The organism is Bradyrhizobium sp. 192 (genome assembly GCF_023100965.1).
GTDB classification, from domain to species: Bacteria; Pseudomonadota; Alphaproteobacteria; order Rhizobiales; family Xanthobacteraceae; genus Bradyrhizobium; species Bradyrhizobium symbiodeficiens.
Window position 1 is genome coordinate 7,166,146 of the sequence record NZ_CP064690.1, and the last position, 110,273, is coordinate 7,276,418.

The window sequence follows — 110,273 nt, forward strand, 5'->3', positions numbered from 1 at the left end:
ATATCAAGAAACAACCAGAAACAAACCAACAGCATCAAGCACACGTAGCAAACGCTTTGTTACGCACGCTTGATCGGAAATCGGCAATTGTTACGGTCCTACTCAGGTGATTCTCGCCAGTTGGCGAGGAGATCGACACAGATTCAGTCGTGTTCGGACGCGATGAGCAACTTGGCGCAACTGGTCTAGGTCGGTTCTCAATCCGCTCCGCGAGGTGATCCGTAAGACACCCGCCGGGCCTCACGCAGTAAGCGTTCAGTATCGAGTTGAAGTACCAGGCCTGCGAGACGCAGGCACTGAATGCGTAGGGCTGCCCGCGAATATCGAGACCATAACAACGGTTCGCGGGAAGGAATGTCGTCAAACAGCATCGTTGCCGAGCCGGGCATCATAACAACCATCCGGCCGCGACAGGTGCGAAACAGGGGCGAAAGACTGATGTATATAATCGTTGATGATCGCGAGAGCGTCGCGAACAGCTATGTCGGAGGGCTCGTTCGCGAAGGCGTATCGTCGATCGGCTTCTCCTCCGGGGAATTCTGGGACTGGCTGCAATCCGCGAGTGAATCGGATCTGGCAGCGGTGGACGCCTTCCTCCTCGGGGACTGCGATGCACGCGGAAGCCTGCCGCGGGCGATGCGCAAGCGTTCCTCCGCTCCCATCATCGCCATGAGCGGCCAGAAGATGCTCAAGAACACGCTGGAGCTGTTCGAATCGGGCGTCGACGACGTCGTGCACGTGCCGATCCACCTGCGCGAGATCCTGGCCCGAACGGCAGCGATCGCGCGCCGCCGGGTGGGCGAGCTGCCGAGGCCCTGCGAGAGCAGGATCCAGGTCTTCTTCAACGGCCGGGACCCCGAGATCGCGGGCCACGCCCTCACCCTGCCACGCCGCGAACTGCGCATTCTCGAATATATGGTCAGCAATCACGGCAAGTGGATCACCAAGACGCAGATCTTCAACGCGGTCTACGGCATCTTCGAGTCCACCTTCGACGAGAGCGTGATCGAGAGTCACGTCAGCAAGCTGCGCAAGAAGCTCCGCGACCGCCTCGGCTTCGACGCGATCGTGGCCCGCCGTTACGTCGGATACCGCCTCGACATCCCCGCCGGCGAGACCCTCGACGTGCCGATGCAGGAGCTCGACGAGGTCGGCATCATCCTCAACAGGGCGCATGCCGTCCCGGCGGCCTACCCGGCCGGAAACTGACACGGCCTCCGGCGAAACCGACAACGGCCTCTGCGAAGCACCTTCGCGGAGGCCGTTGCGCGTTTGGAGGCGGCGAGCAGAGCGCACGCCTCGTCCTTCGAGACGGCGCTGACGCGCCTCCTCAGGATGAGGCTAATCGGTCGCCGGTGCGCGCTGAAACTGGAGCCGCGCATTCCGTCCTCATCCTGAGGAGCCGCATAGCGGCGTCTCGAAGGATGGCAGCAGAAAAGAGCTACGGCTTCTGCTGGAATTCTTCCTTGGAGACGTAATTGAAGTCCTCGACCAGGACGTCCTGGACGACTTCAGCCTGCATCCGCTCGTTGACGCGCTGCTTGATGGCGGTCGTCAGGATGGCGAGGTCGTAACGGGCGAGCTTCCTGAAATCGAGACGCTCGTCGGCATAGATCCTGCGGAAGGCCTCGTCTACGACGAACGGCTCCGGCGGAACGTTGAGCTGATGCAGGGTCCGTGCATCCGCGGTGTAGACGAAGCGCGCGACGATGTAGCCCTGCACATTGCCGTTCTCGACCATGGGCACGCTCAATGCCCGCGTCTTCTGGTATTGCAGGCCGTCGAGATATTCGTCCTTCGCCGGCAGCAGGCTGCCGTTTTCCTTCCAATAGGCCACGCCATAGCTCGTGCCCGCGGTGAGGATGCATACCCAGAGCCCGGCCAGCACCAGTCTGATCATGTTCCGTCCTGCACTGCGCGACCAGTATAGGTGCCGTCGGACTCGGCTTCCTTGATCGCCTTGACGATGACGCTCGCGATCTCGCGCACCGCGTCATAGTGCATTTCGAGGATCGAGCGATTCCGCTCGAGCTTCTCGCGCAGCCGCTGGATTTCCTCGGTGACCTCGACGTCGCCTCCGAGATGCATCCGCGCCCGCATCAGGCGGACGAATTCGAGCATGCTGCGGCTCTTCCGCGCGCTGAAATCGTCGAAATCGATCTTCTGGCGCGTTGCGAGCGCGACCGTCTCCTCCTCGACGATGCTCTCGAGCCGGCGGATTGCCGCCAGCAGGCCGCGCACTTCATCCGATCTCGCCGCATCCGCGCCGTCGGCCACGGCCTCGTCGCTCACGACCGGCAGCAGCACAGGCAGCAGCGCATCGCCTGCCGCTGCCTCCGTCGTCGTCACCCCGGTGTCCGCGACCGGCTGTTCGATCACCATGGCCGCCGCGCTGTCTTGTGCCTGCATAGGAAATTCACCCTTCAACTTCTGTCACCCGTTCGCCGATCATCATCCGGCCTTGCCGGCACCGTTCGGCGCCGCCGCGTTCGCGGCGGCCAGCTGCTTGGCGATGCCAATGCCGTTGCCCTTTGCCAGCTGGCTGCCAAGCTGCTCCGCCAGCATCGACTTCCAGACGCCGCCGGCCGTGCCCTTGCCAAAGATCTGCTCGGATTCCTTCGGCAACATCGTCTCGACGAAGGTCTGGAGGATGAATGCCTCGAACTTCCGGTAAACCTCGCCGGATGCCGGCGCCTTGATCATCCGCACCGGCGCCCCGTTCACCGCATCCGACGGCGCCTCGGAAACCTTCGTCGCCGGCTGCTCGGCGGCGGCCGCCGCCTTGCCGGCCTCGGCCTCCATGGTGGCGGCGAAATCCGCGTCGGAGGATTTCAGCGCGTCGAGTTTCGCGGCCGCCGCGCGCTGCGTCACGGGATCGCCGGCATCGAGGACGTCGAGAACGAGGTCGGGCGTCGCGGTCACGATCATGGCTTGTTCCGGTTGGCTGGCCGTGGCGTCCATGCGCGCACGGCTGGGCTTATTCCCGTCATTTCCTCGAGCGTGCGCTTCTCGGCGTCACGGAGCTTGTCGGCCAGCGCCGCCTTGGCGACCTGCTCGAGCTGCTTGACGCGGCGGCTCTCGGTGCGGATCTGGTCGAGCTGCTGGGCGGCCTGCGCCTGGATCGCACGCGCACCGACACTCGTCCTGTTCAAGCGCCGCGCGATCGAATCGCTCGACGACCCCGCCGGCGGCTTGCCGTCGTTCAGGGCCCCCACCAGCCATTCCTGCTCGTCCTGCAGGCTTCGCTCCTGCTGCCGCAGCTGCGCGAGCTGCCATTCGGACAGCCGGAGCTGGAGCTTCACCAGCGACACCATCCGGCCGAGCTTGTCCGCGCGCGAAATGGTCACGGCGTCACTCCGCCAGCCAGGACGAGAGGCCGAGCATGAATTGCGTCAGCAGCTCGTCGCTCGTGAGGTAGAGCAGCAGGAAGCCGCCAAACAGCACGAAAGGCACCGAGACGAAATAGACCGGGATCGCCGGCGTCAGCTTGTTGATCAGGCTGACCGCCAGATTGACGATCACCGAATAGACGATGAAGGGGCTCGCGATCCGCAGCGTCAGCACGAACGCTTCCGACAGGCGGCCGACGAGCAGCTCGAGCGCCAGGCCGCCGCCGAGCCTGTCGCCGGGACGCCAGACGTCGTACGAATTCATCAGCCCGCGCAGGACCTGCCAATGCTGGTCGGTCATGAAGAAGAGCGTGGTGACCGATACCATGATCAGCGGCACCAGCGCGGGCGCCGGATCGCTGTCGGCGACCGGCGTCCCCGGAATGTTGCTGAGCCCGATCGCACTCGCCATCACGGTCGCCATGGTCTGAAGCGCGAGGAAGAACACCCGTCCGCCGAGCCCGATGACGCTGCCGACCACGAGCTCGGAGCAGATCAGGAGCGTCAGCGTCAGCGGCGCGGCGTTGTCGGTGAGAGGTTTCAGCACCGCGATCAGGATCGGCGTCAGCGCGAACGTGGTGACAAGCGCCACGAACAGGCGGACCTGGGCCGGAACGTTGACGCTGGAAAAACCGGGCACCAGCATCAGGCAGGCGCCGATGCGGCAGAACACGATGAACGTCACCAGAACGCTGTCGGCAAGGCCGCTGATCACGACACGGCTCCGAGCGCCCTGATCTCAGCGCTGCGCGCGACTTCGACATGCGACAGGATCGGCAAGGTCGGGAACACCCGCTCCAGGATCATCCGGACATAGGGCCGTGCTTCAGGCGTCACCGCCAGCACCACGCTGGTGCCGTTCTCGGTGAACTTGCGGATCGCGGCGCTGGCTTCGGTCGCGAACTGCTCGATCAGGCGCGGATCGGCGTCGAACTCGACGACGTCGCCCTTGCCGTCGCGCTTCAGGCTCTGGTGGAACGCCAGGTCCCAGCGGTTGCCCAGCCTGACGACGTTGAGCACGCCGTTGTCGGAGAGGTCGCCGCAGATCTGCTGCGCCAGCCGGGTCCGCACGTGCTCGGCGACCTGCTCGGAGCGCCGCACGTGAGGTGCGATCTCGGCGATCGCCTCGAGGATGAGGTGAAGGTTGCGGATGGACACGCGCTCGGCCAGCAGGATCTTCAGGATCGCCAGCAGGCCCGAATAGGAGATCTGCGACGGGCAGAGATCCTCGACGAGGCGCTTGTATTCGGGATCGAGACGGTCGAGCAGCGCGCGCATGTCCTTGTAGGACAAGAGCTGGGCGAGGTTCGCCCTGAGCACTTCGCTCAAATGCGTGAGCAGCACCGACAGATTGTCGACCGGCTTGCAGCCCTGACGCTTGACTTCGTCCGTGAAGGCTTCCGTCACCCACAGCGCCTTCATGCCGAAGGCGGGTTCGACCACCTCTTCGCCGGGCACGTCGGGCTTGCCGTCCTTGTCGACCAGCACCAGCACCTCGCCTAGCCTGAGCTCGCCATGGGCGACGCGGGTGTCGTGGATCCGGATCTGGTAACCCTTGGGGTCGATCGACAGATTGTCGCTGAGCTTGATCTCGGGAATGACGAAACCGTACTGCTTGGCGAACTTCTTGCGGATCTTGGCGACGCGGTGGGCGAGCTCGGTGCGCGAGCCGAGCAGATGGACCGAAAGATGGCCGCCGAGCGCCAGCTCGATCTCGGCGGTCTTGAGCTGGTCCTTGACGGATTCCTTGGCCTCCGCCTGGGCACGCTCGTCGGCCTTGCGCGCATCCTCTTTCCGCTCCCGCGCGGCTTGTCGTTTCGGCAGCGAATAGCCGACGAAGGCCATGACGCCGCCGAGCAGTACGAACGGGCTCATCGGCAACCCCGGCATCAAGGCGAGCACGAACATCATCAGCGAAGCGGCCGACACGGCGCGGGGATAGCCGCCAAGCTGCCGCAGCACGGCCTGCTCCGCCGATCCCCTGGTGCCGCCCTTGGAGACCAGCAGGCCCGCCGACAGCGACACGATCAGTGCCGGCATCTGCGTGACCAGACCGTCGCCCACCGAGAGTTTGGTGTAGACGTCGGCGGCGCGCGACAGCGTCAGACCGTGATGCGTGACGCCGATGATGATGCCGCCGAAGATGTTGATCGCGGTGATGATCAGGCCGGCGATGGCATCGCCGCGGACGAATTTCGAGGCACCGTCCATCGCGCCGAAGAAGGAGCTTTCCTCTTCGAGCTCGCGACGCCGGCGCTGGGCTTCCTTGTCGTCGATCAGGCCCGCGGACAGGTCCGCGTCGATCGCCATCTGCTTGCCGGGGATGGCATCCAGGGTGAAACGGGCGCCGACTTCGGCGATTCGCGTCGCGCCCTTGGTGATCACGACGAAGTTCACGGTGACCAGGATGGCGAAGATGATCAGGCCGATGACAAAGTCGCCACCCATGACGAACTTGGAGAAGCCGGCGACAACGTGGCCGGCAGCCTGCTCGCCCTCCCCGCCGCGCGACAGGATCAGGCGGGTGGTTGCGACGTTCAGCGCCAGCCGCAGGATCGTCGCGATCAGCAGCACGGTCGGGAAGGCCGAGAAGTCGAGCGGCCGCTGGATCCACAGCGCGACCATCAGGATCAGCGCCGACAGCGCGATCGAGAACGCAAGACCGAGATCGATCAGGATCGGCGGGATCGGCAGGAACAGGATCGTGAGCATGGCCACGATGCCGCCGGCGAAGAAGGCGTCGGCCCCCAATCGTCGTGGGGTCGGCAGGCTAGCAGCTAACGTATCGGCCATGGGTCACCGGCAGAGGGTCCACCTCTAATCTGCCCCGCAAAGCTTACGCGGGGATGGTGCCGAGTCCCGGGCGGATCAGAAGCCGCGCTCGATATGCGAATAGACCATCTCGGTGAAGGTGGAAAGATGCGCGCCGATGAAGGAGCCGGAGATGGCGACCACGACGAGAATGACGATGATCTTCGGAACGAAGGTCAGCGTCACCTCCTGGATCTGGGTCAGGGCCTGGATCAGAGCGATGACGGTGCCGACCAGCATCGCGGCACCGACCGCGGGCCCGGAGGCGACGATGATGGTCCAGATCGCCGCTTGGACGATGTCGAGAGCGTCCCGTTCGTTCATGACTGGCTGATCGTGAGCCCCGGCCCAACCGCGACCTTGGTGCCGTTCTCGAGGGTCGCGATGGAGCCGTCGGCGTTGATGGAGACCGAAACGACCTTGCCGCTGAAGCTCTCGCCGGTGGCGTCGGTGAAGCTGACGGTCTTGCCGATCAGGCCGTTGGCCTGCGACAACGACTGCGAGGACAGCAGCGCATCCAGCTTCGAATTGGTCTGCATGGCCTGCTCGACCGTCGAGAGCTGCGCGAACTGGCTCATATATTGCGAGGTATCCATCGGATTGGTCGGATCCTGGTTCTTCATCTCGGCGACGAGAAGCTGAAGGAACGTGTTGTAGTCGACGCTGTTGCTCGCGGTCGGATTGGGGGAGCCGGTTGAACTGGATTTGTCGGTCGCGCTGGTGACGTTCATGTGCCTCTCCGCTGTCAGGCAGCCTGGAATGGGGACTCGGTGATGGCGCCGGCCAGGATGGCCTGCTCCACCGGGAACAGGGCCCGGATCCGCTTGAGTGCCTCGAAGTAGCGGGTCGCCCCGACCAGCTCGTCGACCACGCCCAGTCCGTCCAGCATCTCGCGGCTCTCGCACACGGCGCACAGGGCCGCATGATGCTGTCCATAGAGCGCCGCGGCGTCGCGGATATCGGTCGGGTTCATCAGCATGAGCTGGACGATGAAGTAGAGCTGCCGCAGCGCCGTGGTGGCGTCGGAGGCCTGCATGACCTGCCCTTCGAGCAGGAACATCACGTCGTTGACGAGCTCGACGGAGACCTTGCGGTCCACGCGCAGCACCGCGCCGTTGATGTAGATCCGTTCGCCCGCGCGCAAGGAGATCTTCATCAAAGAGCGTCTCGGATCAGGCGGTTGATTTCGATGAGCTGCATCACGTCGTTCGACCTCTCCTCGCGAAGGCGATCGGCTTCCTTGACGACCCACAGGCCGATCGAGATGATGTCGGCGCGCAGCTTGTCGGGGAGCCCGTTTTCCGGATGCGAGAGATCCTCGATGAAGATCGTCCACAGCCGCCGTACATAGAGCAGGCTCTCGACCAGATCCTCGAGGCGGAACACGCCTCTCTGAAGCCGCTCGAGCCGGTCGATGCCGAGGCTGAGCGCCTGCCGCTCGCGGCCCCGCGCCTCGTAACCGCTCTCGTCGACGACCGATTCATAGGCTTCAAACGTCATCAGCATCACTCTGCGCAGGAGACCGGATAACAGGACGAGGCTGCGAGCCTCGGCTCTAGAGATAGTTGATGAGGCTGATCTGCTGGAGCTGCGAGGTCAGCGCCAGCGCCGTCTTGATCTGGGTCTGCAGGGTGTTGACGCGGACCGAGGCCTCGGTCGGGTCGACCGCCTCCAGCTTGACGATCTGGTCGTTGAGGATGTCCTTCTGGATCTTCAGCTTCTCGGTCGTGCCGGTGACCCGTTGCTGGATCGAGCCGACGGTGCCGCCGAGCACGGCGAGATCGTTGATCGCGCCGCTGACCAGGCCGATCGCCTTGTCGACGACGACCTGGAACGTGTCCTTGCTCAGGCTCGTGGTGCCGAGATCGGTCAGCATGGTGTAGGCCTCGGCCAGCTTGCGGAAGCCGGGCTGGTTGGCACTGACCGAGCTGTCGACGACCTCGGTCGTGGAGATGCGGCTCGACAGCGTCTGGTCCGTGGCCGACGACCAGTTGGTATTCCAGGCCGGGCTCGCGAACTCGGCGTCAAAGGCGTTGTCGAGGAAATTCTGCATCTGCGCCGGCGTGATCGTGCTCACGCCGGGGGCAGACTGCGAGAAGCCGAACGTCGCCAGGAAGTCCGCATCGACCTGGTTCTTGCTGGCCGAGCCGGCGGTGTAGCTTGTGACCGGCACGGTCTGCGTATTGATTCCACCGAACAGATACGACCCGTTGTAGGAAACGTTGAGCGCGCCAATGACGTCCTGGAGGTTCGCGGACGCGCTCGGCATGATGATCTCCGCGCCGCTCTCGGCGTCGCGGGCCGCGATCAGGTTCTTGAGGAATTCCGACGCGGTCTTGCCGAGCTGCGTGATTCGGTTCTGGGTCACGTCGAGCCGCCCCGCAACCAGCTCGTTGGTGTCGACGAGCTGATCGGCGAAGTTGAAATCGGCCCGCAGCGCCACGTCGCGGCCCGTCCCCGTGCCGAGCTCGAGGCCGACATCGGCAAAACGGCCGGTGGTCGCCTCCTTCGAGGCCTTGGTCAGCGCGCTCTGGTTGTTCGTGATCGACGACCTCAGCGACGAAGACAGCATCAGGGTCGAGATGTAGTTCGCGCTCATCATGACTTAGTTCCCCACGGCAGCCAGCAGGCTCTGCAGCATCTCGTCGACGGTGGAAATGATCTTCGACGACGCCGAATAGGTGCGCTCGACCTGGAGCATCAACGCCATCTCGTCGTCCATATTGACGCCGCTGACGTTGGACAGCGCCGCTGTGCTGCGGTCGAGCAGCGTATTCTGGTACTGCACGTTGTCGTCGGCCGTCTTGCGCTGGCTTTCGATCCAGCTCGCCGAGGAGGATGCGAACTCGATCACGCTGCCGCTCGGCTTGCCCTGAGCCGTGGCGTCGAACGGCTGCGGGGCGCCCATGTTGTTGATGAGCTGCTGGAGCCGCGTCGAGAAGCCGGCATTGCCGGTCGTGTTGTAGTTGAAGGCCGGAAGGCCGCTGATGGCGCCGTCGCGCAGCAGGTTCGGGTTTCCGCCCACGGCCGGATCGACCGAGGCGGCGACCGCGATCTGACCCGCGAGGCCCACCGAGATCGTGGCGCTCGCGGGCATCGCGGGCGCGCCGGGATAGGTGAACAGGCCGGGCCGGTCCGCCAGCGTCGGGATGGCTGACTGGTCGCTTTCCTTGAAGGCGTCGATCAGGCCGCGCGCGATTTCGTCGAGCTGGCTCTGATACGTGACCGTGTCCTGGTCGCGCAGCTGGGCAAGGCCGGCGAGCTTGCCGGACTTGAGCGGCATGACGGAATTGGCGCCGGTCACGGGCACGCCGTCGATGAAGACGGCATTGCCCGTGGTGCCGGCCGTGTAGGCGTTGGTCGGCGCAAAGCTCACGGTCCGCGCGATCTTGTCGAACAGCACGACGCCGCTGTCGGTATGGAGCGCGGCGTCTCCATTGGCCCGGATCGACATCGAGACCCCGGTCTCCTGCGACAGCCTGGAGACGATGCTGTCGCGCTGGTCGAGATAGTCGGTGACGTCGTCGCCGGAGATCGTGCCCTTCACGATGGCCGTGTTGACGGTCTGGAACTGGGACAGCAGCTGGTTGATGTTGGCGACCGAATTCGCCATGTCGGCGTCGGCTCCTTCACGGACCGACTGCACCGTCTTGGTGGCCTGGTTGAGCGCGGTCACCATGTCCTTGGCGGACGTCACGGCGGCCTGCGCCAGGGTCGCGTTGTCGGTGGAGTTGGCGTATTGCTGCAGCGCCTGCTTCAGCTTGTTGAGCAGGGCGGTCGGTGACTGCTCGAGCTCGGGATCGTCCACCGTCGCGGCCGCGATCTTCTGCAGGCCGTCATAGATCACGCTCTGCTTGGCCGATGACGAGGTCGCGGTCAGCACGTTCGAATAGAGGCCCGAACTGGCCGCACGCTGGATCGCCGCGACATAGACGCCGGTGCCGGGGAGGTTGTCCAACACGGCGATCTTGCGCGAATAGCCGGTGGCGCTGGCACCGGCGATGTTGCGCGAGATCGTCGACGACTGGATGCCCGACGCCATGAGCGAGGCGCGAGCGGAGTCGAGAGCGGCGGTAAGGGACATGATCTGCTCTTGCCGGGGGTGAGCGCCGAAGAATTCAGCGCTTCAGGTTGACGACGACGTCGAGCAGGTCGGCGCCCGTCTGGAACGATTTCGAGTTGGCGGTGAAGCCGCGTTGGGCCTCGATCATCCCGGTGAGCTCGTCCGCGAGATCGACGTTGGAGTCCTCCAGCGCGCCGGACTGAACCGTGCCGAGCCCGCCGGTGCCGGCATTCCCGGCCTGCGCATTGCCGGAGTTCATGTTGGTCGAATAGACGTTACCCGGCTCGGGCGTCAGATTGTCGGGGCTCGCGACGTCGGCGAGCATGATCGTGTAGAGCGTCGTCTGCTGTCCGTTCTTGAGCACGGCTGTAACGTATCCGTTCTCGTCGACATCGATCTTGTCGATCGCCGAGGGAACGCTGCCGTTCACGGTCGCCTTGAAGCTGAAGTCGGTGCCGACCTGCGTCATGTTCGACAGATCCATGGTCAGCGCGGCGCCGCCCGGGACGGTCACGGTGAGACCCGTCGGGCTCGCGGCTGCCAGCGCGCCCTTTCCGGCCGCGGTGGTGTCGAAGGTGAACGTGGTGGCGGCGCCGAGCGAGGTGCCCGTTGCGGAGTCGTAGACCTGAATCTGCCAGGTGTCGGAGCCGGCCGCCGTCGCGGTGTGGGACATATAGACGTCGAGCGTAACGGCCTGACCGATATTGTTGTAGGCGACGATCGAGCTCTTCGATGAATATGACGCCGGACCGGGCGGACCGGCAATGACAGCCGCCTTCGGATCGAGATTGCCGGTCGTCAGGGTGCCCGCAGTCGACGGCACCGGCACCTGCGAGACCTGGGCGATGTTGACGATCTGCATTCCAGCCAGGCTGTTCTGCGAGAAATTGGTCACCTTACCGGGTTGGCCCAGAAGGTAATAGCCGGCCGCGTTGACGAGGTTGCCCTGAGCGTCCGGCACGAACGAGCCGGCGCGCGTCAGGAATTGCTGCGTGTTGTTGGCGTTCGCGACGACGAAGAAGCCGTTGCCTTGCACGGCAAGGTCCGTGGACGACGTCGTGAATTGCGTATGCCCGGCATCGCTGATGGCGTAACGGACGGTGGTCTCGACAGCGCCGGAGTCGTAATTGCCAGAGCCGCTCTTCAGGATCAGCGAGGAGAATTCGGTTGAAGCCCGCTTGTAGCCGGTGGTGTTGACGTTGGCGATGTTGTCCGAAACCGTCGACAGCTTGTTGGACTGCGCGCTCATGCCGGAAACGCCGGTGCGCATAACACCATACAGGCTCATGAAGTGGGCTCCTTTGGTAGGTTGCTGTTACAATGGGGGATCTTGCTTGCGCGGGGCTGATGGTTCGGGACCATGCACAACTTCAAATCGTCATGTCGTTTTCGGCTGACAGAACGAGCGCGCCTTGTCGGTCCAGGCGCCGAAGCCGCTCGAGACGAGGTGAGCCACGATGTGACAGACGTAGCGCTTCTGCGCCGGCTGGTTGTTGGGGCCGGCATTGTAGCGGGCCACTGCCATGGTCCAGCTGCCCTCGCGCTGCTTCAGCTCTTTCAGGAAGCGCGCGGCATATTCGACGTTCTTCGCGGGATCGAACATGGCGCGCACCGAAACGAACTTGTCGCCGTGATAGTAATGATTGATCTGCATGCAGCCGAGGTCGATCAGCTTGATGCCCTTGCCGCGCATGGCCTGGAAATTTGCGATCGCATCGTCCATGTCCTTGGCGAACACGGTCTGGCCGTCGGCGCCGAGGGCGTAAGGATGCAGCGCGCCACGACGCCCGGTCTCGGTGAGACCGACCGCATAGAGAATGCCGAGCGGAATCCCGTGCTGCTGGGCAGCGCGCGCCATCTCGCGCTCGCAGGGGCCCGCGCCGTCGGTGGCCGCGGCCGCGGCGCCCGCGTTACAGATAAACAGGGCCGCGACGAAGATGCGGCGCCACAACGTCCTGGTCATGACGCGTCTCCTGGCTGGGCTGGCGCTCCTGGCGGGCCTGCTTCGCGCCGCCGTCGGATTGCCCCGACGACGTGCCTGCGCCGCCGAACGTACCTTGCGACTGCGACGAGGGCTGTTGCTGGCCCGAGAGCTGCGGCTGCGACTGGCCGGAGCCGCTCTGGAATCCGTCCAGCGAGCCGTGTTGCACGGGCGCGACGTCGGCGACATAGCCCGCCGACTGCATGAGATCGCGGATCTGGTCGCGCTGCTGATCCAGCATCTGGCTGGTGTCCTTGCGCGCGGCCGCAAGGTGGACGGACACTTCGGTGCCGACGAGGCGAAGGCGCACGGTGACGTTGCCGAGCGCGGGCGGCTCGAGATTGATGGTCAGGATCTTGAGCGGCTGATCGGGCGCATTGGTCTGGGATGCCGAGAGATCGGGCGCTGCAGACGCCGCCGGGCCCGCGGAGTCCTTCAGCTCGGCGACGACAGCATTGGCGACCTGTTGCGGGGCGTTGAGCTGCGCCGGAGGCAGATGCGTCTCCTGCTGGACCACGGTGACCTTGGTCGTCTCGGGCAATGCGTCACGCGTCGACGCCTTGGCGGCGCGTTCGACATTGGCCGTGACGGCCTCGAAGCCTGATGTCGCGGGCATGGCTTTGGCGGAGGCATCGCTGCCCGGCTGTGCGGCCGCGGCTTGCGAGGCCCCGCCTTGCGCACGCGCGCCGGTCGGAACGGCAGCGGATGGCGCGGAATCCGCCGTACTTGCCTTCGCCATGCCAGCGGCCGAAACTTCGCGCCTCGCGCCGGGTGAGCGCTCCTCGCGCGCGTCTTTCTTGTCACCCGACTGCGACTGCATTGGCGGCTTTACAGCCGATGCAGCAATGAGATCCTGTCCCATGATCGCGGCAACGGTCGGGCGGTTGGAGACGTCCGGCTTGGGGTCATGGCCGACCGGACCTTGTGTCTCCGAGGATTTTTCGGTCGTCTGGTCGCCGGACCCAATCACGTCGATTGCCTCGGTGCGATCGTCCGTCTCGTCTTTCGACTTGTCCTTGCCCGCCGGGTGGGCCAGATGCGTGCGCAGCGTTCCGGCCTTCGCGGTCGTGTCGCTGCCCTCATCGGTCAATGCCTGCTTGGCGAGGCTCGAGACGGTGTGGAGCAGATCGTTGAACGACGAGGCGCCCTGCGATTTGGCCCCAGCGCTCTTCGCCGACCGCGACGTCCCGCGAATGTTGAGGCTCTCGGCGAGACCCGAGAAAATTTGTCCGGAGGTTCCACTGAGCTTGGTCATGGACGGCGGTCCCTGGTCAGGAGTTCGAGTTCGCCGAGTTGCTTATGCGCGCGCGCGAGCGTCACCGTCGATGACGCCAGATCGAGACGCGCCGGCGTTGCCGGAGGCTTGTCGGCAGCAATGGCGGATCCGCCCGGAAGCGGCTTGCGAACATCGAGCGCGAGCTGCACCGTGGCATTCAGAAGGAGGACGTCCCGCTCGGGCAGCTTCGACCGGTCGAGTGCCTTCAGCTCGGCGAGACCGCCGTCATATTCGTCGGTGAGCGCCCGCGCGACGCCGCGAAAGAAATGCGCCCGCTCGCGATCCGCCGAGGCGTCGGCGCTGAGCGTCAGCGCCCGCTCGCCGGCAAGCCGCGTGACGGCCAGCTGTCCGCGCAGCATCGCCGCGCGCGCGATCACGAGATAGAGCTTGAGTCGCCCCGCGCGCTCGATCTGCTCGAGGAGCGCCGCGATGCGCGCGAAGCGACGCTCGTCGAGCGCGAGACTCGATTGCGCCAGGCTCGTGGAGAAGCGCTGCCAGAAATCGCCGGCATAGATCGAGTTGCGGTAGTGGCGGATATAGGCCAGCGCCAGGAACTCGAACTTGTCGAAATCCTCCGCCTGCCCCACCAGCAGGATCTCACGGCGCAAGGCCGCCTCCTCCACCAGCGTGCCGGGCAGGAGCAGGCGGGCGTCGTCGAGACGTTCGATCGCGAGCGATGCCTCGGCACGCGCGAACAGGGCGCCCTGGACCAGCGCGACCTGTCCGCCGAGGCCCGAGGACAGCGTCCGCGGCTTGACGTCCTTGAGCTGCTCCCGCGCTTCCTCCTGACGACCCTCGACATAGGCGAGCGCGCCGTTGAACAGCCGCTCGTCGATGTTCATCTTGTCGCGCGGCAGCTTGCGGACGATTTGCGGCGCGCCGCCGCTGAGCAGGTAGATGACCGCAGCCTGGCTATTTTGCGCGTTGCTCCACACGCCCGGATCGGCGGCGAGAAATCTCTCTCCGATCTGCCGGATCAGCGCGATGTGACTGCCATGCGCGGCGGTGTCACCGTTGGCAATGCCGTCCTGCACCGCCTGCAACCCGCGGACGAGCTCGTAGGGCTCGCCCGGCTGGCGCGCGGGCTCCGCAAGCGCGTTCGCTGCCGTGAACGGCAGGAGCAGCAATGCGGCGCGAAGGAGCGGCCTGATCAAGGGCGCTTCTCACGGATCAGGATCTCGATCCGGCGGTTCTGCGCGGCCGCCGGATCGTTCGGAAGCTTCGGCCGGCGGTCGGCATAGCCTTCGACATGCTCGATCCGCAATGCGTCGACGCCGGAGCGAACCAGCATGTAATAGGCCATCTGCGCACGTGCGGTCGACAGCCGCCAATTGTCGTAAGTCTCCGAACGATACGGCCGATTGTCGGTATGGCCGCGGACGATGATCACGCCCTGGCGCTTCGTCAGCAGCGGCCCGATCTTGTCGATCACGCGGATCAGCTCGGGCCGCGGCTCGGCCGAGCCGACCGCGAACATGCCGAAGCTCGCATCGTCGGTCAGGCTGATCAGGAGGCCCTCCTCGACCTGACGCACCTCGGCCGCCGGCCCGGCGCCCGCCTTGATGTCGGACAGCGCCTCCGTGACGGCGGCTTGAAGCTGCTTGACGGTCGGCTGCTGGGCTTGCGCCGCATCGCGCGGCTCGGGCTCCTTCGTCGTATCGCCGGGACGCGCCTGCGCGGCGGCGTTGGTTTGAACGGTCGCCTGAACGGTCGCCTGGGCGCTGCCCTCGCGCGAGGCCTGCGCCGGTGCGGCCCCCGGCGGCAGCAATGGCGAGAGGTTTGCTGACGACGCATCCGCGTTTGGCGCCAGGCTTCCGCCGGCATCGTCGGCCCTGGCACGACGCTGCTGCGGCTCGCCCTGATTTGTGCCCGGCGCGCCGTCGCGCGCGGAGGCATTCGGCCTGAGCTCGCTCTCGATCATCCGATCGGCATCCTTGGACGACGCTTGCGGCGCGAGCTTCCAATAGCCGGGGTCAAAGGGATCGCGGTAGGCGTCGCCGCCCTTGAAGCCATCCTCCTCGACGGATGTCAGCGCGCCGGCGCGGCGCTGTCCCGAGGACTGATTCGCGCTGTTCGCGATCTCGGCGAGCGTCACGTAGGGATCGCGGAACAGGAGCTTCTCTTCATAGGAGGCCGGCTTCTCGGCCGTCGGCGAGTCACCGCGCCGTTCTTCGTTCGAGCCGGCCGGCTGACGCTTGCCGTCCTGACCTTCGAGCGACGTCGTCTCCTTCTTGGGCAGATTCTTCAGACCTTTCGGCGCGGGCGCATTTTCCGCGAGTTGGATCGGATTGAAATAGCTCGCGACGACCTGCTTCTGATCCTGATTGAGCGCGTTGAGCAGCCACATGACCAGGAAGAACGCCATCATCGCGGTCATGAAGTCCGCATAGGCGATCTTCCATACGCCGCCGTGATGCGCCTCCTCGGCGAAAGCACTGCGCCGGCGGACGATCACGAGCTCCTGCTTGACCTCTTCCATGGCGGGTTACCGGCGCGCTGCCTTCAAGCGTTCGCTCCAGGCCGTGATCTGCGTCTCGATCACGGTCTGGTCGGCCACGACGCGGACCTCCAAGGTATCGGCCGCCTCGTACTCGATACCGGTTCGCCTCGACGCCTCGAGCTGCGTCTTCACGAGGTCGAGCAGCTCACTCGGGCCCGTGACCTTGAACACCGGCACCGGCGAATTGCCGGTCAGCGCCGCAACATGCTCCACCAACGATCCGATCGCCTTGTCGCGGACCGCCTCGGTGAGGAACGGCAGCAATATCCGCGCCACGGAGCTTGCGATGTTGGTCTCGATCTCGCGGCAAGCGGTCTCGAAACCGCCGACGATCGCGATCGCCTGCTGGTCTGACCATTTGGCGCGCTCCTCGCCGAGCCGGATCGCGCTGCGGACGCGTTCCTCGGCGAGCCTGGCGTCGCCGTCCGCGACGCCGGCCGCATGGCCGCGACGGTAGGCATCGTCCAGGAGACTGGCCGGCGGGGCTTCCGCCTTCGGCGCCGACGACGGCGACGGCGGCAGCTGTTGCGGCTGGGCCTGAGGCTGCGGCGAAGGCTCGCGCATGACCTCCTTCGACCTCGTCAGCACGTCCTGGATCCTGGGCGGCGGAGGCGGCGGTGATTTGGCCCGGCCGTTCGCGTCGAACTGCGTCAGGAATTTTCCGATTGCCGCGTTCATGCCGCCTCCTCGCGTCGCATCCAGTCTTTAAGGATCGCTGCGGCCTGCGCCTGGTCGAGCCGGACGATCTGCTCCAGTCGCTTCTGCGGCGTTCGCTGCATCTTGCCTTCGAGGTCTTCGACGAGATTGAGCTCGGCCTCCTCGCTGTCCGGCAACGCGAGGGCGGCGGCGGCTTCGAGCTCGGCGACCTCGGCGGCTTCGGCCTGTTCCTGCTGCGCGCGATGGGTCAAAATGCCGTTGACCGCGGGCCGCAATCCGAACCAGACCAGCATCGAGGCGACGGCCAGGATCGTCACCGCGTTGATGACGCTGCCGAGCTGCTTGTTGATCATCTCGACGAAGCTGATCGGGGGCACCGGCGCCAGTTCGCGCGAGCCCTCGATGAAGTCGACGGCCGTCACCTGGATCTGGTCGCCGCGCGTCTTGTCCAGTCCGCCGGCCGTCGCCGCGAGCTGGCTGATCTCGGCAAGCTTGCTGTCGACGATGGCCTGGTTGGTCTTGTCGCCGAGATCGGCGACCAGCCGTGCACGATTGACCAGAACGGCGATGAAGAGCTTCTTCACCAAATAGCCGTCGCTCACCGTCGTCGTGGTCTTGGACGAGACCTCGAAATTGGTGACGTCCTCGCGGCGGGTCTTGTCCTCGCTGGAGTTCTTGCCGCCGCCGGCATTGACCTGCTGATCGGGAAGGTTCTGCTGCACCGTCGTCGGCGTCGAACGGTCGGCGTTCTGCGACGATTCCTTCTCGCGCACGTTCCGCACCGAGCGCTCGGCGCGGCTCTCCGGATCGTAGACGGTCTCGTTGACCTGCCGCTTGTCGGTGGAGAGCTGCGGCGAGACGCTGACCTCGAAATTGTCAAGGCCGAGATACGGCGTCAGCGCCTTGCGGATGTTCTCCTGCACCATGCCGCCGACGGTCTTCTGCAGGCTCGCCATCTTGGTCGGGGCGGCGCTCGCCTCGTCCTCTTCGGCGAGCAGCATCGAGCCGTCGGCATCCAGCACCGTCACCTTGTCGCGGCTCATGCCGGGAATGGCGGCGGCGACGAGATGGCGGATCGACTGCGCAGTGCGTGCCTCGATCGCGCCGTCTGTGCGCAGCACGACCGAGGCGGACGGCGGTTGCTGCGTCGCGCGGAACGAGCCGCGCACCGGCAGCACGATATGCACCCGCGCCGCCTTGACGCCCTTCATCAACTGTACCGTGCGCGCGATCTCGCCTTCCAGCGCCCGGAGCTTGGTGACCTCCTGCATGAACGAGGTCAGCCCGAGCGAGCCGATCTTGTCGAACAGCTCGTAGCCGGAATTGGCGCTGGTCGGCAGTCCCTTCTCGGCGAGCAGCATCCGCGCCTGCATGGTCTGGCTCGGGCGCACCGAGAGCGCGTCGCCGGCCGTATTGACGTCGAAGGTGATGTTCTGCTCGCGCAGCGCCGCGCCCATGCGCGTCACGTCCTCGCGGGTGAGGCCGGTATAGAGCGTCTCGAATTCTGGCCGGCTCAGATAATACGCGCCGCCGACGACGGTCACGAGAACGGCAAAGCCGATCAGGCCCAGGGCCATCAGGCGTCGCGGCCCAAGCTCCAGCAGATTGTTGAGCAGTTGCTGTACCTGCGCACGACTGAGCATATGACCTCGTACCAATGCGAACGGTGAGGACACTCCGCTGCCAATCTTGTCTGAAGGTTGCGCGAGGACACGAATGTGTCAGTTCGCAGGCGAGGCGTTGTAATTTTGCAAAATGGCCTCTTTTACAAGGAGCCCATCTCACAAGAAGCATTGGCGACGCAATCAGGTCGGCGGCAACGCACCGGGACGCTTGGCCGCACCATCGGCCGCGGCGTGTCGCATGAAAAATCGACGTCGGGAGATCGATTGCGGGCACGTCGTGCCGTCACGTCCGCCGGTTACGGCGGGGACCGCGCTCCCTCAAGGGAGCACGGTCGTTTTCGAAAGCGCCGCTTAGCCGCGGAACAGCGACAGGATGCTCTGGCTGTTCTGGTTGGCGATCGAGAGCGCCTGAACGCCGAGCTGCTGCTGGGTCTGCAGCGCCTGGAGGCGGGTCGATTCCGCGTTCATGTCGGCGTCGACGAGCTGGCCGATACCACGATCCACCGAGTCCATCAGCGACTTCACGAACTCCGAGTTGTTCGAGATGCGGTTCTTGATGGCGCCGAGGTTGGCGGCGGACTGGCTGACCGTGTTGATCGCGGCGGTGACCTTCGAGATGTAACCATCGAGAATGGTCTGGTCGGCCGTCGAGTCGGTCAGCGCACCGATGTTGAGGCTGTCGACCGAAGCGCTACCGGCCACCGTGTCGAGGATACCACCCGTGGTCGCGGTATAGAGCGAGTAGTTGGCGACGGTCACCGTGATGGTGCTGATCGTCGGCGTGCCGCCGACGCGCGAGAACGACGATACCAGGTTGACGGTCGCAGGGGTGGAGGCGTTCGTGCTCAGCCAGTTGACGCCGTTGAAGGTCGCCGCACTGGCGACGTTCTTCATGTCCTGCTGGATCTGGGTGATTTCGGCCTGGATCTTGGTGCGGTCGATACCGGCGGTCTTGGCTTCGACCAGCAGCGCCTGGAGCTTGGTCAGGCCGGAGTTCTGGTCACCGATGACCTTGTTCAGGGCGGTGTATTCGGTGTCGACGGTCGCGGCCGACAGACCGAGCGAGTCGGAGACGGCAGAGAGCGCGGCGTTGTCGGCGCGCATCGAGGTCGCGATCGACCAATAGGCCGAGTTGTCCGAAGCGGTCGAGACGCGCTGGCCGGTGGAGATCCGGTTTTCGGTCGTCTGCAGGCTGGCGCTGACGTTCCGGAGGGTCTGGAGCGCAGTCATTGCAGCGGAGTTGGTAAGCAGGCTGGAAGCCATCTTTGATGTCCCTTTGAAAGCAGATTGGATGGGGACATACCGGACTTGCACCGGTACGACAGGGCGGCGTCATGCCTTTGGGCTGCGGAAATGCGCGTGGGCCCAACCTGTCGTAACGGCAAGGATAGCGAGCGAAGCTTGTGCGGGGCTTGTGGCGCTGTGCCCCCGCGGCAACAGGGTCGCCGAAATCACGGTGCGCGCGTCATGCAAGCGAAAGGGCCGCGCTTCGCGAGAAGCGCGGCCCTCCCGAGATCGTCTAAGGGCTTAGCGGAACAGCGACAGGATGCTCTGGCTGTTGTTGTTGGCGATCGAGAGCGCCTGAACGCCGAGCTGCTGCTGGACCTGGAGGGCCGCCAGGCGGGTGGACTCCTGGTTCATGTCGGCGTCGACAAGCTGGCCGATACCACGATCCACCGAGTCCATCAGCGACTTCACGAACTCCGAGTTGTTCGAGATGCGATTCTTGATGGCGCCGAGGTTGGCGGCACCCGAAGACACCGTGCCGATCGCTGCGGTGACCTTGGCGATGTAACCATCGAGGATGGTCTGGTCGGCCGTCGAGTCGGTCAGCGCACCGATGTTGAGGCTGTCGACCGACGCGCTGCCGGCCACCGTGTCGAGGATACCACCCGTGCTCGAAGTGTAGAGCGAGTAGTTGGCGACGGTCACGGTGATCGAGCTGGTGGTCGGCGTGGAGCCGACGCGCGAGAACGAGGACACCAGATTGACGGTCGTCGGCGTGGAAGCGTTGGTGCTCAGCCAGTTGACGCCGTTGAAGGTCGCCGCGCTGGCGACGTTCTTCATGTCCTGCTGAATCTGGGTGATTTCCGACTGGATCTTGCTGCGATCGATACCGGCGGTCTTGGCTTCGACCAGCAGCGACTGGAGCTTGGTCAGGCCGGAGTTGCTGTCGCCGATGACCTTGTTCAGAGCGGTGTACTCGGTGTCGACGGTCGCGGCCGACAGACCGAGCGAGTCGGAAACGGCGGAGAGCGCGGCGTTGTCGGCGCGCATCGACGTGGCGATCGACCAGTAGGCGGCGTTGTCAGCGGCCGTGGCCACGCGCTGGCCGGTGGAGATCCGGCTCTGCGTGGTGGAGAGTTGCGAGCTGACAGACCGCAAGGTCTGGAGCGCGGTCATGGCGGACGAGTTCGTGAGCAGGCTTGACATTGCGAATGTCCCTTTATGTACGCGTTACATTTTCATCAGGGGACATACCGGACTTGCACCGGTACGGAGGGGCGGCATCATGCCTTTGGACTGATAGGGGTGGGGTCCAACCCGCCGTGACGCATTGCTAACACGCCGAATCTTGCCGCCGGATTAAGGACGGCTTGAATTCCATAGCAATATCAGATGGTTAATATTACCCAATGCTAACCATAGCGCGGTACTTTTCGCTAACCATGACGGGGCGCCAGGCGATCGCTGCCGTTACGAGAATGAGCGCACCAGTCCGGAGGCGAGCAGATTCCAGCCGTCGATCAGCACGAAGAACAGCATCTTGAACGGCAGCGCCAGGATCGTCGGCGGCATCATCATCATGCCCATCGACATCGTCAGCGTCGCCACGATCATGTCGATCACCAGGAACGGCAGGATGATGAGAAATCCGATCTCGAACGACCGCCTCAGCTCGGAGATCATGAAAGCCGGGATGATGACGCGCAAATCGACGCGCTTGTCGTCAAACTTCTTGCGAAAGCTCTCCGCGGCGAGCGACTCGAAGGTCTGCAGATCCTTGTCGCGGACATGGGCCAGCATGAACTCGCGGAAAGGATCGGTGATCTTCAGATAAGCCTGCTCTTCCGAGATCTCGTTCTTCATCAGCGGCTGGACGCCGGTCTCCCAGGCGCGATCGAAGGTCGGCGCCATCACGTAGAAGGTCATGAACAGGGCGAGGCTGATCAGCACCAGATTGGCCGGCGTGGTCTGCAGGCCGAGACCGGCGCGCAGGAACGACAGCGCCACCGCAAATCGCGTGAAGCTCGTCACCATGATAAGCAGCCCCGGCGCCACCGACAGCACCGTGATCAGCGCCATCAGCTGGATGATCCGGCCGCTGGTCGAGCCGTTTCCGGGCGGCAGCAGCGAATTGAGGTCCGGAATCTGGGCGAGCGCCACTTCGGGCAGCACGACCAGAACCAACGCGAGCAGCAGGGTTTTCACTCTCACTGTATCACCAGGGTCTCAATGATCAATTCGCGCACCTTGCCCGACGAGCGGATGTTGGCGCGCTCGGTCAGGTCGTCGCGCAAATGCTGAAGCCCGCGCGATCCCTCGAATTGCGTCACCGTCGCCGACCGCAGATAGGTGACGATGTCCTCGCTGATGTGGGCGGCCAGGATGCCGGCGTCCTCGTCGCTCATGCTCTCGGTCACCATGGAGGCTTCGACCCGAGCCCAGTTGTTGGCCGGCGCGGCCAGATTGGTCACGATCGGAGACAGCTTCCTGAGCCGCGCGCTGCCGGCGTAGCTCGAGGCAAGCGGCGGCGGCGTGGCGGTTTTCTTCGCGTCGGCGACACGCTCGGCCGCCGCGAACAGATGCAGGCCCGCCAGCGCGCCCGCACCGATCGCGACAAGGGTCAGCACCATGATGGCTGCAATCAGGCGCATCACGTCCCCTGCTCTCGCGGCGCGGCCAGACCGGCGCGGACTTCAGAATGGTGCCACGGCGTCATAGATCCGATGTCCCCATCCAGGCTGTTGTACGTCGGACAGATTTCCGCGACCGCCATAGGACACCCGCGCCTCTGCGATCTTCTCGTAGGAGATCGTGTTGGTGCGCGAGATATCGCGCGGACGCACGATGCCGCCGACGTTGAGCACGCGCATCTCCGTGTTGACGCGAAACTCCTGCGAGCCGCTGATCATGATATTGCCGTTCGGCAACACGTCGGTGACGATGGCCGCGATCGACAGCTTGATATCCTCGGTGCGATCGATCTGGCCGTTGCCCTTGATCTGGGTGTTGGTGCTGAGGTTGGCGTTCGCCGATCCCTTGTCGTTCCACCCAGCGACGTCCATCAGCCAGTCGAGCCCGAACTTGATCTGCGAATCGCGCGAGCGGCCGGTCTTGTTGTCGAGCTTGGCCTTGTCCTGCATCGAGATGATCACCGTCACCACGTCGCCGGTGCGCCGGGCGCGGGGATCGCGATAGAGATCGGTGCCATCGTCCCAGGTCGAGCGATAGCTGACAGGCGTGCGCATGCGCGGCGTCACCGGGATCGGATCGGCCTGGGTCCTGAGGCCGCTGCCGACCGGCGACATTTGCGGGCCGGTCAGGACCTCGGACGGATCATGGAAGCATCCGGCCAGGAGCACGGATGCCAGCACGAGCGAGAGGATGGGGATCGGCTTCTTCATCTATTTGGTCTTTCCGTCATCGACACGACGCATTCCGCCAAGCAGATCGGCGAGGTGCGCCGCGCGTGCCGTATCCATCTCGTTGAAGATCGCGCTCGAGTTCCTCGGACTGAGCTTGGCGAGCACGGCGGCGGCGGTCTCGTCCGCCATGCCGGCAATCTGGGTCGCCGCAGCTTCGGGCTTCATGCGCGAATAGATCTCGACGACGCTGGCTTCGGCCTTCTTCAGGAAGTCGTCGCGCAGCGCCATCCACTGTTCGTATTCGGCGCGCTTGGCCTCGACCTCGGCGATCCGCTCGCGGAGCAGGCTCTCGGCCTTTTCCAGCTCCTTGAGCTGCCAGGCCAGCCTCGCATCGACGGCGGGGTCGGCGACGTTGCTGCAGAACAGGGCGACTTCGTTGTCCGCGGCGACCGCGGCCTGCGGCGGCGCAGGTTTCGGCGGCGCCGTGACGCTGCCGGGCTTGGCCGGACGCGCCGGAGCAGATGCAGGTGGTGGTGCAGGTGCAGCCGCTGGCGCCTCGGAAGCAGGCACCGTGCCGGTGGTCGCAGGTCCCTGGTCTTCGGCCGCCCATGCCGTCGCCCGGATCGACGCATTGTCGCTCGGCATCGCCGTGACCGGCTGCGGCTTCTGCGGACCGGAGGCGCGGGCGCGCGCGAAGGAGAGCAGGTTGAGCGGCTTCGACGGCTTGGCCTCGTCCAGGGCCAGCACGGGCGAGGCGCCCGCGAGCACGGAAGCCGCGACCAGCAGGAGGAGTTTGGCTTTGTGATCCAGCTTCAGCATCGGGCCGCGTGCGATTCTCGCTTCAGACCCGAGCATTGAGCGAGCATGCTTGCACGACGCTTGCGCATCATTGCACGATGACATCGGCCTGGAGCGCACCAGCCGTCTTGATTGCCTGCAGGATCGCGATGATGCCCGACGGCTTCAGGCCGATCTGGTTCAGCCCGCGCACCAGGCGCTGCAGATCGACCCCGCTGAGGATCGCCACCTGCGATCCCGCCTCGTTGGCCTCGACCACGGTCTGCGGGACCACCACGGTCTGCCCGCGCGAGAACGGCGCCGGCTGTGACACCACGGGCATCTCCGTGACACGGACCGACAGGTTGCCGTGTGTCACGGCAACCGTCGATATCCGCACGTCGCGCCCGATCACCACAGTGCCGGTGCGCTCGTTGATCACCACCCGCGCCGGCGTATCCGGCTCGACCGTCAGCTCGCCGATCTCGGCAAGGAAGCGGACCGGGCCGATGTGGCGCGGCTTCGACAGCACGATGGTGCGATAGTCGCGCTCGAAGGCGATCTGCGCGCGGTAACGTCCGCCGGCGAAGCGGTTGATGGCATCCAGAATGCGCGTCGCGGTGACGAAGTCGGGGTTCTTCAGCTGCAGCACCAGGAACTCCATCTCATGGAGATTTCCCTGCACCTCGCGCTCGACCAGCGCACCGTTCGGAATGCGCCCGGCCGTCGGCGTGCCCTGGCTGACGTTCTGCGCCTGGCCTCCGACGCTGTAACCGGCGACCGTGATCGCGCCCTGCGCCACCGCATAGACGGCGCCGTCGGCCGCGCGCAGCGATGTCATGACCAGCGTACCGCCGAGCAGCGATGTCGCATCGCCGAGCGACGACACGGTCACGTCCATGCGCTCGCCGGGCCCGATCGAGGGCGTCAGGTCCGCAGTCACCATCACGGCCGCGACGTTACGCGTGCGCAGCGTCGTCGGGCGCGGGGGATTGTTGGTGCTCGTGGTCTCGTTCCTGACGTTGATGCCCATGTTCTCAAGCATCGATTGCAGGGACTGCTCCGTGAACGGAGCGTTGCGCAGCGTGTCGCCGGTGCCGTTCAGGCCGATGACGAGGCCATAGCCGACGATCTGGTTTTCGCGCAGACCCTTGATGTCCGCGATGTCCTTGATGCGGACGGCGGCATGGGCACAGGCGGCCGAAAGCAGCAGGACGAGCGCAAGCAGGATTCTGGTCATGACCCGTCCATGACCTTCACGGTGCCATCGGGCTGGACCACGCCCCTGATGATCACCCCGGTATCCGTGTTGCGCACCGGGATCAGCGCGCCGGACGCGCCCGATTGCATCGCCGAGCCGTAAGTGACGATGGACAGGCCGCTGTCCTCCACCACGACCTTGACCATGGCGCCGCGGGCGACGGTCCAGGGGTCCTCCACCGCGTTGGTCGGGATGGGCTGGCCCGGCAGCAGCGCGCGCCGCGCCATGCGGCCGACCAGGACCTGCCGTCCTTCGATGAACATGGCGACGCCGAGTCCGTTCGGCGCGAAGGCGCGCTCCGTGATCATGTCGTCCCGGATCAGCTCGCCGGCGCGGATCGACACCGCCGGCACGGGAAGCCGCTTCTCCTCGGCCGTGGCGAGGCGCACCGAAGCCAGCACCAGCAGCACGGCGGCCAACCCGCGCACGATCAGACCCACCCTGTTCAACATCGCGACACCGGAACTAGCGCATGCCCTTCGATACGGTCTGGGCCATTTCGTCCGAGGCCTGGATGACCTTGGCATTCATTTCGTAGGCGCGCTGCGCCGAGATCAACTCGGTGATTTCCTTGACCGGGTCGACGTTCGAGGCTTCGAGCCATTTCTGGTTGATCTTGCCGTATCCGGAATCGCCCGGCAGGCCGACGACCGGCGTGCCCGACGCAATGGTCTCGCGATAGAGATTGCTGCCCAGCGGTTCGAGGCCCGCTTCGTTGGCGAAGTTGGCGAGGTTGAGCTGGCCGATCTGACGCGGGTTCACCTCGGTATCCAGCTTGGCGAACACCTGCCCGGTCTGGTTGACCGTGACCTCGACGGTTCCCTGCGGGATCGTGATGGCGGGATCCAGCAGATAGCCGTCCGTGGTGACGAGCTGGGCGTTGGCGTTGGGGGTGAACGAACCCGCGCGGGTGTATTGCACCTCGTTGTTCGGGCCGAGCACCTGAAACCAGCCCCGGCCGTTGATCGCCATATCGTAGGGATTGCCGGTCTGCGTCAGCGCGCCCTGGATGTGCAGCTTGCGGATCGCCGCCGACTTGACGCCGAGACCGAGATTGGCGCCTTCCGGGATCGGCGAGGAGCCGTTGACGTTGGCGACGCCCTGCATGCGGTCCATCTGATAGAACAGATCGGTGAACTCGGCGCGCGCACGCTTGTACGACGTCGAGTTGATGTTGGCGATGTTGTTCGCGATGACTTCGATGTTGGTCTGCTGGGCGTTCATGCCCGTGGCCGCAATGGCGAGCGATTTCACTTATCCCACTCCTTCAGATCAAATCGACATCCGGACGACTTCCTGGTAGGCCTGCACGACCTTGTCGCGCACCGCGACCGCCGTCTGCAGCGCCTGCTCGGCCGACATCAGCGCCTCCACGACTTTGCGGGTCGATTCCTTGCCCTGCATCGCCGAGATCGACGCCGCCTCGCCCGCCTTCAGCGTCCCGATCGCGTCGGTCGTCACCTGCTTCATCACCGATTCGAAGCCGACATCGTCGGTGGACTGAATGGCGGTCGGCGCCGTCGGCGCGATGGCCTGCGCCTCGGTCGCGCGGCTCGCCGCCTGTCCTGCGGAGACCGCCGTGGATGAAATCGCTTCAAGCATTGTCAGCTCCTCAAGAGATCGATGGTCATGCCGAGCATCGACCTCACCTGTTTCACGACCTGGAGATTGGCCTCGTAGGACCGGTTGACTTCCCGCATGTCGGCCATTTCGATCATCATGTTGACGTTCGGCATCTTGACGTAGCCGGCCTTGTCGGCGGCAGGATGCCCCGGATCGTATTCGACACGGTACGGCGTGGTGTCGACCCCGATCTCCTTGACCTTCGCCAGCTGCGAGCCAGAAGCACGGTCCATCGCGGCATCGAAGGTGATGGTCTTGCGCTGATAGGGATCGGCCCCGGCCGTGCGCCCGGTCGAAGTCGCGTTCGCGAGATTTTCCGAGACGATGCGCATACGCGTCGACTGCGCTTCGAGCCCCGAGCTCGCGACCGTCAATGACGCTTGCAATGAGTCCAGCATGTCAGTTCACCTCAGGCCTTTGCACTGGACAGGACCATGCGGTGGAACGACCGCACGATCGCCGAGTTCATCGAATAGTCGCGGCTGACGTCGCTGCCCTTGATCATTTCCTGCTCGAGGCTGACCGAGTTGCCGGAATGAACGACTTCCCAGCTGTCCTTCTTCGCGGTCGCCCGCGTGTCGGTCTCGGCCGCGGCCAGCTGCATGTGCGACGGCGACGTCGTGGCAAGCCTCACCGGCATGCCGTCGAGCACCTTGTTGAAGGGCTCGACGTCGCGCGCCTTGAAGCCTGGCGTGTTGGCGTTGGCGACGTTGGTGGCAATTGTCGACTGGCGGAGCTCGAGGTACCGCGCCTGCGACGATGCGAGTTCGAAGAGATAAAGCGGTCCCACGACAGCCCCGTTCTGGTCCATTCGGGAGAAGCCTAGGGCGTTAAGCTTTCGTCAAGCTGTTGGGCAGGACGTCGTCCTCGGAAATCTACTGGACCTTCTCGGTCCGCGGCGCCTGCTTCGACTGCAGGAAGTAAATGATCTCGGCCACGGGCCGGAAGAACTCCGCCGGAATCACCTGATCGACATGGACCGCCTCGTAGAGTGCCCGCGCCAGCGCCTTGTTCTCGATCACGGGAATCCGGTTCTGCTCGGCGACCTCGCGGATCTTCAGCGCGATCACGTCCATGCCCTTGGCCACGACGAGAGGCGCGGGATTTTCCTCGCGGTTGTAGCGCAGCGCGATCGCGAAATGCGTCGGGTTTGCGATCACCAGCGTCGCGCGCGATGCGGACGCGATCATCCGCTGCCGCGAGCGGTCGCGCGCCAGCGAGCGCAGGCGCGCCTTGATCAGCGGATCGCCTTCCGCCTGCTTGTGCTCGTCCTTGATCTCCTGCTTGGTCATGCGCAGCTCGCGCCGCCAGTGGAAGCGCGCCCAGGCGAGATCGATCGCCACCAGGACGATGGTCGCGATGCAGATCGCCGAGACGATCCGCATCGCGATGTTGAGAATCATCTCCGGCAGCGCAACCGGATCGGTGTACATCGCCTCGAACGCCTTCGCCTCGGACGAGCGCAGCACGAAGGCGACCACGGAAGTCACCGCGGCCAGCTTGAACAGCGACTTGGCGAACTCGACCAGTCCCTGCGTTCCGAACAGACGGCTCCAGCCGCTGATCGGAGAGATTCGCGACAGGTCGGGCTTGATGCGCTCCAGCACCAGGCGCGGGGCGTTCTGCAGCAACGAGGCGGCGAGCCCGAACGCGCCGAGGGTGACGACCAGCGGCACCAGGAAGCGCAGTGCCTCGAGGCTGACGACGGTGAGCAGGTTCTGTGCGTCGGCGCCGGTGGAGAGCGGGAAGCCGTCGGGATCGTCCAGCAGGTTCTTCAAGGCCGGCGTCAATTGCTGCACGCCCTGGCCGATCAGGAACGCCTGAATGACCAGCAGCGCGGCCATCGAGGCAAAAATAGAGGCCTCCCGAGAGACCGGGATCTTGCCCTGTTCGAGCGCGTCACGGACTTTCTTCTCGGTCGGCTCTTCTGTCTTGCTCTCCTGATCGGATGATTCTGCCATGCCCGTTCAGCGGTCAGCGGAAGACCAGCTCATCCTCCTGGTCGGGGTTGAGCTCGATTTCGCCCTTCTCCGCGAGGTCGAGCGCGAGGTCGGTGATCACGCGGCGCGCCTCCAGCACGTCGCGCTGGTTCGACGGCTCGCCGATGGCGAGTTCGTGCTCGACGACGCGGCGCACGCGCGAGGCGACCGCGGACAGGATCAGTTCGCGGAAATGCTTGTCGGTGCCCTTCAGCGCGACGACGATACGATCGGTCGGCACCTGGTCGAAGATCATGGTGCGCGCCTTCGGCGCCAGGTTGACGACGTCGTCGAAGGTGAACAGCAGCTCCTTCAGCACTTCGGCCGATTTCGGCCGCTTCTCCGACAGGCTCTTGAGCATGTCCTCGATATGTCCGCGCTCCATCTTGTTGATGATGTCGGCGACGCGGGCGTAAGTGTCGGCGCCGAGGTTGCGGGCGAAATTGAGCGTCAGATCCTCATGCAGCGTCTTCTCGAGAACCTTCATCGCATCGTCGACGATCGGCTTGAGGCTGAGCACGCGCCGCATCAATTCGTTGCGCAGGCTTGAGGGTAGCTGGCTCATGACCTTGGCGGCGCAAGCCGGCTTGACCTTGGACAGGATCAGCGCGGCGGTCTGCGGGTGCTCCTTGGACAGGTAAGTCGCCAGCGAATTCTCCGACACCGACGAGACGCGATCCCAGACCGACCGGCTCGAATTGCCGAGCAGGTCCGACATGATCGCCGTGACCTGATCGGCAGGAAGCACGTCGCCGAGCACGGCCTCCAAGCCGCCGAGGGTGCCGAGAATGTTGGCGCCCATCGAGAACTGCTGGGCGAACTCCTCGACGATGGATTCGAGTTCCTGCGCCGTGATCGGCCGCAGCTCGGCCGCGGCCTTGGTAACGATGCGAATGTCCTGCGGCTCGAATTGCGCGAGCACGCTCGCGGCCGCTTGCCGGCCCATGGCCAGCAGGAGCGCCGCGACCTTTTCCGTGCCGCCCAGCGTGGCAACGCCTCGCTGCTTGACGGGAGCGATGCCGACCTGTGCCGCCATGGTCAGCTGTCACCCTGCCCCAGCGGCCCGACGATCTCGGTCAGCGAGACACCGAAGCGGGAATTGTCCTCTTCGACGACGACCACCTCGCCGCGGGCGACGATGCGGCCGTTGACGACGACGTCGACGGGCTCGCCGACCCGGTGGTCGAGCGGAACTACGGCGCCGCGTCCGAGCTTCATCAGGTTCGCCACCGGAATGGTCGCCGATCCCAGCACCACCTGCATGGTGACAGGAATGCGCAGGATGGCATCGACATTGGCAAACTTGCCGGTCTCCTCCGCCGTGCGCGCGGCGATCTCCGCGAGCCGCTCCAGCGGGGTCGTGTCGGCATGCCCCTCGTCGGCGGCAGGTGCTCGCGTGGCAGAGTCATAGTCGAAGGATTGCGCCATCTGGTATCGCCTCTTGGTATTTCCACTCCCGGAGCGCCCTGGCGTTCCGCTCGTATGGGTTCTGCCGGCTCTCGCTTCAGTGCTTGTTCACCTCGGCGCCGCCTGCAGTCGCGGGCGCGAGCCCGCTCCTCGCATCGAGCGCCGCGATCGCCTCGTGGGCCTGATCGATCTTGGTGCTCAGCACGTTGGCGAGGCGCCCGAGATTGGCGGTGGAATCATGCGCCGCGGTGATGACCGTGTCGAAGGCACCCGCCGTCTCGTGGACGATGGTGGAGAATTCGCCCTGGTAGCTCCGCAGCCGCGCCAGCTCGCGGTGCATCCGGGTCACCCGCATGCTGGTGAAGGCGAGCGCGATCAACAGCACGGCATCAACGAGATAGGATATCATCGACGAACTCCCGTTTCTGATCGACAGGATCGGCTACCTGCATGGCGTAATAGCCATCGAGCTGACCGATCTGACACCAGAACAGCACCTGGTTGTTGCTTTCGAGACGGGCCAGCGTGCGCGGCGTGGCCTCCAGCTCGATCACCTGTCCGACCCTGAATTTCACGACGTCCTCGAGCGAAATCATCTTCTCGTCGAGCACCGCGCTCAGCGTCACTTCGGTTCGGTGGACCTCGCTCTCCATCTGCTCGCGCCAGCGCGGATCGGTCGCGCGTCCGTCGCTGACGACGACGTGAGCGAGCTTCTGCCTGAGCGGGTTGAGCGCGGAGTGCGGAATGATCAGGAACATCTGGCCGCCGCGGTAGAGCGCCTGCACCATCATGTTCGCGCAGATCGACATGTTGCTGGCGCGCCCGATCGCCAGCGAGGCCATCGCCGTCTCGACCCGCTCCACGCGGAAAGTGACGTTCGACGTGCCGGCGAAGGCGTTCTGCAGCGCCTTGGCGAACCGCTCGAACAGCGCCTGGACCAGGCGGATCTCGATGTTCGAGAAAGTGCGTTCGACATCGAGCGGCGGTTCTGCCCCGTCGGATCCGAACATCGCCTCGACCATCGTGAACACGAAGTCGCGGTCCAGCACGATGATCACGCGCGAGTCCCACTGCTCGGCATAGAGCACGGCCGCGACCGCGTTACCCTCGTAGTCCTTGATGATGTCGCCGAGCGGATCGTTGGTGATGCCGTTGACCGAGAAATAGCACGGCGTTCCCGCCATCGGCTGCAGGCTGTCGGTGCACGATGCCGCCATGCGATCGAAGATCACATTGAGCATCGGCATACGTTCGATCGATATGCCGGCGGCGTCCAGCAAATAGTTCGGCAGCTGCTTGCGCTGATCGACCTCGACGTCTTCCATCATGCGCGGGCAGCCTTGGGTTCGGGCTCGGTGATCACGGCCTTGGGACCCGCGATCGTCTCGTTCTCGACGACGTCGATCGACGGCCGCTCGGTGCTCGCGATCATCTTGCGGCCGTGCTCGACGGCGATCTGTGGCATGGCGCCGTTCATGAACGCCAGCAGCGTCTGCTTGACGATGATGTAGGGCCGGCACTTCTTCTCGCGCGTCATCTTGATCTTGATCGCGAAGGGCGAAAGGACGCCGTAGGAGAGGAAAATGCCGGCGAAGGTGCCGACCAGGGCCGCGCCGATGAAGCCGCCGAGCAGCTTCGGCGACTGGTCGAGCGCGCCCATCGCCTTGATGACGCCGAGCACCGCGGCGACGATGCCGAGCGCCGGCAGCGCTTCGGACACCGTCACCAGGGCATGATAGGGCGCCAGCTTGCTCTTCACGATGGTGTGGATCTCCTCGTCCATCAGCGCCTCGATCTCGTGCGTGCGTGCGTTGCCCATGATGATGAGGCGGACGTAGTCGCAGATGAACTGGAGCAGCGAGGGATCTCCGAGCACGCTCGGAAACGCCTTGAATATCTCGGAGGACGCGGGATCGTCGATATGCGCCTCGACCTCGTTGCGGCCCTTGCCCCTGAGCTCGCGCATCAGGGCGTGGAGCGCGCCGAGCAGATCAAGGTAGTAGCGCTGGCCGGGCACCGCGCCGGTGATGGCCTGCATGCAGGCGACCCCGGTATCCACCACCGTCTTCCACGGATTGGCCACGATGAAGGTGCCGACCGCGGTCCCCATGATGATCACGAACTCCCACGGCTGCATGAGCACGGCCAGATGCCCGCCCATCGCGGCAAATCCGCCGAGCAGCGCCGCTACCGTGATGAAAATCCCCACGAAACTGCCCAACGCGCCGCTCCATCGCCGATCCACCGGAAATAACTAGTCGGCGAGCCTTGCGCGAGGCTGGCTTCCCGCTTCGCCAGCCCCGCGCAAGCAATCGGCGGCAGCTTGGGGCGGCGTCGCAACAGCGGCCAGAGGGGCGCGTCATGCTATCCACCATCGCGGACTACACCAGGCTGACCAAGGACATGGGCAAGTCGCTGACGCAGGTCGCGACACAGCCGGATGTCAGCCGCGAGACCGACTATTTCCTGAGCCATATCGGCAACGTGAAGACGATCGACGACTTCCTGAAGGACTATCGACTCTATTCCTACGCCATGAAGGCCTTTGGCCTCAGCGACATGACCTATGCCAAGGCGTTCATGCGCAAGGTGCTGACCGAGGGTGTCGGGAACAAGAACACCTTCGCCAACAAGCTGACCGACACCCGCTACCGGGAATTCGCCACCGCCTTCAATTTCGCCGCCCTCGGCAGCAACGCGACGAAGACCGCCCAGGCCACGACCGGGACGGCGACTCATTACGTCACGCAGACGATGGAGCAGAAGGCCGGCGACCAGAACGAGGGTCTGCGGCTGGCGCTCTATTTCACCCGCAAGGCCTCCACGATCACGACCGCCTACCAGGTGCTCGCGGACAAGGCGCTGACGCAGGTGGTTCAGACCGCGCTCGGCCTGCCGGCAACGATCAGCTCGGCCGACATCGACGCCCAGGCCAAGATGATCACGAACAAGGTCAAGCTCACCGATTTCCAGGACCCCGCCAAGGTCACCAAATTCGTGCAGCGCTTCGCGGCGATGTGGGACGCGACCCAGGCCCAGAGCGACAGCTCGACCAATTCCGCGCTGATCCTGATCGGCGGCGCATCCTCGGCCAGCATGGATACGAACATGCTGGCTACTCTTCAGAACATCAGGTTCAACAGGTAAGTCATGCAATCGGCCCTCTATGTGGGATTGTCGGCCCAGGTCGCCCTCGAAAAGCGCCTCCAGACGATCGCCAACAACGTCGCCAACGTCAACACGGCGGCATTCCGCACCGACGTGGTGAAGTTCGAGACCGTGCTGTCCAAGGCCGGCGCGAACCCGGTCGCGTTCTCCTCGCCCGGCGACAACATCATCTCGCGCGAGCAAGGCAACATCACCGAGAGCGGCAATCCGCTCGACGTCGCCGTGGTCGGCCAGGGCTGGATCGCCTTCGCCGGTCCCAACGGCACGGTCTATACCCGCGACGGCCGGCTCCAGATCGGCGCCAACGGCGATCTTCAGACCGTGAGCGGCTTTCCCGTCGTCGATTCCGGCGGCGCGCAGATCACGCTGGACCCGAACGGCGGACCGATCTCCATCGCGCGCAGCGGCGCGATCACCCAGGACAACAACGAGATCGGCACGATCGGCCTGTTCAGCATCCCTGCTGACGCCAATCTCGAGCGCTACGGCAATTCCGGCGTGACGCCGGACCGGCCTGCGAGCGCCATCGCCGATTTCTCCCGCGACGGCTTCAAGCAAGGCTATGTCGAGGGCTCCGGCGCCAATCCGATGATGGAATTGACCAAGCTGATCGCGGCCTCGCGTGCCTTCGAGGGCACCAATTCGATGATCGAGGGCACCGAGAGCTCGCTGCAGAACGCCATCCGGACGCTGGGCGAACCCGGCAAATAGCCTGCGCCCCGCGCGCATTGAGATTGAGGTTGGACGGTTTCCTTGAACGCTCTTCGACAACTCGAGTGGGCGCTGCTGGAGCTTCAGCAGAGCACGCCCCTGGCAAGCGTCAGCGGCGCGATCTCCGAGATCGCGCCGACGCATTTCCGTGTCTCCGGCCTGTCGCGCTTCGTCAGGCTCGGCGAACTCATCGGCGTCAATTCGGGCGGCAAGCCTCAGATCGGCGAGGTGGTGCGAATCGACAGCGAGGGCATCATCGCCAAGCCGTTCGACCGCCAGTTCGCCGGCGGACTCGGCTCGGTCGCCTACCGGATGCCGCCCTTGTCCTTTGCGCCGGATCCGAGCTGGAAGGGTCGCGTCATCAACGCTCTCGGCGCGCCGCTGGATGGATTGGGGCCCCTCACGCCGGGCCCCCAGGCGGTCTCGGCGGAGGCTGAGGCGCCGTCGGCCATGAAGCGCGCACGCGTACACAAGCCGCTGCGCACCGGCGTACGCGTCATCGATTTGTTCGCGCCGATCTGCGCCGGCCAGCGCGTCGGCATCTTTGCCGGCTCCGGCGTCGGCAAATCGACACTGCTTGCGATGCTCGCCCGCAGCCAGGGTTTCGACACCGTGGTGCTTGCCCTGGTCGGCGAGCGCGGCCGCGAGGTGCGCGAGTTCATCGAGGACGTGCTGGGCAACGATCGCCAGCGCGCCGTCACCATCGTGTCGACCGGAGACGAAAGCCCGATGATGCGGCGGCTGGCGCCGAAGACGGCCATGGCGGTCGCGGAATATTTCCGCGGCCGGGGCGAATCGGTCCTGCTCATGGTCGATTCGATCACCCGCTTCGCCCATGCCGCCCGCGAGGTCGCGCTCGCCGCCGGCGAGCCTGCGGTCGCGCGCGGCTACGCGCCGACGGTCTTCACCGATCTGCCGCGCCTCCTGGAGCGCGCCGGGCCCGGCGAGGAAGGTGCCGGCACCATCACCGGGATCTTCTCCGTGCTGGTCGACGGCGACGACCACAACGAGCCGATCGCCGACACCATCCGCAGCACACTCGATGGGCACATCGTGCTCTCCAGGCACATCGCCGACCAGGCGCGCTATCCGGCCGTCGACGTTCTGGCCTCTGTCTCCCGCCTCGCGCATAACGTCTGGGATCCCGAAGAGCGCGAATTGGTCAGCAAGCTGCGCGCCTTGATCGCCAAGTACGAGGACACGCGCGACCTTCGCCTGATGGGCGGCTATCAGTCGGGACGTGATTCGGGCCTCGACCAGGCGGTCGACATGGTTCCGAGAATCTACGGCGCGATGCGGCAGGACGCTTCGGCGCCCCCGAGCGCCGATCCGTTCCGGGAGCTGCGCGACATGCTGAAGGGCGAATAGCAGCGCCGCCTCAAGCCACCGCACGGGCGATTTGGCGGGCACCACGCCAACAACCGGCACGTGCAATTCCTGCGAATTCCCCTGGCGCTTCCGCGGCTCCACGCACAAGTTGTGGATGACGCGCCGAACTGATCGGCGTCGTGCACAAGCTTCGATCAATCTGCGTCGATCATGGACAGCAGGATGCTGTGCAATCATGGCGTCGCAGAGTTGAGTGCATGTTGCTTGCCTGACAGCGTATTGCGTTCACCATCATGTGTCCCGAGCAGCGAGATTGTCTTGAACTTTACATTCGCCTGCAGCGACATCCGAGCTCCGCGTGCGTCTCTACTTGATTTTGTTGAGAAGCTCATTCATCGTTTCGGCGGAACATAAGAAACGTCTGCGTGTGACTTGAACTCAGGGGCTTCGGTTGAACTATTCCGATCCATCGTCCGTTGACGACGACAACTCGGGCTCCCGCGCGACGACGACGCTGTTGGCGTGTCAACGACGCGGTTTCTCACTCCGGAGCACGCGAGCCCCAGCGATCCAGGAGGGACGTGCTGCAATTCCTTCTTTCGAACCAGAGCTCGACACGATTCGCTCGCCCGACAGCAGCCGTTCGATGTCTTTCGATGGATTCGCAGGCCGGAGCGCAAAGCGGCTCCTGAGCGCCGCAAACGAAGTCTCGGGGGCGGAGTAGATTCATGCCATTGGCACGGGAAGCCGTCGAGCTGCTGGTCCAGGCGGCGAGGGCATGGTATTTCGAAGGCAATCAGCATGGATTGCGCGATCGGGAATGGATGGCGCTGCGCTTTCTCGGCCGCGCCAACCGATTTTCGCGCACGCCTTCCGCGCTCGCCGGCTTCATCGGCGCCACCAGAGCGACCGCATCGCAGATCGTGAAGACGCTGGAGGGCAAGTCCTTTCTGGTGCGCAAGCCGTCGCAAGAGGACAAGCGTTCCGTCGTCCTGCACATCACCGCCCAGGGCGAGAAATGCCTGAGCCAGCACGACCCTATCAATCACGTGGTCAATGCGGTCACCTCGCTCGGGAACGACGAATGCGTCAGGCTGCGCGATTCGCTCCGCGAGGTTCTCAACCACCTCGACGCAGCCCATCAGCGGCTCGACGCCAGCGTCTGCCGCGACTGCATGTTTCTCGCCGAACGCGGCCCGGCTACCTCGAAGGCACGCGCGAGTGCCGAATTCATGTGCCGGCTGTATCGCGCTCCGATCTCGCTCGAAGAGACCGAACTGCTGTGCACCAGCTTCGAACGCACCCGCGACCGCCCGAAGATCGAGGAGCATCTCGACCGCGCGCGGGTCGCAAGCCAGGGCTGAGAGAGCGCCGCGCCCGCAAGACGGTGCCAGGTTCGACGGCGCGACCGTTCAACTCGCAGACACTTCTTGCCGATCTCGCAGCTAATTTCGGTTAAGTGGAACTTCGGGCGGCTTTGACGGCCCCAAAGCGGGTCTCGTCGGTCGGGCAAGATCTGGCAGCCCCGATGCAGCCAACGGGTCGGCGATTCCGAGTGAGGGGTCCTGATGCCCCCACCCGGCGGCCGGGAACCCGGCACCGCCTTGTATGCATTATCCCAGTTGCCATCCCCGCGAACTTCGCCTTAGATGCCGACAAACTCGCCCGCTGATGACGGCCGGGCCCAAAAATCACAGACATTGTCAAAGGGACGGAATATGGCGCGCAACATATTGATTCTCGGGGCTTCTTACGGCTCGCTGCTGGGCACGAAGCTGCTGATGGCCGGGCACAATGTGACCCTGGTCTGCCGCGCCAAGACCGCTGAGCTGATCAACCGCGAAGGTACCGAGGTGCGCATCAAGCTGCGTGACGAGGCGGTGCACCGGGCGATCTTCTCGCGCGACCTGCCCGGCAAGCTCGACGCCGTGACCCCCGCCAATGTCGACCTCTCCCGCTACGATCTGGTCGGCCTTGCGATGCAGGAGCCGCAATATACCAACCACACGGTGCGCATGCTCATGGTGAAGATCGCCGCGGCGAAGCTGCCGTGCCTGTCGATCATGAACATGCCGCCACTGCCCTATCTGAAGCGCATCCCGGCGCTCGCCGGCATGGATCTGGAGGAGGCCTATACCAATGCGCAGGTGTGGGAGCGGTTCGAGCCGGGCCTCGTGACGCTCTGCTCGCCCGACCCGCAGGCCTTCCGTCCGCCGGAAGAAGCCACGAACGTGCTTCACGTCGGCCTGCCCACCAACTTCAAGGCGTCGGTGTTCGCCGACGAGAAGCACAACCAGCTGCTGCGCGAGCTGGAGGCCGACATCGACGCCGTGACGCTCGACGGCCACGACGTGCCGGTGAAGCTGAAAGTGTTCGATTCTCTGTTCGTGCCGCTGGCGAAATGGTCGATGCTGCTCACCGGCAACTACCGCTGCATCACGCCGCACGAGCCGCAGTCGATCCGCGACGCCGTGCACGGCGACCTGAAGCGCTCGCAGACGATCTACGACCATGTCGATGCCATCGCTCGCAAGCTCGGCGCCGATCCGCAGGACCAGGTGCCGTTCGCAAAATACGCCAAGGCCGCCGAAAGCCTGCTCAAGCCGTCATCGGCCGCGCGCGCGGTCGCGGGCGGCGCGCCCTTCATCGAGCGCGTCGACCTCTTGGTGAAGCTGATCTCGCATCAGCTCGGCGTGCCCAACCCCGAGATCGACCGCACCGTCGAGACCGTCGATCTCAAGCTGAACGAGAAGATCGTGCAGGGCGGATCCGGCGCGCAGTAGCGGCGCGCGTTCCTCCGCGACAGCGGACGTCGTGCATGCCACCCACGCCACGGCCGCCGTGACGATCTGAAGCGCAATCAGGGCGAGCCAACGGCAAACCGTTCGAACGGTATCGCGATCGCGCGGGTCACCTTGGCCCCACGAACGAGCACTGCCGGTTCCGAATGTCACGCGCGAGCAACTCGATGCAAGGTCTCGCTCGATCCACCCATGATCACGCGAACGTGTCGTTTCCGCGCGCGGGAATGCGTGCAGCGCGAACATCACGTGTGTGTGAAAAACGCCTGCCGCTCATCATATCTTGAGGGCGCATCACGTCGAACTGCGCTCGTTTCGCCGCGATCTGAGCCAAAACCGTCGCGGCCGCTGCGCGCAATCGGCTTGAACACGATCGCAAAGCGCCGTGCATGATCCTTCATTTGCGCAAACGTTGCATGCGCGCGTGAAGGGCGCGGCTTCTTGCCTGGCAAGCAGATAGATGAGCAACATAGTTTTTTCTATCAGATGTCTGAGACCTGTTTTCAGCTCCTGTTTCGCCCCGGGTCGCAATGTTGGTTGATGGAACCGGACCAGAAGACCAAGAACAATAAAAATGGACCAGATGATGCTGAGCGTCGTCCGCGCCATCGAGGCAGGCGCGACGACCACGAAGGGCGTGATCGACGCCACCGGACTGTCCCGTCTCAAGATCGAACGTGCGCTGAACGCGCTGGAGAAGCAGAAGCTGCTGGTGCGCGACGGCCGGGGCCTGCGTGCGACCGGCCTGCCGAAGACGGCACCGCTGCCCCGGCAATGCGGATCGTGCAACGCCTGCTGCGATATTTTGGAAGTCGCGGCCATCGACAAGCCGGTGAACCAGCTCTGCAAGCATTGGCAGACGGGCACCGGCTGCACCATCTACGACCGCCGCCCCCAGATGTGCCGCTCCTTCGTCTGCGCCTGGCTGCAGGGGCATCTCGACGACGACTGGTTCCCGGCGAAGTCGGGGATCATCGTCCATTTCAGCCAAGATGCCGTGAACGTCACGGTGGACGACCGTTGCCCCGATCGCTGGCGTGAGGAGCCGTATTTCAGCAAGCTCGCCGAATGGTCGCTGAATGGCATCAGGCGGATCGGAAACCGGGGCTATGCGACCCTGATCGTCTCCGGCACCGACCGCTTCCTGCTGCTCGGGCGCACCCTCGTTCCCGAACCGACGCTATCAGGCACGGCCTTCGTGCCGATGACGGCCGACACGTTCCGGTTCTGGCGGGCGACGTCGCCGGAACATTTGCAGCGATTGCATGAGCGCATCGCCGAGATCGAGCGGATCAGGCAGGAATTCGGCTCCTGCGTCATCCCGGAGAACGAGGACGACGATCCGCAAGCCCCCTATCGGCCCGCACTTTTACGGCTATCGAATCACGCCTGAACGCCGCCGTGGGCAACGCGGCCCCACCAACGCCGTGCCGCTCGACGCGCCGCGACGGGGTTGATAAGCCCCTGTTCGCGAATGACGGGGACTTGAGTCGGGCATGACGGTTGCGATCGAGATGGGGCAGACCACGGCGGGCGCCCCGGCCGCCATGGACCTCGAGGAACTCCTGGCGACCCGCCTCCTCGTGCAGGGCAATTCGGGCTCCGGCAAGTCGCATCTGCTGCGGCGGCTCCTGGAGCAGAGCGCACCCTGGGTGCAGCAGGCGATCATCGACCCCGAAGGCGATTTCGTCACGCTGGCCGAGCGTTTCGGCCATCTGGTGATCGAGGCCGAGGATCACACCGAGCGCGGCCTTCAGGTCGCCGGCGAGCGCGCGCGGCTGCATCGCGTCTCCACCGTGCTCAATCTCGAAGGGCTCGACGCCGAAAACCAGATGCGTCGCGCCGCCGCGTTTCTCGGCGGGATGTTCGAGGTCGACCGCGACCATTGGTATCCGATGCTCGTGGTCGTCGACGAGGCGCAGCTGTTCGCACCGGCGGTCGCCGGCGAAGTCTCGGACGAAGCCCGAAAATTATCGCTCAGTGCCATGACCAATCTGATGTGCCGCGGCCGCAAGCGCGGGCTCGCCGGCATCATCGCCACTCAGCGGCTGGCGAAGCTCGCCAAGAACGTCGCGGCGGAAGCCTCCAACTTCCTGATGGGCCGCACCTTCCTCGACATCGACATGGCGCGCGCCGCCGATCTGCTCGGCATGGAGCGGCGGCAGGCCGAATCCTTCCGCGATCTCGAGCGCGGCCAGTTCATGGCGCTGGGACCTGCGCTGTCGCGCCGCCCGCTGCGTTTGCACATCGGCCCGACCGATACTTCCCCACGCAACTCCACGCCGCGGCTGATGCCGCTGCCTGAAGCGGCCACGGAAGATATGCGCGCCATGATTCTGGCCGCGCCGCCGCCCGATGCCAGCCGGCCGCAACGACGGCCGGCGCCGGATCTGCTCGAGCAGCTCCGCGCCGCGAAGGCCGCCGCGCCGGTGATCCAGCCGGAAGTCGACGAGGTGCCGGTTAGCGCCGAGGAGCTCGCCGAGCGGCGCGAACGCGTCGATCGCACCCTTCGTGCTGTGCTCGCCGCACCCGACGCCGGCTTTCGCGCCGTCGGCGTGCTCTATCAGGAGTTCGTGGTCCGCTGCCGCATCGAGGGACTGGGCTCGGCCGTCCCTGACCTCACCGAATTCCGCCGCATGCTGACGCGCGCACGCGCGGGGCTCGGCGCCGAACATGCCGAAGACGACGCCTGGCAGGACGTGTCGCTGCGCGCATCCATTTTGCCAGACGACATGCAGGGCGTGTTCATGATGATCGCGCGCGCGGCCAAGGAAGGCTGGCCCTGCCCCGGCGATGCCGCGATCGCGCGCGCCTACGGCTCGCATTCGCTGCGCCGCGCGCAGCGGCTGCTCGGCTACATGGAGGAGCAGGGCCTGATCGTGGTCCAACTCGACGGCGGCGGACGCCGGATCGTGACGCTGGTCGAGCTGGCCTGGGCCACCGCGCCCGGCGATCCCAATGGCGATGATCTGCCGGCGGAGCCGGTCGCGAGCACGGCCTCGGCTTGAACGTTACGCGGCCTCGGCGCCGCCGAGATACGCGTCGCGGATTCGAGGATCATCCTTCAACGTGCGTGCCGAGCCTGACAGCACGATCTTGCCGGTCTGCAGCACATAGGCTTCATGCGCGATCTCCAGCGCGAGGCTGGCGTTCTGCTCGACCATGAACACGGAGACGCCCTCCTGGTTGATGGTGCGGATCAGCTCGAGCACGCGGTCGACATAGAGCGGCGACAGGCCCATGGTCGGCTCGTCCATCACGATCATCCTGGGACGGCTCATCAGCGCCCGCGCCATCGCGACCATCTGCTGCTCGCCGCCCGACAACGAGCCCGCGCGCTGCGACAGCCGCTGGCCAAGCTTCGGGAACAGCGTCAGCATCCTGTCGAGATCCTGCATGATCGCCTCGCGGTCGTTGCGCACGAAGGCGCCCATCAGGATGTTCTCGCGCACACTCATGTCCGCGAACAGCCGCCGCGCCTCCGGCACGGAGGCGATGCCGCGGCGGACGATCTGCGGCGTGGTCAATCCGATGAGCGAGGCGCCGTCGAACGTGACATCGCCCGATCGCGGTTTCACCAGACCCAGAATGATCTTCATCGTCGTCGACTTGCCGCTGGCATTGCCGCCGAGCAGGCAGACGATGTGACCGCGCGCGACCGTGATCGACAGGTCGAAATGCACCTGGGCCTGGCCGTAGAAGGTGTTGACCTCCGACAGCGCCAGCAGCGGTTCTGGTGTGCTCGCCGTCATGCCGCGCTCTCCTGCTCCGACGCCCCTGACAGCCCATGGCCGAGATAGGCCTCGATCACCTTGGGATCGCCTCGCACCGCTTCGCCCGGCCCTTCCGCGATCTTCTTGCCTTCGTCCATGACGATGACGCGATCGGACAGGCGCATCACCATCTCCAGCTTGTGCTCGATCAGGAGGATCGTGAGGCCTTCCGCCTTCAATTCGGCAACGAGGCCCTGCATCTCCGTCGTCTCCGTCGGGTTCATGCCGGCGGTCGGCTCGTCCAGCAGCAGCAGGCGCGGCTTCAACGCCAGTGCGCGCGCGATCTCGACGCGGCGACGGTTGGCGTAGGACAGGCTGTAGGCCGGCTGGTCGATCCGCGGCAGCAGCCGTTCGCCGAAGCGGGCGAGGATGACCTTCACCTCCTCGCGCAGCCGCTCCTCCTCGGCCTTGACACTAGCGGGACGCAGCAGCGCCAATCCCAGTTCAAGCAGCGGGCCGATCACCGGCACCGCCGGCTTCACTGCGCGCAGCCGCGTATGCGCGCCGATGAGGACGTTGTCCATGACGCTGAGATTGCCGAAGACGCGCCCGAGCTGGAACGTGCGCGCGATGCCTCCGGCCGCGAGCCGTTCCGGCGACAGACCCGTGATGTCCTGGCCTTCGAAGCGAACCTCGCCAGCGTCGGGCCGGTCCAGCCCGGTGACGAGATTGAACAGCGTCGTCTTGCCGGCGCCATTGGGGCCGATGATGCTGACGAGCTCGCCCTTGGCGAGATCGAGGTCGATCGCGTCGACCGCGGTGAGGCCGCCGAAGCGCCGCGTCAGCCCGCGCAGGGACAGCATGGAATTGAGCTGCGCCATCACATGGTCCCCAACAGGCCCTGCGGTCTGAACCGCACCAGCAGCAGGAGCACGATGCCGTAGATCAGGATGCGGTACTCCGCCGCGATCCGGAACACTTCGGGCAGGCCGACCAGCGCCACCGCGCCCAACATCGCGCCGACGACATTGCCGAGCCCGCCGAGGATGACGACGGTCAGCGCCAGGATCGATTGCTGCGTGTTGAAGGTCTCGTGGTTGATGTAGGAATAGAGATGCGCGGCGATGCCGCCGCTGACGCCGGCGGCAAACCCGCCGAAGATGAACGCCAGCGATTTGTAGCGGTTCAGGCTGAGACCATAGGCACGCGCGGCGATGTCGTCGTCGCGAATGGCGCGGAAGCTGCGGCCGAGATGCGAGGTCAGCAGCCGCCCCTGCAGCAGCGCCAGCACGACCATCACCGTGAAGCTGAACCAATAGATCGAGGTCGGGCTGATCAGATCGTAGCCGAACAGCGACAGCGGCGGGATGCCGGAAATGCCGATCGGGCCGCGCGTGACGCTCTCCCAGTTCAGGATCACCAGCGACACGATCTCGCCGATGGCAAGCGTCGCGATCGACACGTAATGCCCGCGGAGCCGGAACGACGGCGAGATCAGCAACGTGCCGAGCGCAGCACTCATCAGGCCGCCGCCGATGATGGCGAGGCCGACCGGCACGTTGAGAGTCAACGATAGCAGCGCGGAGGTGTAGGCGCCGATGGCGAGCAGTGCGGCGTGACCGAGCGAGACCTGGCCGATCGTGCCCGCCACCAGCGTCAGGCTGAGCGCGAGCATGCCGAGCAGCCAGGCATTGATCAGGGTCTGCAGTACGTAGAACGACACCGGGAATAGCGGCAGGATCGCAAAGATAGCGGCCGCAGCCAGCAGCATCCAGCGGGGAATGCGGACCGGACGGCTCGGCGCGATGAAGGTGCCGGTGAGTGGCTCCGGCGGCGCCTGCCGCGCGCTCGCGAACAGGCCGTTCGGTCGCAGCACGAGCACGACGACGAGCAGCAGGAAGGCGAACAGATTGCGATAGCTGGTGCCGAATACGGCGACGCCGTAGCTCTCCACCAATCCCAGCAGCAGACTGCCGATCACGGCACCCGGCACGTTGCCGGCACCGCCGACCACTTCCGCAACGACGCCCTTGAGCGTCGCCTGCAGGCTCATCGCGGTGTCGATCTGGTTGTAGTACATGCCGACCAGCAAGCCGGAGACGCCGCCGAGCGCGGCGGCGATGCCGAACACGGCCTGATTGACGCGATTGACGTCGACGCCCATCTGCATCGCGGCGTCGCGGTCCTGCGCGGTGGCGCGCACCGCCCAGCCGAGCTTGGAGTAGCGCAGGAACACGAACAGCAGAATCGCGCTGGTGAGACCGACGCCAGCTATGAGCAGGTCAAGAGGCCCGATGGTGCCGCCGCCGACCTGGAAGCGGACATCCGGCAACTGGCTCGGCAGCGCGCGCGGATTGGGCGAGAAGGTCAGCATCACCAGCTGATCGAGTACGAAGCTGATGCCAATCGTGGCGAGCAGCGGCGCGATGCGGACCGAGTTCTGCAGCGGACGCAGGCCGAACCGCTCGATGATCAGCCCGACGATGGCGGCCGCCACCGCCACCACGATGATGGTGAGCGGCAGTGGCGTATGCAGCTGCACCACCGCGACCCAGCCGATATAGGCGCCGACCAGATAGATCGACCCCTGCGCGAAGTTGATCAGCCGGCTGACGCCGAAGATCAGCGCGAGCCCGACTGCAACGAGGGCGTAGACATTGCCGACGATCAGGCCGTTGATCGTGTAATCGAGCCAGGAAGACACGCAGCGTTCCTACTGAAGGGAGAACGGGCCGGGGCGAAATGCACCGGCCTCAGGTCAGGTCGGCTTGCCGTCCCAGAGCGCGAACTGGCCCTTGCGCACGACGAGCTCGGCGTTCATGGCGCCCTTGACGCGGCGGCTCGCGACGTCGAACGTCGCCGAGCCGAAGATGACGCTGGAGACGTCCTTCACTTTCGTGAAGGCATCGCGGATCGCCTTGCGGTCCGTGCCGCCGATCTTGACGACGGCGGCGGCCATGTTCATCGCGTCATAGGAATAAGCGTTGAAGGCGTCCGGCTCCTGTCCGTTATATTTCTTCTTGAAGCCCGCGATGAACTTCTGCACCTCGGGCCGCGTATCCTCGGGGAAGTAGCGCGTGCCGACGTGAACGTCCTCGACCGCCTCGCCGCCGAGCTCGATGAATTTCGGCGAGTAGACCGAGCTCGCAGCGCAGATCACCTGCTTCAGGCCGACTTGCCGCGCCTGACGGGCGATCAGTGCGCCGTCGGAATAATAGGAGATCAGGATCAGCCCGTCCGGATTGGCGTCGCGCACGCGCACCAGCGTCGAGCGGAAGTCGCGCTCCTCCGCGATGTAGCCCTCGGTCACCACGATCTCGGCGCCGTATTCCTTGGCCGCGTTGGTGAAATAATCGCGGCTGGTGCGGCCCCAATCGGTGTTGAGGTGCAGTACCGCGAGCTTCTTGAGGCCGAGGCGCCTGACGGCATAGGCGGCCAGCAGCGGCTGCTCGTCGGCCTGGCTGACCGAGGTGCTCCACATGAAGTCGCCGCCCTTGGTGAAGTCGGGATGCGAATTGGTGAAGCCGAACTGCACGAGGCCACCGCGCTGGTAGATCGGCGAAGCCGCCATCGAGGCCGGGCTGGAGAAGTCGCCGAGCTCCATGACGATGCGGGGATCTGAGACGAACTTCTGGGCGATCGCGACCGACTGGCGCGGATCGCTCTGGCTGTCCTCGAACTGGTAGGCGAGCTTGCGGCCGTTGATGCCGCCGGCCGCCATGATCTCGTCGAGCGCGAGATCGAAGCCCTGCTTCCACTGCGTGCCATATTGTGCGTTAGGCCCCGTCAGGGGACCGCTGACGCCGAGCAGGATCGGCTCGGACGATTGGGCAAGGGCGCCGCGCGAGAAGGCCGCGCCCGCTATCATCGCGGCAAGCGAGCCCTTGACCAGATTACGACGATCGATGTTGCTCATGCACGGCTCCATCCATTCAGGTGTTGAAACGCCAGTTCAGTAAGGCAGCAATTCTCGTGCCGGTGAGATTGCCTATTTCGAGGGCTCGCCGAGCGACAGCATCAGCCGGTTTGCCCAGTTGAAGAACGAGGCGCCGTTGATGACGTCGACGATCTCGGCATCGTCGAGACCGGCGCGGCGCAGTTCCGCGATATTGTCAGGGCCGAACGCGATCGGGGTTGCGGCCAGTGCGACCGAGGCCTTGACCACGGCATTCCAGCGCTCGCCGAGATCGGCCTTGACGCCTTCGTCGAGCAGGCGTTGCACGTCGTCGCGGCGCTTGGAATAGGTGCTGGCGAAGCGCGCATGCACCGAGGCGCAATAGATGCAGCCGTTGTAGCGCGAGGTCGCGGCCGCCGCGAGCTCACGCTCGGCGCGCGGCAGGCCGTCGGCGACGTTGTAGAAGATGTCCTTGTCGGTCTTGGTACGGGCTTCCAGCACTTCGGGATCGCGCACCAGCAGGCGGAAATATTCCGACTTGGCGCGGGAGCGATCGACCAGGCCCGCATAATGCCGCTCGGTCAGTTCCGCCTCGGGGAGCGGATCGATCCAGGAGACCCAGCCGAGCTCGTCCTGTGTAAAAGCGACGGGTGGATTGACGGTGGCGCTCATGATGCAGCCTCCTTTTGTGCGTTCACGGCGGCGAGCGTGCGCAAGCCGCTGACGACACGCACCTGGAACGACAGGAACGCGACGAGCTGCGAGAACGTGACGATGCCGGTAGCCGACCAGCCGGCGTCGAGCAGGGCCTTCATGTCGGCGGCGACCGCATCGCGAGGACGGAACACCAGCAGATGCGCATGTTCGAGCGCAGCTGCGAGCCTCGCACCAAGCGCCGGCTTGCTCGCGGCGCTCACCCGATAGATCAGGCCGGCAGTGTTCTCGACCGACAACGGGCCCGCGGGATACGAACCATAGGGACCCGAGGTCCTGCCGCGCGCGATCTCGGCGTCGATCCCTTCAAGCAGAGCCGCACCGCCCGTACTCGCCGCGAGCTTCTCGCGATAGAAGCTGGCAACCGGGGACTCCCCATGCAGTCCGGTCACGAAGGCGGCCACCGCGGCGCGTTCGAGCAGCGAGACATCGCCGGCGTCGATCGGCTCGAACAGGGAGAGATAGCTCTTCTGCGCGTTCTCACGCGCCTGCAGGCGGCGTGCGCGGACGGCGTCCAGAGCCGAGCCCGGCTCGATACCGGCGAGTGTGTCGATGATATCCTGCGTACTCATCATTCAGCCTCGTGCAACGCGATGCTCTTCATGTCCGATCAGCCCGCCAGCGCCACATCGGGCGCGGTGCGGATCCAGCCCAGCGCCGGCGCCACCTTCTCCGCGACCAGATCGATCGAACGCAGGACATGGGGATGCGGGGCATCGACCGAATGCACCTGGAAGACGAGATCCGTCACCCGCTCCAGCGTGGCATCGGCGCGGAGCGAGGCGATGACGTGGCCGGCATCGCCGACATGGGTGTCGAACGCCTGGATCATCTCCTCGAGCGTCTCGCCCGGCGGAAGGTGACCGCCCTTCATGAACTGCGGCAGCGCGCGGCGCAGGCCGATATCGGCAAGTCGCAACGCCTCGCGATGATCGTCGGCAACGAAGACGCTGCGCGAAGCCATGATGCGGGGTTCGTTCCCCTTGGGCAGCGCTTCCAGATAGGCATCGATCACCGGATTCTGGATCTCGGCCAGCGTCGCCTTCGGCGCCTCCTTGGTCCGCGGCTGGGTGCGCGACAACAGCAGGCCATCGCCGGCCTTGCCCGCACGCGCGCCGCCCGCGACCGAGAACGTGGCCTGCCAGATCCGCTTGTCCAATTGCGGCCGCTGCGGATAGATCGTATCGCCGCCGTCGAGCGGCTTGCCGACCAGGGCGGTGCGGACGACCTCCAGATTGCGCGCAAAGATCTCGTTGCGCTGGGCGCTGTCGAGGCCGAAGGCGGCAAAGGCCGAGGGATTGCCGCCGGTGCCGACGCCGAGCTCGAAGCGGCCGTCGCAGATGAGATCGAGCACGGCTGCATCCTCCGCCACCCGCACCGCGTTCTCCAGCGGCAGCGTGACGATGCCGGTGCCAAGCCTAATGCGCGAGGTCTGGGCTGCGACATAACCGAGAAACGTGAACGGCGACGGCAGGCCGCCTTCGCGCTCGTGGAAATGATGCTGGGCGATCCACGCGGAATCGAGGCCCGCTTTTTCGGCGCGCACGATCTGCTCGGCCGCGAAGCGATAGCGCTCGGCGGGCGGCGCCTCGTCCAAAAGCCGCGTGAAAAATCCCAGGCGTTTCAGATTTGCAAAGCGTTTCATGCGACCCCTGTCGGACTGGGATGACCAGAGACTGCCGATGATGTCGGTTACTGCTGCCCCAGACAAGCGGACAATGCGCAAGGCTCGTACGCAACGTCGTCCGCCGGAGAGCGCTGCTGCGCTGCAGCTGGGCAGATTGCCTATCAGCTCGGCAGCACCGCGCCCTTTAACTTGGCGAGGACGAACTCCTTGACCTCCGGCGAGTGGTAGGCGGCGCGCACGGCGATCAGGTTGACATAGGGGCCCTTGGGGTCGTCGCGCAGGATCGCCGCGATCGGCTTCACCGCCTCGAGGATCTGGGCACGCGGCCCCGGCGTCACGCCGACCTTGATGGTCTCGGCGAAGGCTGCCGCCGACCAGGCGGCGAGCACGGTTGCGAGGATCAGGGAAAGGCGAAACGACATCTTGGTCTCCGTGAGTCTGCGGCAATGATTGGAACCGTATTCGCTCCTCCGCGGGCCGAAATCAATGAAATGGAAATCCATATTGACTGCCGGTGGCGGGTGCGCTTTCTCCTTCCGGCAGCATACGCGAAACGAATTCACGACGCCGGCCACGCACGGGTGATGCCGGCTCTCCGAGGGTTCATGTGTGGCGATGTCGTGGCGGCTGCAATGAATCTCCGGGCGCCGCAACATCACGAAACTTGATGCGCCCGCAGCGACCGGGTTAGCGTTCCGGCGCGACCTTTGAACTTCCCCAAGTTCACCCAAGTTCGCACTGGGTCGCCGCCCGGGTCTCTCGGGCGGCGATCCGGCTCCTGGCCCGCAACAGCTCTCCCCATCGTCATTTCGTCGCATGGCCTTGCGGCCACGCCGGCATTGCCGCCTCCCGCATGATGCCACATGATGCCGGCGACCGATGTCTTCGCGGTGGAGGGTTAGCTGATGGACGAGAACGAGATCCGGGGCCTGGTCGCAGAGGTCAAGCAAGGCACGCTGTCGCGGCGCTCGTTCATGCGGAAGGTGGCCGCGTTCGGAATCGCGGCGCCCCTCGCGAGCCAGATCCTGGTCTGGCACGATGTGGCAATGGCGGATGCCACGCTCGACTACAAGCCGACCAAGGCCGGAGGCGGCGGCCCGCTGAAGATCCTGCTGTGGCAGGCCCCGACCCTGCTCAATCCGCATTTCGCGCTCGGCACCAAGGACCAGATCGCCTCGCGCATCTTCTTCGAGCCGCTCGCCAGCTGGGACAAGGAGGGCAATCTGATCCCCTGTCTCGCCGCCGAGGTGCCCACCAAGCAGAACGGCGGGCTTGCGGCGGACGGCATGAGCGTGGTCTGGAAGCTGAAGCGTGGCGTGAACTGGCACGACGGCAAGCCCTTCACCGCCGACGACGTCGTCTTCACCTGGCAGTACGCCGCGGATCTCGCAACCGCGGCCTTCACCACCGGCTCCTACAAGGACATCAAGGTCGACAAGATCGACGACCATACGGTCAAGGTGATCTTCAAGGCGCCGACGCCGTTCTGGGCCGACCCGTTCGTTGGCGGCCAAGTCGGCCAGATCCTGCCGAAACACCATTTCGGCGACTATGTCGGCGCCAAGTCGCGCGAAGCCCCGGGCAATCTGAAGCCGGTCGGCACCGGCCCGTACAAATTCGTCGAGTTCAAACCGGGCGACATGATCCGGGCCGAACGCAACCCCGATTACCACGTCAAGAACCAGCCGCATTTCGACACGCTCGAGGTCAAGGGCGGAGGCGATGCGGTGTCCGCGGCGCGCGCCGTGCTGCAGACCGGCGAATACGACTTTGCCTGGAACATGCAGGTGGAGGAGGAGGTCCTCAAGCGCATGGAGGCGAGCGGCAAAGGCAAGCTCGACATCACGCCGTCGGGCAACGTCGAGTTCATCATCCTCAACACGACGGACCCGTGGACCGAGATCGACGGCGAGCGCTCCAGCGTCAAGTCCAGGCACCCGACGCTGTCCGATCCCGCCGTGCGCCGGGCGATCAACCTCCTGATCGACCGCGATTCGATCCAGAAATTCATCTACGGCCGCGGCGGCATCGCCACCGCGAGCTTCGTCAACGCGCCGAAGCAGTTCAAGTCGCCCAAGCTGAAATACGCGTTCGACGTCGACAAGGCGAGCAAGATCCTCGACGAGGCCGGCTGGAAGAAGGGCGCGGACGGCATCCGCGAGAAGGACGGCAAGAAGCTCAAATACGTGTTCCAGACCTCGACCAACGCCCCGCGCCAGAAGACGCAGGCCATCATCAAGCAGGCCTGCCAGAAGGCCGGCATCGAGATCGAGATCAAGGCGGTCACCGCCTCGGTGTTCTTCTCCTCCGACGTCGGCAATCCCGACACCTACTCGAAATTCTATGCCGACATGGAGATGTACAACACCACGCAGCCGCAGCCCGATCCGGAGCGCTTGCTGAACCAGTGCGTGTCCTGGGAGATCGCGACCAAGGACAACAAATGGCTCGGCCGCAACAACTCGCGCTATTCCGATCCCGAAGCCGACAAGGCCTACAAGGCCGCGCAGAACGAGCTCGACCCGGTCAAGCGCGCCGCGCTGCTGATGAAGGTCGACGAGATCTTCTGCGAGGCCCACGTGTTCCTGCCGCTGCTCTCGCGCCCCATCGTCAACGCCGGCGTCAACAACCTCGTGGTCGACATGTCGGGCTGGGACACCATCACGTGGAATCTGGCGGCGTGGTATCGGAGCTGAGGGGGACCGAGGGAGCGCGGCGAGCGCCGGCATGACATCGTCACGCCGTTTGCGCGCATCAGCCGCGGGCGTCGAGCAGACTCTTCCGGCCGGACGCGGCGGCCTGCTGCGCGGCGTAGGCAGACGCCGCGCTCGATGCCGGCGAATAATGCCCGAGCGTTTCGGCGAGCTCTTCGGCGGCATCGGTGAGCTGCTTCATGATCGCGGCGCTGTCGGTCGACGTCTTGCCTGGGGAATGCAGGATCTCGAACGAGATCCCGTTGGGAAGATCGACATGGATCTTGTCGAGTCCAACCGCGGCGGGCGTGCCGTCATGGCCGGCCTGATCGACCCTCGGCGCCTGCTGGCCCGACGTCTCCTTGTCCGCAAGCCCGCGCACGAAATCCTCGATGGATTTCAGGGTCTGGCTATCGAAGCCGCCACCGCCGACGTGGAAGATGCCGACTGACATGCCGTTCGGCAGGTCGATCTTGATCACATCGTAGGGCTTGTCGTTCTGCAGCATGGAGGAGAAGGCCGAAACGTCGTTCTGCGAGCCGCCGGCCGATTCGGATGGACCGGCGGAGAATGGCGAACCCGCCGCGCTGCCACCGCCGATGCTGCTCAAGCTGCCGACACTCATATGCGAACTCCACTGCTCATTTGCGAACGCAGCTGCTGCGTGCAACGCGCATGCCAGCTCGCGGATTCATGTTCATCAAGGACTTATCGAGAATTGCAGATAGCAGCTCCGTCACGCCGGCAAATCCGTCCCGGCAGAATCTGCCGATCTGCGACGCGGTGCCGTAGGGTGGGCAAAGGCGCACAGCGCTGTGCCCACGATCTCCTTCCATAAGCAAAAAAGACGTGGGCACGCTTTCGCTTTTGCCCCCCTACGAGATCGAGCTTGTGGCACGCAGCTCGGCTTGCAGACACGGCTTCTCGTTCTCGCGGCGCGTTGCGCCCGAGCTTTGCTTCATCTCGCTACCCTCTGATCCAAGAGGGCACAGGGAAGGCCGGGTGCCGGCTGGCACCCGCGGTCTGCTGCGCGAAATGCACGCGCAAAAAAGACCGCACAGCAGCATACAGGTGTCGCCGATCACTCGGCCTTCCCTGCGCAGTGGCTGGACGGCTTATGCCGTGATCTCCCGGGAGCCGACCATTCCTTTTGGCCTCCCTCGCCGTTCAAATTGACGATGCCGTCCACCCGGTTGGGCTCGCGCACATCTTCGAACAGCTTGACCGTGGCAACGACGGTCAGGACCACACGGTTTTGCCGTACGCACGGCCCGCCATGTCGCCGCAGTATTCCCGGGCCCTGTCGACAGAGCCGGAAACTTACAGACGAGACGAAGCCTGACAGCGCCGTCGTCCGCACGCGGTTACGGGCTCACAGGGACTACCCGCCCTGCCCGCACCTCTCATGCCGACGCTGCCGCGTCCACCGCAAGCCCGGCTCGCGAACATGACGACGACAAGTCGCCCCTCTTGGGTGAGCCGGGATGGACGACACATACGCCGAAACCGAATTTCGGTAAAGTGGAATATTTTTGCGCGCGTGGATTGACAGAGGGCGACACAGCAAGATGCCGTAGGTACCGTAGGGCAAAGGCGCGCTCTTGCGCGACGTGCCCACGAATTCTTGCCAGTCACACGCATATCGTGGGCACGCTTCGCTTTGCCCACCCTACGAGAGCTTGCTACACGCCCTCCGCGCCCACCTCGCATGGCGAGATGACCGCGGCCGAGCAGCGTGCCGGAATATCTGCGTCGCGCGCGACCTCGAAGCTCGTAAGATGGGTAGAGCGAAAGCGATCCCATCAAGATGTTGCGACACCGAGGCATGATGGTTTTTCGCAAGTGCTCTGCCCATCCTGCTGCACCGAGCGCTCGCGCGGCACCTTCCCAAGCCTCCGCCATCATCTTTTGCACTGTGTGCTCCAGGTCACAGCAGAATCACGTGCCTCCGCCTACACATACCGTGCATGGCCGCAAACAAGGTAACGGCGGTACGCACGAGGCTGCGGAAGCGATCAACAGCTTAGGGACTTTTCGAGGCCGCCAGGGTGAAGAACCCGGCGGCTTTTTTCTCGATTGCCACTGAGATCGTAGAATGGGTAGAGCGAAGCGAAATCCATCCTGACATTTTCGACGCCGAGGCATGATGGGTTTCGGAAGGGCTCTACCCATCCTACTTCCCGCTCCCCTTCCCCGACGTCGTATCGTTCGTCATGGGCTGCCCGGTGCGGTCATGGCCCGGGCTCACTCCGCCGGCGGCGTTGTTGCCGTAGCTGTTGCCCTGGTTGGTATGGATGGTGCCGCTGGCATTGGTGCCGGCGGTGCCCTGCACGCTCGATGAATTGGTCGAGGTCTGGCCTGCTGCGGAGCCGCCTGAATTGCTTTGCGCGAGGGCGAATGGCAGGCTGCCGAACATCAGGCTCAGAAAAATCGCGATGTACTTCATCATCTATTTGGGCTCCTTCTTCCGGAACGGATCGGCGGATTCGTCGTAGCCGCGCCGGCTGCTGTAAAACATCAAGGCCATCAGGCTGCAGCTGATGACGAGCGAGAACAACGAGCCGAGACCAAGCGCGATTCAGCCGTTCTCGTCCATGGCGACGTCGTCCACGCCGTTGGTCGCATTCCAGGCCCAATGGATGCCGAACGCCGCCAGGGCGAGCATGAAGAGCAGCGCGGCGATGAGAAGCACCTGACCGGGATTGAAGCTTCGCATGGTTGGCTCCCTTCGGCGGGCAACGGCAGCGGGCTGCGACGGTTCCTGAGGTTTGCGGAATGGGGCGGGGCTATCGCATATAAGGAATCGGTAGGGGGCACACAGCACCCACATCGTCATGGCCGGGCTTGTCCCGGCCATCCACGTCTTGCCATAGCGCACGGAGAACGTGGATGCCCGGGACAAGCCCGGGCATGACGACCTCTGCGAGCGGAGGCATGATGGGTTTCGCGAGGGCTCAACCCATCCTGCGATTGTCGCAGCGATCGCCACGGCGCGTCAAACGATCGGGGCACAGCGACGACTGCCGCTGTGCCCCTTTTCGCAAGTCGCCAAGGCGCGCGTTCAAGGCGCGCGTTACAGCAATCCGACCTTGTGCATGATCTGCCGGATTTGGGCCGGATCGGGATCCATCATGGTGGGAACGAATGCCGCGCTCGCCGTTTGTGCGGGACCGCGGGCGACGTAGCTCGAACCGCTTTGCGTGGGATCGACGGACTGCAGCGTCATCGCGCCTGCCGTTTGTGCCGGACCGCGCGCCACTGAACCGGCACCGGCGTGCATTGGAGCGGTGGACTGCGGCGCCGGGGCGCTCGCCGGAACCATGCTCGGTGCTTCGGCCGGCGGCAATCCGAGCAGACGACGCAACGTCGCCAGCGCAGGATCGGTCGCGGACGCAGCCGCGGCAACCGGGGCGACGCCGGTTTCGAGGCCGAGCGCCCGCATCGCGTTCGGCAGTCCCGCGCCGGTCCGGTTGGGGTCACCGAATTGCAGCGGCGTCGCGGTTTCCTTCAGGATTTGGAACAGCCGCTCGACACGGCGTGCATCGCGATTCTGGAAGTTGCCCTTGGTGAAGTCCGGATGATGCGCCAGCACGAGCGCGGCGAGGCCCGTGACATGCGGCGTCGCCATCGAGGTGCCGTCCCATGCACCGAAACCATCGGCGGGAAGCGACGAGACGATGCCGACGCCGGGTGCGCAGACGTCGACCTCCGGTCCGAAGCAGGAGAACTTCGCCGGGAAATACCCGTCGCGGCTCTGGAAGCCGTCGAGCGCCTGCTGCGAATGATAGCTGTCGTCGGGGAACTCGCCCCATTTGCCGAGCGCAGCGACCGCGAGGCAATGCGGCGTCGAGGCGGGAAACTGCACCGGCCCCGAGGAATTGCCGGCCGCGATGATGCAGGCCATGCCCATCTGCTTGGCGCGGATGATGCGTTCCTCGATGATCTGCGAGGGGTCGCCGCCACCCAGGCTCATATTGGCGACGTCGATGCCGTGCTCCATGCAGTAATCGAGCGCGGAGACGAGATCGCTGAACCTGCCGCCGGGGAAGATGCGACAGACATGGATTTCCGCCGACGGCGCGAAGCCGCGGATTCCGCCACCGGGGCCGACCGGACCGCCGGCGATGATCCCGGCGCAATGCGAGCCATGGCCGATCGTGTCGACGGTCCACGCCGCCTTGTCGTTGCCGACGATGCTGGTGCCCACCGTGATGCCGTGCAAATTGCGATGGGTCGGCGCCAGGCCGGAATCGATGATCGCGATCTTGATGCCGGCGCCATTGAAGGACGGCGGCACGCGATCGAGCCCCATCGCGCGCTCACCCCAACCCGTCAATTGCTGGCCGGGGAAGTTGCGCAAGACCGCGCCGAGCGCCCTCACGGCGATCCGGTTGACGCTGTTGGGAACGAGCTGCGGACGATCGAGCCAGAAGGTCCAGTAGTCGATCTTGGGTTTGACGAGGATCGAGCGGATCGTCTCCGGCGTTTCGCCCTGCAGGGTCACCGTGGCACGGCCGCTGGCGTCGGTGATGCCCTGAGCCGGCCACATGCTGCCGAACACATAGACCTCGGCTTCGGGCAGCGGGCCGTCCTGGCCCAGCACTTCGATCGTCGTGGTGAAGCCGTCGGCCAGCGGCGTCAGCACGCCCGGATTGGGAAGCTGCGGCGTGGAGGGGTCGAGCATGTAGGCCAGCCGCTCGTCACGCTCCACCGCGCAACGCCCCTGGGCCTGGGTCTGCAGCAGCTTGGCCTTGTCGGGAGTCATCTTGGCGAGAACCAGCGGACTGAGCGGCACCTGTCCGAGCTCCGCGCTCTGAAATCCGAACAGGCGCGGCGGAGAGACCGTTTTCACCACTTCGATGTCGGGGCTGTTGGTGAGCTGCTGGGTCAGGAAGTCGACGCTGAAGGTCGCAAGCCCGGGCTGCTGCTGCGGCGCGATCATGAATTGCGATCGGCGCGATGCGATCGTGACGGGCCCCTGCCCTGGTGCCGGCGACTGGCCGGCCTCGAGTGCGGGATGCGCGCCGTTGCCGTTTGCCGCCGGTTCGGTCGCATTGCTCTCAGCCGGCCCGGACGTTCCTGGTTTGCCTCTCGTGGCCATTGCAGCCTCCTTGATGTTTTGCGTGTCCAATGTTTGCCGACCGAAATCAGTCGGCATCGAATGGCTTCAGCGCTGAATCCGGTTCGACCACGAGCGTGGCAAACGTCGATTTCAGGCGATCGGCCTGTGTCTTCGTCATCGAAAGGACGACGACGTCGGGAGCGACCTGCGCTATTCGCGTCACGCCGGGTTCACGCCGCAGGTGTTCGTTGAGCTGACCGGACCGGACCGGGTCTCCCTGCACGATGAATTGCTGCGATGTGTTCGAATCCGCCATCGGGTTTCCCTTCATTCTGTGTGCAGGGGCGGGCTTGCGCCCGCCCGCTGCGTGTCGGGTCTAGTGCATCGTGCCACCGGGCTGGCCGGCGTTGAAGACGCCGAGCTGGCGGCCGATATCGAGGCCGGTCTGGGCGCCCTGGCCGAGCTTCTTCAGCACGCTCCAGAAGCTCTGCAGCTCCATGTCGGTCGGCGGCGCGCTTGCTGCCGGCTGCAGGCCGGGCTGGCCTGCGCTGAACACGCCGAGCTGGCGGCCGATATCGAGGCCGGTCTGGGCGCCCTGGCCGATCTTCTTCAGCACGCTCCAGAAGCTCTGCAGCTCCATGTCGGTCGGCGGTGCGGCCGCGGCCGGCTGCAGGCCGGGCTGGCCGGCGCTGAACACGCCGAGCTGGTGGCCGATATCGAGGCCGGTCTGGGCACCCCGACCGATCTTCTTCAGCACGCTCCAGAAGCTCTGCAGCTCCATGTCGGTCGGCGGCGCGGCCGCGGCCGGCTGCAGGCCCGGCTGGTCGGCGCTGAACACGCCGAGCTGGTGACCGATGTTCACACCGGTCTGCACGCCCTGGCCGATCTTCTTCAGCACGCTCCAGAAGCTCTGCAGCTCCATGTCGGTCGGCGGCGCGGCCGCGGCCGGCTGCAGGCCCGGCTGGTCGGCACTGAACACGCCGAGCTGGTGACCGATGTTCACGCCGGTCTGCACGCCCTGGCCGATCTTCTTCAGCACGCTCCAGAAGCTCTGCAGCTCCATGTCGGTCGGCGGCGCGGCAGCGGCCGGCTGCAGGCCGGGCTGGCCGGCGCTGAACACGCCGAGCTGATGACCGATGTTCACGCCGGTCTGCACGCCCTGCCCGATCTTCTTCAGCACGCTCCAGAAGCTCTGCAGCTCCATGTCGGTCGGCGGCGCGGCTGCGGCCGGCTGCATGCCGGGCTGGCCGGCGCTGAACACGCCGAGCTGGTGACCGATGTTCACACCTGTCTGCACGCCCTGGCCGATCTTCTTCAGCACGCTCCAGAAGCTCTGCAGCTCCATGTCGGAGACCTGCACGGAGCCTTGCGCCGAACCTTGCGCCATGTCCGGACCGGCGGAAAACGGCAGGAAACCTCCGCCGATGTTTCCGACGATACCGCCGATGTTCTTTCCCCTCTTGCCGCCGAGCAGACCACCGATAACGCGTCCGGCCGCACCGCCGAGGATGGAGCCGAAAATCCCCTGCGGGTCCAGTTGGCCGTAATCCTCGTACTGCTGCTGTGTTCCAGTCATGATCAAAATCTCCTGATGAAGTGCCTGACCCGCGAGCGACAATTGCTTCCCGAAGGAGTCGGGATCACTGGTGCGAGCGGCTGAAGCTACGACAGGGATCGTGATGCAGGCGTCACGTCGAGCGTGAAAGTTGCGTCAAAGTTTTTGGCGCGGGGCAATTTGAGCGAGACAGATCTCGGCGACGCGCAGAACATGCGGCGAAGCTCGCACTGCAGTCGTTCGGTTTCCTGCTCCGGCACTGCGCGAACGTCCCGCCACAGCACGGAGCGGCAAAGATCATACTGACGCAACGCGTCGGCACGGCGGCCTTGCTGCGCATAACAGCGCATCAAGATGCGATGGACATTCTCCTGAAGCGGGTCGATGGCGAGAATACGCAGCGCGAGCGCGATCGCGACATCCATGTGTTCGCGCTTGTCGGCGTCCAGCAGGCCTGCGAGCGCCTGCATCGCCAGTGTTCTCAGTCGCTGGCGCTCGGCAGAGAGCCAGGCCTCGAACTGGCAGGAGGTCGAGCCGATGCCGTCGAGAAGGTCGCCTCGATAAAGCATCGCCGCACGGGCCAGCCGTTCGGGATCGCCTTCCCGGAGCAGGCGCTCGAATTCCCCGACATCGGTACAGATGGCGGCCGGGCAGATCCGGATGTCGTCGCGATCGGCCGTGATCACGTCGGGACATTGCGGCAGCACGCGCCGCAATGTGAGCAGAGCTTGTCGAAGGCTGGCGCGCGCGCGATCGCTGAAGTGGCCGTCCCATAGCAGCGTCGCGAGCTTGCCGCGTGAAATGGCCCGTGGGGAACTGAGCGCGACATAGCCCAGCAGAGTTGCAGCTTTGCGGCTGGGGATCGGCACCGACTCACCGGAAGCAGAAACTACCTCGACACCGCCGAAGAGATTGATTTGGAGCAGCGACATTGTCCTTGTCCTTCGGTCATTGTCCTCTGTCCCTCACTTCATGCACTCGCGAACATTCTTATTCTGACCATGATCGCCAACGATGCGGACAGCACCCACCGCCCACACGTCATCGACCGGGTCGAAATGTTCGCGGCCACCATACAACCTGAATTAGACAAAGCAACGGAAGTCGATTGGCATCGCGTCAGCAAATTGTGAGGCCGCTAATTTTCGATGTGTGAGATAGCCCATAGGCAGATTGCGAATTGCAGGCGCGGTAATCGCTTGCATTTGATGCGTTATCGACTGCAACGACGGAACGACTGCGCGGGGTGCATGACATCTCGCGCTGAACACTGTGCAAATGTCGTTGCGTCGCTGCGAAGGTTGCGTGCGGTGTTCGACGCACGCAAGCATGCGGTGCATTTGCCGTGCTCGGCTTGAACGGCGGAGCCGGCACCGCGCATAAGGACGTGCGTCAGAAAGCCGCTGCGCCTGCGTCAGTCACGGTCACCGATTTCGTCTGGATGCACAGGCGATGGCGAGGAGGCAGGCGTTCCCTCATTCCAGAGCACAGTTTCGAACTTCAACGCCGCAAGCAGCGCCGCGCACCGACCGATGCTTCGCATCGACGAGGGCGCTGCGACCGGGGGCGCGCCGTACTATGAGCCACTCGTGCCCTTCCGCTCCTCGCGCTCGGCCTCGACCTGCCGTTCCGCTTCGAGCCAGAACTCAAGCTCGCGATGGCTTGGCCGGCCCGCACGCTCCCAGAGTTCGTAGGCACGCGTGCGCACCTGGCCACGCCGCATCAGGCGACCGAGCTTTCGCTTCATCTCCTCGGCAAAACTTCGGAAGCGCTGGCCGGTGGTTTCGTCCCTGACGAGCGCGGCCGCTCGCGTGGCGAGTTCGATCTGGTGCTCAATCTTCTTCTGCTCGTCCACCGCCGACCCTGCCGTGGGAAAGGATTGTTTTCAGCGCCTTTGCTGTTCTGAGATCGAATTCCTTCGGGGAGGGTCCGTTCCCTCGGCAATTGCGACGGGGGAGAGTGAGGCGAAGCCGGTCGGGTTCAGGCGGGACAACGCAGCTCAGCGCCACGTCGTGTCGGCTTCGACGATCACCGCGCGCGTTTCCGGATCTTCGGTCGTGTTGCAGGTGCAGGGCATGCCCTCACCGCAGCGGCAGCCGCCGAGTTGTTCGCCCCAGCCCGGAGCGGATGGTTTTCGCAGACCCATCCCAGACCCTGGCAGAACGGGCAATTCTCGTCGGTCACAACGTATCGGGCGTCCGCAGCGTGTTCGACTTGTCCTCGTTGCGCAGCTCCTGCTCGGCGGCATTCCAAAACTCATCGTCACGGCCTTCGGGCCTGCCGGCCTGCTCCCACAAGCGGTGCGCGCGTTCTCTGATGTCTTGCTCGGTCGGCTCGGACAATTTTTCGTCTCCTCTGATGAAGCACGGCCCCACCCTGGGGGGCATGGGGGCTTTGGAGGCGGGGCCGTGCAGGCCAGCGATCGGCGGCGATGCTGGCCCGCCGAGTCAAGCTTCGATCGGGCGCGGGAGTTCCAATGCGCGCGCGCAGAGACGCGGCGCGCCAACGCGGCTCGGGGCCAAGCCTTAGTCCGAGCTTTGTGCGACAGATATCGGGAGTGGTTGGAAATTGTTGGTAGCGGGAGAGGGACTCGAACCCCCGACCCCAGGATTATGATTCCCGTGCTCTAACCAGCTGAGCTACCCCGCCACAGGGATCGCGAACGGCGGCTAACGCCGATCTCGCGAACGCGCGGCATATAAAGAAGGGGGCGGCGGGAAGTCAATCCGCCTTCGCGCGAGCTTCGGCGCGACAAGCCGCTTTGGGGGTGGATAAACAGCCCGTTTCGGCGCGGATTCCGGCCTCTCCCCGCGTGCGGGGAGAGGCAGAGAGAATCGTGCCTATTTCGGCCTCACATTGGGGTCGCCGCCGGGGCTACCGGGAGGCGGGATCACCGGGGTGGTGCCGCCAGACTCGGGTGCCGGGGCGTGCATCTCGGGATCGACGCCGGCGGGCGGGCAGAGCACGCCGTCGGATTTTGCCAGCCTGTCGCCGAGCGGTTCCCGGGACTGGCCGGTGGTGGTGCCGTCGGGGCCGCGGTTCGGGCGGTCCTGCGGGGCGCAATTGGTTGCATGTTGCGGGGACGGCGGCGCGGTCGCTTGCGGCGGCGTCGCGGGGGCGGGTGGAGCCTGCGCGATCGCGCTGCCTGAGGCGGCGATCAGGAGGCTGACCAGAATGATGTTCGATGTGGTGCGCATGGGAGGGAAACGCGCCGATCACGGCGCGTGTTCCCGCGACACGATCACGATTTGTGGTAGCGGATCAGCGAAAAGTGCCCCATCGGCGGCATCGGCCTCCGCTCGGCCAGCGTGATGCCGCCGTGCCTGGCCGCCCAATTCACCAAGCGGGCCCAGGGGAATTCCGGGCGCCAGCCGAGGCGGCGGGCGATGGGGGCGAAGGCGAGCTCGAACAGCTTGCGCGGACCGCTCTCGGCGCCGATGTGGTTGACCAGGATCAGCTCGCCGCCGGGCTTGAGCACGCGCACGAACTCGTCGAGCGTGCCTTCGGGATCGGGCACCGCGGTGATGACATATTGCGCCACCACCGCGTCGAAGAAGTTCTCGGGGAAGGCGAGATTCTTTGCGTCCATCACCGAGAGCACTTCGACATTCGAGAGCCGCAGCGCACGCACGCGCGCCTGCGCCTTGCGCAGCATCGGCTCGGAGATGTCGACACCGCAGATCTTCGTGGTGCGCGAATAGTCGGACAGCGAAAGCCCGGTACCGACGCCGACGTCGAGGATGCGGCCGCCGATGCGGTCGGCTTCCGCGATGGTCGACTGCCGTCCGGCGTCGAACACCTTGCCGAACACGAGATCATAGACCGGCGCCCAGCGGCCATAGGCCTTCGCGACCCCGGCCCGCGAGATGTCTGCTGCCATGCCCCCTGCCCTAAATTTTTTTAGCCGCGGACCGCTTCCACCAGCGGCCTCGCGCTATTGCTCGCGATCTTCGCCGCGGCGCTTTGAATAAAGCCGCCGCCGAGCACGCGCGCCTGCCCGCTGGGCGCGTCGTAGAACACGCAGGCTTGTCCCGGCGAGACGCCCTCCTCGCCGCCGACGAGCTCGACCTCGTAATGGCCGCCTGCGCCGCGCAGCCAGGCGGGCTGCGGCGCGCGCGTCGAGCGCACGCGCACGAACAATTCGAGGCCGGCGCCGACGGCGCGGTCGATGTCGCCGCCGCCGATCCAGTTGACGTCGCGAAGCGCGATGCGGTGCATCTTCAGGGCATCGCGCGGGCCGACGACGACGCGGCGGTTGGCTGCCTCCAGCCGCACCACGAACAGCGGCGCGTGAGCCGCGATGCCGAGGCCGCGGCGCTGGCCGACGGTGAAATTGGCGATGCCGTTGTGGCGGCCGAGCACGCGCCCGTCGAGATCGACGATGTCGCCGGGGTCCATCGCATTGGGACGCAGGCGCGTGATGATGTCGGTGTAGCGCCCCGTCGGCACGAAGCAGATGTCCTGGCTGTCGTGCTTGTCGGCAACCGACAGGCCGAAGCGGCGCGCCAGCTCGCGCGTCTCGGGCTTGGTCATGTCGCCGAGCGGGAAGCGCAGGAAGTCGAGCTGTGACTGCGTGGTCGCAAACAGGAAATAGCTCTGGTCGCGGTCGGCATCGGCCGCGCAGACCAGCGCGCGCGAGCCGTCGTCGCGGCGGCGCGAGGCGACGTAATGGCCGGTGGCGAGCGCCTGCGCGCCGAGTTCGCGCGCGGTCTTCAGGAGGTCGCGGAACTTGACGCTGCGGTTGCACTCGATGCACGGCACCGGCGTCTCGCCGAGCGCGTAGCTGTCGGCGAAATTGTCGATGACGGATTCGCGGAAGCGATCCTCGTAGTCGAGCACGTAATGGGGAATGCCGAGTTTTGCCGCGACGTCGCGGGCGTCGTGGATGTCCTGGCCGGCGCAGCAGGCACCCTTGCGGTGGGTCGCCGCGCCATGGTCGTAGAGCTGCAGCGTGATGCCGACGACGTCGTAGCCTTCCGCCTTCAGAAGCGCAGCCGTCGTCGAGGAATCGACCCCGCCCGACATGGCGACGACGACCCTGGTGTCCTCAGGACGGCCTTCGAGATCCAGACTGTTGAGCATGGGCCTTTGAGGGTTGTGACGGCGGCGTGCGGCGATCCGCGATTTCATGCTTCTCGCGGGACGTCGTCGATCCCCGGGAACTTTGGTTCCCGCAAGGCACGACTGCCCGGTCGAAAGCGGCTGAGAGTAACCTCTTTAATATAGGCGGCACTCCGGTGAAGCAATCACGCACGCCGCCAGCTTAGGGCAATTCTTGCCGGGGAGGCAGAAATGACGGGGTCGCGGCTGCCCCCGCGGCGGCAGGGTCAAATGATCAACATATTGATTTTATTATATAAATGGACATGTCGCGGCGCTGGCCCGCTCCTTGCTCCCTTGGATGCGAAGTTGTTTCCAAGGGGTCGCCTGTGGTCAGTCGTACGTCAGATGTCGTGGCCAGCGTGCCAGTTCCGAGCGCGCAGCAAAAGCCTGCGCGGTCGCAGAGCGCCAGAGAGGCGTCCGCGAACGACTCCTTCGGCTCGCTGGTCGACAGCAACACCCAGGCGATCGACAGCAATGCGGCCTCGCAGGCCCAGGATAGCGCGCCGCGGCGGAGCGATCCGTCCTCCGCTGACAAGGGCCCGCGCGACACCTCGCCCACCGATCAATCCTCGCAGAGCAGGGCGAGCGACGACACATCGGCGTCCGCCAGGGACGACAAGACGAACGACAGGACGAACGACACGACCACCGATCCGGCCAAGGACGCCGGCAAGGCCAAGGAAAAGGACAAGGACAAGAATAAGGCCGAGGCGTCAGACGCCAAATCGGCTGATACCTCCGGTAAAACCAAGGACGACAAGACCGAGGCCACCGACACGCTCACCGCCGCCATCGATGCCGCAGCAACCGCGCCGGCCGACGCGGCGCAGGCCGCCGTGCCTGATCCGAATGCCATCGCGATTGCCGCGCCGGTCGTCCCTGCCGATCCGAACGCGGCTGCCGACCAGGCCGCCACCGCCTCGCCGCTGACGATCGCCGCCGCCGGCATCGCCGCCAGCGCCTCGACCGCGGCGCAGATCGCGGGCACCAAGACCGACACCGCCACGCCGGCCGACAAGAGCGCCAAGACCGCCGGCGCCAAGGTCGATGCCGACACCTCCGCGACGCTGGCCGATGCCGCGACCGCGACAACCGACGCAGCCGCGACCGACGCCAAGCCGAATGGCGGCCTGATCCCCGTCAACCAGGGCACGCCGAAGACCTCGTTCCAGGCCGCCGTCGCCAGCGCGCAAGGACAGTCCGACGTTTCCGATATCGGCCAGGACGCCGGCCAGGCGAACGCGGCCCCGACACAAGCGCCGGGCGCTGCGACCGCCAACACCGCCGCGCATCCGCAAGCCGCGAAGCCGCAGGCGGATGGCGCAGGGACCGAGGCCAAGGCCTCGGACCGCACCGCCGATGCAACCCAGGGCGCGCCGACCACGCATCCTCATGCGGGCGCGCAAGGCGCGGTCGCCTCGACCGACACCAGCGCGCAGGCCGCCTCCGCCGTGCAGGCGCCATTCACCAATACGACCTCGACTGCGTCCGCTTCGACCGCGACGCTGACCGCAACCGCAGCCGGTGCGACGACGGTGCCGATCAACGGCGTGCCGGTGGAGATCGCGGCGGCGATCCGCTCCGGCAAGTCCCGCTTCGACATCAGCCTCGACCCGGCCGAGCTCGGCCGCATCGACGTCCGCATCAATGTCGACCGCAACGGCAACGTCACCTCGCATCTCACGGTGGAGAAGCCGGAGACGCTGCAACTACTGCGCCAGGACGCGCCGCAATTGCAGCGCGCGCTCGACGATGCCGGCCTCAAGTCCGGCAGCAACGGGCTGTCCTTCAGCCTGCGCGACCAGAATTCATCGGGCCAGAACTCCGGCCAGAACAACGACAATGGCGGCAATGCACGCCGGCTGATCATCAGCGAGGACGACACCACTGCTGCCGCACCCGTCGGGCGCGGCTATGGCCGCATGTTCGGGCCGAGCGGTGGCGTCGACATCAGAGTGTGAGGGAGTATTCGACATGACCACCACGACTGGCGCTACCGCTCCTACCGTCGTCTCCGGGACCACCGACCTCCCGAAATCCTCCTCGTCGGACTCGCTGGGCTCGACCACGGGATCGACGCTCGCCGGCAACTTCCAGACCTTCCTGACGCTGCTGACCACGCAGCTGCAGAACCAGAACCCGCTGGATCCGCTCGACACCAACCAGTTCACCCAGCAGTTGGTGCAGTTCGCCGGCGTCGAGCAGCAGCTCAAGACCAACGATTCGCTGTCCCAGCTCGTCACCCTGCAGCAGACCACGCAGGCGACCCAGGCGCTGGGCTTCGTCGGCAAGACCGCTCTGGTCGACGGCACCACCGCGACCATGACGAACTCGTCCGCGACCTGGCATCTCAACGTGCCGACCGACTCCACCGTCGACATCACCGTCGCCAATTCCACCGGCCAGACCGTGTTCACCGGCAAATACACCGCCGGCGCCGGCACCGACGTCCCCTTCACCTGGGGCGGCATGGGCAATGACGGCACGCAATGGCCCGACGGCAAGTACACCATCACGGCTACCGGCAAGGACATCGCCAACAACAATGTCGGCATCGCAGCCCAAGTGCAGGGCGTGGTGTCCTCGGTCGACCTGACCCAATCGCCGCCGCTGCTCACCATCGACGGCGCCAGCTACACGCTGAGCCAGGTGAAGAGCATCATCGCCACCAGCAGCAATTGAGGCCCGCGCAAAAGCCACACCTAAGATGTCATCCCGGCGAAAGCCGGGATCCATAACCACCAAAGGCAATTTGGCTAAGACATTCTCGGTAGTGCTACCCGCGTCACATCGATAGATCACGCGGTATCGGTTCCGGCCTTCGCCGGGACGACTACAAAGGCCTTGCAGCACCACCGCGCAGGCCCCGTTCGTTAGTAAAGTATTTACGAAGACCCCGCCCGACCCGCTGAAATTGCGTTTTCAGCGCCTCGGGCCGGTCGCGTTCCCGCAAGTTTCAACGAGAATTGTATTGAAGCCTTAGGCTTAGCGGATTTTTAAGCCGCGATGCGTAGGGTTGTGAAGTGAGTTCAGTGGTTGAGAGTTTGTGAGTACGCCATGACAGAACCCCATCGCCCGAGGGTAAAATACGTCATCGGGCCGGACGGCAGTCCGTTGACGATCGCGGATCTGCCTGCACCCGGCACCAAACGCTGGGTCATCCGCCGCAAGGCCGAAGTCGTCGCCGCCGTCCGTGGCGGACTTCTCTCGCTTGAGGAGGCCTGCAGCCGTTATACCCTGACGGTCGACGAATTCCTTTCCTGGCAGTTTTCCATCGACCAGCATGGTCTGGCGGGTCTTCGCACCACCCGCATCCAGCAATATCGCCAGTAGGCGATCCGGAAATCTGCGGCTTTTGACGAAAATCGGCCCCGCCCCGCGAGGCCGATTTTTTTCATGTCCGCCTTTTGCGCGACTTTTGTCCGACCTCTTAACCTTCGTTAACCATATCGAAACCATCACCTAGGCAATAATTGCCCAGTCGGCCTTTCCGGTGAAAGCGGCCGAATCTGTTGGGGCGGTTGCTTGCAAGGTCTTGCGGACTTTCTGAAGAGTATCGGCGCCGCCCGGTTCGGGGCGATGATCGCGGTCACCGCCGCGCTCATCGGCTTTTTCGCGTTCGTCATCATGCGCGTCACCACGCCGCAGATGACGACGCTGTTCACCGACCTCAGCGTCGAGGATTCCTCCGGGATTATCAAGGACCTGGAACGCCAGGGCATCCAGTTCGAGATCCGCAACGAGGGCAGCATCATCATGGTGCCCAAGGACAAGGTCACGCGCCTCCGGATGAAGCTCGCCGAGGGCGGCCTGCCCAAGGGCGGCGGCGTCGGCTACGAGGTGTTCGACAAGTCGGACGCCCTCGGCACCACCTCCTTCGTCCAGAACATCAATCACCTCCGCGCCCTGGAAGGCGAGCTCGCCCGCACCATCCGCGCCATCGACCGCATCCAGGCCGCCCGCGTCCATCTGGTGCTGCCCGAGCGCCCGCTGTTCGCCCGCGAGGCGCCGGAGCCGTCGGCCTCGATCGTGGTCCGGGTCCGCGGCGCGCTGGAAGCCCAGCAGATCCGCGCCATCCGTCACCTCGTCGCCTCCGCCGTCAACGGCCTGAAGCCGCAGCGGGTCTCGATCGTCGACGAGGCCGGCCAGCTGCTCGCCGACGGCGCCGCCACCGACCCGGAGCAGGCGGTCGGCGACGAGCGCCGCATCAACTTCGAGAAGCGGATCCGCAAGCAGGTCGAGGACATCGTCTCCTCGGTGGTCGGCTCCGGCCGCGCCCGCGTCCAGCTCTCCGCCGATTTCGACTTCAACAAGATCACCCAGACCTCGGACAAGTTCGACCCCGAGGGCCGGGTGCTGCGCTCGAGCCAGACCCGCGAAGAGCAGAGCATGACCGCCGACAACAACGGCCAGGTCACCGTCAACAACGAGCTGCCCGGCAACCAGCAGAACAGCGGCGCCACGGCCAAGGACCAGAGCAAGAAGTCCGAAGAGACCAACAACTACGAGATATCCCGCACCACCAAGACCGAAGTGACCGAGGCCGGCAGGGTCAACCGCATCTCGGTCGCGGTGCTGGTCGACGGCATCTACACCAAGAACGACAAGGGCGAGCTCGTCTACACCGACCGCACCAAGGAGCAGCTCGACCGCATCGCCACCCTGGTGCGCTCGGCGATCGGCTTCGACCAGAAGCGCGGCGACCAGGTCGAGGTCGTCAACCTGCGCTTTGCGGATGCGCCCTCCACCACCCCGATCAGCGAGCCCTCCGGCTTCCTCGGCATGCTCCAGTTCACCAAGGACGACGTCATGTACTTCGTCGAACTCGGCGTGATGATGCTGCTCGGCCTGATCGTGCTGTTCCTGGTGATCCGCCCGCTGGTCAAGCGCATCCTGGCCTCCGACGAAGTCGCCGCTGCCATCTCCGGCGTGCTCTCCGGCCCGGCCGCCTCGGAAGAGACCGCGGCAGCCGGCCAGGCACTGCTGCCGAGCGGCGCCGCCAGCGCGATCGACGTCGCCACCGTCCAGGGCCAGGTTCACGCCCAGTCCGTTCATCGCGTCGGCGAGCTCGCCGAGCGCAACCCCAACGAAACCGTCGCCATCATCCGCCAGTGGCTGACCGAACCAACCAAGTAATCCGAACCAAGTAATCCTAGCCAAGAAACCTAGCAGTGAATCAAGAAGTGATCTGACATGGCCGGAAATCTGCAAAACGCCAACTCCAACGACATCACCAACGTGATCTCCACGCTCGGCCAGCGTGCCGGCAGTCGCGCGGGGCAGACCGAGGCGGTGGCAGGACCCAAGCGCGCCGCGATCCTGATGCTGGCGCTGGGCGAGCAGTATGGCGGCAAGATCTGGTCGATGCTCGACGATGACGAGGTGCGCCAGCTCTCGCTGGAGATGTCGACGCTGGGCACCGTCGAGGTCGACACGGTCGAGGACATGCTGCTCGAGTTCGTCTCGCGCATGTCGGCCTCGGGCGCGCTGATGGGCAATTTCGACGCCACCGAACGGCTGCTCCAGCAGTACCTGCCGCCGGAGCGCGTCAACGGCATCATGGACGAGATCCGCGGCCCCGCGGGACGCAACATGTGGGAGAAGCTCTCCAACGTGCAGGAAGAGGTGCTCGCCAACTATCTCAAGAACGAATATCCGCAGACCATCGCGGTGGTGCTGTCGAAGCTGAAGCCGGAACACGCCGCGCGCGTGCTCGGCATCTTCCCCGAGGAGCTCGCGCTCGACGTCGTCAACCGCATGCTGAAGATGGAAGCGGTGCAGAAGGAGGTGATCGAGAGCGTGGAGAAGACCCTGCGCACCGAATTCATGTCCAACCTGTCGCAGACCCGCCGCCGCGACGCCCACGAGGTGATGGCCGAAATCTTCAACAATTTCGACCGCCAGACGGAAACCCGCTTCATCACCTCGCTGGAAGAGGACAACCGGGAATCGGCGGAGCGCATCAAGGCGCTGATGTTCACCTTCGACGACCTCGTGAAGCTGGATTCCGGCTCGGCCCAGACGTTGATGCGCAACGTCGACAAGGACAAGCTCGGCGTCGCGCTCAAGAGTGCCAACGAGGACGTCCGCAACTTCTTCTTCGGCAACATGTCCTCGCGCGCCGCCAAGATGCTCCAGGACGACATGGCCGCGATGGGCCCGGTCCGCCTGCGCGACGTCGACGAGGCGCAGGCGCTGCTGGTCAATCTCGCCAAGGATCTCGCCGCCAAGGGCGAGATCATGCTGACCAAGAACCGCGCCGACGACGAACTGGTGTATTGATGGCCGCTCCGGCAAAATTCCTGTTCGATACCGACTTCGCGGCGCCCGAGCGGACGACGCGGGAGAAGGCCGCGACTGCCGCGGAGGTCGCCCAGAGGATCGCGGAAGCCGAGGCGCGGGCCTATCAGGACGGCTTTGCCGCCGGCCAGCAGGAGGCCAAGGCCGAGAGCGACCGTCGCGTCGCGCTGGCCATGGAAGAGATCAACATCGGCATCCGCGGCATCGCGTCCGGGATCGGCAACATCGAATCCAAGATGGAGACCGAGGCGGTCGACGTCGCAGTGGCGGTCGCGCGCAAGCTGTGCGCCGATCTGGTCGCCGCCGAGCCGCTCGGCGAGATCGTCGCACTGGTCAAGGACTGCTTCTCGCATCTGGTCGCGACGCCGCATCTGGTGGTCCGCATCAACGACGCGCTCTACGACAGCGCACGCGAGAAAATCGAGCGGCTCGCCAAGCAGAGCGGCTTCGAAGGACGGCTGGTGATCCTGGCCGAGCCGGAGATTGCGACCGGCGACTGCCGGATCGAATGGGCCGATGGCGGTGTCGTGCTGGAGCGCGGCGCCATCGCGGCCAAGATCGATGAAATGGTTGGACGCTATGTCGCGTCCCGCAGGGGGAGCTAAGCCATGAGCGACACCGACGGACAGGTCCCGCTGCCCGATCTCAACGGCCCGATGCCGCCGACCGGCACGGACGTCGGCTACAGCGAGGACGAATATGCGGCGCGTGCCGCCGCCGACCTCGAGGCGGTGTTCGACGTTCCCGTGCAGGTCTCGGCCGTGCTCGGCCGCTCGAAGATGGACGTCAGCGAGCTGTTGAAGCTCGGACCCGGCACCGTGCTCGAGCTCGATCGCCGCGTCGGCGAGGCCATCGACATCTACGTCAACAACAAGCTGGTCGCCCGCGGCGAAGTCGTCCTGGTGGAGGACAAGCTCGGCGTGACCATGACCGAAATCATCAAGACCGAACGCAGCTGATAGCGCGCGCGACCAGACGGACAGGAGACTGACATGCGGCTTCTCATCGTTGGCACATTGAAGGGCCAGCTCACCACCGCCACCAAGATCGCGATGGACAACGGCGCCACCGTGACCCATGCCGAGGATCACGAGCAGGCGATGCGCGTGCTGCGCGGCGGCAAGGGCGCCGACCTCCTGCTGGTCGACGTGGCCCTCGACATCCGCGACCTCGTGATGCGGCTCGAGGCCGAGCACATTCACGCCCCGATCGTCGCCTGCGGTATCACCAACGACGCCCGGGCCGCGGTCGCCGCGATCCACGCCGGCGCCAAGGAATACATCCCGCTGCCGCCGGACCCCGAGCTGATCGCTGCGGTGCTGGCAGCGGTCGCCAACGATTCCCGCGAGCTGGTCTATCGCGACGAGGCGATGGCCAAGGTGATCAAGCTGGCGCAGCAGATCGCCGGCTCCGACGCCTCGGTGATGGTCACCGGCGAGTCCGGAACGGGCAAGGAAGTGCTGGCCCGCTACGTCCACACCCGCTCGGCCCGCGCCAAGCGTCCCTTCATCTCGATCAATTGCGCCGCGATCCCCGAGCATCTGCTCGAATCCGAGCTGTTCGGCCACGAGAAGGGGGCCTTCACCGGCGCGATCGCCCGCCGCATCGGCAAGTTCGAGGAAGCGACCGGCGGCACGCTGCTGCTCGACGAAATCTCGGAGATGGACGTCCGCCTGCAATCCAAGCTGCTCCGCGCCATCCAGGAGCGCGTGATCGATCGCGTCGGCGGCACCAAGCCGGTCCCCGTCGACATTCGCATCATCGCGACCTCGAACCGCAATCTGGTGGACGCCGTGCGTGAAGGCACGTTCCGCGAGGATTTGCTGTTCCGCCTCAACGTCGTGAATTTGAAGATCCCTCCGCTGCGTGAGCGGCCCCTCGACATCCTCGAGCTCGCCCAGCACTTCGTGAAGAAATACGCCGAGGCCAACGGCGTGCCGGTGCGCCCGATCTCGGCGGAAGCGCGCCGCGTGCTCTCGGCCAACCGCTGGCAGGGCAACGTCCGCGAGCTCGAGAACACGATGCATCGCGCGGTGCTGATGGCGCAGGGCGACGAGATCGGCCCCGACGCCATCCTGACGCCGGACGGCGACCGCCTCGACCTCGCCAAGACCGTGCCGGCCGTGGCGCATGCCACGATGGCCGCCGAGCAGGTGACGCGGGCGCTGGTCGGCCGCACGGTCGCCGATGTCGAGCGCGACCTGATCCTGGAAACGCTGAAGCACTGCCTCGGCAACCGCACCCACGCCGCCAACATCCTCGGCATCTCGATCCGCACGCTGCGCAACAAGCTCAACGAATATTCCGACGGCGGCATCCCGATCACCCCGGCGGGAACGCCGGGCGAGTATCCGCGGATGCCGATGGTTGGGGCGTAAGTAGCGCCCACGCTGGTTGGGATTACGAATGCCCGGGCTGGTCCCGGGCATTTATTTGTGCACCGTCAGCGATGGTCTTGTAGCCCGCATGAGCGCAGCGACATGCGGGACACCCCTCCTTGTGGCATCCCGGATATCGCTTCGCTCATCCGGGCTACGGGAGCGAACACATGGCGGCACCGCATCCGGCGACTAGGTCGCGGCGACACCACGCCCTATAACCCCGCATGAAAACCACGCGAGGAACCACATGTCTCAAGCTCAAATCACGGACTGGCTGGCGTCGCAGAAGCAGGCGATGATCGATCTGCTGCGCGACGTCGTGAACATCGACTCCGGCTCCTATGACAAGGACGGCGTCGATGCGGTCGGTGCGCGGTTCGAGCGGCATTTTGCCGAGCACGGCATTCCGTGCCGGCGCGAAGCCGACGCCACCTTCGGCGACGCCATCCATGCCGACGTCGCAAAGCCCGGAAGCAACGAGAAGCCGGTGCTGTTGATGGGACATCGCGACACCGTGTTCGGCAAGGGCGAAGCGGAGCGGCGCCCGTTCACGATCAAGGACGGCCGCGCCTATGGGCCTGGCGTCGCCGACATGAAGTCCGGAGTCGTGATGAACATCTTCGTCGCCACCGCCTTCCACAAATTCGGCGGCAACCCGCATCCGATCAAGCTGTTGATCACCTCGGACGAGGAGATCGGCTCACCCTCCTCCCGGCCCGTGATCGAGCGTGAGGGCCGCTCGGCCCGCGCCGTGTTCAATTCCGAGCCGGGCCGCCCTACCGGCAACGTCGTGACGGGGCGCAAGGGCGGCATCTTCATGCATTTGGGCATCACCGGCAAAGCCGCGCATTCCGGCGCCAATTTCGCCGCCGGCGTCAGCGCGATCGGCGAGCTCGCGCACAAGATCATGCAGATCCATGCGCTCACCGATCTCGACAAGGGCATCACGCTCAATGTCGGCCTGGTCTCGGGCGGGCAGTCCGTCAACACCACCGCGCCTTACGCGGAAGGGCAGATCGACCTGCGCTATGTCGATCCGGCCGATCGCGCGCGGATCATGGCCACGATCGAAAAGATCGTCGCGACGCCCTACGTGCCAGCCACGAGCGCGACACTGACGATCAAGGGCGAGTTCGTTCCGGTGGTGCAGAGCCCCGAGTCCAAGGCGTTGTTCGAGAATTACCAGGCCGCCGCGCGACAGGCCGGCCTCACCACGCTGCAGGGTGAATTCTCCGGCGGCTGCGCCGATTCCGGCTTCACCGCCGCGGTCGGCACGCCGACCATCTGCGGCCTCGGCCCGGTCGGCGGGCTCGCGCACACACCGGAGGAATATCTCGAGATCGACAGCATCGTGCCGCGCGCGCAAGCGCTGGCGCTGGCGATTTTGCGGGGGTGAAGTCACACACTCGGTCGTCATGCCCGGGCTTGTCCCGGGCATCCACGCCTCTCCGAAAACGCCGATGCACGTGGATGGCCGGGTCAAGCCCGGCCATGACGGGTTGAGAGAGACGCGCGCCACATTGGCCGCGCGCATTCACCTCACGAATAACTCGGCGCGTCCGGCCTGCGGAAGATGTGGATGGGATCGCCGGGAATGATCACGGGCTGGCCCGAGAACATCGCGTAGGCGTAGAGCGCGAGATAGGCGATCGCCAGCGCGCCGATGGCATAGAACGCCCAGGTCGCGATACGCTTCATCGATCCGCTCCATTGCCGTCCCGGCGGGAAGGTTCAGGGCGCTTCTAGAGCGATGACGGAGAAAAGACCAGCCTCTGCGCTGACAGCCTGCGGCGGTCAAACGCCGCGCCGGCTGCGCGCGGGAACGCTGACATCCGCAAGCGTGGCGGCGTCCTCGTCCTGGTCGACCGCCACATACTGGCCGTGCCAATAGGCCAGCGCCGCGGTGCGCGTCGAGCTGTTGATGCCCCTGACACGGCCGATGACGATGCCGTGCGAATGGCGCTCCACGATCTCCTCGACCTCGCAATCGAACGCCGACAGCGCGCCGACCAGCAGCGGAACGCCCGAGACCGCCGTCACCCACTCGGCACCTTTGAAACGATCGGCGCCCTTCAGCCCGCCCTTGCCGGCAAAGCGCTCGGCGACATCGAGCTGGTCGGCGTTGAGGATGTTCACGCCGAAGGCGCCGTGGCGGCGGATCAAGGGAAAGGACGAGGCGTCGCGGTTGATGCTGACCAGCAGCGTCGGCGGCTCGACCGACAGCGAGGTCACCGAGGTCACCGTCATGCCGGTGATGTCCTTGCCCCGCCCGGCGGTGATGACGCTGACGCCGCCGGTGAGATGGCGCATGGCGCCGCGGAAATCGGCGGACGAGATGGCAGTTTCAGTCATGAGATCGCGAGGCACTACATTCATGGCATGGTCCCCGACGCGGGGTTGCTCTTTATCTAGGTACGATCTTCCGCCGACAAAAGGTTGCTCAAAATTGAGCCTTCGAGGCTTGCCAATTCGGCAGAGCCGCGCTCCCGGGGCCGGGTGGCGTTAACCGTGACGTCATGGGCAATCCGGCCCTCGTCGATCACCAGCACCCGGTCGGCCAGGGCGACGGCTTCGGCGACGTCGTGGGTGACGAGGATCGCGGTAAAGCCCTGGTCGCGCCAGACGCGCTCCAAGAGGCGCTGCATCGAGATGCGGGTCAGCGCATCCAGTGCGCCGAGGGGCTCGTCGAAGGCGAGAACGCGCGGATGGGAGACCAGCGCACGGGCGAGCGCGACGCGCTGCTTCTGTCCGCCCGACAGCACCGAGGGCCACTGATCGCGCTTGTCGGTCAGACCGACTTCGGTCAGCGCCTGTTCGGCGCGGGCATGCGCATCGTTCGACGCACGGTCGCGGCCGAGGCCGACCTCGACATTGGAGAGCACGCGCGCCCAGGGCAGCAGCCGCGGTTCCTGGAACATGACGCGGATGTCCTCGCGCTGGGTGTCCTGGCCGAAGCTGATGCTGCCGGCGTCGATCTTGTCGAGGCCTGCGATGAGACGCAGCAGCGTGCTCTTGCCGCAACCGCTTTTGCCGACGATGGCGACGAACTGGCCGGCGGGGATGTGCAAATCGATGCCGCGCAGCACCTCGTTGCTGCCGAAGGATTTGCGCAAGCCGCGGATGTTGAGCGGCAGGCCGCTGCTCTGCACCGCGCGCTCTTCCCGCACCACGCGGGCGTGAGGCGCAAAATGGGCGCGGCTGGCGAGCTCGGTTTCAGGAAGGGAGGTACGAAGCGCTGTCTGCATGTGACTCTCAACGTTTCTGGAAGGCGGGGTTCCAGGAGAGCGTCGCCCGCTCCAGAACCCGGGAGGCGCTGTCGGCGAGCTTGCCCAGCAGGGCATAGATCAGGATCGAGAGCACGACGACGTCGATCAGCATGAACTCGCGCGCCTGCATCGCCATGTAACCCAGCCCTGAGGACGCCGCGATGGTCTCGGCGACGATCAGGGTCAGCCACATGATGCCGAGCGCGAAGCGGATGCCGACGAAGATCGAGGGCAGCGCGCCCGGGAAGATCACGCGTCGGAACAGTTCGCCGTCGGTCATGCCGTAGATGCGGCCCATCTCGATCAGCTGCGGATCGACGGTGCGGATGCCGTGCAGCGTGTTGAGGTAGATCGGGAAGAACACGCCGAGCGCCACCAGGAACAGTTTTGCGCTCTCGTCGATGCCGAACCAGAGGATGACCAGCGGGATCAGCGCCAGATGCGGCACGTTGCGCACCATCTGCAGCGTGGTGTCGGTGAGCTTGGCCGAGAGCTGCGACAGGCCGTTGGCAAGGCCGAAGGCAAAGCCGATGCCGCCGCCGATCAGGAAGCCGATCGAGGCGCGCCAGAACGAAACCCAGATGTTGCGGACGAGCTCGCCGGAGAGCAGCAGCTTCCAGCCGGCGAGCACGACATCGCTCGGGGCCGGCAGCACCCGTGTCGGCACGAAGCCGGTGACGCTGGCGACCTGCCAGATCGCGATGATCGCGAGCGGCACGATCCACTGGATCAGGCCGTCGACCCGCGGCAAACGGAAACTACGCGGGAGCGAGATGCTGTCGATCAGGCTCATGACTGCGACACCCGGTGCTGTGGACGGAAATCGCTGCCGACCGTCTCGCCGAACGGACCGCCGTTGAAATGCAGCTTGGTCACGTTGGAGGGCTGTTCCAGCGCGAGCAGCGGGAACACCAGCTCGGCGAAGCGATAGGCTTCTTCCAGATGCGGGTAGCCCGACATGATGAAAGTATCGATGCCGATGTCCTGATACTCCCTGATGCGGGCCGCCACCGTCTCGGCGTCACCGACCAGCGCGGTGCCGGCACCGCCGCGCACGAGGCCGACACCGGCCCACAGGTTCGGGGCGATCTCGAGCTTGTCGCGCTTTCCGCCATGGAGCTGCGCCATGCGCTGCTGGCCGACGGAGTCCATGCGGGCGAAGTTCTTCTGCGCGAGCGCGATGGTGTCGTCGCTGACATGCTTGATCAGCTCGTTCGCCGCGCGCCACGCCTCTTCGTTGGTTTCGCGTACGATGACATGGAGACGGATGCCGAAGGAGAGCTTGCGGCCCCGCGCACTCGCGACCTCCCTCACCTTCGCGATCTTCTCGGCGACCAGCGCCGGCGGCTCGCCCCAGGTGAGGTACTTGTCGACGGTGTCGACTGCGACATCGATGCCGGCATCGGACGAGCCGCCGAAATAGAGCGGCGGGCGCGGCGCCTGCACCGGCGGAAACAGCAGCTTGCCGCCCTCGACGTGGATGTGCTTGCCCTCCACATCGACGGTCTTGCCGGCGAGCAGGTCGCTATAGACGCCCAGGAACTCGCGGGTGACCTCGTAACGCTCGTCGTGGGCGAGGAAGACGCCGTCGCCCTTGTTCTCGACGGGATCGCCGCCGGTGACGACGTTGACGAGCAGCCGGCCATTGCTGATGCGGTCGAGGGTCGCCGTCATGCGCGCCGCAACACTCGGCGATTGCAGGCCGGGGCGGACCGCCACGAGATAGCGCAGCCGCTCGGTGAACGGCGCGACGCTGGATGCAACGATCCAGGAATCCTCGCAGGATCGCCCGGTCGGCAGCAGCACGCCGAAATAGCCGAGCTGGTCGGCCGCCTGCGCGATCTGGCGCAGATAGTTGAAATTGACCTCGCGGCCGCCGATGCCGGTGCCGAGATAACGGCCGTCGCCGTGGGTCGGCAGGAACCAGAGGATGTTGGGGCTGCTTTGCTTCGTCATGACTTTGCTCACGATCCTGACTTCCGGGCGACGTCGGAGATCTTGATGGATTTGGGAATGAGGCCGAGTGCGAAGAACGCATCGGCCACCTGCTGCTGGTCGGCGATGACGGCATCCGTGATCGGCTTGATGCCGTAGGCTTGCCGCTTCAAGGCGACCTCGACCACGGCGATCGGCAATCCGATCGCCGGCGCCAGTTGCTCGGCGACCGCATGAATATCGCCCTTGGCCCAGTCGTCGACAGTGCTGAGCTCCGCCAGCACGGCGTCGACAATCTTCGGATTGGAGTCGAGGAACTTCTTAGAGGAGAAGTAGAACTGGTAGTTGGCGACGATGCCGGTGCCATCAGCGAGCGTCCGTGCACCGGTGGCGGCTTCCGCCGCGGCCTGGAACGGATCCCAGATCACCCACGCATCTACCGCGCCGCGCTCGAAGGCGGCGCGTGCATCGGCGGGTGCCAGGAACACGGGCTCGACGTCCGAATATTTCACGCCGGCCTTCTCCAGCGCCTTGACCAGGAGATAATGGACGTTGGAGCCCTTGTTGAGCGCGACCTTCTTGCCCCTAAGGTCCGCGACCGATTTCAGCGGGCTGTCCTTCGGCACCAGGATGGCCTCGCCCTTCGGCGCCGGCGGCTCATGAGCGACATACTGGATCGGCGCGCCGGCGGCCTGCGCGAAGATCGGCGGGGCTTCGCCGGTGTTGCCGAAATCGATCGCGCCGACATTGAGCGCTTCGAGCAGCGGCGGGCCGGAGGGGAATTCGGTCCACACCACCTTGTAGCCGTCGGCGGCGAGCTTCGGCTCCAGCGTGCCCTTGCTCTTGAGCAGCACCAGCTTGCCGTATTTCTGGTAGCCGATGCGAACCACCTTGTCCTGACCGTAGGAGGTGCCGACGGCGGCGGCGACGATGCCGATCGACAGCACGATGGCCGCGACCAGACGCTGGATGATACGCCTCATGTTCAGACCTTTTGAAATGGGAAGAGTGGTTGGCACGATCAGGCTGCCGGGCTACGCCAGACGACGTCGCGGATGACGATCGGCTTCGGGATCAGGCCGAGCTTGTAGAAGCGGTCGGCAACGCCCTGCTGCGTCGCGACAATATCGTCGGTGACCGGACCGACGACGAAGTTCGCGCGGTTGGCTGCGACCGTCTGGATGTCCAGCGGGACGCCGGTGATCGCGGCGAGCGATTTGGCGACCTCATCACGGTGCTGCTCGGCCCATTTGCCAGCGGCAGTCGTCACGTCGACGATCTGCTGCAGGATCGTTCCATGACTCTTCGCGAACTCGCGATTGGCGATGTAGAAGGAATTGGTCCTGGTGACGTCGCGCGCATTGATCAGGATGCGGCCGCCCTGCTTGGCCTCGCCGATCGCGAAATAGGGATCCCAGATCGCCCACGCCTCGATGCTGCCATTGGCAAAGGCCGGACCGGCATCAGGCGGCGCCAGGTAGACCGGCGTGATGTCGTCGTAGGTGAGACCCGCCTTCTCCAGGGTCTGCACCACGATGTTGTGCGCGCTGGAACCCTTGGTGAAGCCGACGCGCTTGCCCTTCAAATCAGCGATGTCGCGGATCGGCGAATCCTTCGGCACCAGGATGCCCTGGCCGTTGGTGATGGGCTGGCCCGCGGCATAGACGATCGCCGCGCCCGCGGCCTGGGCGAACACTGGCGGAGAATCGCCGACCGCGCCGAAATCCACGCTGCCGACGTTCATCGCTTCCATCATCGGCGGGCCGGACGAGAATTCGATCCATTTCACGCCGATGCCTTGCGGTGTGAAATGTTTTTCCAGGGCGGCCTGCTGACGCGCGATTACCAACACGCCGGTCTTCTGATAGCCGACACGAATTTCCTTCACCGCGCCTTGCGCGATCGCGGGCGAGGCGAACGCGGCGGCGGTCGCGGTTCCGATGGATAGCTTGAGAAAGTCACGACGTTGCATTCCACACTCCCGGCCACATGCGGCCGTCGTTCATTCGCGTTCGGGAATGATGGTGCGGCTTGTCGGAGGTGTCGAGACGTCCGGGAAAATAGCGATGCGCGCACTGCGGGCGCGCCAGCGCGCATGATTAATCTTTCAAATAGCGGCGACGATGCAGAGGGATTTTTTCGCACGCGAATGCGAGCGCCGCACGGCGCTGTCTCGGCGCCCCGAGGCCCCCGACCTCAAAATCGCGAAAACAACCCCATGCACAGTAGCCAGCGGTAGCGAGATCAATGACTTACACGGCAGCCCGACGGGTGAATCGCACCGGCAAATTCTGCAGCCCACGGAAAGCCCAGCCACCGATCCGCACCTTCTCGTCGTCGACGATCTCCAACTGCTTCGCCCGCGCGAACACGGTCGGCAGCGCGACGTCGGCGATCATGGCGCGGGAGGCGAAGGCGCCGGCGCAGAAATGCGGGCCGGCGCCGAACGCGACGCTCTTGGTCGTATCACGGCGCACGTCGAACTCGTCGGCGCGCTCGAAATGGGTCTCGTCGCGATTGGCGGAGCCGAACATCAGGAACACGCGCTCGTCCGCCTCGAAGGCGACGTCGCGGATGCTCCACGGCCTGGCGATGCGCCGCGGCGACATGCCGATCGGCGAGATCCAGCGGGCATATTCCTCGAACGCCTGGAGCCAGGTGACTTCACCGCGCCTGACAAGATCGAGCTGCTCGGGATGGGTCAGCAGCGCCCACACCGTGCCGGCGATCGCCTTGCGCGGCTCGTTCTGGCCGCCCGAGATCGCGAGCTTGACGTTTGCGCGCACGCTCTCCATCGGCATGCCGGAGGCAAGGAGCACACCGAGAACGCTCTGGTCTGGATGCTCGCGCATCACCGGCAGGATGTCGTCGATCGCAGCATCGATGCCCGATGTCGCGGCATGGCAGCGCGCCTCGACCTCAGGATCGCCGGCGTAGTTGGCGATGCCCTCGATCATGCCTTGCGACCATGCGTCCATGTCCTGATAGCCAATGTTGGTGAGCCCGGTGATCGACTTCAGGCATTCGCCGGAGAACGGCAGCGCGAAGTCGCGCATGAAGTCGATCCGCCCCGGCTCGATCGCGTCGAGGATGCGGTCCGCATGGGCCTGGAACAGCGCGGTCCAATGCGCCTTCACCGTCTTCGGCGACACCGTCGGGAACATCGCGCGGCGCTCGACCTGGTGCGCCTCGCCATCCTTGCGCATCATGTTGTGGCCCATCAGCCGGTTCATCAGGCCGGCGGGCTGGTGCGAGGAGAACACGTCGATCTGCTTCTCGGAGATCGAGATGTCGTCGCGGCTGGTCAGCAGCGTCGAGCCGAGCTGCGGCACGAAGGCGATCGGCGCTTCTTTCCGCATTTTGGCGAGCATCGGATAGGGATCGGCCCAGAACGCGACAGGGTCGATATCGATGCGCGGCGCGGTGCTCAAGGCGGCCTCCCGAGGTTGTCATATCCTTCAGGCCAGACTAGCGAACCACAGCGCCGGCGTCTGTCCCTAGTGATGGGGACGAACGGCAGGAGCGCATTTAGGTGCAAGTCATAGGTGCAAGTCGGGCTGACGGGACAAAACGGCAAGGACATCCCCGAATTTGCCGTGGCAACCGGTTCCTGTACTCTTGGCCTGCAAAGCTTGGCCTGCAAGTTTTGGCCTGCAAAATTTGGCCTGCAAAGCCGGGACGGGATGGTCATGACCACATTGCTCATCGTAGGCGCGACCGGGCTGGTTGGCGGTCGCGCGATGACGCTCGCTCTTGCGGACTCTCGCGTCACGCGCATCATCGCGCCGACGCGGCGTGCGCTGCCGCCCGAGGAGCGGGTCAGCAATCCTCGGCTCGATGATCTGATTGCCGGTGCAGGCGGTGAGGAATGGCGAGCCGACGGCGCAATCTGCGCGCTCGGAACGACGCGGGCGGCGGCAGGGTCGGCAGGAGCATTTCGCGCGGTCGATTACGAACTTGTGCTGCTGATCGCGCGGCGGCTGCGCGACGCCGGAGTCGGTCGGTTCGCGCTGGTATCGTCCCTGGGCGCCGACCCGCGATCCCTATTTCTCTACACACGGACGAAGGGCGAGGTGGAGGAAGCGATCGGGGCGCTCGCTTTCCCGTCCCTGACGATCCTGCGGCCAGGATTCCTGGATGGCGAGCGTGCCGAAAGCAGGCCGGTACAGCGAGCCGTGCGGAACGTCCTGGGCTTCATATCTCCCCTGTTGCCGCCAGTTGCGCGCGTCAGTTCGGTGACCAACGTGGCCCGCCAGCTCATCGAGGCCGCTGTTGCCGGCGAGCCGGGAAGGCACGTCATTGGAGCCGGACAACTGGCGGAAGGCGGCGACTGACACTGCCCGTCCAGCCGCGCGTGCCGGACGACGCTGCGCGGCTCTGCCAGATCCTTGGAGCCAGACCTTGGAGCTACCGCGCCTCGGCGACCTTCGGTCCGGATGACAGCATCTGCGCGTTAGCCGCCAACGGCCGCTTCGACGGCGATGCCGGGTCCGGCAATCGGAAGGCGGCGTCGGCCGGCGTGCCCTGGGATGGTCTGCGGGCGGCGCTTGCCGGAAGCACGATCACCTTCGCGCCGACCTTCACTCGCTCATAGAGGTCCGTGACGTCGTCATTGGTCAGCCGGATACAGCCGGACGACACTCGCTTGCCGATCGTATTGGGGTTGTTGGTGCCGTGAATGCGATATTCGGTTTCGCCGAGATACATCGCGCGCGCGCCGAGCGGATTGCCGGGGCCGCCCGCCATGAACCGCGGCAGATAAGGCTGACGCCCGATCATTTCGGTCGGCGGATGCCAATCCGGCCATTCTGCCTTGCGGGCCACGGTCTGCTCGCCGGACCAGGTGAAGCCTTCGCGGCCGACACCGATGCCGTAGCGCAACGCCTGCCTGTCGTTCAGGACGAAATAGAGGAATGTGTTTCCGGTATCGATGATCACGGTGCCGGGCGCCTGGCGGCTGGCGTAGTCAACTACCTGCCGGACCAATGCCCCGGGACCCTCGGCGTCGGCTTTTGGCGGCTCGGCCAGAGGCGCCGGAGCCGGTGTCGGAATCGGAGCTGCAGCCGGGACCGGAGCCACCGCTGCGGCATGAACCGGAGGCGCCACGTAAACCGGCGTCGACGATGCCTTGGCCTCCTGCGCGGGTTTCCGGACTGGCTGCACGCTCGCCGGTCGGGACAGCAAACCGTAGCCCACGACGGCGACGGCCACGACGCCGATCGCAACGCGCGCGGCCATCGGGAGAGCGAAAGTCTCCGCCTTTCCGCGTTTGGCCCGCTTCTTCATCGCTTTCCCCAAGTCACCCTGCCCAAGTCACCCTGCCCAAGAGAGGTACCCAGCAAGATTTAAGAAACATCGAAGCAATCCCGCCCGGAATGGAACCGCTGGCGATGGTTAACGCTTTTGATCCTGATGCTTCACAATGCGCGCTCTACAGCGAGGCAAGCCCGGCATAACAGGGCGCGCCTGCCGGGAGAATGATTTGCAAATTCTGGTCGTTGAAGACGAAGACCTGATCCGCGATGTGGTCGTCGACATATTGGAGGGTCACGGGCACGAAGTTCTTCAAGCCGGGAGCGGAGAGCACGCGCTGCAGCTTTGCGCCGAAGTCACTCCGGACCTCATCTTCACGGACGTAAGGCTGCCGGGACAGATTTCCGGGTGGGACGTCGCAATAAGATGCAGGCAGAGTCATCCCGCCATTCCCGTCATCTACGCCACTGGATACACTCAATCAGATCCGCGCCCGGTTTCCGGGAGCATCATGCTCCACAAGCCCTACCGACTCGAGCGGCTCCTGGAATCCATACGCACCTTGACGCGCCAGTGACGCCGCATCCGAACGGCGAGCTTGGCCATAAGGACACGCACTCACTCCGACGCCATGCCGCGCAGGTAAGGTTGACCGGTGAGGTTAATTCGAGCCGGCGTTTGTCCATCGAAGCTGCCCTCGCTAGCCTGGCAACCAGGCAGGGATGACATGCTCAAGAGGACCGACCAGCACACGCTGTCGAAGGCCAAGCGCCGCGAGGCCCACGACTACGCCGTCGGGCTGGCATTCCTCGGCGCCGTCGGCATTCCCATGATCGCATGGATCGCCGCAATCGCATGGGTCGGCTGGCGCCTGATCGAGTGGCTTTTTTTCTAGGTAGAGCGCGGCTTACCATGAGCGAATTTGCAGGACTTTCCGATCATTTCATCATGCGAATGCACGAGTTCATTCGCAACGAGGTGCAGGCCGATGCCTTGGCCGGCACCAGGTTGATCGGGCTACCCGCCAGACACCGCGCTGATCGTCTGTTCAAGGAGATCGAGCGTCGCGGGCTCGTCTGCAGGCCAATCGAATGGCCGGAGCACCTGGCTGATCCGTCGCGCGACCCGGCCGACCGGCCGCTTCGGACGATCGAAAATTGATTGCATTCGGCTCGCGTCGGTACGCATGAGACCGCGGGGATGCCGCAAGGGCATTCACGAGATGTAAAGCATCGAACAGAACGACGTCGCGCGAACGTTCAGATGTGAACATCGTGCGACGTGGAAGAAAGCCTAACCTCGTCCGGCCTCGGTTGGATTCGCCTCCGTGCCGAAGCGTCAGCGGCCTCAGCTCATTACCCTTCCCAGGCTGAGGCCGCTTGCCGCTTCAGTTCAGGCTCCGCGAGAGCCGATCGTCAATCGGCAGCCTGTACCGGAATGTCCGCTTGTCTGTCGTCGCCGTTGGATTGTCTGGCTGCCCGGTACCGACCGGGCGATAGGCTGTGATATCGATTGAACAGCTTGGAAAATGCCGCAGGTGTCTCGTAACCGACCCGGCTCGCAATCCGGGCGATAGGCTCGTCGCTGGTTTCCAACAGGAACGCAGCCTCCGCCATCCGGCGCTCGATCACATAGCGGTGCATGGACTGGCCGACGAGCTTGGTAAAGCGCGCAGAAAACACCGAGCGGCCGAGGCCTACACGGTGGCCAAGATCGCTCAGTGTCCAGGGCCGCTCTGGGTTTTCATGAATCAGCTTGAGCGCCGGTCCGATATGAGGGTCGGATATGGCGCCAAGCCAGCCGCCCTGTCCGGGACTGAGAGATGCAATCCAGCTTCGGAGCACCTCGACGAAGAGCACTTCGGTCAATCGTGAAAGCGCGACGCGTTGGCCTGGACGCTCGAGCGCGGACTCGCTGACCATACGGCGGAGGATCGCTTCAAGCCAACCACCATCGGTGGTCCGCTTCAGCAGCAGCACGGGTGGAAGCAGCTCCAGCACACTGCCAAACAGAGGCCGTGACACGGTGAAATTGCCGCAAATCATCGTCGAGAGCGGCTTTGCACCTGTGCCGTGACGAACGACGCCCAGGCGCGGCGACGTTCGGTCGATATCCATGATCCGCAAAGGCTTGGCGCGGCGATCCGAATAGAACACGTGGGGCTCTCCCCGCGTGATGACGACGAAATCGCCCTCGGACATCTGGATCTGCTCTCCCTGTTCGAGGGCGAGAGTTGCCGAGCCTTGGCTAAGATAATGAAACAGAGCGTACGGTCGCGCCGGCAACTCGAGGTGCCAGGGATGGCCGAGCTCGAAGTGAAACAGCAGCGTCCCGCCGAGACGAACCCGATCGAGCACTTGGGCGAGTATGTCCATGTCGCCGAGATTAGTCCGGTGGACGATTGGACACAACATCCGGACGATCGATCTCTATCGTCCGGAAGGTCCGCGCCATAGGTCATGCCAGCGCGGGCCGACGTCAGGAGCGGCAACCCTTCGCCCAGGGGGCGGATGGAAGAACCGCGACCTTACCGGAAACGCCTGTCCATTCCTTCGGACCGTGTTCGTCCGACATGCCAACAGGAACGATTCATGCGAAATATTCTCCTCTCTGCCGCCACCGTACTTCTGGCCGGAACGACATTGGTCGGCTCGGCTCATTCCGCCGAACTGCCCAAGGGAGCGGCCCCCAACATCGTGCTCGTCCACGGCGCTTTCGTGGACCAGACGAGCTGGCAGCCCGTCGCCGAAATCCTCACGAAGAAGGGCTACAACGTCACGCTGGTCGAGAATCCGCTCACGTCGCTTGCCGCCGACGTCGATGCCACCAAGCAGGCGCTGGCGAAGCAGAGCGGCAAGACCGTCCTCGTCGGCCACTCATGGGGCGGCGTGGTGATCACGCAGGCCGGCAACGATCCCAAGGTATCGGCGCTCGTTTACGTTTCCGCTTTCGCGCCCGACGTCGGCCAATCTCTGGCGACCCTCGCCAAGAGCGGTCCGGCCACCGAGGGCACCGCGGCGATCCATCCTGACGACAAGGGCAACCTCTACATCGATCCCAAGGTGTTCCCATCTGCGGTCGCGGCTGACCTTCCGCCGAAGATCGCGGAAGCCTTGGCCAACCATCAGCTTCCGCTGAACCACGTCGCGTTCGAGGCCCCGATCGATGTTGCCGCGTGGCGCGATAAGCCGACTTTCTATGTGGTCACCACGAAGGACAAGGTGATCGCGCCCGAGGTCCAGAGGCATTTTGCAGCCGCCATGAAGGCCCAGACGACGGAAGTCGCCGGCAGCCATGCTTCGCTCGTCGTTCATGCGAAAGAAGTCGCCGCGGTGATCGAAAAGGCCTCGCTCGCAAAGTGACGACGCCGCTCCCGGCGCACACGTGCCGGGAGCGATCAACTTAAAATAGCAAATCCTGCCCCGGCTGCGGTCTCCGCATCGCCGCCCGCGCGCAAGGCTGCGCCACCCGCTCACCCCACGGCAACTTGTTCATCGAGGATGAAATGACTGAACTCGATATCCCCAGCCACGATGGTGCCACGCTTGAAACGGCACCGACCCGCTATGTCGAAAGCCGCACCATCCGCTTCGCCTATCGTCGCCTGGGCCCGGCGACCGGAACCCCGCTCGTTCTCCTGCAGCATTTCTCGGGCAACATCGATGCCTGGGATCCCGCCGTCGTCAATTCCCTTGCCGCTGATCGCCCCGTGATCGCCTTCGACAACGCCGGGGTCGGCCGCTCGAGCGGTCAAACGCCCGACAACGTCGCGGCGATGGCACGAGACGCGGTCGAGTTCATCAACGCGCTTGGCCTCGCGGAGGTCGACCTGTTGGGCTTTTCTCTTGGTGGCTGCGTCGCTCAGCAGATCGCCGCCGAGCACGGAGGACTGGTCCGCAAGCTCATCCTTGTAGCGACTGCGCCGCGAGGCGGAGAGGAACATTTGTTGGCAGTTCTGCAAGACGCGTTTTCCCAGGCGGACGCGCCCGACCCGCGCTTGCCGTTGTTCTTCACCAAATCCTCCGCCAGCCGCGCTTCAGGATTGGCGTTTCTCAAGCGAACGAGAGTGCGTTCGGACGATCGCGATACCGATAACGGCAAAGCGGTGACGGATCCGCAGGCCAAGGCCCTGATCACCTGGTGCGCCACACCTGATCCCGATCATGAGATTCTGCGCGCCATTCATCAGCCCGCCCTGGTGGTCAGCGGCAGCCATGACACGATGCTGCCCGCGGACAACGCCTACGAAATGTTCAAGCAACTCCGCAATGCGCAGCTGGTGCTTTATCCCGATTCAGGTCATGGCGCCCTGTTTCAGCACCACGAAATCTTCGTCGACCACGTCCGGAGGTTTCTCGACACACGGTCTACGGCAGCGTGACTCCGACGTGGGCCTTGAGAGCATTGAAGAGGATGGAATGACAATCGTGCAAATTCAGGTGTCGCGCTTCAGCGTCACGAGCTCAAAGCCGTTCGACGCGGTGGTGGCCATGCTCAGATCGGCGGTGGGGCAGCCCGACATGAACGAATTTTTCAGAGCCACGCGGGCGACGAATGAATTCCGGGATCTGGAGCGTGTCGTGAAGAGCGGCCTTGGCCGTACAGGTCTCATGCGCTTCGCGGAGTTCGACCTGGGCGACATTCTGCGTCGTGAAACCGGGGCCGCGACACCCAGGATCATGCGGTTTGTCATCGGCAATCCACTCATCATGAAGGAGATGGTCAAGCACGTGCCCGATGCCGGATCTTACGCCCCAGTCACCATCCTGGTCGATGAACGCTCCGACGGCGTGCACCTGTCTTACGACCAGATGGAGAGTTACCTGTTGCATTATGCCAACGCGGAAGCTCTTGCCGTCGCCCGGGATCTGGATGCGAAAGTGACGAGCTTGCTGCGCGAATGCGCGGGCTGACGATCTCCGATGCCGTTTCTGTCGACCGAATGTGATCTCATCTCGTTCGCACAATGCCGCAGGCGCCGAGATGTGCCGCCACACGAATACTCGAACAATCGAAGGGGAGTTCTGGTGAACAGGTTGCTTCTTGCCATTCTCATGGTGTCGGCTGTTTCCTCCGGCGCTGCAGCCGCATCGCCCGGGGAGCCGCTGGATTCTGCCGAGCTGAGCACGATCAAATCAAAATTCGGCACGCTCATGGAATTGGCCAACAGGCACGATTTCCAGGCTTTGCATGACATGTTCTGGCAATCGCCCTCCGCTCTGCTGGTGGCGAAGAGCGCGATCCCGTCCGAGGGGAACTGGGCCGGCTTCTGGGGCAACGAGGCGATTGATCGGAAACTGCATGATATCGGCAGTTCCGGCCCGGTCGTGCTCGAACCAGACTATTCGAAGCTCAAGGTTGTCGGGCTGACGCGCGATGTCGCCGAGTCCTACGTGCCGATGAACATCACGGTCTCTTATGCGGGGCAAGATGGGACAGCGAAGCCGTTTCTCATGATCATCAATTGGCTTCGCATCGGAGCGGACTGGAAGATCGCCTCCGAAATTATTCTGCCGGTACCGCCCCTACCCGCCACGAAACGCTAGGCGCCAGGCTTCGACTGTTCGGCACGAAACCGCGGCGATCCGGGCCGGCGTCCACCTTGCTTCCGGAAGCGGGCATCTCCGCCTCAATTCAGGCCGTGTGGTCCTGCCAGCAAACCCAGCACAATCGCAAACAATTCGTTCTGCGAGGAGATGCCGAGCCGCTGATAGGCGCGCTTGCGGTAGGTCAGGGTCGAATGCAGGCTGATGCCGAGGCCTTGCGAGATCGCCTCGGAGCTGAGACCTAGCAGGATGCGGCAACAGACCTCCTGCTCGCGCGGCGTCAGGTTCGAGAGTGGCGCGCGCGTCGCGAGCAATTCCGCGAGCGACGGCGAGGGCGTTGTGCTCGACTGGAAATGGCGCGCCACGCTGGCGCCGATCGCCGGTGCGATCATCTGCAACCGCTCGCGCTGGGCGGCGCTGAAGCGACCCTGCGTCGTGATGCGGTAGAAATTGACGTAGAAGCAGGTGTCGCCGATCCAGATCGCGGTGGCGCATTTGTCGACGATACCGGAATCGTGGAAGAAGATCTTGCGGTAGCGCGCGCCGTACATCCGCGGCGCGAAGGCCGGCAGCATGATTGGCGCAGCGCCCTCGCCTTCGAACAGCGCATCGCGGTTGGGATCGGATTCGTGGAACTGGCCGGCATAGGCGGCGCCGAGATCGCCGCCGGTCGGAATATTGCCGGCATCGAGCAGGCAGGTCGCGGCACCGGCACGGCTCAGCGCGAACACCATGCAATGGCCGACATCGGCGTGCCGGCGCAGCGTGTCGATCAGCACATTTGGGAAATCGGGGCGGCCGATGGCAAGCACCGCGGAGGTGACATCGCCAGCCGCCGGATTTGCGCGCGTCCCGTGAGGGCGCATCCTTCTCTCCCTGTCGTCTTTGGACGAAATTTATCAGCAAGAGGCGCGCAGCGGAAGGCGCTGGTCGTCGGATGCATTGCACGACGTCGTTCACCACGCTGGCGCTGGTGAACTGCCGTCAACGGCGTTGGCCTGTAAAAGGTTCTGAGCCCTGACGGTGCATGCGGCCGGAAAGACCCGCCAACGTCCATCAGGTGATGTGGGTCACTGAAGGTTCAAGGCGATTGCGGCACTGTGGATCGTGGCCGCAAACCCGCCGCCCAGACAGAAGGTCCCTCACATGAAAACCGCCCGCCTTGCTCTCTTCGCCGCCCTCATCGGGCTCGGCTCTCTCCTCGGATCCGCCCACCTGTCACCGGCCGCAGCAGGCTGGGGCTCTCAATACGGGTGGATGGGAAACAAGTCATACATGGACTGCCTGAAATACGTGGGGGCCTTCGGTGCCGACTACCCGAACCGGAACAAGAACATCGAAACTTGCAAGCGGAACTACCTTCCGGGCGGCCGCTGAGTTGACTGTCTCGACGGTTTGTCCCCGGCATATTCTGCCGGGTGCGTAGAATCCGCACCCGGCATCGGCCCTCGCCTGGGTTTTCAGGCATACTCGAACGCAGGGGAAGGTAATGCCGAAGGCAGAACCCACGCTTGAAAATCTGGCATCGCATATCCAGCGTCAGGACCAATTGCTGAAGGCTCTGCGGTGGAGTGTTCTCGGCGCTACGATCATGGCGTCTGCGGCGATCCTTACATCCCTATGGCACTCGTCCGTCAGTGCCGGCGCGGTCAAAACCAAGACCTTGTCCGTGGAAACCATCGCCCTACGCAACGACACCGGCAAAATCGTCGCCTTGATCTCATCCACGTCCGAGGGAACGCCGCATATCTCGTTGTTCGATGGCCGCGAGAAGGTGCGTCTTAGCATCGGGCTGCGCCAGGATGGTGCACCTTCGGTGTCGCTCCTGGATGCGGAGCAGGGCTCCCGGGCCGTGCTGTCTCTGAACGATCATCAGGATGCGTCCTTGACGATGTTCAATGCCGGAAAACTTCCCCGTGCCACGCTGGCCGTCGACGCCGCCAGCTCGGGTCACATGGTTCTCTACGGGACCGGCGGAGGTCTGAACCTGTCCGCTTCCGATGGTCGGGTGCAATGGAATCCGTTGAACGGAGCCGCTCAGAACTTTCAGACGGGACGTGAATCCAAGTGACGTCCCGCCGCGGGTCTCATGTCGGCCAGAGATCTGGCTGGGAAGACCTGCGGAGGTTGTCTTAGCCCGCCGCAGCCTTGGCCGGCGGAACGTTGATCGCAAGCTTGCCGTAGCGGTCCGTGAACGCCTGCGTGTCGATCTCCTCCAGTTCGATCTCGCCGCTCATCACGCTCTTTTTCCAGGCCTCCTGCGCCGGATCGTTCTGGAATTCCGGCATCACCTCGCGGCCGAACAGCTCGAGCGATTCGCAGATGTGCTCGTGGCTGTTCTTGCCGGCCTGGTTGAGCAGGATGACCTGGTCGATATGCGAGGACTGGAAGCGCCTCAGCTTCTTGCGGATGGTTTCGGGCGAGCCGATCAGGCCGCCGCGCAAGGCCGCCTCCTGCGCTTCCGGATTGTCGCGCTTCCACTTGTTGTACTCGTCCCACATGTTGACGGTGTAGGGCGCAGGCCGCTGGCGGTTCTGCGAGGCGCCGTAGAAGCGCAGCGCGAACTGGAAGAAGGTGGCGCCGTCGGCGCGGGCGCGCGCCTCCTCGTCGGTCTTGGCGCACATGAAGAACGACACCAGCGCCATGTTCGGATTGATCTGGTAGTCGGCGAGCTTATGAAGCCGCTTGGTCATGGCGTTGTAATATGCGTGCACCCAGGCATGCGCGGCGTCGGCGCTGACGAACTGGAAACCGAGCGCACCAAAGCCGTGGCGGCCGGCGCGCTCGATGGTCGGCAGCTGCGAGCACGCCATCCACAGCGGCGGATGCGGCTTCTGCACGGGTTTTGGGACGACGTTGCGCAAGGGGATGTCGAAATACTTGCCGTGATGTTCGGAGCCGGCATCCCTGAACATCGGGAAGATCGCGGCGACGGCCTCCTCGAACACTTCCTTCTTGGTCTCCATGTCGCGGCCGAACGGCGTCAGCTCGGTGATGGAGGCGCTCTCGCCCATGCCGAATTCGCAGCGGCCGTTCGAGAGCAGATCGAGCACCGCGACCCGCTCGGCGACGCGCGCCGGATGGTTGGTGGTGAGCTGCAGGATGCCGTGGCCGAGCCGGATGTTCTTCGTGCGCTGGCTGGCGGCGGCGAGGAAGGATTCCGGCGAGGGCGAGTGCGAATATTCCTCGAGGAAGTGATGCTCGACCACCCAGGCGTGGTCGTAGCCGAGGCGGTCGGCGAGCTCCATCTGCGTCAGCGCGTTCTGGTAGAGGGCGAGCTCGTCGCCGGCCACCCAGGGCCGCGGCAGTTGCAGCTCGTAGAAGATGCCGAACTTCATGGCGTCGCTCTCCCCGTTTTTTATGGTTGGGCTCATCTTAATGCGCGAGGCGCCGCTGTCTACGGAGCGACAATTCCGCCACGCGGGAGATTGATTCCCTTGCCGCGAATGGCGGCGGACACCTGCCTTGCCTTGCGCAGCGCTGCGACATCAGTGCTGGCCCGCGGCTTGATCCAGATCAACGCGTCAGCGGCGCGGCTGCATCTAAAATGCAGCAAGGCAACGGCCCGGATGCCGTCCCGATTCCCATCACATTTTGAGAGACCGAATATGTCGGCCCCTGACGACGCGATGTCGCGCGTGCGCCGTAAGCGCATGGAGATTTTCGCCTTCCTGTTCCTGACCGCGGTCGTGATGCCCGTCCTCGCGGTCGGAACCGTGGGCAGCTACGGCCTCGGCGTCTGGATCTACCAGATGTTTGCCGGCCCTCCTGGCCCGCCGCCCTCCCCGCATTGATCCCGACAACGAAGGACAGGCATCATGGCCAACGCCACACTCAATCGCCGCGCCTTGATCACCGGCCGGGTGCTCAGTGCCGACCCGGTCGTCGCTCCGCCGGGCTGCGAGATCGCCAGCATCATCGTGCAGGCGCGCCCCGAGCGCCTCGCCGAGCTCGAAGCCGCGATCACGGCCCTTGCCGGCTGCGAGATCCACGGCCGCGATCCGCGCGGTAAGCTCATCGTCGTGACCGAGGCGCCGGATTCCGGCAGCCTCGGCACCCTGCTCAACACCATCCAGTCGCTGCCCGACGTCTATTCCGCGGCGCTGGTTTTCCACGCCATCGAAACCGCCTGAGCAAGGAAGAGCCATCATGACATCGCCAAAGCTCGACCGCCGCCAGATGCTGAAACTGGAGGCCGCCGCGATCGCGGCCGCCGCCGCGGGCATGCCGGTGCCGGCGCTCGCCGCGAACCTCGTCGCCGAGCGCGACGTCGCCGAACTGAAATGGGACAAGGCCGCCTGCCGCTTCTGCGGTACCGGCTGCTCGGTCATGGTCGCGACCAAGGACAACCGCGTCGTCGCCACCCACGGCGACACCAAGGCCGAGGTCAATCGCGGCCTCAACTGCGTCAAGGGTTACTTCCTCTCCAAGATCATGTACGGCCACGACCGCCTGACGCAGCCGATGCTGCGCAAGACGAACGGCAAGTACGACAAGAACGGCGAGTTCACGCCGGTATCCTGGACCGAAGCCTTCGACATCATGGAGGTGAAGTGGAAGGAGGCGATCAAGAAGCGCGGCCCGAACGGCGTCGCCATGTTCGGCTCCGGCCAGTGGACGATCTGGGAAGGCTATGCCGCCTCGAAACTGTTCAAGGCCGGCTTCCGCACCAACAACATCGATCCCAATGCGCGGCACTGCATGGCCTCCGCGGTCGCCGGCATGATGCGGACCTTCGGCATCGACGAGCCGCCCGGCTGCTATGACGACATCGAGGCCACCGATGCCTTCGTGCTGTGGGGCTCCAACATGGCGGAGATGCACCCGATCCTGTGGACGCGCGTGGCCGACCGCCGGCTCTCCGCGCCGCATGTCCGCGTCGCCGTACTCTCGACCTTCGAGCACCGCTCGTTCGACCTCGCCGACATCGGCATGATCTTCAAGCCGCAGACCGACCTCTACCTCCTCAACGCCATCGCCAACCACATCATCAAGACCGGCCGGGTCAACAAGGACTTCGTTGCCGCGCACACCGTGTTCAAGCGCGGCCAGACCGACATCGGCTATGGCCTGCGGCCGGAGCATCCGCTGCAGAAGAAGGCGACCGGCGCGGCCAAGGCCAACGACTCCACCGACATGACCTACGACGAATACGTCAAGTTCGTCTCGGAGTACACGCTGGAGAAGGCGGCCGAGATGTCCGGCGTGCCGATGAACCGGCTGGAGGCGATCGCCGAGCTCTATGCCGACCCCAAGACCAAGGTGGTCTCGTTCTGGACCATGGGCTTCAACCAGCACACCCGCGGCGTCTGGTGCAACAACCTCATCTACAACATCCACCTCCTGACCGGAAAGATCTCCTCGCCCGGCAACAGCCCGTTCTCGCTGACAGGCCAGCCCTCGGCCTGCGGCACCGCGCGCGAGGTCGGCACCTTCTCGCACCGGCTGCCGGCCGACATGGTCGTGACCAACAAGGAGCACCGCACTAAGGCCGAGCACCTCTGGCTGCTCCCCGAGGGCACCATTCCCGACAAGCCTGGCGCGCACGCCGTGTTGCAGAGCCGGATGCTGAAGGACGGCCTGATCAACGCCTATTGGGTGCAGGTCAACAACAACCTCCAGGCCGGTCCCAACGCCAACGAGGAGACTTATCCGGGCTTCCGCAATCCCGATAATTTCATCGTGGTCTCGGACGCCTATCCGTCGGTCACCGCGCTTGCCGCCGACCTGATCCTGTCGACCGCGATGTGGGTGGAGAAGGAAGGCGCCTACGGCAATGCCGAGCGGCGCACGCAATTCTGGCATCAACTCGTCGCGGCCCCCGGCGAGTCGAAATCCGATCTCTGGCAGCTCATGGAGTTCTCCAAGCGCTTCAAGGTCGAGGAGGTCTGGCCCGAGGAGCTGATCGCCAAGAAGCCGGACGTTCGCGGCAAGACGCTGTTCGACGTGCTCTACAAGAACGGCCAGGTCGACAAGTTCCCGGTCTCCGACATCGAGGCGGGCTATCTCAACGACGAGTCCAAGGCGTTCGGTTTCTACGTCCACAAGGGCCTGTTCGAGGAATACGCCGCGTTCGGCCGCGGCCACGGCCACGACCTCGCGCCGTTCGACACCTATCACCGGGAGCGCGGCCTGCGCTGGCCCGTCGTCAACGGCCAGGAAACCAGGTGGCGCTTCCGCGAGGGCAGCGACCCCTACGTCAAGTCCGGCACCGGCGTGCAATTCTACGGTCATCCCGACGGCAAGGCGCGCATCTTCGCGCTGCCCTACGAGCCGCCGGCGGAATCGCCCGACGGCGAGTATCCGTTCTGGCTTTCGACCGGCCGCGTGCTGGAGCACTGGCACTCCGGCACCATGACGCGCCGCGTACCCGAGCTCTACAAGGCGTTCCCCGAGGCCGTCTGCTTCATGCATCCGGATGACGCGCAGGACGCGAAGATCCGGCGCGGCGACGAGGTGAAGGTGGTGTCCCGCCGCGGCTTCATCCGCGCCCGTGTCGAGACCCGCGGCCGCGACCGGCCGCCGCGTGGGCTGGTGTTCGTGCCGTGGTTCGACGAATCCAAGCTGATCAACAAGGTGACGCTGGACGCCACCGATCCGATCTCGCTGCAAACCGACTACAAGAAGTGCGCCGTCCGTATCGAGCGGGTGAACCTGTCATGATGAAACGAACAGCAATCGCCCTGCTCGCGGTCGTGATCGCCGCGGGCGTCAGCTCGCTGACCGCGCAGACGTTGACCTCCGGCCTGCGCGGCCCGACCCCGCTCAACGACGAAGGCCCGGCGCCGCCGATGACGCCGATGCGCAACACGTCGGAACGGGAGGTGCGCAACTATCCGGAGCAGCCTCCGGTGATCCCGCATTCGATCGACGGCTACCAGGTCGACCTCAACGGCAACAAGTGCCTGTCCTGCCACGCGCGGGCACGCATCGCGGAATCAAAGGCGCCGATGGTCTCGATCACGCATTTCATGGACCGTGACGGCCAGTTCCTGGCCTCGGTCTCGCCGCGGCGGTTCTTCTGCACGGAATGCCATGTGCCGCAGAACGTCACCACGCCGCCCGTGAGCAACGACTTCACCGACATCGACACGCTGCTGTCGCGCTCGAGCCCCGGTGGACGGCGATGACGACGACCGCTGACGGGCCCAATCCGGAGTTGAAAACCAAGCGCGGCGTCATCGCGCGAAGCTGGGTCTTTGCGCTGGAGCTCTGGCGGGTGCTGACCCGGCCGAGCTCGGTGTTCGCGCTCGGCACCCTGGTCCTCGCTGGTTTCGTTGCCGGCGTGATCTTCTGGGGCGGTTTCAACACCGCGCTGGAAATCACCAACACCGAGAAGTTCTGCACCGGCTGCCACGAGATGAAGGACAACGTCTTCGCCGAGCTGAAGTCGACGATCCATTTCAGCAACCGCTCCGGCGTGCGCGCGACCTGCCCGGACTGCCACGTGCCGCACAACTGGACCGACAAGATCGCCCGCAAGATGCAGGCTTCCAAGGAAGTCTGGGGCAAGATTTTCGGCACGATCAACACGCGGGAGAAATTCCAGGACCACCGCCTCGAACTCGCCGCGCATGAGTGGGCGCGCTTCAAGTCCAACGATTCCCTGGAATGCCGCAATTGCCACAGCGCCGATTCCATGGACATCACCAAGCAGTCGCCGCGCGCCTCGGTCGCCCACCAGCGCTTCCTGTTCACCAAGGAAAAGACCTGCATCGACTGCCACAAGGGCATCGCCCATCAGCTGCCCGACATGCGCGGCGTTCCGGGCTGGCAGTAAGCTCCGCTCCTGGCACACCGCTCGCCGGGCGCGGCGAGCGGACGACGTCAGACACGCCGAATTCTGATAGCGAAAGTTCCATTCGGCAGTTTCATTATACCACTGCGTTATCCCCTGCTTAAACCACAGGGCCGATCATGCTCGCGACGCAAGCTGTCCCAAGTCCTACTGCGATGGCCAGAAGAGCATGATGCAGCAGCAGACGAATTCCATCATCGACGAGCTCGAAGATGCCGTCCGTAACGGCTCCTCGGCCAAGCGGATCGAGACCTTGCGACGGGTCACGGACCTGTTTCTCGACCAGGGGCAGCGCCTCAGCGACGATCAGGTCGAGGTCTTCGATCATGTGCTCTCGCATCTGGTGACGCGGGTGGAAAGTCGCGTCAGGGCCGAGCTTGGCGATCGTCTGGCACCGCTGGATTATGCACCCGCCGGCGTGCTCGAACGCCTCGCCTGGGACGACGAGATCGCCGTCGCGGGCAAGGTGCTGACCGAGTCCAATCGCCTGAGCACCCCGACGCTGGTCGAGATCGCGAAAGCCAAGGGGCAGGATCACCTGTTCGCCATTTCCGGCCGCGCCGACCTGCCGGAGGTCGTCACGGACGTCCTGGTCGAGCGCGGCGAGCGCAAGGTCATCCGCCGCCTTGCCGACAACACGACGGCCCGCTTTTCCGAGGAAGGCTATGGCTGCATGATCGCGCACGCGGAAGCCGACGAAGCGCTCGCCGAATCGCTCGGCCTGCGCATCGATCTTCCCCTCAAGTATCTTCGCGACCTGCTGCAGCGCGCGACCGAGGCCGTGCGCGCGCGCCTTGCGACCATCGCTCCGCCGGAGCTCCAGGCCGAGATCAAGCGCATCCTCGCCGCGATCACCAGCAAGGCGGCGCCGCCGGAGCCGAAGCGGGATTTCAACCTTGCTGAAGCGGCCGTCAAGCGGATGAAGGGCCTCAACGAACTCAATGATGCCGCCATCGCCCGGTTCGCGGAAACCAAGAGATTCGACGAGGTTGCCGCCGCGCTCGGGCTTCTCAACAACAGCGCACCGACCGAGCTGATAGCGAAGGTTCTGGAAGGGCCGCGTGCCGATCTCGTGCTGATCCCCTGCAAATCGGCAGGCCTCGGCTGGCCCACGGTCGAAAAAATCCTCTGCAATCGTCCGGCCAAGTACCGCATCGACGAGGCCACCCTGAAGCTCGCGGGCACGGATTTCGCCAAGCTGTCCCCCGCGACGGCCGAGCGCACACTGCGATTCTGGCAACTGCACGACCGGATCGACAAATAGCCGAGGACCGGCAGGACGGCCTGTCCGCCGCTTGAACGGCCGGCCGCAATGGTTAGTTTCCGAGAAGCGGCGAATCGCCGGATCCCTTCTCAAGACAGACATGGCCACCTTCACCCCGCATCAAGATGCCGCGCTCAAGGCCGTTGGCGACTGGCTCAAGGCCAAGCCGGGCCGTAACGGCACGCCGCCGGTGTTCCGCCTGTTCGGCTTCGCCGGGACCGGCAAGACGACGCTGGCCCGGCACATCGCCGACGGCGTCGACGGCGAGGTGAAGTTCGCCGCCTTCACCGGCAAGGCCGCCCTCGTCATGCGCAACAAGGGCTGCGACGACGCCTCCACCATCCACTCGCTGATCTACCGCGCCCGCGAATCCGGCGAGGAGCAGCCGAGCTTCGAGCTGTGGGACGACGCGCCGGCCTCCAAGGCCAAGCTGATCGTGATCGACGAATGCTCGATGGTCGACGCCGAATTGGGGCGCGACCTGATGTCGTTCGACTGTCCGCTGCTGGTGCTGGGCGATCCCGCGCAGCTGCCGCCGATCCAGGGCGGCGGCTTCTTCACCAACACCGAGCCGGATGCGATGCTGACCGAGGTGCACCGCCAGGCCCAGGACGATCCGATCGTGCGGATGTCGATGGACGTGCGCGAGGGACGCGAGCTCGACATCGGCCGCTACGGCGAGAGCGAGGTGGTCTCGCGCAAGGAGCTCGATCCCGATCGCGTCATGGGCGCCGACCAGGTCCTGGTCGGCCGCAACAACACCAGACGCGCCTACAACATGCGGGTGCGCCAGCGCCAGAACATCGAGGACGTTTTCCCGGTCGCCGGCGACAAGCTGGTGTGCCTGCGCAACAACCGCAAGAAAGGCCTCTTCAACGGCGGCCTGTGGCGCGTGAAGTCGCGCAACCCCTCGCGCTCGAAATCACGCATCCTGTCAATGCGGCTGTCGCCGGACGAGGATTTCGGCCACAAGGTGACCAAGGTCTCGGTGCGCGCCGATTGCTTCGAAGGTGGCGTCGAGCAGATCGGCTGGGAACAGCGCAAGCCCTATGACGAGTTCGACTACGGCTACGTGCTCACCGTGCACAAATCGCAGGGCTCGCAATGGGACGACGTCGTGCTGTTCGACGAGAGCTTTGCGTTTCAGGAATCCAGAGCACGGTGGCTGTATACCGGGATTACGCGGGCGGCGAAGCGGCTGAGTATCGTGGTGTGATACCCTAGCCCGGACCGGGCAGACACATTCACCAAGCGCTAGAGCAGATTCTGATCAGGCGCGATCATAACCTGCCGCGGCGAAGAAGTTCAGGCACTCTTGGGCGGTGAAGGCGGCTGTGGTGAGGGCGATAGCATTGTCCAAAGCCTGGATTGATCTGGCGGCGGCCTTTCGCAGGGCGGCTTTGAGCTTTGCGAAGGCCATTTCGATCGGATTGAGGTCGGGCGAATAAGGCGGGAGATAGAGGAGCTGAGCGCCCGCCGCGTCGATTGCGATGGCGATCTCGGTCCGCTTGTGTGCTGCGAGATTGTCCATCACCACGATGTCGCCGGGCTTGAGTGTCGGTACCAGGACTTGCGTCACGTAAGCCTCGAACGCCGGACCATCCATGGGGCCGTCGAGGACCATCGGCGCGGTCATACCGGTCGCTCTAAGCGCGCCGACGAAGGTCGTCGTCTTCCAATGACCATGCGGGATCGCGGCGACACAGCGCTGGCCGTACGGCGAACGGCCGTAGCGCCGCGCCATTTTGGTCGAAGCCCCCGTCTCGTCGATGAACACCAACCGATGGATGCCGATCTCAGGCTGAGACGCCTTCCACGCTGCGCGTTCAGCGGCCACGTCCGGCCGATCCTGCTCGCTGGCGTGCGATGTTTTTTTTGAACGTGATGTTGCGACGATCGAAGAATCGCCAGATCACGCTCGGCACGAAACGCTCGCCGTGGACTTTGAAGAGATGGTCAGCGATCTCGGCCAGCGTCATGTCAGGCGTAACCTTGACCAGGGAGAGGATCTCCGCAGCGTGACCCTCGATCCGAGCTGAACGCCGGTCTCCGCCCTGCGTTCCCGCCTCACAGGCGCCGGTCCTTCGCCACTCGCCAACCAGTTCGATCGCTGTCGAGGGCGCCACGCCGAACCGAACAGCGGCGCCCCGACGGCTCATGCCTTCATCTTCCACAGCCCGAATAATACGAATGCGAAGGTCCGGCGACAGCGGTTTAGCCATGGGGGCTGGCCTCCATCACCAGCCCTCAGGGTGAATCACAATTTGCCTCGCAAGGGAATCCCCTACCGATTCCGACAGGTTGGAAAATGCTCTAGGCTTTGCGATGTATCACTGCGCAGTCGGCAGGGGGACGCGCATGGCTGAACGAAGAACCGATACCCGCGACGCGCCCGATGATATCTCCAGCGCGAGCCGTCGCTCGTTTCTGAAATCGGCAAGCATCGCGGCCGGCACGCTCGCGGCATCCGTCGCAGCGCCAGGGATGGTGCTATCCGCTCCGCGTCGTGCGGCGCAATCGCAGCCGGGCAAGCCGGTGCGGGTTTCGAAGGAACGCCTCAACGAGCTGGCGGCGAAATTCTATGCCGTGTTCAACGAACGCGACAGCCTGCCCAAGGACTTTTCCGAGAAGCATGCCGCGCGCTACGACGTCGAGCTGCGGCGCATCGTGACCTCTACGCATGTGCCTGAGACAGGAGAGCGCGTGAAGGTCAGCGCGCTCGTCGCAATCCCTGTCGGCAGAAGCGGCGCGCTGCCGGTCTTGTCCTGGCAACACGGCACGATCCTGTCGTTCGATCAGGTTCCTTCGAACCTGCTGCGGCTCGGCGACGAAGGCTACCAGCTCCGCGACAATGTCGACTCGCTGGAAACGCTGTTCAACATCCAGCGCTTCGCCGGCAACGGCTATGCCGTCATCGCCGCCGACTATATCGGCAAGGGTCCGTATCGCAACGGTCGCGGCGAAGCCTACGCGGTGAAAGGCGCCACGGTGCAGTGCTGCCTCGACGTTCTCGATGCCAGTCTGCTCGAACTGAAAGCGCTCGGCCTGCGGCAATCGGCGCTGTTCCTGAACGGCTGGTCGCAAGGCGCGCTGAACACGCAATGGCTCAAGCAGGAGATGCAACGCCGTGGCATGAAGGTGACCGCAACCGCGGCCCAGAGCCCGTTCAACAATCTCGCCGAGAGCTTCCATTACTGGGTCAACCCGGCATCCTATATTCCCTCTACGGAGCCGTCCTATCCAATGCCTCCGGCCTGGATCACGCCCTGCCTGATCGTCCTGGTGGGAAGCTACCGCCGGTATTATGGATTGAGCGATCTGTTCACCACGGCCATCAAACCGCAATATCAGGCGTTCGCGGAAAAATATTGGGTCGACTACAGCCTGGAGGGCGAGACCGCCAAGAGCGTTCCGCCGGCTGGCGATTTGCTGACGGACGGGTTCTTCGATCGCTTCACCAAGAACACCAACAGCAGACTGCTGCGCCAGCTCGGCGACAACAGCGCGACCTTCTGGGACTATGATTCCCCGATCCGGTTCTATTACGGATTGGCCGACGAGGCGCTGCATCCGCGCCTGGTCAAGCCGGCGATCGCCGCCGGCGGACATTTCGCGGACGGTGTTCCGGTTGACGGCGCAAGCCATCGCGTCACGTTCCTGGCGAGCCTCTATGGCAACAGCGCCGTGTTGAACGGACAGTCCACCGTGCTCGACTGGTTCAATTCGATGGTGTGAACCGACGCGCGGCTACTTCCCCGCGACGAAATAAAAATCCTCGCGGCCCGGCGGCGGGCCATACGTGAACGGCTGCTGCCCGTGCTTCGTCGCGGCCCAGACGTCGTCGCGGAAGATGTCGAACAGTTTCCGGATCTCGATGCGAGGCTGCCTGATTTCGCGGGCGAGCGCGGTGGCGAACGGGCTGTTGGCGCTGCCGTCGCCGTCCATCGCGGCCTCGCCATGCTTGGCGGCGTAGACCACCATGAAGCCGGCGCCGGGCTCGATGTTGGAGAAGCCCTTGTCGACCAGCTTCAACTTCGTCAGCGAATAGGCGGCAGCGCGGTAGTCGGCGCGCGGTTCATCTAGCTTGGAGTTCCCGGTCTCGCCAAGCCGTCGGCGCTATCCCGCACGGCTCATTTCACGGACTCGTGTCCGTCCGGCCGTAACAATCGGCGGCTGCGTCCGTACCTCGGATGGTGCGAAAACGCCGCCGGGCAACTGTTCGTCCGGCCCCGACCGCCCTAGACTGTCAGACCTTCCGAAAGAGGATCCGCCATGCGCCGACCTGCCCTCGCCTCCCTGCTCGCCGCAACCACCACCCTTTCGCTCACCTTTGCGCTTGCCTTTGCCACGCCGTCCCGGGCTGCGGAGGATGCGGTCGTGATCCCCGCCCCTGCCATGGATGCGGCACCTGCGAGCGGGATCCAGACCGCCGTGATCGCCGGCGGCTGCTTCTGGGGCGTGCAGGGCGTGTTCCAGCACACCGCGGGCGTCGTCAACGCGGTCTCCGGCTATGCCGGGGGCACCAAGGCGACCGCCGACTACCAGACGGTCTCGACCGGCCGGACCGGCCATGCCGAGGCGGTCGAGATCAAGTACGATCCGAAGAAGATCTCCTACGGCAAGATCCTCCAGATCTACTTCTCGGTGGCGCACGACCCGACCCAGCTCAACCGCCAGGGCCCCGACACCGGCACGCAATATCGCTCGGCCGTCTTCACCACCTCGGACGAGCAGAAAAAGGTGGCGGAGGCCTATATCGCCCAGCTCAACGGCGCCAAGGTCTTCAGCAAGCCGATCGTGACCAAGGTCGGCGCGTTGGAGGCGTTCTACCCGGCGGAGGCCTACCACCAGGACTATCTGACGCTGCACCCGAACCAGCCCTACATCGCCTATAACGACCTGCCCAAGGTCGAGAACCTGAAAAAGCTGTTCGCCGATAACTACATTGAAAAGCCGACGCTGGTGAGTGCCAGCAAGGCCACCAACTGATCGCGAGATCACCGAAACAAACGGGAGACCCATGCCCGACACCAAAATGAAAACCACGGACGACAAGGTCATCAAGAGCGAAGAGCAGTGGCGGCGCGAATTGTCGCCGATGCAGTACGCGGTGCTGCGCGAGAAGGCGACGGAGCGTCCCTTCTCGGGCGAGTACGAGGACGACCACCGCGCCGGCACCTATGTCTGCGCCGGCTGCGGCAATATGCTGTTCGAATCCGACGCCAAGTTCGATTCCGGCTGCGGCTGGCCAAGCTTCACCCAGCCCGCGGTCGAGAGCCATGTCGACGAGGAGCGCGACGTCAGCCACGGCATGATCCGCACCGAGGTGCTCTGCTCCAAATGCAGCGGCCATCTCGGCCACGTCTTCCCCGACGGCCCCGGGCCGACCGGGCTGCGCTACTGCATTAACTCGGCAGCGCTGAAGCTGGAGCCGAAATAACGCTGCGCGCGGCCGGGTTCCGACATGGAACCCGGCCGCGCGATGTGCTTTTCTTGTCTGGCGGTGCGTCCGATCATCGCATCTGGCGGCCGCCAGGGAGGATGCCATGTCACTCGGGACCGTCCTGATCATCCTGGTGATCATCTATCTGCTCGGCGGCCTGTCCGGCCGCGTGGGCGGTTACGGTTATGGCCTGGGCCATTCCGGCATGGGGATCGGCGGCGTCGTCCTGGTGGTGCTGGTCGTCCTGCTGCTTCTTGGCAAGTTGTAAGCCATACAAGTCATTGGAAATAATAGACTAATTTCATCCGCGGGGCTGCCATGCGCGGATTCATCATCTCCCATCGCGGGGGTCGCATTTTTGTCAAATCGGCCTATATTAGGGGACGAAAATGGCATGTGCGGCGGGCTCGCTCGGTTGCGGCCCCTGCCCTCCCAGACCCCACGCGCTTAAAGCCCCAGAGAAGATCACGAGGTCTTTGACCATGCGTCCACTGCGTCCGTTCAACTTCAACACTTCCGCCGAACTCTTCCCCGCTGCGATCCGCAAGAAGAAGCGCGCAGGGTTCACCTATCGCCGCTTCGGCACCGCGGCCGAAGCCGTGCAGTTCGCGATGGAGCAGTTGCCGACGGATTCGCTGAACGGCGCCTATCTCCAGGTCGAGGAAGCGCGTTTCGACCAGAACGGCATCCGCTCCCTCTATGAGAGCGAAGCCTTCCCGTTGGAGCGCCACCGCAAGCCGGAGCCCGTGGCTGCCGAGACCGACGCCGACGCGGCATAAGCTTTTCGCCCAGCCCGATGTGTGCAGAAAGCGCGATGGCCGAAAGGCTGTCGCGCTTTTTGCTTGCTTAGTTCTCCCTCTCCCGCTTGCGGGAGAGGGCTGGGGTGAGGGTGTCTCCACGATCGAGAACCCCCAAGAGGTGAAAGCCCTCACCCGGCGCTCCGCGCCGACCTCTCCCGCAAGCGGGAGAGGTGCACCGAGACCGACGCTCGATCACCTTCTCAAAATTCTAGAATCTTCACATCCGCGGCTGCTTGTCGAGCCAGCGGCGGAGCAGACGCACGTTGCGCATGTTGGCGCGGAACATGACGTCGAAAGCGTCGCCCGCGAACGGGACCAGGCCGACGACGCCGTCGAGCGCGACGTTGCCGAGCATACGAGCGGTGACATACCAGGGCGCGCCCAGCGCGCGGGCCTCGCGCACCAGCCACAGCGAGATCGCCGTGGTGATGATGTCGCCGACGATGGGGATCAGGCCGATCAACCCGTCGATGCCGTAGCGGATGTTGGTGCCGGGCAGGATGAAGGCGACGTCGAGCAGCTTGGCGATCGCCTCAAGCCGCGCGATCCGCTGCTCGCGCGTCAGATTGCCGAACGGGCTCCCGGCGAACGGATTGTCCTTGCCGAGCTCGAAACGGAACTCGCGAAAGCTCTGCTCCAGCGTTTCGGGGCGGATTTCCCGGCCGTCCTGGTCGATGATCGGCCCGCGCGCCTCCGGGCCGGAAGAGGTCGTGCGCGAACTCCCCGAACGGGATCTACGCGGAGCAAGGATGTCGTCGTCGGACATGGTCATGGCCTTCAGGGAACGCGCGGACGGGGCGGAAGTTGCTGCGCCGCGCCCGAACGTCGCGCTCAGGTCGGCGCCGGCATAGGCTGCGGCTCCTTGATGTATTTATGCACGAGCCAGGACGAAATCACCGCCGGCACGAACCCGACCAGGCCATACAGGATGAACTGCACCGCGCCCGAATCCGGGCCGCGCGAGCTGTAGGTGAGCGAGGCCAGCACGAAGGCGAACAGGCCGACCAGGAGCATCCGCAAGACCGGGCCGATCCGCCTGATGTGGACCAGGATGTCGTCGATCGCGCCGATCATCAGCGAAGGCAGGAAGCCAAACAGATAGCTGTATTGCAGCGTCTTGAAGAACACCGCGAACAGCTTGCCGACCTCGCCGAGATTGGTCTGGGCCCAATAGCCGGACTGATAGGTCGTCGTCAGCAGCAGCAGGAACCCGCCGACGAACGGGCCGACCAGCGCAAACACCAGATAGCGTTTCATCAAACACCTCACACGTCTTCGCTGATTATAGCAGCGCCGCGGGAACCTTGAATAGCGTGCGGTTCGGCCTTTGTGGGAACAAGAGGCAGGACGACGAGTTCAGACAGGACCCGAATTTAACTTTGGAAGATTGGAGTGCCGATGGCCCGCAAAATTCTCCTGGCGACGATCACGCTGGCAGCCCTGACCGTCTTCCTGGAGCCACGTGCTTTCGCGCAAGGCCATATGGGCACGCCGCAGGAGCAGAAGGCCTGCTCGCGCGACGCATCGCGCTTCTGCCGCAAGGACCTCGGCAACGACCTGGCCGTGCAGGGCTGCCTGCAAGCCAACCGGGCCAAGCTGTCGAAGTCATGCAACAAGGTGTTTCGAAGCCACGGCATGTGAGAACCGGCACCGTCCCGGCGAATGGAGCGTGAAGCCATGCTACGCGACGAACAACTCTCCATCCTCCGGGACATCAGCCAATCCGTTGCCTTTGCCGACGACCGTCACGGCAAGATCGGCGAGCTCATCGCCGATGGCTACGTGATGAAGGACGGTGATCTGTTCGAACTCACCGCCAAGGGCGCCACCGCTGTCGAGGAACACGCCGCCGCGCTCGGCGCGAGCGACGAGGAACAGGCGAGCGCATCCTCCGAACGACTGATCTGATCGCGTGCACGCGCCTGTTGCGTGACGTTCACGCAACAATTGCAAATTCCTTTGCGCCTGCCATTGCAGCCACGCGACAATGGCGCATACTTCGCTCGGGCGGCGCAGCACTTTTCGATTCGAGCAATCAAGAAATCGAGCGACCACATGCGGGACCAGAGGTCCCGACGTGAAGGCTGTGACATGCGGCAGATCAAGCAGCGTGCGGCGCCCCAAAACAAAGTGGTTCAACCCACGGAACTCGGGGATGCATTCTTCATGACACGCTACAGGACCATCGTTTCGCTGTTCGCCTTCGCCACCACGGCGTTCGCACTCCAGACATCACCCGGCCTCGCCTTCTCGTCCGAAGCGCAGCAGATGTGCACCGGCGATGCGATGCGGCTGTGCTCCAGTGAGATCCCCGACATTCCGAGGGTCAGGGCCTGCATGGTGCAGAAGAGAGCGGAGGTCAGCCCCGGCTGCCGCGCCGTGATGGACCGCGAGCACGCAGCCACGACATCGCGCAAGCGGGAAGCGGCGGCGCAGTAGGAAAGAGAGAGCCTGCGGCCATCCTTCGAGACGCCCGCCCGATGGGCGGGCCCTCAGGATGAGGTCTCGTGTCGCGGCGAGACATCAAACCCTCATGGTGAGGAGCCCGCCAAGGCGGGCGTCTCGAACCATGCAGGCCGAGGACTCACGGCGTAGACCTAATCGCCCCACTGCGCGAAGGCGTCGTTGAAGGCGCGCTCGCCGGGGGCGCCCTTCTCGATGGCGATGATGGCGCGGCGCTGATTGGCATAGACCAGCGGCACGTCGAACCACGAGCGCTCCTTCAGGAGCTGGACGTTGCGGGAGCGGTCGGCGTCGACATTGGACAGGCCGACCAGGAAGAAGCCGTCGGTGACCTTGACCGCGAGGCCCGCGAGCGGCGTGCCGCGCGCCTGCTCGTTCGACTTCATCAGGATGCCCGGCACGTTGGAGATGCTGCCGCCCGGGAAATCCGGCGGCAGGATGAAGGTCAGCTCCGCAGTGTGGCTCGCCGGCAGCGACGAATCGGTGTTGCGGCGGAACGACATCGTCATCTTGAACTTGCGCTCGGGGATCTCGATGTCGGCGCGCACGGCGACGTCGGCCTTCTGGGCACCCGAGGCCTTGATCGGCTCCAGCCGCCACACCACCGAGCCGATATATTGCTTGCCCTTCGGATCGGACGGATCCTCGTCGTAGAGCACGACCTTCTGCGCCACCGGCGCGACCGGCTGGTCGCTGGCCGAGGGCTGGCCGACGCGATCGGGAATCTTCGGCTTGCTCTGCGGCTGGGACGGATCCTTCGGCGCTTCGACCAATTGGGTCGGCGAGGACTTGAACAAATTGGTCGCGGTCTGGACCAGTTGCTTGCCCCAGAGGATGCCGGCACCGACGAGGATCAGCACGATGCCGACGGCAATCGCGCTCTTGAACGGAAAGGCGGAACGGGTGCGGGCGCGCTTCTTGGCATCGCGCTCGGGCGCGATGCGCGGACGCGGCGACGGCGGCTGCGGCTGCGGCTGCGGCTGCGGCGCGTAGCGCTCGGCCTCCTCGATCGACTCGTCGTAGGAATAGGGCGCATCCCGCTCGCCGGCGCGGTTTTCCAGGCTCGGCTCGAGCCGGTCGAATTCCGGCGAGGGCGAGGGCACGTTGGCATAGGTGCGGCGGGCGGCGCGGCTGGCCTGCGCGGCCGCGCCGCCGAGATCATTGGCGTCGGCCGTGATGTCGCGGAAGCCGCGCACACCCGGTGCCGGCGGCAGCGCCGGCGGAGCTCCGACATCGGGCGGACGACGCGCACCGGCGCGATCGCGTCCGGCCGCCGGCTCCGGCATCGAGGGCGGGGGGCGGGGGGCGGGGCGGACGGTCCCGGCTGGCGCGGGGCGTCGAAACGGGGAGCGCGCGGCGGACGCGGAGCCTCGCTCGGATCATCGACGTTGAAGGACGGACGGTCGGCGCGCGGCGGCGGCGGGGCCGGACGCGTGCGCGGCGGGGCCGGCGCAGCCGCAGCCGGGGCGCCTTCGGCGGCCCGGGTGCTGGCGCGGCGAAAGGCGTCGCCGCTACTGCCGCTGCGGGCGCCGCCACCAGGGCGCGAGGCCTCGCGGGCGCGCTGGGCGGCCTCCGATTCGACCTTGCGGACGGCCTCCTCCAGCGACAACCTCTCGCGGGTGATCTCGGATTCGGAGAGCGGCGGCTGCACGCTGCGCAGCTGGGCGATCAACGCCGTACGCGCCCGCTCATAGAGCGCGCGACGGCTTTCGCCGGGAGCGTTGGGGTCCAGGGCGGCAATAGCGCGGGCGATCAGCGGATAGTAATCAGCCATTTCAACTCAATTATACGCGCGTCCTGGTAAGAGATCGTTAAGCCTCAAACGGGTTTTGCACGAGGATAGTATCCTCACGTTCGGGGCTGGTGGAAAGCAGTGCGACCGGGCACCCCACCAATTCCTCGATCCGACGGACATATTTGATGGCCTGGGCCGGCAGCTGGGCCCAGGACCGCGCCCCGGCGGTCGGCTCCTTCCAGCCCTCGATGGTCTCGTAGATCGGCTCGACCCGGGCCTGGGCACCCTCGCCGGCCGGGAAATGGTCGATCTCCTTGCCGTCGAGCTTGTAGCCGGTGCAGACCTCGATGGTGTCGAAGCCGTCGAGGATGTCGAGCTTGGTCAGCGCGAGGCCATTGATGCCGCAAGTGCGGACCGCCTGGCGGACCAGCACGGCGTCGAACCAGCCGCAGCGACGGGGCCGCCCGGTATTGGTGCCGAACTCGCGGCCACGCTCGCCGATCCGGCGGCCGGTCTCGTTGTCCTGCTCGGTCGGGAACGGGCCCTGGCCGACGCGGGTGGTGTAAGCCTTGCACAGGCCGAGCACATAGCCGACCGCGCCGGGGCCAAGGCCCGAGCCGGTCGCCGCCTGCGCCGCCACCGTGTTGGACGAGGTGACGTAGGGATACGTGCCATGATCGACGTCGAGCAGCGCGCCCTGCGCCCCCTCGAACAGCATCCGCTTGCCTTCGCGGCGCTTGATGTCGAGCAACCGCCATACCGTCTCGGCATAGGGCAGCAGCTCCGGCGCCAGCGCGCTCAACTCCTTCAAGATCACCTTGCCGTCGAATTCGGGCAGGCCGAGACCGCGCCGCAACGCGTTGTGGTGGGCAAGCAGCCGGTCGATCTTGTGCGGGAGCGTGTCGAGGTCGGCGAGGTCCATCAGGCGGATGGCGCGGCGGCCGACCTTGTCTTCATAGGCAGGCCCGATGCCGCGGCGGGTGGTGCCGATCGCAGTCGCCGCATTGGCGGATTCACGGTGCGCATCAAGCTCGCGGTGAAGCGGCAGGATCAGCGTGACGTTCTCGGCGACGCGCAGATTCTCCGGCGAGACGGCGACGCCCTGCGAGCGCAGCTTGGTGACCTCGTCGAGGAAGGCGGCGGGATCGAACACCACGCCATTGCCGATCACCGACAGCTTCTGGTCGCGCAGCACGCCCGAGGGCAGCAGCGCGAGCTTGTAGGTCTTGCCGTTGATCACCAGCGTGTGGCCGGCGTTATGACCGCCCTGGAAGCGGACGACGATGTCCGCCTGCTCCGACAACCAGTCGACGATCTTGCCCTTTCCTTCGTCGCCCCACTGGGCGCCGACGACGACAACATTGGCCATTCGCGGGTAATCCTTCGAAGATTTCTCTGTAGGTGCCATGATCCGAACGGAAAATTGGTACCCACTTTTCCGGAATCATGCCTGCGCCCAGCCCAATTCCCGGCCCAAGGCCGTTCGCACGCGAGGCGGTCCCACCGGATAAAGGAAGCAGCCCCTCTAGGCAAGCAAGAACCGGGCTTTTTTCGGGGCCAAAGCGCTCTCCAAGCCTTTGATATCCCCTAAAAATCCGCCTCGTGGGGCGGCCCTTACGACCTTAGGCCCGGATACGGCCGTCGACCACTTCAATGATACGGTCGCAGCGCCGCGCCAGGTCCATGTTATGAGTCACCAGCAGAAAGCTCGTGCCGCTGTCGCGGTTGACCTGCCGCATCAGCTCGAACACGGCATCGGCCGATCTGGTGTCGAGATTGCCGGTCGGCTCGTCCGCCAGCACGAGGTCGGGGCTCATCGCGAGCGCGCGCGCCACCGCCACCCGCTGCTGCTGACCGCCCGACATGTTGTTGGCAAGGTTCCCGGCGAATTTCTCCAGCCCGACCTGCCCCAGCAGGCGGTCCGCCCGCGCCTCGATCTCCGCACTGGGAAAGCCGCGATCGGCCAGCATCGGCATCATGACGTTCTCGCGCGCGGTGAAGGCCGAGATCAGGAGGTGATACTGGAAGATGAACCCGATGGTGTGGCCGCGCAGCCGGGTGATTTCGGCGTCGCCGAGCGCGGCCGTGTCCTGTCCCTTGATCAGGAGACGACCGGACGTCGGCCGGTCGAGCAGGCCGACGATGTTGAGCAGCGTGCTCTTGCCGGAGCCGGATGGACCCATCAGCGCCAGGAACTCGCCATGGTCGAGCTTGAGCTCGATGTCGTGCAGGACCTCGGTCTCGGTCGGCAGGCCGACATTGTAGGCCTTGCATACGTTCTCGAGGCGGAGGATCTCGCTAGCCACGAATCGCCACCACCGGATCGAGCTTCGCGGCCCGCACAGCCGGCGCCATCGCGGCCAGCAGGCCGGTGACGGTGGCCAGCAAGGCCGTGTAGATGAACAGGGATCGCTCCAGCATCAGGGGAAACAGTTCCGTGCCGTCGGCCTGGCGCGCCAACGAGTGCCAGTAGACCAGCGCGAACACGCCCATCGCCGCGCCGAACAGCGAGCCGACGAAACCGAGCAGCCCGCCCTGCACAAGGAACACACGCAGCACCTGTCCCCGCGAGGTGCCCATCGCGCGCAGGATGCCGATATCCTTGGAGCGCTGGATCACCGAGACGACCAGCACGGCCGCAATGCCGAACGCGACGGACAGGCCGACGAACAGGCGGATCAGGGTGTTGGTGTTCTGCTGGGCCTGCACCGCAGTGAAGAATTGCGCATTGGTCTTGATCCAGCTGTCGGCCTCGACCGCATTGGCGGCCTGGATGCGCTGCGCGATCTCCTCGGCCGCATAGATGTCAGTGACCGTGATATCGATGGTGGTGACGCCGCCGATCATGCCGAGCAGCGATTGCGCCGTGCGCAGCGCGGCATAGCAGATGCGCTGGTTGACGCCTTTGTTGCCGAGATCGACGAGGCCGGAGATCGTCAGCACGCGAGTTGCGCCGGACGCGGCGCGGACGTTGAGCTTGTCGCCGACGGTGGCGCCGAGATCCTTGGCGAGTTCGATGCCGATGATGATGTCCTCGCTGGTCAGGCGCGGCTCGCCGGCGACGATATAGTCCGGCACCTTGACGATCTTGAAATAGGAGTCCGGTTCGACGCCGGATAGCGTGACGGAACGGCTGGCGTCGCCGCGCACCACGAGCACCGAGCCGAGGATGGTCGGCGATACCGCCGTGACCTCGGACATCGCGCGCATCTGGTTCGCGATCTTCGGCCATTGATCGATCGAGATCACCCGCTGGCTCGGGCGCTGCACCACCGCGTCTTCGAGTACGCCTGCGCCCTTGCGCAAGGGGCGCGCGACCTGGTCCGGCGCGAGCAGCTGGATCTGCGGCTGCGAAGTCAGCACGCGCTTGATGAAGTTCGCCTGGAGCCCGGCGAGCATCGCCGACATGAAGACGATGACGGCGACGCCGATCGAGATGCCGCCGATGATGAAGATGGTCTGCAGCCGGCCCTCGCGCAGGAAGCGCACCGCCATGGTCCATTCGAAGGGCAGCCAGCGGTTCATGGCAGCACGGGCCGCAGGCGCTGCCCGGTCAGGACGCCTGAATTCTGCGGGATCGCGACGTCGCCGGCGGCGAGGCCGTCGGTGATTTCGACATGGCTGTTGCCGCGCAGGCCGATTTTCACCGGTCGCTGGCTGGCGCGGCCGTCCTTGATGCCGAGCACCCAGGGGGCGCCCGACAGGACATCGTGCACCGAGCGCAGCGGCAGGACCAGCGCATCGTCCTTTGCGGCGGCCTCGATATCCACCGAGACCGTC

General features: G+C 65.0%; 119 protein-coding genes, 1 tRNA gene and 2 pseudogenes (1 of these 122 running past the window's edge). 42 read left to right on the forward strand and 80 right to left on the reverse strand.

Annotated features, from left to right (window positions below):
• The first annotated feature begins 438 nt into the window (after nt 1-438).
• Nucleotides 439-1,209, forward strand: a complete 771-nt coding sequence (locus tag IVB24_RS33560) for a response regulator transcription factor (RefSeq protein WP_162307708.1) — start codon at nt 439-441, stop codon at nt 1,207-1,209.
• 232 nt (nt 1,210-1,441) lie between these two features.
• Here the strand turns inward: IVB24_RS33560 and IVB24_RS33565 are convergent, their stop codons facing one another.
• The 37 genes from IVB24_RS33565 to motA all read right to left on the reverse strand — a co-directional run bounded on the left by IVB24_RS33565 (nt 1,442) and on the right by motA (nt 32,159).
• On the reverse strand, nt 1,442-1,900 hold the full coding sequence (locus IVB24_RS33565) for a hypothetical protein (RefSeq protein ID WP_094977145.1): 459 nt from the start codon (nt 1,898-1,900) through the stop codon (nt 1,442-1,444).
• Nucleotides 1,897-2,409 carry a flagellar biosynthesis protein FlgN gene (locus tag IVB24_RS33570; protein ID WP_247770687.1) on the reverse strand — a complete coding sequence of 171 codons (513 nt, stop codon included), beginning with the start codon at nt 2,407-2,409 and terminating at the stop codon, nt 1,897-1,899. The genes IVB24_RS33565 and IVB24_RS33570 overlap by 4 nt, the downstream gene beginning before the upstream one ends.
• A gap of 42 nt (nt 2,410-2,451) precedes the next feature.
• Entirely contained in the window at nt 2,452-2,928 is a 477-nt protein-coding gene (locus IVB24_RS33575; RefSeq protein WP_247770689.1) for a rod-binding protein, read from the reverse strand.
• On the reverse strand, nt 2,925-3,314 hold the full coding sequence (locus tag IVB24_RS33580; RefSeq protein WP_140483594.1) for a hypothetical protein: 390 nt from the start codon (nt 3,312-3,314) through the stop codon (nt 2,925-2,927). The genes IVB24_RS33575 and IVB24_RS33580 overlap by 4 nt, the downstream gene beginning before the upstream one ends.
• Nucleotides 3,315-3,351: 37 nt before the next feature.
• Nucleotides 3,352-4,104, reverse strand: coding sequence for a flagellar biosynthesis protein FliR (gene fliR / locus IVB24_RS33585; RefSeq protein WP_247770691.1), 753 nt, complete (start codon nt 4,102-4,104; stop codon nt 3,352-3,354).
• Complete coding sequence (gene flhA, locus IVB24_RS33590; RefSeq protein ID WP_094977140.1) at nt 4,101-6,182, reverse strand: flagellar biosynthesis protein FlhA; 2,082 nt, start codon at nt 6,180-6,182, stop codon at nt 4,101-4,103. Before flhA ends, fliR begins: the two co-directional genes overlap by 4 nt.
• 75 nt (nt 6,183-6,257) lie before the next feature.
• Complete coding sequence (gene fliQ, locus IVB24_RS33595) at nt 6,258-6,524, reverse strand: flagellar biosynthesis protein FliQ (RefSeq protein WP_094977139.1); 267 nt, start codon at nt 6,522-6,524, stop codon at nt 6,258-6,260.
• A complete protein-coding gene (gene flgD / locus IVB24_RS33600) occupies nt 6,521-6,931 on the reverse strand; it encodes a flagellar hook assembly protein FlgD (RefSeq protein ID WP_094977138.1) in 411 nt (136 codons plus the stop codon). The genes fliQ and flgD overlap by 4 nt, the downstream gene beginning before the upstream one ends.
• Before the next feature lie 14 nt (nt 6,932-6,945).
• On the reverse strand, nt 6,946-7,356 hold the full coding sequence (flbT, locus tag IVB24_RS33605) for a flagellar biosynthesis repressor FlbT (RefSeq protein WP_094977137.1): 411 nt from the start codon (nt 7,354-7,356) through the stop codon (nt 6,946-6,948).
• A complete protein-coding gene (flaF, locus tag IVB24_RS33610) occupies nt 7,356-7,700 on the reverse strand; it encodes a flagellar biosynthesis regulator FlaF (protein ID WP_162308721.1) in 345 nt (114 codons plus the stop codon). The genes flbT and flaF overlap by 1 nt, the downstream gene beginning before the upstream one ends.
• A 55-nt stretch (nt 7,701-7,755) precedes the next feature.
• Complete coding sequence (locus IVB24_RS33615) at nt 7,756-8,802, reverse strand: flagellar hook-associated family protein (protein ID WP_247770693.1); 1,047 nt, start codon at nt 8,800-8,802, stop codon at nt 7,756-7,758.
• Between the two features lie 3 nt (nt 8,803-8,805).
• Nucleotides 8,806-10,284, reverse strand: a complete 1,479-nt coding sequence (gene flgK / locus IVB24_RS33620; RefSeq protein ID WP_247770695.1) for a flagellar hook-associated protein FlgK — start codon at nt 10,282-10,284, stop codon at nt 8,806-8,808.
• 34 nt (nt 10,285-10,318) lie between these two features.
• Nucleotides 10,319-11,551, reverse strand: a complete 1,233-nt coding sequence (locus IVB24_RS33625; protein WP_247770697.1) for a flagellar hook protein FlgE — start codon at nt 11,549-11,551, stop codon at nt 10,319-10,321.
• Nucleotides 11,552-11,641: 90 nt separating this feature from the next.
• On the reverse strand, nt 11,642-12,226 hold the full coding sequence (locus IVB24_RS33630) for a transglycosylase SLT domain-containing protein (RefSeq protein ID WP_247770703.1): 585 nt from the start codon (nt 12,224-12,226) through the stop codon (nt 11,642-11,644).
• A complete protein-coding gene (locus tag IVB24_RS33635) occupies nt 12,174-13,499 on the reverse strand; it encodes a flagellar hook-length control protein FliK (RefSeq protein WP_247770705.1) in 1,326 nt (441 codons plus the stop codon). The genes IVB24_RS33630 and IVB24_RS33635 overlap by 53 nt, the downstream gene beginning before the upstream one ends.
• The gene (locus IVB24_RS33640; protein WP_094977130.1) at nt 13,496-14,674 is read right to left on the reverse strand and encodes a chemotaxis protein; all 1,179 of its coding nucleotides are present in this window, start codon (nt 14,672-14,674) and stop codon (nt 13,496-13,498) included. Before IVB24_RS33640 ends, IVB24_RS33635 begins: the two co-directional genes overlap by 4 nt.
• On the reverse strand, nt 14,671-15,999 hold the full coding sequence (locus IVB24_RS33645) for a MotB family protein (RefSeq protein WP_247770707.1): 1,329 nt from the start codon (nt 15,997-15,999) through the stop codon (nt 14,671-14,673). The genes IVB24_RS33640 and IVB24_RS33645 overlap by 4 nt, the downstream gene beginning before the upstream one ends.
• 6 nt (nt 16,000-16,005) lie before the next feature.
• Entirely contained in the window at nt 16,006-16,698 is a 693-nt protein-coding gene (locus IVB24_RS33650; RefSeq protein ID WP_247770709.1) for a hypothetical protein, read from the reverse strand.
• Entirely contained in the window at nt 16,695-18,320 is a 1,626-nt protein-coding gene (gene fliF, locus IVB24_RS33655; protein WP_162308722.1) for a flagellar basal-body MS-ring/collar protein FliF, read from the reverse strand. Before fliF (IVB24_RS33655) ends, IVB24_RS33650 begins: the two co-directional genes overlap by 4 nt.
• A 333-nt stretch (nt 18,321-18,653) precedes the next feature.
• Nucleotides 18,654-19,565 carry a flagellin gene (locus tag IVB24_RS33660; RefSeq protein WP_094977126.1) on the reverse strand — a complete coding sequence of 304 codons (912 nt, stop codon included), beginning with the start codon at nt 19,563-19,565 and terminating at the stop codon, nt 18,654-18,656.
• A gap of 264 nt (nt 19,566-19,829) precedes the next feature.
• Nucleotides 19,830-20,735, reverse strand: coding sequence for a flagellin (locus IVB24_RS33665; RefSeq protein WP_094977125.1), 906 nt, complete (start codon nt 20,733-20,735; stop codon nt 19,830-19,832).
• A 264-nt stretch (nt 20,736-20,999) separates the two neighbouring features.
• Nucleotides 21,000-21,740, reverse strand: coding sequence for a flagellar type III secretion system pore protein FliP (fliP, locus tag IVB24_RS33670; protein WP_094977124.1), 741 nt, complete (start codon nt 21,738-21,740; stop codon nt 21,000-21,002).
• Entirely contained in the window at nt 21,737-22,180 is a 444-nt protein-coding gene (locus IVB24_RS33675; RefSeq protein ID WP_162308723.1) for a flagellar basal body-associated FliL family protein, read from the reverse strand. Before IVB24_RS33675 ends, fliP begins: the two co-directional genes overlap by 4 nt.
• 42 nt (nt 22,181-22,222) lie before the next feature.
• Complete coding sequence (gene flgH, locus IVB24_RS33680) at nt 22,223-22,930, reverse strand: flagellar basal body L-ring protein FlgH (protein WP_247770711.1); 708 nt, start codon at nt 22,928-22,930, stop codon at nt 22,223-22,225.
• Nucleotides 22,931-23,710 carry a MotE family protein gene (locus tag IVB24_RS33685; RefSeq protein WP_247770713.1) on the reverse strand — a complete coding sequence of 260 codons (780 nt, stop codon included), beginning with the start codon at nt 23,708-23,710 and terminating at the stop codon, nt 22,931-22,933.
• 67 nt (nt 23,711-23,777) lie between these two features.
• Nucleotides 23,778-24,908 carry a flagellar basal body P-ring protein FlgI gene (gene flgI / locus IVB24_RS33690; protein ID WP_247770715.1) on the reverse strand — a complete coding sequence of 377 codons (1,131 nt, stop codon included), beginning with the start codon at nt 24,906-24,908 and terminating at the stop codon, nt 23,778-23,780.
• A complete protein-coding gene (gene flgA, locus IVB24_RS33695) occupies nt 24,905-25,381 on the reverse strand; it encodes a flagellar basal body P-ring formation chaperone FlgA (protein WP_247770722.1) in 477 nt (158 codons plus the stop codon). Before flgA ends, flgI begins: the two co-directional genes overlap by 4 nt.
• A 13-nt stretch (nt 25,382-25,394) precedes the next feature.
• A complete protein-coding gene (gene flgG / locus IVB24_RS33700; protein WP_094977118.1) occupies nt 25,395-26,183 on the reverse strand; it encodes a flagellar basal-body rod protein FlgG in 789 nt (262 codons plus the stop codon).
• 18 nt (nt 26,184-26,201) lie between these two features.
• Nucleotides 26,202-26,531 carry a flagellar hook-basal body complex protein FliE gene (locus tag IVB24_RS33705; RefSeq protein ID WP_094977117.1) on the reverse strand — a complete coding sequence of 110 codons (330 nt, stop codon included), beginning with the start codon at nt 26,529-26,531 and terminating at the stop codon, nt 26,202-26,204.
• Nucleotides 26,532-26,533: 2 nt separating this feature from the next.
• The gene (gene flgC / locus IVB24_RS33710) at nt 26,534-26,950 is read right to left on the reverse strand and encodes a flagellar basal body rod protein FlgC (protein ID WP_094977116.1); all 417 of its coding nucleotides are present in this window, start codon (nt 26,948-26,950) and stop codon (nt 26,534-26,536) included.
• Between the two features lie 11 nt (nt 26,951-26,961).
• Nucleotides 26,962-27,363 (reverse strand): flagellar basal body rod protein FlgB, encoded by a 402-nt coding sequence (gene flgB / locus IVB24_RS33715; RefSeq protein WP_106948452.1) that lies wholly within the window; start codon nt 27,361-27,363, stop codon nt 26,962-26,964.
• Nucleotides 27,364-27,427: 64 nt separating this feature from the next.
• Nucleotides 27,428-28,513 (reverse strand): flagellar biosynthesis protein FlhB, encoded by a 1,086-nt coding sequence (gene flhB, locus IVB24_RS33720; RefSeq protein ID WP_247770734.1) that lies wholly within the window; start codon nt 28,511-28,513, stop codon nt 27,428-27,430.
• Between the two features lie 13 nt (nt 28,514-28,526).
• Complete coding sequence (locus IVB24_RS33725) at nt 28,527-29,567, reverse strand: flagellar motor switch protein FliG (RefSeq protein ID WP_247770741.1); 1,041 nt, start codon at nt 29,565-29,567, stop codon at nt 28,527-28,529.
• Between the two features lie 2 nt (nt 29,568-29,569).
• Complete coding sequence (gene fliN, locus IVB24_RS33730; RefSeq protein WP_094977112.1) at nt 29,570-29,959, reverse strand: flagellar motor switch protein FliN; 390 nt, start codon at nt 29,957-29,959, stop codon at nt 29,570-29,572.
• A 76-nt stretch (nt 29,960-30,035) separates the two neighbouring features.
• Nucleotides 30,036-30,347, reverse strand: a complete 312-nt coding sequence (locus tag IVB24_RS33735; RefSeq protein ID WP_094977111.1) for a hypothetical protein — start codon at nt 30,345-30,347, stop codon at nt 30,036-30,038.
• Nucleotides 30,328-31,266, reverse strand: coding sequence for a FliM/FliN family flagellar motor switch protein (locus IVB24_RS33740; RefSeq protein ID WP_140481046.1), 939 nt, complete (start codon nt 31,264-31,266; stop codon nt 30,328-30,330). The genes IVB24_RS33735 and IVB24_RS33740 overlap by 20 nt, the downstream gene beginning before the upstream one ends.
• Entirely contained in the window at nt 31,263-32,159 is an 897-nt protein-coding gene (gene motA, locus IVB24_RS33745; RefSeq protein WP_247770744.1) for a flagellar motor stator protein MotA, read from the reverse strand. Before motA ends, IVB24_RS33740 begins: the two co-directional genes overlap by 4 nt.
• 140 nt (nt 32,160-32,299) lie before the next feature.
• Between motA and IVB24_RS33750 the strand changes: the two genes are divergently transcribed.
• The 7 genes from IVB24_RS33750 to IVB24_RS33780 all read left to right on the forward strand — a co-directional run bounded on the left by IVB24_RS33750 (nt 32,300) and on the right by IVB24_RS33780 (nt 40,955).
• Nucleotides 32,300-33,085, forward strand: coding sequence for a DUF1217 domain-containing protein (locus IVB24_RS33750; protein WP_094977109.1), 786 nt, complete (start codon nt 32,300-32,302; stop codon nt 33,083-33,085).
• 3 nt (nt 33,086-33,088) lie between these two features.
• Nucleotides 33,089-33,817, forward strand: a complete 729-nt coding sequence (gene flgF / locus IVB24_RS33755; RefSeq protein ID WP_094977108.1) for a flagellar basal-body rod protein FlgF — start codon at nt 33,089-33,091, stop codon at nt 33,815-33,817.
• A gap of 42 nt (nt 33,818-33,859) precedes the next feature.
• Nucleotides 33,860-35,185, forward strand: coding sequence for a flagellar protein export ATPase FliI (gene fliI, locus IVB24_RS33760; protein ID WP_247770745.1), 1,326 nt, complete (start codon nt 33,860-33,862; stop codon nt 35,183-35,185).
• A gap of 689 nt (nt 35,186-35,874) precedes the next feature.
• The gene (locus IVB24_RS33765) at nt 35,875-36,510 is read left to right on the forward strand and encodes a MarR family transcriptional regulator (protein ID WP_094977106.1); all 636 of its coding nucleotides are present in this window, start codon (nt 35,875-35,877) and stop codon (nt 36,508-36,510) included.
• Nucleotides 36,511-36,864: 354 nt separating this feature from the next.
• The gene (locus IVB24_RS33770; RefSeq protein WP_247770746.1) at nt 36,865-37,929 is read left to right on the forward strand and encodes a 2-dehydropantoate 2-reductase N-terminal domain-containing protein; all 1,065 of its coding nucleotides are present in this window, start codon (nt 36,865-36,867) and stop codon (nt 37,927-37,929) included.
• A gap of 592 nt (nt 37,930-38,521) precedes the next feature.
• Complete coding sequence (locus tag IVB24_RS33775; RefSeq protein ID WP_247770747.1) at nt 38,522-39,340, forward strand: YkgJ family cysteine cluster protein; 819 nt, start codon at nt 38,522-38,524, stop codon at nt 39,338-39,340.
• A 103-nt stretch (nt 39,341-39,443) separates the two neighbouring features.
• On the forward strand, nt 39,444-40,955 hold the full coding sequence (locus tag IVB24_RS33780) for an ATP-binding protein (protein ID WP_094977103.1): 1,512 nt from the start codon (nt 39,444-39,446) through the stop codon (nt 40,953-40,955).
• A 3-nt stretch (nt 40,956-40,958) separates the two neighbouring features.
• On the opposite strand, the gene IVB24_RS33785 is transcribed toward IVB24_RS33780, so the two are convergent.
• The 8 genes from IVB24_RS33785 to IVB24_RS33820 form a co-directional block, all read right to left on the reverse strand.
• Complete coding sequence (locus tag IVB24_RS33785) at nt 40,959-41,699, reverse strand: ABC transporter ATP-binding protein (protein ID WP_094977102.1); 741 nt, start codon at nt 41,697-41,699, stop codon at nt 40,959-40,961.
• Nucleotides 41,696-42,541, reverse strand: coding sequence for an ABC transporter ATP-binding protein (locus tag IVB24_RS33790; protein WP_162308725.1), 846 nt, complete (start codon nt 42,539-42,541; stop codon nt 41,696-41,698). The genes IVB24_RS33785 and IVB24_RS33790 overlap by 4 nt, the downstream gene beginning before the upstream one ends.
• Entirely contained in the window at nt 42,541-44,364 is a 1,824-nt protein-coding gene (locus IVB24_RS33795; RefSeq protein ID WP_247770748.1) for an ABC transporter permease, read from the reverse strand. The genes IVB24_RS33790 and IVB24_RS33795 overlap by 1 nt, the downstream gene beginning before the upstream one ends.
• A 54-nt stretch (nt 44,365-44,418) precedes the next feature.
• The gene (locus tag IVB24_RS33800; protein WP_166476064.1) at nt 44,419-45,576 is read right to left on the reverse strand and encodes an ABC transporter substrate-binding protein; all 1,158 of its coding nucleotides are present in this window, start codon (nt 45,574-45,576) and stop codon (nt 44,419-44,421) included.
• Between the two features lie 72 nt (nt 45,577-45,648).
• Nucleotides 45,649-46,227: an alkylhydroperoxidase domain protein gene (locus IVB24_RS33805; RefSeq protein ID WP_106948434.1), complete on the reverse strand. Its 579-nt coding sequence runs from the start codon at nt 46,225-46,227 to the stop codon at nt 45,649-45,651.
• The gene (locus tag IVB24_RS33810) at nt 46,224-46,844 is read right to left on the reverse strand and encodes a CMD domain protein (RefSeq protein ID WP_247770750.1); all 621 of its coding nucleotides are present in this window, start codon (nt 46,842-46,844) and stop codon (nt 46,224-46,226) included. Before IVB24_RS33810 ends, IVB24_RS33805 begins: the two co-directional genes overlap by 4 nt.
• Nucleotides 46,845-46,879: 35 nt before the next feature.
• Nucleotides 46,880-47,914, reverse strand: a complete 1,035-nt coding sequence (locus IVB24_RS33815) for a putative FMN-dependent luciferase-like monooxygenase (RefSeq protein WP_247770752.1) — start codon at nt 47,912-47,914, stop codon at nt 46,880-46,882.
• Nucleotides 47,915-48,057: 143 nt separating this feature from the next.
• Nucleotides 48,058-48,318 carry a hypothetical protein gene (locus IVB24_RS33820; protein WP_247770754.1) on the reverse strand — a complete coding sequence of 87 codons (261 nt, stop codon included), beginning with the start codon at nt 48,316-48,318 and terminating at the stop codon, nt 48,058-48,060.
• Between the two features lie 483 nt (nt 48,319-48,801).
• On the opposite strand from IVB24_RS33820, the gene IVB24_RS33825 reads away from it, so the two are divergent.
• Nucleotides 48,802-50,592, forward strand: a complete 1,791-nt coding sequence (locus tag IVB24_RS33825; RefSeq protein ID WP_247770756.1) for a peptide ABC transporter substrate-binding protein — start codon at nt 48,802-48,804, stop codon at nt 50,590-50,592.
• A 58-nt stretch (nt 50,593-50,650) separates the two neighbouring features.
• Here the strand turns inward: IVB24_RS33825 and IVB24_RS33830 are convergent, their stop codons facing one another.
• From IVB24_RS33830 to mnmA, 13 genes are all read right to left on the reverse strand, one after another.
• Nucleotides 50,651-51,214: a hypothetical protein gene (locus tag IVB24_RS33830; protein ID WP_247770758.1), complete on the reverse strand. Its 564-nt coding sequence runs from the start codon at nt 51,212-51,214 to the stop codon at nt 50,651-50,653.
• A 1,548-nt stretch (nt 51,215-52,762) separates the two neighbouring features.
• On the reverse strand, nt 52,763-53,038 hold the full coding sequence (locus IVB24_RS33835; protein WP_247770759.1) for a hypothetical protein: 276 nt from the start codon (nt 53,036-53,038) through the stop codon (nt 52,763-52,765).
• Between the two features lie 129 nt (nt 53,039-53,167).
• The gene (locus tag IVB24_RS40260) at nt 53,168-53,305 is read right to left on the reverse strand and encodes a hypothetical protein (protein WP_346771347.1); all 138 of its coding nucleotides are present in this window, start codon (nt 53,303-53,305) and stop codon (nt 53,168-53,170) included.
• Nucleotides 53,306-53,662: 357 nt separating this feature from the next.
• On the reverse strand, nt 53,663-55,690 hold the full coding sequence (locus tag IVB24_RS33845) for a S8 family serine peptidase (protein ID WP_247770760.1): 2,028 nt from the start codon (nt 55,688-55,690) through the stop codon (nt 53,663-53,665).
• Between the two features lie 46 nt (nt 55,691-55,736).
• Nucleotides 55,737-55,967 (reverse strand): hypothetical protein, encoded by a 231-nt coding sequence (locus tag IVB24_RS33850; RefSeq protein WP_094976989.1) that lies wholly within the window; start codon nt 55,965-55,967, stop codon nt 55,737-55,739.
• Between the two features lie 60 nt (nt 55,968-56,027).
• Nucleotides 56,028-57,227: a hypothetical protein gene (locus tag IVB24_RS33855; protein WP_247770762.1), complete on the reverse strand. Its 1,200-nt coding sequence runs from the start codon at nt 57,225-57,227 to the stop codon at nt 56,028-56,030.
• 86 nt (nt 57,228-57,313) lie between these two features.
• Nucleotides 57,314-58,138: a BTAD domain-containing putative transcriptional regulator gene (locus tag IVB24_RS33860; protein ID WP_247770764.1), complete on the reverse strand. Its 825-nt coding sequence runs from the start codon at nt 58,136-58,138 to the stop codon at nt 57,314-57,316.
• A gap of 644 nt (nt 58,139-58,782) precedes the next feature.
• Complete coding sequence (locus tag IVB24_RS33865) at nt 58,783-59,061, reverse strand: DUF2934 domain-containing protein (RefSeq protein ID WP_094976986.1); 279 nt, start codon at nt 59,059-59,061, stop codon at nt 58,783-58,785.
• A 325-nt stretch (nt 59,062-59,386) separates the two neighbouring features.
• Nucleotides 59,387-59,548 (reverse strand): DUF2934 domain-containing protein, encoded by a 162-nt coding sequence (locus IVB24_RS33870; RefSeq protein WP_094977094.1) that lies wholly within the window; start codon nt 59,546-59,548, stop codon nt 59,387-59,389.
• Between the two features lie 230 nt (nt 59,549-59,778).
• Nucleotides 59,779-59,855 (reverse strand) — tRNA-Met (locus IVB24_RS33875).
• 191 nt (nt 59,856-60,046) lie between these two features.
• Nucleotides 60,047-60,403 carry a hypothetical protein gene (locus IVB24_RS33880; protein WP_094976985.1) on the reverse strand — a complete coding sequence of 119 codons (357 nt, stop codon included), beginning with the start codon at nt 60,401-60,403 and terminating at the stop codon, nt 60,047-60,049.
• 44 nt (nt 60,404-60,447) lie between these two features.
• On the reverse strand, nt 60,448-61,086 hold the full coding sequence (locus IVB24_RS33885) for a class I SAM-dependent methyltransferase (RefSeq protein ID WP_094976984.1): 639 nt from the start codon (nt 61,084-61,086) through the stop codon (nt 60,448-60,450).
• A gap of 20 nt (nt 61,087-61,106) precedes the next feature.
• On the reverse strand, nt 61,107-62,288 hold the full coding sequence (mnmA, locus tag IVB24_RS33890) for a tRNA 2-thiouridine(34) synthase MnmA (RefSeq protein WP_094976983.1): 1,182 nt from the start codon (nt 62,286-62,288) through the stop codon (nt 61,107-61,109).
• Nucleotides 62,289-62,635: 347 nt separating this feature from the next.
• Between mnmA and IVB24_RS33895 the strand changes: the two genes are divergently transcribed.
• The 9 genes from IVB24_RS33895 to IVB24_RS33935 all read left to right on the forward strand — a co-directional run bounded on the left by IVB24_RS33895 (nt 62,636) and on the right by IVB24_RS33935 (nt 72,386).
• Nucleotides 62,636-64,270: a flagellar hook-length control protein FliK gene (locus IVB24_RS33895; RefSeq protein ID WP_247770766.1), complete on the forward strand. Its 1,635-nt coding sequence runs from the start codon at nt 62,636-62,638 to the stop codon at nt 64,268-64,270.
• A 13-nt stretch (nt 64,271-64,283) separates the two neighbouring features.
• Nucleotides 64,284-64,991 carry a flagellar hook capping FlgD N-terminal domain-containing protein gene (locus tag IVB24_RS33900; RefSeq protein ID WP_166476077.1) on the forward strand — a complete coding sequence of 236 codons (708 nt, stop codon included), beginning with the start codon at nt 64,284-64,286 and terminating at the stop codon, nt 64,989-64,991.
• 375 nt (nt 64,992-65,366) lie between these two features.
• Nucleotides 65,367-65,642, forward strand: coding sequence for a DUF1153 domain-containing protein (locus IVB24_RS33905; protein WP_002714638.1), 276 nt, complete (start codon nt 65,367-65,369; stop codon nt 65,640-65,642).
• 192 nt (nt 65,643-65,834) lie between these two features.
• Nucleotides 65,835-67,445, forward strand: coding sequence for a flagellar basal-body MS-ring/collar protein FliF (fliF, locus tag IVB24_RS33910; RefSeq protein WP_140481063.1), 1,611 nt, complete (start codon nt 65,835-65,837; stop codon nt 67,443-67,445).
• 57 nt (nt 67,446-67,502) lie between these two features.
• Nucleotides 67,503-68,591, forward strand: coding sequence for a flagellar motor switch protein FliG (gene fliG / locus IVB24_RS33915; RefSeq protein WP_094976979.1), 1,089 nt, complete (start codon nt 67,503-67,505; stop codon nt 68,589-68,591).
• Nucleotides 68,591-69,214 carry a FliH/SctL family protein gene (locus tag IVB24_RS33920; RefSeq protein ID WP_247770768.1) on the forward strand — a complete coding sequence of 208 codons (624 nt, stop codon included), beginning with the start codon at nt 68,591-68,593 and terminating at the stop codon, nt 69,212-69,214. The genes fliG and IVB24_RS33920 overlap by 1 nt, the downstream gene beginning before the upstream one ends.
• Nucleotides 69,215-69,217: 3 nt before the next feature.
• Nucleotides 69,218-69,568 carry a flagellar motor switch protein FliN gene (gene fliN, locus IVB24_RS33925; protein ID WP_140481065.1) on the forward strand — a complete coding sequence of 117 codons (351 nt, stop codon included), beginning with the start codon at nt 69,218-69,220 and terminating at the stop codon, nt 69,566-69,568.
• Nucleotides 69,569-69,601: 33 nt separating this feature from the next.
• Nucleotides 69,602-70,987, forward strand: a complete 1,386-nt coding sequence (locus tag IVB24_RS33930; RefSeq protein WP_247770770.1) for a sigma-54 dependent transcriptional regulator — start codon at nt 69,602-69,604, stop codon at nt 70,985-70,987.
• A gap of 250 nt (nt 70,988-71,237) precedes the next feature.
• On the forward strand, nt 71,238-72,386 hold the full coding sequence (locus tag IVB24_RS33935) for a M20 family metallopeptidase (protein WP_247770771.1): 1,149 nt from the start codon (nt 71,238-71,240) through the stop codon (nt 72,384-72,386).
• 143 nt (nt 72,387-72,529) lie between these two features.
• On the opposite strand, the gene IVB24_RS33940 is transcribed toward IVB24_RS33935, so the two are convergent.
• The 8 genes from IVB24_RS33940 to IVB24_RS33975 all read right to left on the reverse strand — a co-directional run bounded on the left by IVB24_RS33940 (nt 72,530) and on the right by IVB24_RS33975 (nt 79,622).
• The gene (locus IVB24_RS33940) at nt 72,530-72,688 is read right to left on the reverse strand and encodes a hypothetical protein (RefSeq protein ID WP_247770773.1); all 159 of its coding nucleotides are present in this window, start codon (nt 72,686-72,688) and stop codon (nt 72,530-72,532) included.
• A gap of 96 nt (nt 72,689-72,784) precedes the next feature.
• Nucleotides 72,785-73,366 (reverse strand): flavin reductase family protein, encoded by a 582-nt coding sequence (locus IVB24_RS33945; RefSeq protein ID WP_094976974.1) that lies wholly within the window; start codon nt 73,364-73,366, stop codon nt 72,785-72,787.
• Between the two features lie 32 nt (nt 73,367-73,398).
• Entirely contained in the window at nt 73,399-74,235 is an 837-nt protein-coding gene (locus tag IVB24_RS33950) for an ATP-binding cassette domain-containing protein (protein ID WP_247770781.1), read from the reverse strand.
• Between the two features lie 7 nt (nt 74,236-74,242).
• On the reverse strand, nt 74,243-75,049 hold the full coding sequence (ssuC, locus tag IVB24_RS33955) for an aliphatic sulfonate ABC transporter permease SsuC (RefSeq protein ID WP_247770790.1): 807 nt from the start codon (nt 75,047-75,049) through the stop codon (nt 74,243-74,245).
• Entirely contained in the window at nt 75,046-76,212 is a 1,167-nt protein-coding gene (gene ssuD, locus IVB24_RS33960; protein WP_247770798.1) for an FMNH2-dependent alkanesulfonate monooxygenase, read from the reverse strand. The genes ssuC and ssuD overlap by 4 nt, the downstream gene beginning before the upstream one ends.
• 8 nt (nt 76,213-76,220) lie before the next feature.
• Nucleotides 76,221-77,174 carry a sulfonate ABC transporter substrate-binding protein gene (locus IVB24_RS33965; RefSeq protein ID WP_247770799.1) on the reverse strand — a complete coding sequence of 318 codons (954 nt, stop codon included), beginning with the start codon at nt 77,172-77,174 and terminating at the stop codon, nt 76,221-76,223.
• A gap of 38 nt (nt 77,175-77,212) precedes the next feature.
• Complete coding sequence (locus tag IVB24_RS33970; protein ID WP_247770802.1) at nt 77,213-78,163, reverse strand: sulfonate ABC transporter substrate-binding protein; 951 nt, start codon at nt 78,161-78,163, stop codon at nt 77,213-77,215.
• 280 nt (nt 78,164-78,443) lie between these two features.
• Nucleotides 78,444-79,622: a cytochrome P450 gene (locus IVB24_RS33975; RefSeq protein ID WP_247770810.1), complete on the reverse strand. Its 1,179-nt coding sequence runs from the start codon at nt 79,620-79,622 to the stop codon at nt 78,444-78,446.
• A gap of 114 nt (nt 79,623-79,736) precedes the next feature.
• On the opposite strand from IVB24_RS33975, the gene IVB24_RS33980 reads away from it, so the two are divergent.
• Nucleotides 79,737-80,525: an NAD-dependent dehydratase gene (locus IVB24_RS33980; RefSeq protein ID WP_247770812.1), complete on the forward strand. Its 789-nt coding sequence runs from the start codon at nt 79,737-79,739 to the stop codon at nt 80,523-80,525.
• Between the two features lie 73 nt (nt 80,526-80,598).
• Here IVB24_RS33980 and IVB24_RS33985 read toward each other — a convergent pair whose 3' ends face one another.
• Nucleotides 80,599-81,477, reverse strand: coding sequence for a L,D-transpeptidase (locus IVB24_RS33985; protein WP_247770820.1), 879 nt, complete (start codon nt 81,475-81,477; stop codon nt 80,599-80,601).
• Nucleotides 81,478-81,622: 145 nt separating this feature from the next.
• Nucleotides 81,623-81,886, reverse strand: a complete 264-nt coding sequence (locus IVB24_RS33990; RefSeq protein WP_247770822.1) for a hypothetical protein — start codon at nt 81,884-81,886, stop codon at nt 81,623-81,625.
• Between the two features lie 285 nt (nt 81,887-82,171).
• Here IVB24_RS33990 and IVB24_RS33995 point away from each other — a divergent pair, with 285 nt between their 5' ends.
• Both IVB24_RS33995 and IVB24_RS34000 read left to right on the forward strand, forming a co-directional pair.
• Nucleotides 82,172-82,339: an RNA-binding protein gene (locus IVB24_RS33995; RefSeq protein WP_094976969.1), complete on the forward strand. Its 168-nt coding sequence runs from the start codon at nt 82,172-82,174 to the stop codon at nt 82,337-82,339.
• 17 nt (nt 82,340-82,356) lie between these two features.
• A complete protein-coding gene (locus IVB24_RS34000) occupies nt 82,357-82,605 on the forward strand; it encodes a hypothetical protein (protein ID WP_094976968.1) in 249 nt (82 codons plus the stop codon).
• 254 nt (nt 82,606-82,859) lie between these two features.
• On the opposite strand, the gene IVB24_RS34005 is transcribed toward IVB24_RS34000, so the two are convergent.
• On the reverse strand, nt 82,860-83,819 hold the full coding sequence (locus IVB24_RS34005; protein ID WP_162406782.1) for an AraC family transcriptional regulator: 960 nt from the start codon (nt 83,817-83,819) through the stop codon (nt 82,860-82,862).
• A 216-nt stretch (nt 83,820-84,035) separates the two neighbouring features.
• On the opposite strand from IVB24_RS34005, the gene IVB24_RS34010 reads away from it, so the two are divergent.
• The 4 genes from IVB24_RS34010 to IVB24_RS34025 all read left to right on the forward strand — a co-directional run bounded on the left by IVB24_RS34010 (nt 84,036) and on the right by IVB24_RS34025 (nt 86,990).
• Nucleotides 84,036-84,806, forward strand: coding sequence for an alpha/beta hydrolase (locus IVB24_RS34010; RefSeq protein WP_247770824.1), 771 nt, complete (start codon nt 84,036-84,038; stop codon nt 84,804-84,806).
• 143 nt (nt 84,807-84,949) lie between these two features.
• The gene (locus tag IVB24_RS34015) at nt 84,950-85,825 is read left to right on the forward strand and encodes an alpha/beta hydrolase (protein WP_247770827.1); all 876 of its coding nucleotides are present in this window, start codon (nt 84,950-84,952) and stop codon (nt 85,823-85,825) included.
• A 37-nt stretch (nt 85,826-85,862) separates the two neighbouring features.
• Nucleotides 85,863-86,357, forward strand: coding sequence for a DUF302 domain-containing protein (locus IVB24_RS34020; RefSeq protein ID WP_166468190.1), 495 nt, complete (start codon nt 85,863-85,865; stop codon nt 86,355-86,357).
• Nucleotides 86,358-86,471: 114 nt separating this feature from the next.
• Nucleotides 86,472-86,990 (forward strand): hypothetical protein, encoded by a 519-nt coding sequence (locus IVB24_RS34025; RefSeq protein ID WP_247770830.1) that lies wholly within the window; start codon nt 86,472-86,474, stop codon nt 86,988-86,990.
• Nucleotides 86,991-87,073: 83 nt separating this feature from the next.
• Here IVB24_RS34025 and IVB24_RS34030 read toward each other — a convergent pair whose 3' ends face one another.
• A complete protein-coding gene (locus tag IVB24_RS34030) occupies nt 87,074-87,856 on the reverse strand; it encodes a helix-turn-helix transcriptional regulator (RefSeq protein ID WP_247770833.1) in 783 nt (260 codons plus the stop codon).
• A 280-nt stretch (nt 87,857-88,136) separates the two neighbouring features.
• Here IVB24_RS34030 and IVB24_RS34035 point away from each other — a divergent pair, with 280 nt between their 5' ends.
• Together IVB24_RS34035 and IVB24_RS34040 are read left to right on the forward strand one after the other, a co-directional pair.
• Entirely contained in the window at nt 88,137-88,367 is a 231-nt protein-coding gene (locus tag IVB24_RS34035; protein WP_140481080.1) for a hypothetical protein, read from the forward strand.
• A 112-nt stretch (nt 88,368-88,479) separates the two neighbouring features.
• Nucleotides 88,480-89,061: a hypothetical protein gene (locus IVB24_RS34040; RefSeq protein WP_247770834.1), complete on the forward strand. Its 582-nt coding sequence runs from the start codon at nt 88,480-88,482 to the stop codon at nt 89,059-89,061.
• 61 nt (nt 89,062-89,122) lie between these two features.
• On the opposite strand, the gene IVB24_RS34045 is transcribed toward IVB24_RS34040, so the two are convergent.
• Nucleotides 89,123-90,328 (reverse strand): LLM class flavin-dependent oxidoreductase, encoded by a 1,206-nt coding sequence (locus IVB24_RS34045; RefSeq protein WP_247770837.1) that lies wholly within the window; start codon nt 90,326-90,328, stop codon nt 89,123-89,125.
• Between the two features lie 270 nt (nt 90,329-90,598).
• Between IVB24_RS34045 and napE the strand changes: the two genes are divergently transcribed.
• From napE to IVB24_RS34080, 7 genes are all read left to right on the forward strand, one after another.
• Nucleotides 90,599-90,784, forward strand: coding sequence for a periplasmic nitrate reductase, NapE protein (gene napE, locus IVB24_RS34050; protein WP_094893482.1), 186 nt, complete (start codon nt 90,599-90,601; stop codon nt 90,782-90,784).
• Nucleotides 90,785-90,808: 24 nt separating this feature from the next.
• A complete protein-coding gene (locus IVB24_RS34055) occupies nt 90,809-91,123 on the forward strand; it encodes a chaperone NapD (protein ID WP_094893481.1) in 315 nt (104 codons plus the stop codon).
• A 16-nt stretch (nt 91,124-91,139) separates the two neighbouring features.
• The gene (gene napA / locus IVB24_RS34060) at nt 91,140-93,653 is read left to right on the forward strand and encodes a nitrate reductase catalytic subunit NapA (RefSeq protein WP_247770853.1); all 2,514 of its coding nucleotides are present in this window, start codon (nt 91,140-91,142) and stop codon (nt 93,651-93,653) included.
• Nucleotides 93,650-94,120 (forward strand): nitrate reductase cytochrome c-type subunit, encoded by a 471-nt coding sequence (locus IVB24_RS34065; protein WP_162308730.1) that lies wholly within the window; start codon nt 93,650-93,652, stop codon nt 94,118-94,120. Before napA ends, IVB24_RS34065 begins: the two co-directional genes overlap by 4 nt.
• Complete coding sequence (locus tag IVB24_RS34070) at nt 94,117-94,770, forward strand: NapC/NirT family cytochrome c (RefSeq protein WP_094976958.1); 654 nt, start codon at nt 94,117-94,119, stop codon at nt 94,768-94,770. Before IVB24_RS34065 ends, IVB24_RS34070 begins: the two co-directional genes overlap by 4 nt.
• A gap of 187 nt (nt 94,771-94,957) precedes the next feature.
• Complete coding sequence (locus tag IVB24_RS34075; RefSeq protein WP_247770855.1) at nt 94,958-96,052, forward strand: DUF2336 domain-containing protein; 1,095 nt, start codon at nt 94,958-94,960, stop codon at nt 96,050-96,052.
• Nucleotides 96,053-96,152: 100 nt separating this feature from the next.
• A complete protein-coding gene (locus IVB24_RS34080) occupies nt 96,153-97,268 on the forward strand; it encodes an ATP-dependent RecD-like DNA helicase (protein WP_247770857.1) in 1,116 nt (371 codons plus the stop codon).
• A gap of 54 nt (nt 97,269-97,322) precedes the next feature.
• Here the strand turns inward: IVB24_RS34080 and IVB24_RS34085 are convergent.
• Nucleotides 97,323-98,274, reverse strand: a protein-coding gene (locus tag IVB24_RS34085) for an IS630 family transposase (RefSeq protein ID WP_247768038.1) whose coding sequence is annotated in 2 segments (ribosomal slippage) — nt 97,323-97,935 and nt 97,934-98,274 — 954 coding nt in all. Because the reading frame shifts where the segments join, the coding sequence is not laid out codon by codon here.
• 136 nt (nt 98,275-98,410) lie between these two features.
• On the opposite strand from IVB24_RS34085, the gene IVB24_RS34090 reads away from it, so the two are divergent.
• Entirely contained in the window at nt 98,411-99,787 is a 1,377-nt protein-coding gene (locus tag IVB24_RS34090) for a lipase family protein (protein ID WP_247770859.1), read from the forward strand.
• 12 nt (nt 99,788-99,799) lie between these two features.
• Here IVB24_RS34090 and IVB24_RS34095 read toward each other — a convergent pair.
• Nucleotides 99,800-100,084, reverse strand: a pseudogene (locus IVB24_RS34095) (caspase family protein); the annotation flags it as partial.
• 240 nt (nt 100,085-100,324) lie between these two features.
• On the opposite strand from IVB24_RS34095, the gene msrA reads away from it, so the two are divergent.
• From msrA to IVB24_RS34115, 4 genes are all read left to right on the forward strand, one after another.
• A complete protein-coding gene (gene msrA / locus IVB24_RS34100; RefSeq protein WP_094976954.1) occupies nt 100,325-101,041 on the forward strand; it encodes a peptide-methionine (S)-S-oxide reductase MsrA in 717 nt (238 codons plus the stop codon).
• 31 nt (nt 101,042-101,072) lie between these two features.
• On the forward strand, nt 101,073-101,492 hold the full coding sequence (gene msrB, locus IVB24_RS34105; protein ID WP_247770869.1) for a peptide-methionine (R)-S-oxide reductase MsrB: 420 nt from the start codon (nt 101,073-101,075) through the stop codon (nt 101,490-101,492).
• A 106-nt stretch (nt 101,493-101,598) separates the two neighbouring features.
• Nucleotides 101,599-101,763: a DUF3309 family protein gene (locus tag IVB24_RS34110; RefSeq protein WP_166468182.1), complete on the forward strand. Its 165-nt coding sequence runs from the start codon at nt 101,599-101,601 to the stop codon at nt 101,761-101,763.
• A gap of 214 nt (nt 101,764-101,977) precedes the next feature.
• On the forward strand, nt 101,978-102,274 hold the full coding sequence (locus IVB24_RS34115) for a hypothetical protein (protein WP_014439893.1): 297 nt from the start codon (nt 101,978-101,980) through the stop codon (nt 102,272-102,274).
• Nucleotides 102,275-102,512: 238 nt separating this feature from the next.
• On the opposite strand, the gene IVB24_RS34120 is transcribed toward IVB24_RS34115, so the two are convergent.
• Nucleotides 102,513-103,067, reverse strand: coding sequence for a DUF4112 domain-containing protein (locus IVB24_RS34120; RefSeq protein ID WP_247770872.1), 555 nt, complete (start codon nt 103,065-103,067; stop codon nt 102,513-102,515).
• A gap of 59 nt (nt 103,068-103,126) precedes the next feature.
• On the reverse strand, nt 103,127-103,552 hold the full coding sequence (locus IVB24_RS34125) for a DUF5413 family protein (protein WP_094976950.1): 426 nt from the start codon (nt 103,550-103,552) through the stop codon (nt 103,127-103,129).
• A gap of 141 nt (nt 103,553-103,693) precedes the next feature.
• On the opposite strand from IVB24_RS34125, the gene IVB24_RS34130 reads away from it, so the two are divergent.
• The 3 genes from IVB24_RS34130 (at nt 103,694) to IVB24_RS34140 (ending at nt 104,734) form a co-directional block, all read left to right on the forward strand.
• A complete protein-coding gene (locus IVB24_RS34130) occupies nt 103,694-103,936 on the forward strand; it encodes a hypothetical protein (RefSeq protein WP_094976949.1) in 243 nt (80 codons plus the stop codon).
• Nucleotides 103,937-103,957: 21 nt separating this feature from the next.
• Nucleotides 103,958-104,203, forward strand: a complete 246-nt coding sequence (locus tag IVB24_RS34135; protein ID WP_247770875.1) for a hypothetical protein — start codon at nt 103,958-103,960, stop codon at nt 104,201-104,203.
• Between the two features lie 258 nt (nt 104,204-104,461).
• Nucleotides 104,462-104,734, forward strand: coding sequence for a hypothetical protein (locus tag IVB24_RS34140; RefSeq protein WP_247770877.1), 273 nt, complete (start codon nt 104,462-104,464; stop codon nt 104,732-104,734).
• Nucleotides 104,735-104,892: 158 nt separating this feature from the next.
• Here the strand turns inward: IVB24_RS34140 and IVB24_RS34145 are convergent.
• The 5 genes and pseudogenes from IVB24_RS34145 to IVB24_RS34165 form a co-directional block, all read right to left on the reverse strand.
• Nucleotides 104,893-106,532 (reverse strand): annotated as a pseudogene (locus IVB24_RS34145) (hypothetical protein).
• Between the two features lie 37 nt (nt 106,533-106,569).
• Entirely contained in the window at nt 106,570-107,862 is a 1,293-nt protein-coding gene (locus tag IVB24_RS34150) for an adenylosuccinate synthase (RefSeq protein ID WP_094893469.1), read from the reverse strand.
• A 253-nt stretch (nt 107,863-108,115) separates the two neighbouring features.
• The gene (locus IVB24_RS34155; protein WP_166468179.1) at nt 108,116-108,799 is read right to left on the reverse strand and encodes an ABC transporter ATP-binding protein; all 684 of its coding nucleotides are present in this window, start codon (nt 108,797-108,799) and stop codon (nt 108,116-108,118) included.
• On the reverse strand, nt 108,792-110,018 hold the full coding sequence (locus IVB24_RS34160) for an FtsX-like permease family protein (protein WP_094976946.1): 1,227 nt from the start codon (nt 110,016-110,018) through the stop codon (nt 108,792-108,794). Before IVB24_RS34160 ends, IVB24_RS34155 begins: the two co-directional genes overlap by 8 nt.
• Nucleotides 110,015-110,273, reverse strand: the 3' end of a protein-coding gene (locus IVB24_RS34165) for an efflux RND transporter periplasmic adaptor subunit (RefSeq protein ID WP_247770883.1). 995 nt of this gene lie beyond the right edge of the window; 259 of the gene's 1,254 nt are visible here — the last part of the coding sequence; its start codon lies beyond the right edge, outside the window — the gene reads right to left on this strand; its stop codon occupies nt 110,015-110,017. The genes IVB24_RS34160 and IVB24_RS34165 overlap by 4 nt, the downstream gene beginning before the upstream one ends.

Bases quoted from the DNA above. Each gene is read 5' to 3' on its own strand.
- IVB24_RS33920 (WP_247770768.1), top strand. From the start codon at position 68,591: ATGGCCGCTCCGGCAAAATTCCTGTTCGATACCGACTTCGCGGCGCCC.
- IVB24_RS33750 (WP_094977109.1), top strand. From the start codon at position 32,300: ATGCTATCCACCATCGCGGACTACACCAGGCTGACCAAGGACATGGGC.
- napA (WP_247770853.1), top strand. From the start codon at position 91,140: ATGACATCGCCAAAGCTCGACCGCCGCCAGATGCTGAAACTGGAGGCC.
- IVB24_RS34110 (WP_166468182.1), top strand. From the start codon at position 101,599: ATGTCACTCGGGACCGTCCTGATCATCCTGGTGATCATCTATCTGCTC.
- IVB24_RS33790 (WP_162308725.1), bottom strand. From the start codon at position 42,541: ATGGCGCAGCTCAATTCCATGCTGTCCCTGCGCGGGCTGACGCGGCGC.
- flgD (WP_094977138.1), bottom strand. From the start codon at position 6,931: ATGAACGTCACCAGCGCGACCGACAAATCCAGTTCAACCGGCTCCCCC.
- IVB24_RS34070 (WP_094976958.1), top strand. From the start codon at position 94,117: ATGACGACGACCGCTGACGGGCCCAATCCGGAGTTGAAAACCAAGCGC.
- IVB24_RS33970 (WP_247770802.1), bottom strand. From the start codon at position 78,163: ATGCAACGTCGTGACTTTCTCAAGCTATCCATCGGAACCGCGACCGCC.
- IVB24_RS33625 (WP_247770697.1), bottom strand. From the start codon at position 11,551: ATGAGCCTGTATGGTGTTATGCGCACCGGCGTTTCCGGCATGAGCGCG.
- IVB24_RS33740 (WP_140481046.1), bottom strand. From the start codon at position 31,266: ATGATGGAAGACGTCGAGGTCGATCAGCGCAAGCAGCTGCCGAACTAT.
- IVB24_RS34150 (WP_094893469.1), bottom strand. From the start codon at position 107,862: ATGGCCAATGTTGTCGTCGTCGGCGCCCAGTGGGGCGACGAAGGAAAG.
- IVB24_RS33770 (WP_247770746.1), top strand. From the start codon at position 36,865: ATGGCGCGCAACATATTGATTCTCGGGGCTTCTTACGGCTCGCTGCTG.
- fliF (WP_162308722.1), bottom strand. From the start codon at position 18,320: ATGCTCAGTCGTGCGCAGGTACAGCAACTGCTCAACAATCTGCTGGAG.
- napE (WP_094893482.1), top strand. From the start codon at position 90,599: ATGTCGGCCCCTGACGACGCGATGTCGCGCGTGCGCCGTAAGCGCATG.
- IVB24_RS33635 (WP_247770705.1), bottom strand. From the start codon at position 13,499: ATGACCAAGCTCAGTGGAACCTCCGGACAAATTTTCTCGGGTCTCGCC.
- IVB24_RS33775 (WP_247770747.1), top strand. From the start codon at position 38,522: ATGGACCAGATGATGCTGAGCGTCGTCCGCGCCATCGAGGCAGGCGCG.
- IVB24_RS33665 (WP_094977125.1), bottom strand. From the start codon at position 20,735: ATGTCAAGCCTGCTCACGAACTCGTCCGCCATGACCGCGCTCCAGACC.
- IVB24_RS33825 (WP_247770756.1), top strand. From the start codon at position 48,802: ATGGACGAGAACGAGATCCGGGGCCTGGTCGCAGAGGTCAAGCAAGGC.
- IVB24_RS33805 (WP_106948434.1), bottom strand. From the start codon at position 46,227: ATGAGCGCCACCGTCAATCCACCCGTCGCTTTTACACAGGACGAGCTC.
- IVB24_RS34040 (WP_247770834.1), top strand. From the start codon at position 88,480: ATGCCGAAGGCAGAACCCACGCTTGAAAATCTGGCATCGCATATCCAG.
- IVB24_RS34015 (WP_247770827.1), top strand. From the start codon at position 84,950: ATGACTGAACTCGATATCCCCAGCCACGATGGTGCCACGCTTGAAACG.
- flgH (WP_247770711.1), bottom strand. From the start codon at position 22,930: ATGAAGAAGCCGATCCCCATCCTCTCGCTCGTGCTGGCATCCGTGCTC.
- msrB (WP_247770869.1), top strand. From the start codon at position 101,073: ATGCCCGACACCAAAATGAAAACCACGGACGACAAGGTCATCAAGAGC.
- flbT (WP_094977137.1), bottom strand. From the start codon at position 7,356: ATGAAGATCTCCTTGCGCGCGGGCGAACGGATCTACATCAACGGCGCG.
- IVB24_RS33815 (WP_247770752.1), bottom strand. From the start codon at position 47,914: ATGAAACGCTTTGCAAATCTGAAACGCCTGGGATTTTTCACGCGGCTT.
- flgC (WP_094977116.1), bottom strand. From the start codon at position 26,950: ATGCTGGACTCATTGCAAGCGTCATTGACGGTCGCGAGCTCGGGGCTC.
- IVB24_RS33845 (WP_247770760.1), bottom strand. From the start codon at position 55,690: ATGGCCACGAGAGGCAAACCAGGAACGTCCGGGCCGGCTGAGAGCAAT.
- ssuC (WP_247770790.1), bottom strand. From the start codon at position 75,049: ATGAGCCTGATCGACAGCATCTCGCTCCCGCGTAGTTTCCGTTTGCCG.
- IVB24_RS33835 (WP_247770759.1), bottom strand. From the start codon at position 53,038: ATGATGAAGTACATCGCGATTTTTCTGAGCCTGATGTTCGGCAGCCTG.
- IVB24_RS34140 (WP_247770877.1), top strand. From the start codon at position 104,462: ATGACACGCTACAGGACCATCGTTTCGCTGTTCGCCTTCGCCACCACG.
- flgB (WP_106948452.1), bottom strand. From the start codon at position 27,363: ATGGACCAGAACGGGGCTGTCGTGGGACCGCTTTATCTCTTCGAACTC.
- flgI (WP_247770715.1), bottom strand. From the start codon at position 24,908: ATGACCAGAATCCTGCTTGCGCTCGTCCTGCTGCTTTCGGCCGCCTGT.
- IVB24_RS34135 (WP_247770875.1), top strand. From the start codon at position 103,958: ATGGAGCGTGAAGCCATGCTACGCGACGAACAACTCTCCATCCTCCGG.
- flhA (WP_094977140.1), bottom strand. From the start codon at position 6,182: ATGGCCGATACGTTAGCTGCTAGCCTGCCGACCCCACGACGATTGGGG.
- IVB24_RS33945 (WP_094976974.1), bottom strand. From the start codon at position 73,366: ATGAATGTAGTGCCTCGCGATCTCATGACTGAAACTGCCATCTCGTCC.
- IVB24_RS33765 (WP_094977106.1), top strand. From the start codon at position 35,875: ATGCCATTGGCACGGGAAGCCGTCGAGCTGCTGGTCCAGGCGGCGAGG.
- IVB24_RS33995 (WP_094976969.1), top strand. From the start codon at position 82,172: ATGCTCAAGAGGACCGACCAGCACACGCTGTCGAAGGCCAAGCGCCGC.
- IVB24_RS33565 (WP_094977145.1), bottom strand. From the start codon at position 1,900: ATGATCAGACTGGTGCTGGCCGGGCTCTGGGTATGCATCCTCACCGCG.
- fliN (WP_094977112.1), bottom strand. From the start codon at position 29,959: ATGGCGCAATCCTTCGACTATGACTCTGCCACGCGAGCACCTGCCGCC.
- IVB24_RS33830 (WP_247770758.1), bottom strand. From the start codon at position 51,214: ATGAGTGTCGGCAGCTTGAGCAGCATCGGCGGTGGCAGCGCGGCGGGT.
- flhB (WP_247770734.1), bottom strand. From the start codon at position 28,513: ATGGCAGAATCATCCGATCAGGAGAGCAAGACAGAAGAGCCGACCGAG.
- IVB24_RS34120 (WP_247770872.1), bottom strand. From the start codon at position 103,067: ATGACCATGTCCGACGACGACATCCTTGCTCCGCGTAGATCCCGTTCG.
- IVB24_RS34005 (WP_162406782.1), bottom strand. From the start codon at position 83,819: ATGGACATACTCGCCCAAGTGCTCGATCGGGTTCGTCTCGGCGGGACG.
- IVB24_RS33735 (WP_094977111.1), bottom strand. From the start codon at position 30,347: ATGATATCCTATCTCGTTGATGCCGTGCTGTTGATCGCGCTCGCCTTC.
- IVB24_RS33780 (WP_094977103.1), top strand. From the start codon at position 39,444: ATGACGGTTGCGATCGAGATGGGGCAGACCACGGCGGGCGCCCCGGCC.
- IVB24_RS33810 (WP_247770750.1), bottom strand. From the start codon at position 46,844: ATGATGAGTACGCAGGATATCATCGACACACTCGCCGGTATCGAGCCG.
- flgF (WP_094977108.1), top strand. From the start codon at position 33,089: ATGCAATCGGCCCTCTATGTGGGATTGTCGGCCCAGGTCGCCCTCGAA.
- IVB24_RS33900 (WP_166476077.1), top strand. From the start codon at position 64,284: ATGACCACCACGACTGGCGCTACCGCTCCTACCGTCGTCTCCGGGACC.
- mnmA (WP_094976983.1), bottom strand. From the start codon at position 62,288: ATGCTCAACAGTCTGGATCTCGAAGGCCGTCCTGAGGACACCAGGGTC.
- IVB24_RS33800 (WP_166476064.1), bottom strand. From the start codon at position 45,576: ATGAGCAACATCGATCGTCGTAATCTGGTCAAGGGCTCGCTTGCCGCG.
- IVB24_RS34055 (WP_094893481.1), top strand. From the start codon at position 90,809: ATGGCCAACGCCACACTCAATCGCCGCGCCTTGATCACCGGCCGGGTG.
- IVB24_RS33940 (WP_247770773.1), bottom strand. From the start codon at position 72,688: ATGAAGCGTATCGCGACCTGGGCGTTCTATGCCATCGGCGCGCTGGCG.
- IVB24_RS34065 (WP_162308730.1), top strand. From the start codon at position 93,650: ATGATGAAACGAACAGCAATCGCCCTGCTCGCGGTCGTGATCGCCGCG.
- IVB24_RS33725 (WP_247770741.1), bottom strand. From the start codon at position 29,567: ATGGCGGCACAGGTCGGCATCGCTCCCGTCAAGCAGCGAGGCGTTGCC.
- IVB24_RS34010 (WP_247770824.1), top strand. From the start codon at position 84,036: ATGCGAAATATTCTCCTCTCTGCCGCCACCGTACTTCTGGCCGGAACG.
- IVB24_RS33885 (WP_094976984.1), bottom strand. From the start codon at position 61,086: ATGGCAGCAGACATCTCGCGGGCCGGGGTCGCGAAGGCCTATGGCCGC.
- IVB24_RS33630 (WP_247770703.1), bottom strand. From the start codon at position 12,226: ATGACCAGGACGTTGTGGCGCCGCATCTTCGTCGCGGCCCTGTTTATC.
- fliG (WP_094976979.1), top strand. From the start codon at position 67,503: ATGGCCGGAAATCTGCAAAACGCCAACTCCAACGACATCACCAACGTG.
- IVB24_RS33855 (WP_247770762.1), bottom strand. From the start codon at position 57,227: ATGACTGGAACACAGCAGCAGTACGAGGATTACGGCCAACTGGACCCG.
- IVB24_RS33615 (WP_247770693.1), bottom strand. From the start codon at position 8,802: ATGATGAGCGCGAACTACATCTCGACCCTGATGCTGTCTTCGTCGCTG.
- IVB24_RS33990 (WP_247770822.1), bottom strand. From the start codon at position 81,886: ATGACTCTGCCTGCATCTTATTGCGACGTCCCACCCGGAAATCTGTCC.
- IVB24_RS34000 (WP_094976968.1), top strand. From the start codon at position 82,357: ATGAGCGAATTTGCAGGACTTTCCGATCATTTCATCATGCGAATGCAC.
- IVB24_RS33560 (WP_162307708.1), top strand. From the start codon at position 439: ATGTATATAATCGTTGATGATCGCGAGAGCGTCGCGAACAGCTATGTC.
- IVB24_RS34090 (WP_247770859.1), top strand. From the start codon at position 98,411: ATGGCTGAACGAAGAACCGATACCCGCGACGCGCCCGATGATATCTCC.
- flgA (WP_247770722.1), bottom strand. From the start codon at position 25,381: ATGTTGAACAGGGTGGGTCTGATCGTGCGCGGGTTGGCCGCCGTGCTG.
- fliN (WP_140481065.1), top strand. From the start codon at position 69,218: ATGAGCGACACCGACGGACAGGTCCCGCTGCCCGATCTCAACGGCCCG.
- IVB24_RS33820 (WP_247770754.1), bottom strand. From the start codon at position 48,318: ATGTCGTTTCGCCTTTCCCTGATCCTCGCAACCGTGCTCGCCGCCTGG.
- fliQ (WP_094977139.1), bottom strand. From the start codon at position 6,524: ATGAACGAACGGGACGCTCTCGACATCGTCCAAGCGGCGATCTGGACC.
- IVB24_RS33650 (WP_247770709.1), bottom strand. From the start codon at position 16,698: ATGAACGCGGCAATCGGAAAATTCCTGACGCAGTTCGACGCGAACGGC.
- IVB24_RS33575 (WP_247770689.1), bottom strand. From the start codon at position 2,928: ATGATCGTGACCGCGACGCCCGACCTCGTTCTCGACGTCCTCGATGCC.
- IVB24_RS34075 (WP_247770855.1), top strand. From the start codon at position 94,958: ATGATGCAGCAGCAGACGAATTCCATCATCGACGAGCTCGAAGATGCC.
- msrA (WP_094976954.1), top strand. From the start codon at position 100,325: ATGCGCCGACCTGCCCTCGCCTCCCTGCTCGCCGCAACCACCACCCTT.
- IVB24_RS33660 (WP_094977126.1), bottom strand. From the start codon at position 19,565: ATGGCTTCCAGCCTGCTTACCAACTCCGCTGCAATGACTGCGCTCCAG.
- IVB24_RS33860 (WP_247770764.1), bottom strand. From the start codon at position 58,138: ATGTCGCTGCTCCAAATCAATCTCTTCGGCGGTGTCGAGGTAGTTTCT.
- IVB24_RS34080 (WP_247770857.1), top strand. From the start codon at position 96,153: ATGGCCACCTTCACCCCGCATCAAGATGCCGCGCTCAAGGCCGTTGGC.
- IVB24_RS34160 (WP_094976946.1), bottom strand. From the start codon at position 110,018: ATGAACCGCTGGCTGCCCTTCGAATGGACCATGGCGGTGCGCTTCCTG.
- IVB24_RS34035 (WP_140481080.1), top strand. From the start codon at position 88,137: ATGAAAACCGCCCGCCTTGCTCTCTTCGCCGCCCTCATCGGGCTCGGC.
- IVB24_RS33880 (WP_094976985.1), bottom strand. From the start codon at position 60,403: ATGCGCACCACATCGAACATCATTCTGGTCAGCCTCCTGATCGCCGCC.
- IVB24_RS34045 (WP_247770837.1), bottom strand. From the start codon at position 90,328: ATGAAGTTCGGCATCTTCTACGAGCTGCAACTGCCGCGGCCCTGGGTG.
- IVB24_RS34115 (WP_014439893.1), top strand. From the start codon at position 101,978: ATGCGTCCACTGCGTCCGTTCAACTTCAACACTTCCGCCGAACTCTTC.
- IVB24_RS33580 (WP_140483594.1), bottom strand. From the start codon at position 3,314: ATGGTGTCGCTGGTGAAGCTCCAGCTCCGGCTGTCCGAATGGCAGCTC.
- IVB24_RS33850 (WP_094976989.1), bottom strand. From the start codon at position 55,967: ATGGCGGATTCGAACACATCGCAGCAATTCATCGTGCAGGGAGACCCG.
- IVB24_RS34020 (WP_166468190.1), top strand. From the start codon at position 85,863: ATGACAATCGTGCAAATTCAGGTGTCGCGCTTCAGCGTCACGAGCTCA.
- IVB24_RS33965 (WP_247770799.1), bottom strand. From the start codon at position 77,174: ATGAGGCGTATCATCCAGCGTCTGGTCGCGGCCATCGTGCTGTCGATC.
- flgK (WP_247770695.1), bottom strand. From the start codon at position 10,284: ATGTCCCTTACCGCCGCTCTCGACTCCGCTCGCGCCTCGCTCATGGCG.
- IVB24_RS33675 (WP_162308723.1), bottom strand. From the start codon at position 22,180: ATGCGCCTGATTGCAGCCATCATGGTGCTGACCCTTGTCGCGATCGGT.
- IVB24_RS34125 (WP_094976950.1), bottom strand. From the start codon at position 103,552: ATGAAACGCTATCTGGTGTTTGCGCTGGTCGGCCCGTTCGTCGGCGGG.
- IVB24_RS33785 (WP_094977102.1), bottom strand. From the start codon at position 41,699: ATGACGGCGAGCACACCAGAACCGCTGCTGGCGCTGTCGGAGGTCAAC.
- IVB24_RS33570 (WP_247770687.1), bottom strand. From the start codon at position 2,409: ATGCAGGCACAAGACAGCGCGGCGGCCATGGTGATCGAACAGCCGGTC.
- IVB24_RS33930 (WP_247770770.1), top strand. From the start codon at position 69,602: ATGCGGCTTCTCATCGTTGGCACATTGAAGGGCCAGCTCACCACCGCC.
- IVB24_RS33645 (WP_247770707.1), bottom strand. From the start codon at position 15,999: ATGGAAGAGGTCAAGCAGGAGCTCGTGATCGTCCGCCGGCGCAGTGCT.
- IVB24_RS34030 (WP_247770833.1), bottom strand. From the start codon at position 87,856: ATGCGCCCTCACGGGACGCGCGCAAATCCGGCGGCTGGCGATGTCACC.
- flaF (WP_162308721.1), bottom strand. From the start codon at position 7,700: ATGACGTTTGAAGCCTATGAATCGGTCGTCGACGAGAGCGGTTACGAG.
- ssuD (WP_247770798.1), bottom strand. From the start codon at position 76,212: ATGACGAAGCAAAGCAGCCCCAACATCCTCTGGTTCCTGCCGACCCAC.
- IVB24_RS33705 (WP_094977117.1), bottom strand. From the start codon at position 26,531: ATGCTTGAAGCGATTTCATCCACGGCGGTCTCCGCAGGACAGGCGGCG.
- IVB24_RS33950 (WP_247770781.1), bottom strand. From the start codon at position 74,235: ATGCAGACAGCGCTTCGTACCTCCCTTCCTGAAACCGAGCTCGCCAGC.
- IVB24_RS33685 (WP_247770713.1), bottom strand. From the start codon at position 23,710: ATGCTGAAGCTGGATCACAAAGCCAAACTCCTCCTGCTGGTCGCGGCT.
- IVB24_RS33985 (WP_247770820.1), bottom strand. From the start codon at position 81,477: ATGAAGAAGCGGGCCAAACGCGGAAAGGCGGAGACTTTCGCTCTCCCG.
- IVB24_RS33905 (WP_002714638.1), top strand. From the start codon at position 65,367: ATGACAGAACCCCATCGCCCGAGGGTAAAATACGTCATCGGGCCGGAC.
- IVB24_RS40260 (WP_346771347.1), bottom strand. From the start codon at position 53,305: ATGCGAAGCTTCAATCCCGGTCAGGTGCTTCTCATCGCCGCGCTGCTC.
- IVB24_RS34130 (WP_094976949.1), top strand. From the start codon at position 103,694: ATGGCCCGCAAAATTCTCCTGGCGACGATCACGCTGGCAGCCCTGACC.
- IVB24_RS33935 (WP_247770771.1), top strand. From the start codon at position 71,238: ATGTCTCAAGCTCAAATCACGGACTGGCTGGCGTCGCAGAAGCAGGCG.